Annotated in this window: 109 protein-coding genes, 3 pseudogenes and 1 riboswitch (1 of these 113 cut by a window edge); of the genes and pseudogenes, 75 read left to right on the top strand and 37 right to left on the bottom strand. The window is 70.3% G+C overall.

From position 1 onward, the window contains the following. The 5 genes from LX16_RS20340 to LX16_RS27700 all read left to right on the top strand — a co-directional run. Positions 1-398, top strand: partial view of a hypothetical protein gene (locus LX16_RS20340; RefSeq protein WP_147141593.1) — the 3' end only. Its footprint begins 769 nt before the window's first position; only the last 398 of its 1,167 coding nucleotides appear in the window; its start codon lies off the left edge, out of view; the stop codon is at positions 396-398. 45 nt (positions 399-443) lie between these two features. Further along, entirely contained in the window at positions 444-1,736 is a 1,293-nt protein-coding gene (locus tag LX16_RS20335) for a hypothetical protein (protein ID WP_147141590.1), read from the top strand. Positions 1,737-1,863: 127 nt separating this feature from the next. Continuing rightward, complete coding sequence (locus LX16_RS20330) at positions 1,864-3,303, top strand: serine hydrolase domain-containing protein (RefSeq protein WP_147141587.1); 1,440 nt, start codon at positions 1,864-1,866, stop codon at positions 3,301-3,303. Positions 3,304-3,365: 62 nt separating this feature from the next. Further along, positions 3,366-4,325 carry a sensor histidine kinase gene (locus LX16_RS20325; RefSeq protein ID WP_147141584.1) on the top strand — a complete coding sequence of 320 codons (960 nt, stop codon included), beginning with the start codon at positions 3,366-3,368 and terminating at the stop codon, positions 4,323-4,325. Beyond that, positions 4,322-4,972 (top strand): response regulator, encoded by a 651-nt coding sequence (locus tag LX16_RS27700; protein WP_147141581.1) that lies wholly within the window; start codon positions 4,322-4,324, stop codon positions 4,970-4,972. The genes LX16_RS20325 and LX16_RS27700 overlap by 4 nt, the downstream gene beginning before the upstream one ends. Positions 4,973-5,005: 33 nt before the next feature. Here LX16_RS27700 and LX16_RS20315 read toward each other — a convergent pair. Next, positions 5,006-5,899, bottom strand: a pseudogene (locus LX16_RS20315) (helix-turn-helix transcriptional regulator); the annotation flags it as partial. Here LX16_RS20315 and LX16_RS20310 point away from each other — a divergent pair. Further along, positions 5,898-6,707, top strand: a complete 810-nt coding sequence (locus LX16_RS20310; protein ID WP_147141578.1) for an SDR family NAD(P)-dependent oxidoreductase — start codon at positions 5,898-5,900, stop codon at positions 6,705-6,707. The pseudogene LX16_RS20315 and the gene LX16_RS20310 overlap by 2 nt on opposite strands. 201 nt (positions 6,708-6,908) lie before the next feature. Here the strand turns inward: LX16_RS20310 and LX16_RS20305 are convergent, their stop codons facing one another. Then, complete coding sequence (locus LX16_RS20305; protein ID WP_147141575.1) at positions 6,909-7,694, bottom strand: DeoR/GlpR family DNA-binding transcription regulator; 786 nt, start codon at positions 7,692-7,694, stop codon at positions 6,909-6,911. 150 nt (positions 7,695-7,844) lie between these two features. Here LX16_RS20305 and LX16_RS20300 point away from each other — a divergent pair, with 150 nt between their 5' ends. The 13 genes from LX16_RS20300 to LX16_RS20240 all read left to right on the top strand — a co-directional run bounded on the left by LX16_RS20300 (position 7,845) and on the right by LX16_RS20240 (position 20,096). Then, positions 7,845-8,717 (top strand): SIS domain-containing protein, encoded by an 873-nt coding sequence (locus LX16_RS20300; RefSeq protein ID WP_147141572.1) that lies wholly within the window; start codon positions 7,845-7,847, stop codon positions 8,715-8,717. Beyond that, positions 8,714-9,631, top strand: coding sequence for an ROK family protein (locus LX16_RS20295; protein ID WP_244615914.1), 918 nt, complete (start codon positions 8,714-8,716; stop codon positions 9,629-9,631). The genes LX16_RS20300 and LX16_RS20295 overlap by 4 nt, the downstream gene beginning before the upstream one ends. Before the next feature lie 49 nt (positions 9,632-9,680). Beyond that, positions 9,681-10,784: an N-acetylglucosamine-6-phosphate deacetylase gene (gene nagA / locus LX16_RS20290; protein WP_147141570.1), complete on the top strand. Its 1,104-nt coding sequence runs from the start codon at positions 9,681-9,683 to the stop codon at positions 10,782-10,784. After that, positions 10,781-11,707: a 1-phosphofructokinase family hexose kinase gene (locus tag LX16_RS20285; protein WP_244615913.1), complete on the top strand. Its 927-nt coding sequence runs from the start codon at positions 10,781-10,783 to the stop codon at positions 11,705-11,707. The genes nagA and LX16_RS20285 overlap by 4 nt, the downstream gene beginning before the upstream one ends. Position 11,708: 1 nt before the next feature. Continuing rightward, the gene (locus tag LX16_RS20280) at positions 11,709-12,566 is read left to right on the top strand and encodes a class II fructose-bisphosphate aldolase (protein WP_147141564.1); all 858 of its coding nucleotides are present in this window, start codon (positions 11,709-11,711) and stop codon (positions 12,564-12,566) included. 230 nt (positions 12,567-12,796) lie between these two features. Further along, complete coding sequence (locus LX16_RS20275) at positions 12,797-13,363, top strand: hypothetical protein (protein WP_147141561.1); 567 nt, start codon at positions 12,797-12,799, stop codon at positions 13,361-13,363. A 91-nt stretch (positions 13,364-13,454) separates the two neighbouring features. Further along, positions 13,455-13,751 carry a hypothetical protein gene (locus tag LX16_RS20270; RefSeq protein WP_147141558.1) on the top strand — a complete coding sequence of 99 codons (297 nt, stop codon included), beginning with the start codon at positions 13,455-13,457 and terminating at the stop codon, positions 13,749-13,751. A 56-nt stretch (positions 13,752-13,807) separates the two neighbouring features. After that, positions 13,808-14,971, top strand: coding sequence for a polymorphic toxin type 44 domain-containing protein (locus tag LX16_RS20265; RefSeq protein ID WP_147141556.1), 1,164 nt, complete (start codon positions 13,808-13,810; stop codon positions 14,969-14,971). Between the two features lie 258 nt (positions 14,972-15,229). Then, complete coding sequence (locus LX16_RS20260) at positions 15,230-16,540, top strand: PQQ-binding-like beta-propeller repeat protein (RefSeq protein ID WP_147141554.1); 1,311 nt, start codon at positions 15,230-15,232, stop codon at positions 16,538-16,540. Between the two features lie 104 nt (positions 16,541-16,644). Continuing rightward, the gene (locus LX16_RS20255; RefSeq protein WP_147141551.1) at positions 16,645-17,580 is read left to right on the top strand and encodes a hypothetical protein; all 936 of its coding nucleotides are present in this window, start codon (positions 16,645-16,647) and stop codon (positions 17,578-17,580) included. 17 nt (positions 17,581-17,597) lie between these two features. Beyond that, positions 17,598-18,791, top strand: a complete 1,194-nt coding sequence (locus LX16_RS20250; protein WP_147141548.1) for a sensor histidine kinase — start codon at positions 17,598-17,600, stop codon at positions 18,789-18,791. Then, on the top strand, positions 18,788-19,483 hold the full coding sequence (locus tag LX16_RS20245; RefSeq protein WP_147141544.1) for a response regulator transcription factor: 696 nt from the start codon (positions 18,788-18,790) through the stop codon (positions 19,481-19,483). Before LX16_RS20250 ends, LX16_RS20245 begins: the two co-directional genes overlap by 4 nt. A 16-nt stretch (positions 19,484-19,499) precedes the next feature. Continuing rightward, positions 19,500-20,096 (top strand): histone deacetylase, encoded by a 597-nt coding sequence (locus tag LX16_RS20240; protein ID WP_147141541.1) that lies wholly within the window; start codon positions 19,500-19,502, stop codon positions 20,094-20,096. Positions 20,097-20,454: 358 nt separating this feature from the next. Here LX16_RS20240 and LX16_RS20235 read toward each other — a convergent pair whose 3' ends face one another. Both LX16_RS20235 and LX16_RS20230 read right to left on the bottom strand, forming a co-directional pair. Continuing rightward, positions 20,455-20,766: a hypothetical protein gene (locus tag LX16_RS20235; RefSeq protein WP_147141538.1), complete on the bottom strand. Its 312-nt coding sequence runs from the start codon at positions 20,764-20,766 to the stop codon at positions 20,455-20,457. Next, positions 20,750-21,052 carry a hypothetical protein gene (locus LX16_RS20230; protein WP_147141535.1) on the bottom strand — a complete coding sequence of 101 codons (303 nt, stop codon included), beginning with the start codon at positions 21,050-21,052 and terminating at the stop codon, positions 20,750-20,752. Before LX16_RS20230 ends, LX16_RS20235 begins: the two co-directional genes overlap by 17 nt. A gap of 160 nt (positions 21,053-21,212) precedes the next feature. Here LX16_RS20230 and LX16_RS20225 point away from each other — a divergent pair, with 160 nt between their 5' ends. Continuing rightward, complete coding sequence (locus LX16_RS20225; RefSeq protein ID WP_147141533.1) at positions 21,213-22,046, top strand: helix-turn-helix domain-containing protein; 834 nt, start codon at positions 21,213-21,215, stop codon at positions 22,044-22,046. Positions 22,047-22,065: 19 nt separating this feature from the next. Continuing rightward, positions 22,066-22,278 carry a DUF397 domain-containing protein gene (locus tag LX16_RS28290; RefSeq protein ID WP_147141530.1) on the top strand — a complete coding sequence of 71 codons (213 nt, stop codon included), beginning with the start codon at positions 22,066-22,068 and terminating at the stop codon, positions 22,276-22,278. Between the two features lie 14 nt (positions 22,279-22,292). On the opposite strand, the gene LX16_RS20215 is transcribed toward LX16_RS28290, so the two are convergent. The 11 genes from LX16_RS20215 to trhA all read right to left on the bottom strand — a co-directional run bounded on the left by LX16_RS20215 (position 22,293) and on the right by trhA (position 33,785). After that, positions 22,293-23,618 carry an outer membrane protein assembly factor BamB family protein gene (locus tag LX16_RS20215; RefSeq protein ID WP_158645666.1) on the bottom strand — a complete coding sequence of 442 codons (1,326 nt, stop codon included), beginning with the start codon at positions 23,616-23,618 and terminating at the stop codon, positions 22,293-22,295. A 394-nt stretch (positions 23,619-24,012) separates the two neighbouring features. Beyond that, positions 24,013-24,627 (bottom strand): hypothetical protein, encoded by a 615-nt coding sequence (locus LX16_RS20210; protein ID WP_147141524.1) that lies wholly within the window; start codon positions 24,625-24,627, stop codon positions 24,013-24,015. 13 nt (positions 24,628-24,640) lie between these two features. Further along, positions 24,641-25,735, bottom strand: coding sequence for a hypothetical protein (locus LX16_RS20205; RefSeq protein ID WP_147141521.1), 1,095 nt, complete (start codon positions 25,733-25,735; stop codon positions 24,641-24,643). After that, on the bottom strand, positions 25,735-26,259 hold the full coding sequence (locus LX16_RS20200; protein WP_147141518.1) for a hypothetical protein: 525 nt from the start codon (positions 26,257-26,259) through the stop codon (positions 25,735-25,737). Before LX16_RS20200 ends, LX16_RS20205 begins: the two co-directional genes overlap by 1 nt. Positions 26,260-26,266: 7 nt before the next feature. Continuing rightward, complete coding sequence (locus LX16_RS20195) at positions 26,267-26,749, bottom strand: hypothetical protein (protein ID WP_147141515.1); 483 nt, start codon at positions 26,747-26,749, stop codon at positions 26,267-26,269. An 83-nt stretch (positions 26,750-26,832) separates the two neighbouring features. Further along, positions 26,833-28,089: a S8 family serine peptidase gene (locus tag LX16_RS20190; protein WP_147141512.1), complete on the bottom strand. Its 1,257-nt coding sequence runs from the start codon at positions 28,087-28,089 to the stop codon at positions 26,833-26,835. Positions 28,090-28,154: 65 nt separating this feature from the next. Next, the gene (locus LX16_RS20185) at positions 28,155-29,891 is read right to left on the bottom strand and encodes a hypothetical protein (protein WP_147141509.1); all 1,737 of its coding nucleotides are present in this window, start codon (positions 29,889-29,891) and stop codon (positions 28,155-28,157) included. 2 nt (positions 29,892-29,893) lie between these two features. Continuing rightward, a complete protein-coding gene (locus LX16_RS20180; RefSeq protein ID WP_147141508.1) occupies positions 29,894-30,361 on the bottom strand; it encodes a hypothetical protein in 468 nt (155 codons plus the stop codon). Positions 30,362-30,576: 215 nt separating this feature from the next. After that, the gene (locus LX16_RS20175; protein WP_211354643.1) at positions 30,577-32,781 is read right to left on the bottom strand and encodes an AAA family ATPase; all 2,205 of its coding nucleotides are present in this window, start codon (positions 32,779-32,781) and stop codon (positions 30,577-30,579) included. 117 nt (positions 32,782-32,898) lie between these two features. After that, the gene (locus LX16_RS20170; RefSeq protein WP_147141505.1) at positions 32,899-33,096 is read right to left on the bottom strand and encodes a hypothetical protein; all 198 of its coding nucleotides are present in this window, start codon (positions 33,094-33,096) and stop codon (positions 32,899-32,901) included. 32 nt (positions 33,097-33,128) lie between these two features. Further along, entirely contained in the window at positions 33,129-33,785 is a 657-nt protein-coding gene (gene trhA / locus LX16_RS20165; RefSeq protein WP_147141502.1) for a PAQR family membrane homeostasis protein TrhA, read from the bottom strand. A 397-nt stretch (positions 33,786-34,182) separates the two neighbouring features. On the opposite strand from trhA, the gene LX16_RS27240 reads away from it, so the two are divergent. The 8 genes from LX16_RS27240 (at position 34,183) to thrC (ending at position 43,218) form a co-directional block, all read left to right on the top strand. After that, positions 34,183-34,644 (top strand): excalibur calcium-binding domain-containing protein, encoded by a 462-nt coding sequence (locus tag LX16_RS27240; protein ID WP_211354642.1) that lies wholly within the window; start codon positions 34,183-34,185, stop codon positions 34,642-34,644. A 169-nt stretch (positions 34,645-34,813) separates the two neighbouring features. Beyond that, entirely contained in the window at positions 34,814-35,302 is a 489-nt protein-coding gene (locus tag LX16_RS20155; RefSeq protein ID WP_147141499.1) for an excalibur calcium-binding domain-containing protein, read from the top strand. Between the two features lie 158 nt (positions 35,303-35,460). Next, positions 35,461-35,955: a hypothetical protein gene (locus LX16_RS20150; RefSeq protein ID WP_147141497.1), complete on the top strand. Its 495-nt coding sequence runs from the start codon at positions 35,461-35,463 to the stop codon at positions 35,953-35,955. A gap of 55 nt (positions 35,956-36,010) precedes the next feature. Further along, entirely contained in the window at positions 36,011-38,575 is a 2,565-nt protein-coding gene (locus tag LX16_RS20145; RefSeq protein ID WP_147141493.1) for an alpha/beta fold hydrolase, read from the top strand. A gap of 3 nt (positions 38,576-38,578) precedes the next feature. Further along, the gene (locus tag LX16_RS20140) at positions 38,579-39,457 is read left to right on the top strand and encodes an ABC transporter permease (RefSeq protein WP_147141490.1); all 879 of its coding nucleotides are present in this window, start codon (positions 38,579-38,581) and stop codon (positions 39,455-39,457) included. A 155-nt stretch (positions 39,458-39,612) separates the two neighbouring features. Continuing rightward, the gene (locus LX16_RS20135; RefSeq protein ID WP_147141488.1) at positions 39,613-40,380 is read left to right on the top strand and encodes a hypothetical protein; all 768 of its coding nucleotides are present in this window, start codon (positions 39,613-39,615) and stop codon (positions 40,378-40,380) included. Between the two features lie 286 nt (positions 40,381-40,666). Further along, the gene (locus tag LX16_RS27235) at positions 40,667-41,731 is read left to right on the top strand and encodes a hypothetical protein (protein ID WP_211354641.1); all 1,065 of its coding nucleotides are present in this window, start codon (positions 40,667-40,669) and stop codon (positions 41,729-41,731) included. Positions 41,732-41,829: 98 nt separating this feature from the next. After that, positions 41,830-41,937, top strand: a riboswitch (SAM riboswitch). 9 nt (positions 41,938-41,946) lie between these two features. Further along, positions 41,947-43,218, top strand: a complete 1,272-nt coding sequence (gene thrC, locus LX16_RS20125; RefSeq protein WP_147141485.1) for a threonine synthase — start codon at positions 41,947-41,949, stop codon at positions 43,216-43,218. A 576-nt stretch (positions 43,219-43,794) separates the two neighbouring features. On the opposite strand, the gene LX16_RS20120 is transcribed toward thrC, so the two are convergent. Genes LX16_RS20120 through LX16_RS20105 form a run of 4 tightly spaced genes read right to left on the bottom strand, consistent with a single transcriptional unit; the run spans position 43,795 to position 46,830 of the window. Then, the gene (locus tag LX16_RS20120) at positions 43,795-44,883 is read right to left on the bottom strand and encodes an ABC transporter ATP-binding protein (RefSeq protein WP_211354640.1); all 1,089 of its coding nucleotides are present in this window, start codon (positions 44,881-44,883) and stop codon (positions 43,795-43,797) included. After that, a complete protein-coding gene (gene modB / locus LX16_RS20115) occupies positions 44,880-45,680 on the bottom strand; it encodes a molybdate ABC transporter permease subunit (protein ID WP_147141479.1) in 801 nt (266 codons plus the stop codon). The genes LX16_RS20120 and modB overlap by 4 nt, the downstream gene beginning before the upstream one ends. Further along, complete coding sequence (modA, locus tag LX16_RS20110) at positions 45,677-46,423, bottom strand: molybdate ABC transporter substrate-binding protein (RefSeq protein WP_147141476.1); 747 nt, start codon at positions 46,421-46,423, stop codon at positions 45,677-45,679. Before modA ends, modB begins: the two co-directional genes overlap by 4 nt. Further along, on the bottom strand, positions 46,420-46,830 hold the full coding sequence (locus LX16_RS20105) for a TOBE domain-containing protein (protein WP_147141473.1): 411 nt from the start codon (positions 46,828-46,830) through the stop codon (positions 46,420-46,422). The genes modA and LX16_RS20105 overlap by 4 nt, the downstream gene beginning before the upstream one ends. Positions 46,831-47,018: 188 nt before the next feature. Between LX16_RS20105 and LX16_RS20100 the strand changes: the two genes are divergently transcribed. From LX16_RS20100 to LX16_RS20075, 7 genes are all read left to right on the top strand, one after another. Beyond that, positions 47,019-48,128, top strand: a complete 1,110-nt coding sequence (locus LX16_RS20100) for a hypothetical protein (RefSeq protein WP_147141470.1) — start codon at positions 47,019-47,021, stop codon at positions 48,126-48,128. Between the two features lie 62 nt (positions 48,129-48,190). Then, entirely contained in the window at positions 48,191-49,219 is a 1,029-nt protein-coding gene (locus LX16_RS20095) for a GNAT family N-acetyltransferase (RefSeq protein WP_147141466.1), read from the top strand. A 91-nt stretch (positions 49,220-49,310) separates the two neighbouring features. After that, a complete protein-coding gene (locus tag LX16_RS20090; RefSeq protein ID WP_147141465.1) occupies positions 49,311-50,333 on the top strand; it encodes a GNAT family N-acetyltransferase in 1,023 nt (340 codons plus the stop codon). A gap of 83 nt (positions 50,334-50,416) precedes the next feature. Next, positions 50,417-51,424 (top strand): GNAT family N-acetyltransferase, encoded by a 1,008-nt coding sequence (locus tag LX16_RS20085; protein WP_147141461.1) that lies wholly within the window; start codon positions 50,417-50,419, stop codon positions 51,422-51,424. A gap of 66 nt (positions 51,425-51,490) precedes the next feature. Next, positions 51,491-52,510, top strand: a complete 1,020-nt coding sequence (locus LX16_RS20080; RefSeq protein WP_147141458.1) for a GNAT family N-acetyltransferase — start codon at positions 51,491-51,493, stop codon at positions 52,508-52,510. Positions 52,511-52,806: 296 nt separating this feature from the next. Continuing rightward, entirely contained in the window at positions 52,807-52,965 is a 159-nt protein-coding gene (locus LX16_RS26695) for a hypothetical protein (protein ID WP_158645665.1), read from the top strand. A gap of 305 nt (positions 52,966-53,270) precedes the next feature. After that, positions 53,271-54,278 (top strand): GNAT family N-acetyltransferase, encoded by a 1,008-nt coding sequence (locus LX16_RS20075; protein ID WP_147141455.1) that lies wholly within the window; start codon positions 53,271-53,273, stop codon positions 54,276-54,278. 4 nt (positions 54,279-54,282) lie between these two features. Here LX16_RS20075 and LX16_RS20070 read toward each other — a convergent pair whose 3' ends face one another. Next, on the bottom strand, positions 54,283-54,801 hold the full coding sequence (locus LX16_RS20070) for an ArsR/SmtB family transcription factor (RefSeq protein WP_147141452.1): 519 nt from the start codon (positions 54,799-54,801) through the stop codon (positions 54,283-54,285). A gap of 97 nt (positions 54,802-54,898) precedes the next feature. Between LX16_RS20070 and LX16_RS20065 the strand changes: the two genes are divergently transcribed. The 9 genes from LX16_RS20065 to LX16_RS20025 all read left to right on the top strand — a co-directional run bounded on the left by LX16_RS20065 (position 54,899) and on the right by LX16_RS20025 (position 67,004). After that, a complete protein-coding gene (locus tag LX16_RS20065; protein WP_147141450.1) occupies positions 54,899-56,182 on the top strand; it encodes an MFS transporter in 1,284 nt (427 codons plus the stop codon). Continuing rightward, positions 56,182-57,852, top strand: coding sequence for a phenylacetic acid degradation protein PaaN (gene paaN / locus LX16_RS20060; protein ID WP_345740777.1), 1,671 nt, complete (start codon positions 56,182-56,184; stop codon positions 57,850-57,852). Before LX16_RS20065 ends, paaN begins: the two co-directional genes overlap by 1 nt. 182 nt (positions 57,853-58,034) lie before the next feature. Further along, a complete protein-coding gene (locus LX16_RS20055; RefSeq protein WP_147141444.1) occupies positions 58,035-58,235 on the top strand; it encodes a cold-shock protein in 201 nt (66 codons plus the stop codon). Between the two features lie 176 nt (positions 58,236-58,411). Beyond that, positions 58,412-59,281 carry a hypothetical protein gene (locus LX16_RS20050; protein WP_147141442.1) on the top strand — a complete coding sequence of 290 codons (870 nt, stop codon included), beginning with the start codon at positions 58,412-58,414 and terminating at the stop codon, positions 59,279-59,281. 75 nt (positions 59,282-59,356) lie between these two features. Then, on the top strand, positions 59,357-60,463 hold the full coding sequence (locus tag LX16_RS20045) for a hypothetical protein (RefSeq protein ID WP_147141439.1): 1,107 nt from the start codon (positions 59,357-59,359) through the stop codon (positions 60,461-60,463). 251 nt (positions 60,464-60,714) lie between these two features. Continuing rightward, positions 60,715-62,346, top strand: coding sequence for a chaperonin GroEL (gene groL / locus LX16_RS20040; protein WP_147141436.1), 1,632 nt, complete (start codon positions 60,715-60,717; stop codon positions 62,344-62,346). Between the two features lie 393 nt (positions 62,347-62,739). Further along, entirely contained in the window at positions 62,740-64,755 is a 2,016-nt protein-coding gene (locus tag LX16_RS20035) for a hypothetical protein (RefSeq protein ID WP_147141433.1), read from the top strand. A gap of 241 nt (positions 64,756-64,996) precedes the next feature. Continuing rightward, a complete protein-coding gene (locus tag LX16_RS20030; protein WP_147141431.1) occupies positions 64,997-65,671 on the top strand; it encodes a copper homeostasis protein CutC in 675 nt (224 codons plus the stop codon). A 100-nt stretch (positions 65,672-65,771) separates the two neighbouring features. Beyond that, complete coding sequence (locus LX16_RS20025; protein WP_147141428.1) at positions 65,772-67,004, top strand: dipeptidase; 1,233 nt, start codon at positions 65,772-65,774, stop codon at positions 67,002-67,004. Between the two features lie 20 nt (positions 67,005-67,024). Here the strand turns inward: LX16_RS20025 and LX16_RS20020 are convergent, their stop codons facing one another. Continuing rightward, complete coding sequence (locus LX16_RS20020) at positions 67,025-67,642, bottom strand: hypothetical protein (protein ID WP_147141425.1); 618 nt, start codon at positions 67,640-67,642, stop codon at positions 67,025-67,027. A 156-nt stretch (positions 67,643-67,798) separates the two neighbouring features. On the opposite strand from LX16_RS20020, the gene murQ reads away from it, so the two are divergent. Next, positions 67,799-68,722, top strand: coding sequence for an N-acetylmuramic acid 6-phosphate etherase (gene murQ, locus LX16_RS20015; RefSeq protein ID WP_244615912.1), 924 nt, complete (start codon positions 67,799-67,801; stop codon positions 68,720-68,722). A 72-nt stretch (positions 68,723-68,794) separates the two neighbouring features. On the opposite strand, the gene LX16_RS20010 is transcribed toward murQ, so the two are convergent. Continuing rightward, positions 68,795-69,484 carry a DUF4097 family beta strand repeat-containing protein gene (locus LX16_RS20010; protein ID WP_147141419.1) on the bottom strand — a complete coding sequence of 230 codons (690 nt, stop codon included), beginning with the start codon at positions 69,482-69,484 and terminating at the stop codon, positions 68,795-68,797. Between the two features lie 33 nt (positions 69,485-69,517). After that, positions 69,518-70,024, bottom strand: coding sequence for a hypothetical protein (locus LX16_RS20005; RefSeq protein WP_211354638.1), 507 nt, complete (start codon positions 70,022-70,024; stop codon positions 69,518-69,520). Between the two features lie 388 nt (positions 70,025-70,412). Between LX16_RS20005 and LX16_RS20000 the strand changes: the two genes are divergently transcribed. After that, positions 70,413-71,345 (top strand): serine protein kinase RIO, encoded by a 933-nt coding sequence (locus LX16_RS20000; protein WP_244615911.1) that lies wholly within the window; start codon positions 70,413-70,415, stop codon positions 71,343-71,345. A 73-nt stretch (positions 71,346-71,418) separates the two neighbouring features. Here LX16_RS20000 and LX16_RS19995 read toward each other — a convergent pair whose 3' ends face one another. The 5 genes from LX16_RS19995 to LX16_RS19975 all read right to left on the bottom strand — a co-directional run bounded on the left by LX16_RS19995 (position 71,419) and on the right by LX16_RS19975 (position 75,170). Continuing rightward, entirely contained in the window at positions 71,419-72,402 is a 984-nt protein-coding gene (locus LX16_RS19995; RefSeq protein WP_147141414.1) for an asparaginase, read from the bottom strand. A gap of 50 nt (positions 72,403-72,452) precedes the next feature. Continuing rightward, positions 72,453-73,289 (bottom strand): beta-keto acid cleavage family enzyme, encoded by an 837-nt coding sequence (locus tag LX16_RS19990; protein WP_147141411.1) that lies wholly within the window; start codon positions 73,287-73,289, stop codon positions 72,453-72,455. A 73-nt stretch (positions 73,290-73,362) separates the two neighbouring features. Next, the gene (locus LX16_RS19985; RefSeq protein ID WP_147141408.1) at positions 73,363-73,809 is read right to left on the bottom strand and encodes a DUF1579 family protein; all 447 of its coding nucleotides are present in this window, start codon (positions 73,807-73,809) and stop codon (positions 73,363-73,365) included. Between the two features lie 46 nt (positions 73,810-73,855). Continuing rightward, positions 73,856-74,335, bottom strand: a complete 480-nt coding sequence (locus LX16_RS19980) for an anthrone oxygenase family protein (protein ID WP_147141405.1) — start codon at positions 74,333-74,335, stop codon at positions 73,856-73,858. Between the two features lie 16 nt (positions 74,336-74,351). Next, positions 74,352-75,170: a Rossmann-fold NAD(P)-binding domain-containing protein gene (locus tag LX16_RS19975; RefSeq protein ID WP_147141402.1), complete on the bottom strand. Its 819-nt coding sequence runs from the start codon at positions 75,168-75,170 to the stop codon at positions 74,352-74,354. Between the two features lie 80 nt (positions 75,171-75,250). On the opposite strand from LX16_RS19975, the gene LX16_RS19970 reads away from it, so the two are divergent. Beyond that, positions 75,251-76,219, top strand: coding sequence for a cupin domain-containing protein (locus LX16_RS19970; protein WP_147142061.1), 969 nt, complete (start codon positions 75,251-75,253; stop codon positions 76,217-76,219). On the opposite strand, the gene LX16_RS19965 is transcribed toward LX16_RS19970, so the two are convergent. Together LX16_RS19965 and LX16_RS19960 are read right to left on the bottom strand one after the other, a co-directional pair. Further along, positions 76,200-76,913 carry a M50 family metallopeptidase gene (locus LX16_RS19965; RefSeq protein WP_147141399.1) on the bottom strand — a complete coding sequence of 238 codons (714 nt, stop codon included), beginning with the start codon at positions 76,911-76,913 and terminating at the stop codon, positions 76,200-76,202. The two genes, LX16_RS19970 and LX16_RS19965, sit on opposite strands and share 20 nt — an antisense overlap. A gap of 77 nt (positions 76,914-76,990) precedes the next feature. Continuing rightward, positions 76,991-77,374 (bottom strand): winged helix-turn-helix transcriptional regulator, encoded by a 384-nt coding sequence (locus tag LX16_RS19960; protein WP_244615909.1) that lies wholly within the window; start codon positions 77,372-77,374, stop codon positions 76,991-76,993. Between the two features lie 49 nt (positions 77,375-77,423). Here LX16_RS19960 and LX16_RS19955 point away from each other — a divergent pair, with 49 nt between their 5' ends. Further along, on the top strand, positions 77,424-78,332 hold the full coding sequence (locus LX16_RS19955) for an SDR family NAD(P)-dependent oxidoreductase (protein ID WP_147141393.1): 909 nt from the start codon (positions 77,424-77,426) through the stop codon (positions 78,330-78,332). A gap of 132 nt (positions 78,333-78,464) precedes the next feature. Continuing rightward, on the top strand, positions 78,465-79,358 hold the full coding sequence (locus tag LX16_RS19950) for a TatD family hydrolase (protein ID WP_147141390.1): 894 nt from the start codon (positions 78,465-78,467) through the stop codon (positions 79,356-79,358). A gap of 1 nt (position 79,359) precedes the next feature. On the opposite strand, the gene LX16_RS19945 is transcribed toward LX16_RS19950, so the two are convergent. Continuing rightward, positions 79,360-81,264: a glycosyltransferase family 4 protein gene (locus LX16_RS19945; protein ID WP_147141387.1), complete on the bottom strand. Its 1,905-nt coding sequence runs from the start codon at positions 81,262-81,264 to the stop codon at positions 79,360-79,362. A 131-nt stretch (positions 81,265-81,395) separates the two neighbouring features. Here LX16_RS19945 and rsmA point away from each other — a divergent pair, with 131 nt between their 5' ends. From rsmA to LX16_RS19875, 14 genes and pseudogenes are all read left to right on the top strand, one after another. Then, positions 81,396-82,241, top strand: a complete 846-nt coding sequence (gene rsmA, locus LX16_RS19940; RefSeq protein ID WP_147141384.1) for a 16S rRNA (adenine(1518)-N(6)/adenine(1519)-N(6))-dimethyltransferase RsmA — start codon at positions 81,396-81,398, stop codon at positions 82,239-82,241. Continuing rightward, complete coding sequence (locus LX16_RS19935) at positions 82,238-83,170, top strand: 4-(cytidine 5'-diphospho)-2-C-methyl-D-erythritol kinase (RefSeq protein WP_244615908.1); 933 nt, start codon at positions 82,238-82,240, stop codon at positions 83,168-83,170. The genes rsmA and LX16_RS19935 overlap by 4 nt, the downstream gene beginning before the upstream one ends. A gap of 380 nt (positions 83,171-83,550) precedes the next feature. Next, positions 83,551-85,401 (top strand): glutamine--fructose-6-phosphate transaminase (isomerizing), encoded by a 1,851-nt coding sequence (gene glmS / locus LX16_RS19930; protein ID WP_147141382.1) that lies wholly within the window; start codon positions 83,551-83,553, stop codon positions 85,399-85,401. An 85-nt stretch (positions 85,402-85,486) separates the two neighbouring features. After that, positions 85,487-85,855, top strand: coding sequence for a holo-ACP synthase (locus LX16_RS19925; protein WP_147141378.1), 369 nt, complete (start codon positions 85,487-85,489; stop codon positions 85,853-85,855). Continuing rightward, positions 85,855-87,276 (top strand): NAD(P)H-hydrate dehydratase, encoded by a 1,422-nt coding sequence (locus tag LX16_RS19920; RefSeq protein ID WP_147141376.1) that lies wholly within the window; start codon positions 85,855-85,857, stop codon positions 87,274-87,276. The genes LX16_RS19925 and LX16_RS19920 overlap by 1 nt, the downstream gene beginning before the upstream one ends. A gap of 118 nt (positions 87,277-87,394) precedes the next feature. Next, positions 87,395-87,775: a YciI family protein gene (locus tag LX16_RS19915; RefSeq protein ID WP_147142055.1), complete on the top strand. Its 381-nt coding sequence runs from the start codon at positions 87,395-87,397 to the stop codon at positions 87,773-87,775. 313 nt (positions 87,776-88,088) lie between these two features. After that, entirely contained in the window at positions 88,089-89,192 is a 1,104-nt protein-coding gene (alr, locus tag LX16_RS19910; RefSeq protein WP_147141373.1) for an alanine racemase, read from the top strand. Positions 89,193-89,194: 2 nt separating this feature from the next. Continuing rightward, entirely contained in the window at positions 89,195-90,400 is a 1,206-nt protein-coding gene (locus tag LX16_RS19905; protein ID WP_211354637.1) for an alpha/beta fold hydrolase, read from the top strand. Next, a complete protein-coding gene (gene tsaE, locus LX16_RS19900; protein ID WP_147141367.1) occupies positions 90,397-90,858 on the top strand; it encodes a tRNA (adenosine(37)-N6)-threonylcarbamoyltransferase complex ATPase subunit type 1 TsaE in 462 nt (153 codons plus the stop codon). Before LX16_RS19905 ends, tsaE begins: the two co-directional genes overlap by 4 nt. Positions 90,859-90,919: 61 nt before the next feature. Continuing rightward, on the top strand, positions 90,920-91,591 hold the full coding sequence (gene tsaB, locus LX16_RS19895) for a tRNA (adenosine(37)-N6)-threonylcarbamoyltransferase complex dimerization subunit type 1 TsaB (protein ID WP_147141364.1): 672 nt from the start codon (positions 90,920-90,922) through the stop codon (positions 91,589-91,591). Next, positions 91,591-92,025 (top strand): annotated as a pseudogene (gene rimI, locus LX16_RS27695) (ribosomal protein S18-alanine N-acetyltransferase); the annotation flags it as partial. The gene tsaB and the pseudogene rimI, both read left to right, overlap by 1 nt. 275 nt (positions 92,026-92,300) lie before the next feature. Further along, on the top strand, positions 92,301-95,096 hold the full coding sequence (locus LX16_RS27690) for a hypothetical protein (RefSeq protein WP_244615925.1): 2,796 nt from the start codon (positions 92,301-92,303) through the stop codon (positions 95,094-95,096). Between the two features lie 19 nt (positions 95,097-95,115). Next, positions 95,116-95,754 carry an ABC transporter ATP-binding protein gene (locus tag LX16_RS19880; protein WP_147141356.1) on the top strand — a complete coding sequence of 213 codons (639 nt, stop codon included), beginning with the start codon at positions 95,116-95,118 and terminating at the stop codon, positions 95,752-95,754. Continuing rightward, entirely contained in the window at positions 95,751-96,479 is a 729-nt protein-coding gene (locus LX16_RS19875; protein ID WP_147141353.1) for an ABC transporter ATP-binding protein, read from the top strand. Before LX16_RS19880 ends, LX16_RS19875 begins: the two co-directional genes overlap by 4 nt. A 22-nt stretch (positions 96,480-96,501) precedes the next feature. Here the strand turns inward: LX16_RS19875 and pdxR are convergent, their stop codons facing one another. Further along, positions 96,502-98,094 (bottom strand): MocR-like pyridoxine biosynthesis transcription factor PdxR, encoded by a 1,593-nt coding sequence (gene pdxR / locus LX16_RS19870; protein WP_147141350.1) that lies wholly within the window; start codon positions 98,092-98,094, stop codon positions 96,502-96,504. 69 nt (positions 98,095-98,163) lie between these two features. Here pdxR and LX16_RS19865 point away from each other — a divergent pair, with 69 nt between their 5' ends. The 4 genes and pseudogenes from LX16_RS19865 to LX16_RS19850 all read left to right on the top strand — a co-directional run bounded on the left by LX16_RS19865 (position 98,164) and on the right by LX16_RS19850 (position 101,574). Beyond that, positions 98,164-99,090, top strand: coding sequence for a DMT family transporter (locus LX16_RS19865; RefSeq protein ID WP_244615907.1), 927 nt, complete (start codon positions 98,164-98,166; stop codon positions 99,088-99,090). 11 nt (positions 99,091-99,101) lie between these two features. Then, on the top strand, positions 99,102-100,745 hold the full coding sequence (locus LX16_RS19860) for a DUF885 domain-containing protein (protein ID WP_147141347.1): 1,644 nt from the start codon (positions 99,102-99,104) through the stop codon (positions 100,743-100,745). A 314-nt stretch (positions 100,746-101,059) separates the two neighbouring features. Then, positions 101,060-101,248 (top strand): annotated as a pseudogene (locus LX16_RS28285) (hypothetical protein); the annotation flags it as partial. Positions 101,249-101,367: 119 nt separating this feature from the next. Beyond that, positions 101,368-101,574 carry a hypothetical protein gene (locus tag LX16_RS19850; protein WP_147141341.1) on the top strand — a complete coding sequence of 69 codons (207 nt, stop codon included), beginning with the start codon at positions 101,368-101,370 and terminating at the stop codon, positions 101,572-101,574. A gap of 18 nt (positions 101,575-101,592) precedes the next feature. On the opposite strand, the gene LX16_RS19845 is transcribed toward LX16_RS19850, so the two are convergent. After that, a complete protein-coding gene (locus tag LX16_RS19845) occupies positions 101,593-102,774 on the bottom strand; it encodes a class I SAM-dependent methyltransferase (RefSeq protein ID WP_147141337.1) in 1,182 nt (393 codons plus the stop codon). Positions 102,775-103,043: 269 nt separating this feature from the next. On the opposite strand from LX16_RS19845, the gene groES reads away from it, so the two are divergent. From groES to LX16_RS27685, 3 genes are all read left to right on the top strand, one after another. After that, a complete protein-coding gene (gene groES, locus LX16_RS19840) occupies positions 103,044-103,352 on the top strand; it encodes a co-chaperone GroES (RefSeq protein WP_147141334.1) in 309 nt (102 codons plus the stop codon). A gap of 101 nt (positions 103,353-103,453) precedes the next feature. Next, positions 103,454-105,079, top strand: a complete 1,626-nt coding sequence (gene groL / locus LX16_RS19835; protein WP_147141331.1) for a chaperonin GroEL — start codon at positions 103,454-103,456, stop codon at positions 105,077-105,079. 367 nt (positions 105,080-105,446) lie between these two features. Beyond that, complete coding sequence (locus LX16_RS27685) at positions 105,447-106,049, top strand: helix-turn-helix transcriptional regulator (protein ID WP_147141327.1); 603 nt, start codon at positions 105,447-105,449, stop codon at positions 106,047-106,049. A gap of 94 nt (positions 106,050-106,143) precedes the next feature. Here LX16_RS27685 and LX16_RS19825 read toward each other — a convergent pair whose 3' ends face one another. Continuing rightward, a complete protein-coding gene (locus LX16_RS19825; protein ID WP_147141323.1) occupies positions 106,144-106,551 on the bottom strand; it encodes a DUF5319 family protein in 408 nt (135 codons plus the stop codon). A 228-nt stretch (positions 106,552-106,779) separates the two neighbouring features. Here LX16_RS19825 and guaB point away from each other — a divergent pair, with 228 nt between their 5' ends. From guaB to LX16_RS19810, 3 genes are all read left to right on the top strand, one after another. After that, positions 106,780-108,267, top strand: a complete 1,488-nt coding sequence (gene guaB, locus LX16_RS19820) for an IMP dehydrogenase (protein WP_244615924.1) — start codon at positions 106,780-106,782, stop codon at positions 108,265-108,267. An 11-nt stretch (positions 108,268-108,278) separates the two neighbouring features. Next, entirely contained in the window at positions 108,279-109,397 is a 1,119-nt protein-coding gene (locus tag LX16_RS19815) for a GuaB3 family IMP dehydrogenase-related protein (protein ID WP_147141318.1), read from the top strand. 116 nt (positions 109,398-109,513) lie between these two features. Next, positions 109,514-110,173 carry an O-methyltransferase gene (locus tag LX16_RS19810; RefSeq protein ID WP_147141315.1) on the top strand — a complete coding sequence of 220 codons (660 nt, stop codon included), beginning with the start codon at positions 109,514-109,516 and terminating at the stop codon, positions 110,171-110,173. A gap of 139 nt (positions 110,174-110,312) precedes the next feature. Here the strand turns inward: LX16_RS19810 and LX16_RS19805 are convergent, their stop codons facing one another. From LX16_RS19805 to LX16_RS19795, 3 genes are all read right to left on the bottom strand, one after another. Further along, positions 110,313-110,714 carry an SRPBCC family protein gene (locus LX16_RS19805; RefSeq protein WP_147141312.1) on the bottom strand — a complete coding sequence of 134 codons (402 nt, stop codon included), beginning with the start codon at positions 110,712-110,714 and terminating at the stop codon, positions 110,313-110,315. Between the two features lie 172 nt (positions 110,715-110,886). Next, on the bottom strand, positions 110,887-111,429 hold the full coding sequence (locus LX16_RS19800) for an isochorismatase family protein (RefSeq protein ID WP_147141309.1): 543 nt from the start codon (positions 111,427-111,429) through the stop codon (positions 110,887-110,889). Between the two features lie 28 nt (positions 111,430-111,457). Beyond that, positions 111,458-113,548, bottom strand: a complete 2,091-nt coding sequence (locus tag LX16_RS19795; RefSeq protein WP_147141306.1) for an FUSC family protein — start codon at positions 113,546-113,548, stop codon at positions 111,458-111,460. Positions 113,549-113,687: 139 nt separating this feature from the next. Here LX16_RS19795 and guaA point away from each other — a divergent pair, with 139 nt between their 5' ends. After that, the gene (gene guaA, locus LX16_RS19790; protein ID WP_147141303.1) at positions 113,688-115,238 is read left to right on the top strand and encodes a glutamine-hydrolyzing GMP synthase; all 1,551 of its coding nucleotides are present in this window, start codon (positions 113,688-113,690) and stop codon (positions 115,236-115,238) included. Positions 115,239-115,343: the final 105 nt, after the last annotated feature.

Below are 115,343 nucleotides of genomic sequence, written 5' to 3'. Positions count from 1 at the left end.
GTGCCGCCGTCGCCACCGGACTCGACCCCGCCACCGTGACCGTGTTCCCCGTCGCGGCGGCCCTGCTGGGAGGTACCAGCGCACTGGGACGGCGCGGCGGGATCCTCGGGACCCTCCTGGCGTCGCTGCTGCTGGCCACCGTGATGCTGCTGGCGGCCACCCTCGCGTGGCCCGTCTCTCCCCTGTGGATCCTGCTGGTCGCGGTCGGCGCCGGACTCGTCGTCACCAGGGTCGTGGAGACCCTCGGCGGCCCCAGGACGACCGCACCGGCCCCCGCCGCCCCGGTCACCGAACCCGGCCAGGCGCCGTTGCCGATGCGGCAGCCACTCGGCGATCGCGACTACGACGCCACAGACATAGACCCGTACCGGCGCCACGACCTCGACACGCCACGCTGACGGCACCGCACACCGGACCGTTCCGCATTCGAAGGGGACGCGAACATGAGCAACCTCCCTCCCGCCGACGTGATCGACCCGTTCGCGGGGACACCCGCCGCGCCCCCGCCGCCAGCCGCGCCGCCGGCACCGAGAGAGGTCCGGTGGCCACACCTCGCGTGGGACGGCGTCCTGGTCGCCGCCCTGGCGGCCACCGTGGCGGTGCTGTGGACCACCGGGAACCGCGCACTGCCCGGCTCGCCGGACCTGGCCGCGGCGACCCTGCTCGGCTTCCTGCCGTACCTGTTGACGGGGATGTCGGTCGCGGTGTCACTGCGCGCCGGTGTCCCGAACCTGGCGGCCGCCGGGACGGTGTTCCTGTCGGCCACCGCGTACGCCGTCGTCCTCCCGGAGGCGGGAACCACGATCGCGGTGCTCGCGGCGGCGGGTGTCGCCGTCGCCGCGACCCTGCTGATCGCCGGGTGCGTCACCCTGCTGCGTGTCCCCGCGTGGGCGGCGTGCCTCGGCACGGGCGCCGCAGCCGTCACCGGGGCCGCCTGGTGGCGACCGGAGGCCGTCTCCGGGCTCGGCGGGGGATGGGCCTGGGGACCGGTCGAGTCGTGGACCGCGGTCGGCGCGGCCGTGGCGTTGTCACTTCTGGGCGGTGTCGCCATGTCGTTCACGTCGGCACGAGTCCGGTTGCGTCGCGCCGCCCGTGTCGCGGCCGCCGAACGCGGCACCGGCGGAGCGGGCACACTGTGGACGGTCGTACTGGTGTCGCAGCTCCTCGCGGCGGCGGCGGGGGTCATGGTGTTCGCGCCCGAGGCGCCGGTGCTGCAGCCGGGATTCGGCGCGTACACGACGTTGACGTTCCTCGCGTTCGGGATGACGCTGCTGGGCGGAACCGGACTCTACGGGGCACGCGGCGGGTTCGTCGGCACCGTGACGGCGGGCGTCCTGATCCTGGGCGTGGCACGTCACCTGCCGGAATTCGCCGAGATCGTCCCCGCCGTCGCGCTGCTGGTGGGGATACCGGTCGCCCGCCTCGTCGGCGGCCCGGCACCGGCCGCCGCCGCCGTCCCGGACGTACCGGAACCGGCGACGACGACCGTGCCGTTGCCGGTCGTCCCCGTCCAGCCCGTCGCGCCGCCGGCCGAGCCGCCGCCCGTCGACACGGCAGAGACCCTGCCGGTGCGCCCGGCGCCCGCCGCACCGTTCGACGCCGATACGCGGCTGCAGCAGTACTGGCCCACCGAACCGGTGCCGCAACCCACCGAGCCACCGCCACCACCGGCCCCGGTCACACCCGTCGAGGCTGATCGTACCGGCACCCCGTTCTACCGGCCCCCGGCCGACTGACGTCACGGCGCGGCGGCGTGACCCACGGGGCGCCGGAAGGCCGGCCGGGCACGATACGACTTTCGTCGTAGCCGCCGTGGCCGCCGGACAGATGGCGCGGCGGCCACGCGCCGCGAAGCTCGTACCCATGACACACGCGATCCCCCGCCGCGCCGCCGTACTACTCGCCGCCGCGGCCCTCCTGACCGCCCTACCCACCCCCGCGAGCGCGGCGCCCGCCGCCGCCCTCACCCCCGAGGCGGTCGACGAGTACCTGACCGAGACGATCGCGACCACCGGGTCACCCGGCATCAGCGTCGTCGTCACCCACGACGACGAGATCGTCCACGCCGCCGGATACGGCCACGACGGGAACGGCGACCCCATGACCGCCGACACCCGGATGCGGGTCGCGTCACTGAGCAAGGCGTTCACCGCGACCGCCGTACTCCGGCTCGCCGACACCGGCGCCGTCGCACTCGACGAACCGGTCGCCGACCAGTTGCCCGGCTTCACCATGTCCGACCCGCGCGCCGCCGACATCACGGTGAGGCAACTGCTCGACCACACCAGCGGCCTCTCCGACACCACACTGGACATGCCGGCCCTGTCCGCCACCGGCGACCTCGCGTCCTACATGGACGAACTTGCCGACGGCGGGCTCGCCCGCGACCCCGGAACCGGATGGGAGTACTGCAACGCCAACTTCGAGATCGCGGCCCGGCTCGTCGAGACCGTCGACGGACGCGACTTCCCCACCTTCGTACGCGAGGAACTGTTCACCCCGCTCGGCATGACCGCGACCACCCTCGGCGACACCACCGACCCACCCGCACCCGGCTACAACTCCCTGTTCGGACTCTGGATCCCCCGAGACGAGATCCGCGCCAACCTGCCCTCCGCGTCCGGAGGAGTCGTCACCACCGCCACCGACATGGGCCGCTGGCTCGTCAACCAGGCCGGACACGGACCCGACCTGCTCACCGACACCCCCACCGCCGCCGAATCCGACCCCGGCGAGCACGCCTACCGGTTCGGGTGGGGATACCAGACCGGCCCCGACGGCGAACCGTACCTCGTCCACTCCGGGAACCTCTTCACCTACAACGCCGCCGCCGCGGTCATACCCGGTACCGGTCACGGCTTCGCCGTCCTCAGCAACGACGCCGGACTCGTAGACGTCACCTACACGGTCCTCAACGGACTCATGGCACTGTCACGCGGAGAACGACCCGACCCCGTCGCCGCCGACCGCCAGACCTTCGAACTCGTACTCGCGCTCGTCGCGGCCGCCGCCGTCGCCGCCGCCGTCACCGGTGCCCTCCGGTCACGTCGCTGGGCCTCCCGCCACGCCCACAAACCGGCGTGGCGGATCGTGGCGAGACTCGTCCCCGCCGCTGCCGGCGTCGCGCTGCTCCCCGCCTACCCGTACCTGGTCGAGGTCCTCGTCAACGGCCGCCACGTCACCTGGGAGCAACTGACCCGCTTCCCGCTGCCGCTGACCGTGACCGTCGCCGTCGTCTCACTCGCCGCGGCCGTCGTCGCCGCCGCCCGGTTGACGCGGCTGCGCGCCGCGAACCCGGCGTGAACCCCGTCTCCGGTGCCGCCGCGAACTGGCGGCGGCACCGGCCACGCAATACCCTCGTCCCGGTGAGAAACGGTCTCCTTCTGCTGGTCATCGCGGCCGCCGCGCTGGCCAACGGCATCGACACCGACGGCCTCCCGATGTGGCGGCAACTGCTGTACGCCGGGATCGCCGTCGCCGCCTACCTGCACGGCCGCCGGCTCCCCACCCGCCTCCACCTCGCCGTCTGGGCCGTAGCGGCCGCCGTGGCCGCCGCCGTCGCCGTCTGGGACTGGTCGGAGGGCACCGCCGTAGCCGGCGGCGCCACCCTGTTCGCCCTGCTGCCGTGGCTGGCGGGCCGGTACCGGCACCAACAGGCCAGACTCGTCGAAGCCGGCCGCGCCGAGATCGACCGGCTGGAGACCGAACAGCGGTTCATCGCCGAACAGGCGCGGCTGAGAGAACGCAACCGCATCGCCGCCGACATGCACGACTCACTCGGCCACGAACTCGCCCTCATCGCGTTGCGCGCCGGGGCGCTCGAACTGTCACCCGAACTGCCGCCACCGGCCAGGACCGCGGCGGCCGAGCTGCGGGCCGCCGCCGTCACCGCCACCGACCGGCTCCGCGGCACCATCGGACTCCTCCGGGACGGCCCCACACCCCGCACCCCCGCCGACGAGACCGTCACCGCGCTCGTGGAACGCGCCGCCGCCGCCGGAATGGACGTCACACTGCGCCGCTCCGACCCGCCCGGAGGTGAGCTCACGTCCCGGGCCGTCCACCGGATCGTCCAGGAATCCCTCACCAACGCCGCCCGGCACGCCCCCGGGAGCCGGATCATCGTGGACGTCACCCGCGACGCCGACCGGACCGAGGTGACCGTCCACAACACGCCCGGCGACGCCCCCGCCACCCGCACCTCCGGAGGGACCGGCCTCGCCGGCCTCACCGAACGCGTCCACCTGCTCGGCGGCTCCCTCCGCTACGGCCCCGCACCCGACGGTTTCACCGTCGCCGCGTCCCTCCCGGCGGTGACCGCGTGATCCGGGTACTCATCGCCGACGACGAACCCATGGTCAGGGTGGGTGTGAAGACGATCCTCGACACCGACCCCGACATCACCGTCGTCGCGGAGGCCGCCACCGGCAGGCAGGCCGTCGAGGCGGTCCGCGCCCACCGGCCCGACGTCGCCCTCCTCGACATCCGGATGCCCGACATGGACGGCCTCGCCGCCCTCACCGAACTGCGCCGCGTCGCCCCCGACGTCGCCGTCGTCATGCTCACCACCTTCGACGAGGACGACTTCGTCGCCCGGGCACTCGCCGGCGACGCCAGAGGATTCCTGTTGAAGGCCGCCGACCCACGGGAACTCGTCATCGGCGTCAGGGCGGTCGCCGACGGCGCCGCCTACCTGTCACCCCGGATCGCGCAACGCGTCATCGCGCGCGTCGCCGGCGACGGACTCGCCCGCCGCCAGGCGGCGACCGAACGGTTGGCCGCCCTCAGCGACCGGGAACGCCAGGTACTGGCCCTGGTCGGGGACGGCCTGTCCAACGCCGACATCGCCGCCCGCCTGTACATCTCCGAGGGGACCGTGAAAGCCCACGTCAGCGCGATCCTGTCCCGGCTCGGCGCCGCCAACCGGGTACAGGCCGCCATCGTCGCCTGGCACGCCGGACTCGCCGGCTGACGCACTCCCGGCCTCCTCCCGCAGCCGCCGGAACCGGGCCGCCGTCACCGAACCCGGCGCCGCGACGTACGTGATGATCCGCTGGTCGCGGTCGGGGACCTGCAACACCTGGCACGTGAACTCCAACGCCCCCACCACCGGGTGCACGACCCGTTTCACCGTGCCGCGCCGCGTCTCCACCTCGTGCCCGGCCCAGATCTCCCGGAACTGCGGGCTCGACGCCGACAGGTCCGCCACCAACCCCCGCACCCCCGGGTCGTCGGGGTACCGGGCCCACGCCGCCCGCAGATCCGCCACACAGGACCGCGCGAACCGGCGCTGCTCCGGATCCGCCAACCGCTCCGCCGCGCCGTCACCGAACATCACCCGCAGCACGTTCGCCGGGCCGCAGCAACCCGCCGGCGCCCCCGCCGTCAACGCCCGCGCCGCCGCGTTCATCCGCAGCACGTCGTATTTCGCGTCCACGACGTACGCCGGAACGTCCACCATCGCCGCCAGCAGGTCCACGACACCGGCGGGGACGTCACGGTTCACGGCGGCGCGCGGCCGAGGCGTCTCACCGGTCAGGTGGAACAGGTGCGACCGTTCGTCCTGGTTCAGCATCAACGCCCGCGCCAACGCGTTCAACACCTGCCGGGACGGCCGAGGACCGCGGGCCTGTTCGAGCCGCGTGTAGTAGTCGACCGACATGCCCGCCAACTGCGCCACCTCCTGGCGACGCAGGCCGGGCGTGCGGCGCCGGACACCGTCGGGCAGGCCCACCCGGGCCGGTACCAGCCGGGCGCGGCGGGACTTCAGGAATGCGGCGAGTTCGGCACGGTCCACTCCGCCAGCATGCCGCAGGCCCGCCCCGCCGAACAGGGACCGCCGATACCAGGATCGGCCGACTCTGCCCGAACCCGTTCCACCGCCGCAGGATCGACCCATGACGAAGATCGCTCTCATCACCGGCGCCAACCGGGGAATCGGATTCCACATCGCACGCGGCCTCGGCGGACACGGCGTCCACGTGCTGCTGGGATGTCGTTCCAAAGCGGACGGCGATGCCGCGGCGGCGGCACTGCGCGCCGAAGGCGTCACGGCGGACGCCCTGCACCTGGACGTCACCGACCCCGCCACGGTCGCAGCGGCGGCCGCGCTCGTCCGCGACCGGCACGGCAGACTCGACATCCTGGTCAACAACGCCGGAATCGCCCTCGCCGACGGGACATGGGCCAGCACCGAGATGACCGTCGAGACACTGCGCACCGTCTACGAGACCAACGTGTTCGGGGTCGTGTCGGTCACCAACGCCTGCGCTCCGCTGCTGCGCGCCGCCGACGCCGCCCGAATCGTCAACGTGTCCAGCGAGGTCGGTTCGCTCGGCGTCATGTTCGACCCGCGGAGCCACCTGTGGCCACTCCAGCTCGGGGCGTACGGGTCGTCGAAGACGGCATTGAACGCGTTGACGGTCTCCTACGCCAAGGAGTTCTGGGACACGCCGGTCAAGGTGAACGCCGTATCGCCCGGATACACCGACACCGACCTGGGACGGCCCCGGCCCCTCGACGCCGCGTCACGAGACACTGAGTTCACACCCGACCCCGACACCTGGGACGGCGCCACGCCACGGAAACGCACCCCGGCCGAAGGCGCCGCCATCGCCGTCGAACTCGCACTGACCGGACCGGACGGCCCCACCGGCGGCTTCTTCACCGACGACCCGCACTACGGGGACCGCAGACTCCCCTGGTGACGACGCGGCCGCGGTGAGATCCGGCGGTGTGAGGTGCGGCCGACCCGTCTCGGGGGCCGCCACTCCTCCTCCCCATGGCGTCGAGCCTAGGCCCGTCCCGGTCACCGGTCCAGCCGTCACGCGGCGGCCTGTGGACGAACGGACGGTTGTGGAAAACCACCGGCCGGGAACGGCCGCACCGGCGCCTCCCGGTGCGGCCGGTCAGACCCGCAACACCTTGATCCCCGCGGCGGTGAACTCGGCCGCCTTGTCCGCCGACACCGTCGTGTCCGTGATCAACGTGTGCACCCGCTCGATCGGGCAGATCCGCGCGAACGCGTGCCCGCCCAGTTTCGAACCGTCCGCGATGATGACGACCTTGCGGGCACGCGCCGCCATCAACTGGTTGATCGCGGCCTCACCCTCGTGGTGCGCGGTCGCACCCAACTTCACGTCCACCGCGTCCACGCCCAGGAACACCATGTCCAGCGTGATCTCCCGCAGGATCGGCGCGGCCAACGGCCCGATCAGCTCATACGACTGCGGCCGCACCACACCCCCCACCACCACGACCTTGATGTGCGGCCGCACGATCATCTCGTTGGCGATGTTCAACGCGTTCGTCACGATCGTCAACGGAGTCGTCCCCGACGTCGCCACCAGGTCGGTCCGCATCGCCAGGGCCCGCGCCACCTCGGTGATGGTGGTCCCGCCGTTGAGACCCACGACCATCCCCGACGCCACCAGTCCCGCTGCCGCCGCGCCGATCCGGTGCTTCTCCTCGACCCGCTTCGCGGTCTTGTACCGCAGCGGAAGGTCGTAGGAGACGCCACCGGCGACCGCGCCGCCCCGGGTCCGGGTGATCATCTGCTGCTGCGACAACTGGTCGAAGTCCCGGCGGATCGTCGCCTGCGAGACGTGCAGTTGCTCGGCGGCCTCCTCCACGGTGATACGTCCGGCTGAGGCCAAGATCTCGAGCAGCGTGTTCCACCGGGCGTAACGGTCCATCGTTCCTCCTGAAGACCACACCCGGAAGACACCAGGTGACGTTCATGTGTGCACAATAATGCGCGAAACCCCGCCGCCTCGCCGGTGGGCCTGCGCGAAACAGCGCGGCCGCCGACGACGCGTCAGCGCCACGCCATCGTTGGGAGAGCCATGACATTCGTCGCCGAAGAGATCGCAAGCCAGCCCCGCACCTGGGCGCAAGCCGCTGACCTCGCCGGACACCACGCCGACGCCCTCCCCGCCCCCGGGGAACGCGTCGCGGTCGTCGGGTGCGGCACATCCTGGTTCATGGCCCAGTCCTACGCCGCCCTGCGCGAGGCCGCCGGGCAGGGGGAGACCGACGCCTTCGCCGCCTCCCAGATGCCCGCCGGCCGCCGCTACGACCGTGTCATCGCCATCACCCGCTCCGGCACCACCTCCGAGGTGTGCGAACTCCTGGAGCACCTCGACACCACGACCGTCGCGATCGTCGGAGAACCCGGCACCCCCGCCACCCGCCTCGCCACCCACGGCATCGAGATGCCGTTCGCCGACGAGAAGTCCGTCGTCCAGACCCGGTACGCCACCTCCGCACTCGCGCTACTGCGCGCGCACCTCGGCGAAGACCTCACCGCCGCGATCAAGGACGCCGAGACCGCCGTCGACGCCGAACCGCCGCTGAACCTCGACACCCTCGAACAGGTCACCTTCCTCGGCGACGGCTGGACCGTGGGCCTCGCCCACGAGGCCGGCCTCAAGATGCGCGAAGCCGCCACCTTCTGGACCGAGTCCTACCCCGCCATGGAATACCGGCACGGCCCCATCAGCATCACCGGTCCCGACCGCGCCGCCTGGATGTTCGGGCCCGCACCCGAAGGACTCGAAGCCCAGGTCACCGCGACCGGCGGCCGCTTCATCACCGGCGACCTCGACCCGATGGCCGAACTCGTCCGGGCGCAACGCCTCGCCGTCGCCATGGCCGAACACCGCGGCCTCGACCCCGACAGCCCCCGCCACCTGACCCGATCGGTGATCCTGCCGTGACCGGACAGGACACCGTCATCGCGCTCGACGTCGGCGGCACGTCGATGAAGTGCGCACTCGTCGGCATGGGCGGCACCGTCCTCCACAGCCACCGCGCCCCCACCGGACGGGAACGCGGGCCACAGGCCGTCATCGACACCATCCTCGACACCGCCGCCGAACTCGCCGCCACCCCCGGCCACCGGCCCCGCGCCGTCGGACTCGCCGTCCCCGGCGTCATCGACGCCGCCCGCGGCGTCGCCGTCTACGCCGCCAACCTCGGCTGGCGGGACGTACCGTTCCGCGACCTCATGGAGACCCGGCTCGGCCTCCCCACCGGTCTCGGCCACGACGTACGCGCCGGCGGACTCGCCGAGGCCAGGCTCGGCGGCGGACGAGGCAGCGACCAACTCCTGTTCGTCGCCATCGGCACCGGCATCGCCGGAGCCCACATCATCGCCGGGACCCCACTCACCGGAGCCCACGGCGCCGCCTGTGAACTCGGGCACGTCGTGGTCCGGCCCGACGGCCCCGTCTGCGGCTGCGGCCAACGCGGCTGCGTCGAGGCCATGGCCTCCGCCGTGTCCTTCGAACGCCGCTACCGGGAGGCCACCGGGAACCCGCTGCCCGCCGCGCGGATCATCGCCGCCGTCCCCACCGACCCGGTCGCCGCCCGCGTCTGGCAGGAGACCGTGGAAGTCCTCGCCGACGGCCTCCTCGTCGGAATCGCCACACTCGACCCCGACACCGTCGTACTCGGCGGCGGACTCGCCGAAGCCGGCGACCTCCTACTGGAACCCCTGTCGGCCGCGGTGGCGGCACGCGCCACCTTCCACACCGTGCCTAGGCTGGTGCGGGCCGAACTCGGCGACGAGGCCGGATGCATCGGCGCCGCACTACTCGGGCTGGAACGGCTGTCACAGGGCGACGACTGACGTCACCGCCGACGAGCCGTCACACGGGACTCACTCGAAAGGGTCGGACATGCAGATGCCGAAGAACGCCAGGGTCGTCACACCGGACCTGGTCGTCAACGGAACCGTCGAGATCCACGGCGACCGCATCGGCGCCATCACCGAGGCCACCGGCGAACCGGACGGCTGGATCCTGCCGGGATTCGTCGACGTCCACTGCCACGGCGGCGACGGCGCCTCCTACACCGTCGGCGACGCCGACCAGGCCCGCAAGGCCGCCGCGTTCCACCTCCGCCACGGCACCACCACGACCCTCGCGTCACTGGTGTCGTCACCGTTCGACCTCATGCTGTCGGCCACGAAGGCGTTCCGGCCGCTCGTCGAGGAGGGCGTCATCGCCGGCATCCACTTCGAGGGCCCGTACCTGGCGGAGAGCCGGTGCGGCGCCCAGAACCCCGCCGCCCTGCGCGACCCCGACATAAAGGAACTCGACCAGCTCATCGAAGCCGGAGCCGGGACGGTCAAGATGATGACCATCGCCCCGGAACGCGCCGGAGCCCTGGAGGCCATCGAATACCTGTCGGTGCAGGGCGTCATCGCCGCGATCGGCCACACCGACGCCAGCTACGAGACCACCATGGACGCGATCGCCGCCGGAGCCAGCGCCGCCACCCACGTCTTCAACGGGATGCGGCCGTTCAACCACCGCGACCCCGGCCCGATCCCCGCACTCATCGACGACCCTCGCGTGGTGTGCGAGTTCATAGCCGACCCCGTGCACCTCCACATGGGAACCCTCGCGTTCGCCCTGCACGCGTCCTGCGCGCCCTGGGCCGTCCTCGTCACCGACGCCATGTCCGCCACCGGCATGCCCGAAGGCGAGTACGAACTCGGCGGACTCACCGTCCAGGTCAGCGACGGCGCCGCCCGTCTCACCAACGGTTCCATCGCCGGCTCCACCATCACCATGGACGACGGATTCCGCAACGCCGTCACCCTCGCCGGGCTGGAGGTACCCGCGGCGTCACAGATGGCCTCCGGCACCCCCGCCGAACTCCTCGGACTCGACGACGTGGGCCAGATCAGCCCCGGAATGCGCGCCGACCTGCTCGTCTACTCCGAAGACCTCCGGTTGCAGGCCGTCATGCGCGCCGGCGAATGGGTCGACCGGTGATACTCACCGTCGCCCTCAACGCCGCACTCGACGTCACATACCGGCTCGACCGGCCCGTCACACCCCACGCGACACACCGCGTGACCGACGTCACACACGCGGCCGGCGGCAAGGCGCTCAACACCGCGAGGATCCTGCACACCCTCCGCGAACCCGTGATCGCGACCGGCTTGCTGGGCGGCCACACCGGTGAACGTGTCGCCGCGCTCCTCCCGGCCGGGCTCCGGCACTCCTTCACGAAGGTCGCCGCCGAATCCCGGCGGGCGGTGGTCGTCGCCGACCCCGACGACGCCACCGGCTTCTGGGAACCCGGGCCACACGTGACCCGCGACGAGTGGCGCCGCTTCCTGGACAGGTACACCGCACTGGCGAAACCGAGCCGTGTCGTGGTGCTGTCGGGTTCGTTGCCACCCGGACTCCCCGTCGACACCTACGCGACACTCGTCCACGCCGCACGCCGCGCGGGCGCGTACACCATACTGGACTGCGACGGTCCTTCACTGCACGCCGCCCTACCGGAACGACCCGACCTGGTCAAACCCAACGCGACAGAATTGGCCGAGGCCATGCCGCACCTGGACACCACCGGCACCTCCGGAACCCGGGAGGCCGCCGAGGCGCTGCGCGCCGCCGGAGCCGGAGCGGTCGTCGCGTCCCGCGGCCCCGCCGGCCTCGTCGCCGTCACCGGCGACGGCCACTGGCGCGCCACTCCCGCCCGACCCGAGACCGGCAACCCCACCGGAGCCGGAGACGCCAGCGTCGCCGGTCTCGCCCACGGCGTCGCCCACCGCCTCCCGTGGCCGCGGCGACTGCGCGGCGCGGCCGCGTTGTCGGCGGCGTCGGTGCGGGCGCCGATCGCCGGCCGGGTCGACGTCCGTGACTACCTGCGGTTGCGCAGCACCATCCACGTAGAGGAGCTATGACATGCCACTGACCGGAACCGGTGAACTCGTCGAAACCGCCGAAGGCACCGGCATCGGCGCGTTCAACGTGATCACCGTGGAACACGCCGAGGCGATCGTGGCCGGAGCCGAACGCGCCGCACGCCCCGTCATACTCCAGATCAGCCAGAACGCCGTCAAGTTCCACCATGGACGCCTGGCGCCGATCGCCGCCGCGACCCGCGCCGTCGCCGAGACCGCCGACGTCCCGGTCGCGCTACACCTCGACCACGTCACCGACGCCGCGTTGTGGGAGGTCGCGCCGCAACACGGTTTCGGTTCCGTCATGATCGACGCCTCCAAACTCCCGTACGCCGACAACGTCGCCGAGACGTCGAGGGCCGTCGAATTCCTCAACAGCCGCGGACTGTGGGTGGAGAGCGAACTCGGCCAGGTCGGCGGTAAAGAGGGCGAGGCCGCCCTGTCCGCGCACGCCCCCGGCGCCCGCACTGACCCCGACGAGGCCGCCGCGTACGTGTTCGAGACCGGTGTCGACGCGCTCGCGGTCGCCGTCGGGTCGTCACACGCCATGACCAGCCGCGACGCCAGCCTCGACCACGAGCTGATCGAGCGGATCCGCGCCGCCGTGACGGTGCCGCTGGTGCTGCACGGGTCGTCCGGCGTGCCCGACGAGGAACTCGCCGAGGCCGTCAAGGGCGGAATGGTGAAGATCAACATCGGGACGGCGTTGAACGTCGCGTACACGGCCGCGGTGCGGGAACACCTCGACGCCCACCCCGACAACGTGGACCCGCGCAAGTACCTGACGGCGGCCCGAGACGCCATGACCGACACCGTCGCGCACTTCCTGAAGGTCCTGTCGGGGAACCCGCAGGGGTGAACCGCCGCGGGTGTGAGGGGGCGGGCCGGCCGTCTCCACACCGCTCCGTTCGCGGGGGCCGCCACTCCTCCTCCCCATGGCGTCGAGCCTAGGGCCGGTGTCGCGGTCGTGTCCAGGCTCGTTCTTCCCGGTTGTGGAAAACCGCCCGGTTGTGGACAACGCCGGCGGTCGGAACGGGTTGCCCCGGGCGGGTAGCCTGCCTTTCGCCGTCACGTGTACCGGGAGACGAAGTGACCGATCACCTTGCCGAGATGCGCGACAAGATCGCCCGCCTGCGCGCACTGGACGCCGAAGCCGAACTGGAGCGCCGCTGGGACGAGGACGACGACTACGCCGAGCGGTACAACGAGTCGAGGCTGGCACTGTACGACCCCGTCACGTCCCTCGACGGAGTCCCGGCGGGCCTGGCCGGGTTCTACGCGCTCACCGACGGCGCTCGGTTCGGGGACGTCGACATCCGGGCGTACCGCGACGTCCGGCCGCAGGTGGCGGTCGACTACCTCGGTGAGCCCGTCGACGACGGCGACCGGCTCCAGATCGGTGACCTGCCGCAGGACATGTTGATGTGGGACCGTAAGACGGAACACGTGATCGTCTACTTCGACCTGTACTTCAAGTACCGTTGGGACAGCGGCATCCTGGTCGAGGTCGCCGACATGGCGGAGTTCGTGAACACGGTGGCGCTCGGCGACCGGTACCGGGAGATACGCGGCCCCCTCGACAAACAGTCGTCACCGTGGTGGGAGGAAGACCCCTGGTACCGCTACCTGCGGGAGACCGGTATGGCCACGGCCTGAGCCACTCACGTCAGGTTCCCGACACACACTGTCGCCGGGCCGAGGTTCTCAATAGACTGAGACGCCATCCACGGGCGAATCGGAGCACGACGTGAACGACGAAGTCGTCAAGGACGCCTCAACCCTCGAGGCGGCACGCGAGCACGCGTCCAAGGCCGCCGACCATGTGCATAAGGCCGGACAAGCCCCCGCCAAGGGCGGTGAACCGAAACTCCCCGGCTGGCAGTTGACCGCGGCGTTGGCCGAGGCGGAGGCTGCCTGGGAGAAACGGGCCAAGACCGAACACGATCAGTGGGGGAAGTTCGCCGACGGTATACAAGCGACCGACACCGCGTTGACGAACACCGACGAGTCCACCGCGACCATGGTCGACTCGGTCGGGTCATAACCGCGGACGCCGCGTGATGATCGTCGGTTCGTGACCGATCAACGCCGGGAGTGGTGATGGAATACAGCCAACTGCGAGACGCCGACCCGAGTTCGCTGACATCGGTGGCGGCCGCGTGGCGCAAAGCGGGGAGTCATCTGAACGATGCGGGTGACGGAGGTCAGAAGGCCTTGGATCTCATCGATTCACCGGGCTGGAAGGGTACTGCCGCCGAGAACGCCGTATCCGATGCGAAGCGGCGTGTCGGCACCGTCTCCGGCGGAAGTACCCAGGCCGGTGTCATCGCCAAGATCCTCAGCGAGGCCGTGGATCAGATCGCGGCGGCGAAGGCGCGGCTCGAAAGCGCCGTCGCGCAAGCCGAGGCCGACGAGAATCTGAGCATCTCCGGCACCGGACGGGTCACGGTCGATCACCCCGCCGAGTGGCTGACGCTACTGCCCGGCGTGTATGAGATGTTCGTAGCCGGCCCCAAGGCGAAGGCCGCCCGACTGAACCGGCAGATCAGCGAGGCGCTGGCGGCGGCTGAGCGGATCGACACCACCTTGGCGGCCGCGGTGCGAAACGACACGAAGGTCGAATGGAACGATTCGGAGTTCAATCGGCTCTCCCGGTACATCCTTACCGAGATGCGGTTGAACCCGACGAGTGTGACGGGCCAGTTCATCAAAGCCATGGACACGATGGCCGACATCTCCCTCGGGATGCTCGGATTCTCCCTGTCGACTCCTCTCCCGCACGTCAAGGCAGGGATCGCGGGCATCACGGCGTTCTTTTCGGGTGCGAAGTACGGAGCCTTCGCACACATCGTATGGCCGGGCAACGACTGGGACCATAAGCCGGACATCAAGGAGATCCTGCATGCCGGCAAGGACATCGAGAACACCGACGTGGAGGTTCCCGGTACGGACTACAAGGTGCGCGGTGACATCTGGTCGAACATCCACTTCGGCTATGTCGGCAAGTCACTGGGATTCACGGATGTCGAACTGGAGACAGGCGCCGACCTGGCGGATTACATGACCAACGGCACACCTCAACCTCCCGACCGCCTCGCCGTCCAGCTCGGGATCGACCTCTACGAGAAGTACCCGGATGGGCAACTGACCCAGCAGCAGCTCATGGCCGAGATCAAGGGCAAGCTCGACGAGATCCACCGTTCGGAGCGGCACGGTCCCGACACCGGGGGAAAGACCATGGTCGAGAAGATCCCCGGCCGCTGACCGCCACCACCGCCACACGGCGAGAGAAGACGTCATCGCCGCACGGAGCAGGCGACCGGTCCCTTTCCGCATGTGGTTCTGGGGGGCCGCCACTCCTCCTCCCCATGGCGTCGAGCCTATGACCTCCACCCGGCATCGGTCCAGCCCGGATCCGGGCGCCTGTGGATAACCGGCGGTTGTGGAGAACGCCGGGACGCTGTGGCCGGGTTGTAGGAGCCGGTTCACCGCCGGCACCGATGAACTGATTGACTGCCGTCCATGGAGATGCGCCCCGTGCCCCGCCGTCGTCTCGCCCTCGCCGCCGGCGTCGTCGTGCTGCTCGCGGGATGCACCGCCACCGAATCCGCCGATCCCGAACCCGAATCCGAGGGCGGACTCGCCCTCACGATCGAGACCGCGGAGCCACTATGGACGTATACGCTGCCTGGCGACGCGGGTGTCGCCACCACCGCCCACCGGATCGGTACCGTCACCGCCGTCCACGCGTCGGACGCGATCATCGGACTCGGTGACACCGGGGAGGAACTGTGGCGGTTCGACGAGGCGACCACCTCCGTCGATGTCCTCGACGGGTACCTGATCGCCGACACCGGAGCCACGCACACCGCGATCGCCGCCGACACCGGTGAACCCGCGGCCGACATCGACTCCAGCGGGACCGGCTTCGTGTACGGCGGCGTCGCCGTGATCCCCACCGCCGACGGGGTCGCCGGCTGGCACCCCGACACCGGCACGGTCTGGCAGGCCAACCTCCCGGACTCCGCCCTGGTCCCTTGGGCTGGTCACCGCACCGGGCGCTGGTCACAGGCCGACCAGAACCTCGCCGGCGCGTCCGGCCGCGTCCTCGTCTCCTACACGGAAGCCGGTGAGTCGATGCTCGCGGCGATCGACCCGCGGACCGGCGACGTCACCGGAACACACCCCGCCCCCGCCGGGAACCTCTGGCAGGTGTCGGCGGACGGCTACGTGACCTGGTCCGCCGACATCGACACGGTTCAGTGCGCCACGGAACTCGCCGGGCACGACATCGACACCGGTGAGACCGTCTGGGGTGTGCAACTGTCGCTGTTCGCCTATGCCGGGCACGACATGGTGTGTCCGGAGACGGTCGACGCCGAACCGGTCCTGTCCGGCGGGCGGCTGCTGGGCGGCCATGTCGACCAGCAGGGCGTCATGATCGACGCGGGCAACGGCGAGGCGACCCGGGTCCCGCCGGGCGGGTTGCCGGTGGCGTTCGCCGACGGAGTCGTCGTCACCCGCAGCGACGACGGACTCGGTCCCGCCACCGCCCTCCACGACGCCGAAACATTGTGGACACTGGAGCTGCCCGTCATCGAGGCCCCGGACGCGATGGCGGCCGGATACGGGTGCTTCGCCGCGACCCACGCCCACATCGACGACCACACCGGACATGACCACGACGGCCCGGAACCCGAAGCCGAGACGGTCTTCGCCGGACTCGACGCCGACGGCCCGGCCCTACTCGCCGACGGCCGCCTCATCGACCTCAACGCCGAAGCCCTCGTCACCGCAACCAGCACCGAAGTCCACGCCTACGCGCTCCCGTAACGGACGGCACCGTGCGGCCGTCCACGTGAAGATCGTCCACCTGACGGACCCGAACCGGCCGCGCGACAGACGCCGTATCGGCGCATCGCGGACACGATTGCCGAATGACCACGCCCCGACACATCCTCGCGATCCTCGGTTGCGGCCTCGCCGCCGCCGCAATCACGGTCAAGCAGACACTTCCGTCGCTGCCACCGGAGTCCGACTACACGATCGGATACGCCCCCTGGTGGATCGGCCTGGCAGGCGCCGCCCTCGGCGCCCTGACGACACTGAGGCTGACACGGGTCACGCCCGCGACACGGCCGGCCGGAGCGGCCCCGTCGCGCGTGCCGGTCGTCGCGGCATGGGCGGCCGCGACACTGCTGCTGTGGTCGTCGGCCGGGGTCGTCCTCGACGGCTTCCGTTCCTTCTTCGCCCTCACCGGCATTCCCGCCGGTGACTTCGCCGTCGTCGACTGGCCCGGGTACGCCGCCAGGTTCCTCAGCCTCGTCGCGTGCGGCGCGGTACTGTCCGTCGTCGTGCGCCACTCGCGGGGGACCCGCGGCGGCTGCGCCGAGTGCGGCACGGTACCCGCCGACCGTGCGAGCCGACGGGTCCCCGGGCTCGTCACGATCGGCGCGCTGTGGCCGTACCCCCTGCTCAAGGCGTACTGGTGGCTGGGCGGCACGGTGGCGAGGCCCACCGGATTCGACGAGGGACCACCCACCGGGGAACTGCTCGCGGTGACCGCCGCGACCCTGCTGTGCCTGACGATGATCCGGCCGTGGTGGCGGCGGACGCCGGTATGGAGAACGACCCTGGGCGCCGGATGGGCGGCGTCCGCGGCCCTGACGTCCATGGGTGCGCTGTCGGTGTTCGGTACCGTGTCCCAACTGCTCGGGCTGACGGACGGCCCCGTCGACTTCGACTCGAGGACCGGCGTCGTCATGGTGAGCGCCGTTTACGGTGGCTGGCTGGCGGCGGGCAGCGGCTTCGTGGTCCTGACGTGGCGTTTCCAATGCGCGACCCGACCCGCCTGTGCCACCTGCACACCGTGACCGCCTACGCTGCCCGCATGTGGCGGGTTCTGCGGCGGTCGGCTCCGGATACGCTGCTCGGCGCCCCTGTGGCGGCGCTGTCGATCGTCATGGTTCTCCTCGCGATGCCGACCGGGAAGGCGGTCGGTGTGAGCACCGGCATCGTCGTCGCCCACCTCGCCTTGGCGGTCCGCCGTCGCGCCCCGCTGTCGTCGTTCGGGCTCGTCTGCGCCGGTTTCACCGTTCAGGTCGTGATGACGGGACTGTTCCTGACTGTCCCGTCGGCCGCGGTGTTCCCCGTCGCGTTGTACTCGGTGACCGCCCGGGGTGGGCGTGCGGGACCGTGGGTGGCCGCCGTGGCGGGACCGGCGGGTGCCGGGGTGGCGACGTGGCGGTTCGTCAACGACAGCGGTGTCGTTGCGGCCGAACTGCGGCCACACCCGGTGCTGGTCTTCGTGACCCTGACGGCGGTGTGCGCCGTGGGCGTGAGCCTGGGCTTGTACCGGCGAACCCAGGCGGCGTACGTGGCGGTGCTGGAGGAACGGGCCCGGGACGCCGAAGCCCGCAGGGCCGGACAGGCCGCCGAGGCGGTGCGGCGGGAGCGACAACGTATCGCCCGGGAGATGCACGACATCGTCTCGCATTCGCTGGCGGTCGTCGTCGGCCAGGCCAAGGGGGGCCGGTACGTGTTGGACGACCCCGTCAGGGTGGGCGGCGTACTGTCCACCATCGAGGACACCGGAAGGCAGGCGCTAACGGACATGCGGGGTCTGCTGGGGGTGTTGCGGCCCGACACCGACGACCCGGGGTCCCCTCTGGGCCCGCAGCCGGGCCTGCGGGAACTGCCGGAACTGCTGCGGCGGACCCGGGACGCGGGGCTGACCGTCGGCGAGCACCACGTCGGTACCACTAGACGGTTGAGTCCGGCCGCCGAGCTCGCGGTGTACCGGCTGGTGCAGGAGGCGTTGACGAATGCCGTGAAACACGGTGGACCCGAGCCCGGTGTGACACTGGAACTCCGTTGGGAGGCGGCCGGACTCCGGGTGCGAGTCGCGAACACCTCGATCGCCACGGGACCGCGTCGCACGGGACCGGGCCACGGACTCACCGGAATGCGGGAGAGGGTCGCGGCGGTGGGCGGTTCCGTCACGGCGGGACCGGACGGTGCCGGATTCACCGTGACGGCGCGCGTGCCGTACCAGCGGCGGCCCGATGGAGAGGGTGACTCGTGACCGTCAGGGTGTTCGTCGTCGACGACCAGGAACTGGTGCGCACCGGTTGCGTCATGGTGGTCGACTCACAACCGGACATGGTCGTGGTGGGGGAGGCGGGTGACGGCGCCGAGGCGCTGGAACGGCTGGCCGTCACAGGAACGGACGTGGTCTTGATGGATGTGCGGATGCCGCGTATGGACGGGATCGAGGCGACGTCCCGGCTCATGGCGCGTCCCGATCCGCCCCGTGTGATCGCGTTGACGACCTTCGACCTGGACGAGTACGCGTTCGCCGCGATCCGGGCCGGGGCCGCGGGGTTCCTCCTGAAGGACGCTCCCGCGGCCGACACCCTCGCCGCGATTCGCACCGTACACCGAGGTGACGCGGTGATAGCGCCCTCCACGACCCGTCGACTCATCGAGCACATAGGACCGGACTTGGGGCCGCCGGATCCGGGTGTGGACCCGGCGGCCCGTCTCACACCGCGCGAACGGGACGTGTTGTTGGAGATGGCCCGAGGCGCGGGCAACGCCGAGATCGCGAGGCGGATGTTCGTGTCGGAGGGGACGGTCAAGACCCACGTGGCGCGGGTATTGGCGAAACTCGGACTGCGGGACCGGATACAGGTGGTCATCTGGGCGTACGAGAACCGGTTGATACGGCCCGGGCGACCGTCATCGAGTCGTCCCGGAGTCGACCGGGGCCGATGAGGTGTATCGTCGCGCGATGCCGCGCGTCTGGTACGTCTCCTACGGTTCCAACCTCAACGCCACCCGGTTCGCCTGTTACCTGCGCGGCGGCACACCCGACGGCGGAACCCGGCGGTACCCCGGGTGCCGGGACACCACGCTCCCGGCGGAGAGTCGTCCACTGTGGCTCGACGGCGGCGTCTACTTCGCCGGGCACTCGCCGACCTGGTCGGGGGGAATGGCGTTCTACGACCCGGACACGCCGGGGCCGTCTCCCGCTCGGGGACACCTGATCACGGTCGAACAGTTCGCCGACGTGTGCGCGCAGGAGATGCGCCGAGACCCCGGAACCACCGACATCGACCTGGCCGTGTTGTGCCGGAACGGCCGACTCGCGCTCGGTCCCGGCCGCTACGAGACGCTACTCCACCTGGGGAGCCTCGACGGCACACCCATGGTCACGTTCACCGCGCCCGCCCCGGTCCGTCCGCTGAACCGGCCTTCCCCCGCGTACCTGGCGACCATCGCCGCCGGACTGCGGGAGACGTTCGGCTGGACGGCGACGCAGGCGGCCGCGCATCTCGCCGGCCTGGTGGAGAGGTCAGCGGTAGTGCCTGCCGCGTCCGGCGAATAGCCCGAAACCGCAGGCGATCACCGAGGCCACCACCTCGACCGGCCCCGCCGGCTCGGGTCTACGCCGGTGTCGGCCCACCCGGGGGTGCACGATGGTGCAACCCGATCGGGGACAGTCCGACCGTGGTGTGTGCGGCGAAGGCGGTGACAGGTCGACGGCGCGACGGGCCGAACCATGCTGTACACACAACGCCGCGGCCGCCACGGTCAGTGTCACCACCGTGGCGATGAGTGCCACGATGAGTGCATAGGGTAGCGTCACGGATTGCATTGATTCGCCTTTCCGAATCGGTTGCCCGGTTGCCGCCCCGCGTGACCGCGAAATCACTCTGCGGGGCGGCAACCGGATCCGGGGAGGGTCAAGGTCTGCTGCGGGCCCGGTAGATGATTCCGGGGATCGCACTGGTTCCGGCGATCACCCAGATCGTGTCGGGCTCCTTGTCGGCGGGAACGTCGTAGCGGCGGAACCCGGCCCCGATCAACGTCAGATTCGCGGTGTGCCAACCACACGCGGCCGGGTCGCACACGCAACTGGTGACCTCGTTCGCCGGGGCGACCATCGGGTGATCGCAGGCGAGACTGCGCAGTACGCCGTCGTTGAGCAGACGGACCCCGAGCGCGCGATCCGTCGGATGCACCGTCAACGGCCGGCGGTCACGGTCGTTCAGCACGGTCACCGCCGTGGAAGTCGTATCGGCGCAACGCATCGGCCACCGAATCGACCGACTGCCCGTACAACCGCCACCGGGCGTGCGGTTCGGTCTCGCAGCGCAGTTCGGTGTCGGCGGCGGCCAGCAGGTCGCCGAGCCGGCCGTGCCCCGCGACGATCAGGTCGTGTGCCCGCCGGGCTGCCACCTCAAAGGACAGACCGCGTCGCAGTGGCAGCCACACGATGTAACGCTCACGCAGTGCCCGCGCGACCATCCGATCTCGCGGATCCCGCTCTGTTCCGGACACGCCGAACACCCCCTCTCGCGCAACCACCCCGCCCACTCCCCAGTGGCCTGTCATCGAATGGCTACAATACGAACTGTAGCATAGTGAAATACACTATGCAATACCGAGTCCTGTGTGTCTACGGACCGTCGATCTGTAACGCAGGAGAGGAGCGAAGCGAATGACCTCAATGGAGCAAAGCCCGACGATCAGGCGCCGTCAACTGGGCGTGGAACTTCGTCGGCTACGTGAAGAGGCCGGCATGACCGGCCCACAACTCGCCGCGCGTATGGAGTGGGACCCGGGGAAGGTCTACCGTCTTGAGGGAGGACGACAAGGAATCAAGCCCAGGGAACTTCGGGAACTGCTCAGGGAACTCGGAGTCACGGCGGACGGCGAAGTCAGTCATTACGCCGCCATGGCGCGGGACGGCAAGAAGCCCGGGTGGTGGTCGGTGTACGGCCAAGTCTCCAAAACGTACGACACATATATAGGCATCGAAACCAGTGCCAACGAGATCCGGTGTTGGGAGCCACTGCTGGTCAATGGATTGCTGCAGACGGAGGCATACGCGCGAGCCGTCATCCGAGGCACGGCGCCAGACCTTCCTACCGCAGAGGTAGAGCGTCAGATCCAACTACGTCTCGCGCGACAAGAGAGGTTGGCGGATGTCAGGCTTTGGATGGTGATCGACGAAAGCATCCTGCATCGGATCGTCGGCGGAGCCGAAGTGATGAAAGAGCAACTCTCACTACTCGTCAACCCTCCCTATCGACAGGTCAGCCTCCAAGTCATGCCCTTCGCCGAAGGCGCCCACCCGGGGACTCGTGGCGGCTTCACAATCCTCACCCTCGCAGACGGCACCGCTACGTACGTCGAAACCCCGGCGGGCGAAATCTATCCAGAGGGTCAGTACGCCGATGCCTGTAATGTGGCGTTCGGCCAATTGCTCGCACGGGCTCTATCACCAGACCGGAGCCGACACCTCATCGAGCGTGCGTTGAGCGACTACTAGAAGAACTCGGCGGTGCCCAATGACCCCTCCTTCGACCGTACCCATTCGGTGGCGAAAGTCCAGCAGAAGCAATGCCAACACCGCCTGTGTCGAAGTGGCGCGTCACGCCACGGGCTTTCTCGTTCGAGATTCCAAGCAAGCTCCGATCGAGAATCCCAGTGTGCTTGCCGCTTCCGAGTGCGACTGGCGGGCACTACTGACCACGATCTGCCTTGGCCAAGGGGCTGAGTAACTGGCTGCCTTTTCTCACCACTGGTAGAGCCGCAGTACGCGATTGGTGGACTGAGTGAGGATGGAGACGCCTTGGACGGACACGAGTGTCTGGTTCTCCAGTGTTGCCGACTCTCCTGTTCTCAGATCCAACACTGTGATTGCCGGCGACTCGCTATCGCCGTGCTCGAATACGAACTTCGTTGCCCCGACTGCCATGGGTGGCCACCCTCGCGTGAAAACGGGTGGGGCTGTGAACGTCCAAAGCTCCTCACCGGTGCCGATGTCGAGGCCGCGGACCTCGTCCGAGTCGCCATCGGGGGTCGCCAGCACGATCACCTCTGCGCCATAGCCGACAGGTAGACCGTCGCCTGCCTGTCCTTGCCAGACCGCTCGGCCGGTGGCCGGATCTGTGAGCGTAGGTCTGCCCTCGGTATCTACGGTGATCAAATGGCCCTGTGAAACCCGAGGACCTACCATGTGACCTGCGCAGGTAGTTGATACGTTCGCGAGCTCCGTAGCACTGTTCAGCAGGCTCAGGTCCCATGCGGTTTCGCCGGTAGCGCCGTCCCATGCCTTCAAGCTGACGACGCATCCGTCGTTGGGCAGTGACCACTCCAGCAATCCATTCGTCCCAACCGGACGCAGCTGTTGTGATTGGGCATAGGAAGTGTCGAATACTGCGGTCTCCGCACCGTCCGCCACGGAGTACCCATGGACTGTCGCATTGTCGGACCCGCCTGCCACGAACACGGTTTCCACGTCGGAGGGTGTCATGCTGTCCGTCCGGATCTGTTGAGTCTGGGTTCGCAGACTCTGCGGGCCGTTAGCCGGTGCCACCAGGATTGGAGTATCCAGCTCCAACGGGGTGCGCCAAAGACTGGTGCCGGATGGCCCGGAGAACGCTTCAAGGCTGCAAGCGCGCTCGTCTTCGATCAAGCAGCTGATGCCCACCACGGAATCTTGGAACATGGCTGCGGATACCAATCGGGAGTCCTCCATCGGCAATCGAAAGATCTCGGAGCCCGATGCGGAGAACCCCACCACGCCGACAGGATGACCCGCGATAGTGACTTGATCTTGGAAAATCCCGACTTCAATGGCACCCGCCAGGATCTCGTCGGTATCGGAGTCCCTATATCGCTCGAAGTCGATCAACTGCCAATCCGTGTCGCCCGAAGCATCACCGAACCAAATTCCTTCGGTCGTCTTTACGACAACTCGATCTTCGATGAAACCCACGAGCGACAACGGGTCGACATCTTCAGGCAGGGATACCTCCCACACCGGAACGGAGCCGGCATCATCGGCACCATCGTCAAATAGGCCGCACCCGGCAAGTGCCAGCGAGAGTATGGCCACGCCTGCGACAACGATTCTGGGTGGTCGGCCATTACACGACATCAGGAAGGTCCGTCCGGGTCGAAGAATTCGGTAGTGGAGTCATATGTCGGTGCACGGCACATCCATGCGAGCGTCAGTTCTGTATGGCCGCCAAGCGGGCGCTATCAGCGAGAAGCCACCGATCAATGGGCCAACAATCCGCTTCATGATCTGCACATGCTGTCCTTATTACTCACTACGGGCGAACCGTTCGCCATCCACCCGCGGAGCATCCTCGAGGTCACCGTTGAGTGCCAGCGCCTGCAGCCACTGCTGTAGCGGAATGAATGGCGCCATTTAAGAACGCCGTAATAGTGCGACACTTCATCAGTCCCGCTTGTGGCAACGGACGTAGAAGCGATTCAAGCTGGAATCAGCTGGATGCCGAAAGTGAACGCGCACTGTTGGCAAGTTCCTCAAGGATGGTCAGGAGATCTTCCTCGGACATATCAATTGGGCGCGACGGATACTGTATTCCCACGGCCACTGCGAAGTTATTGGACAATCCAGCAAAACACGCCGCATACTGTAGCTTCTCGCCGTGTAGCGATTCTGATTCAAAGTACGCATAGGCCGCATCCCACTCTGGATAGAGTTCGGTTACATCTGCACCACATTGCGACGAGGCGATCATGGTGTCGAAGTGAGCTTGCCCATCCTCTACGTCTTGCCCCAACTCGACCCTGAGTTGGATTATTCCATTATCGCCGAGATCACGGCGACAGTTCGAGTAATAATCATCAGTTGTGCTAGATGAGTAATCATCGCTCGCGCTGGACGAGGACACCGAATCGAGCCCTTCCGCAATGGTCCAGTCTATACGGGTGCAAATCTCTTCTACATGTATGTAGAGATCACTCGGCAGGGAAGGGGTCGCCTCGGTTGTTGGATCGTCTCGGGAGGTTGTGCTCGTGCAGCCAGTCGCGCCGAAGATCAGAATAAGGCCGCCAAGAGTGAGCCATTCGAGGGATCGCGCTTTCAACGTCATCCTGCTCTCCGTATCATCGCGTGTGATCGAATTGTTCGCTGCCGACATTCGGTACGTCATCGACGAAACTTGCACGATAAGGCACCACTAGGAACGCTTCCTGCAAATCCGGGTCGCTGTAGGACATCAATCGATCTACCTCGTCAATGGTATTTTGTAGAAAGTCTGCCTGATTGGATTCCTCGACTGAAATCTCCTGTTGCAATCTAGTGACAGCGTCAAACATTGAAGCGATTATCGCATCTACGGTGTCGCCTTGGATCGAGAAATAGGTCTTTTGAATTTCGTCAGGCAGCTCGACACCACCGGCATAAGCGACAGCCGCATCGCCTACACCCTTAGTAGCTGCGGCAAGCGCAACTATGGTTCCTATCACGCCTGCCGGTGGCGTTGCTACGATTGCGGCGATCCCGACGATCGCACCGAATACTTGCAAGGCGAGCGTCGCCGCCTTGGCCGGATCGACTTCGTCGCCTTCCCCCATGTAACTTCCGAAATTGGCGCGGATCGTATTAGTAAGAACAGATTCGGTTTCGCTTAGTATCGCGAGTAGGCTTTCCCTGGAACCCTCTACCAGGTTCCAGTGCCCTTTGACTGCCACAGCCAGTTCCTGGATCAGCTGCTTCTGCAGTGGAATATGGTACTGAAGCTTTGATGCGAAACGTTCGCGATAAGTATTTGGGAAGGTACCGATCCATCCTTCGTTGAGATCGCCAGCCAGCTTCACCGTACGGTTCTCCACGTACGTTGTGGCGTCGGGGCCGAGCGCTTTGGAGGCTTTGTCGAGTTGGCTCAGGACCGCGTTGTAGTCGGATATGTCACCGAAAGCGAGCTCTTCGAATCGTTGCGGGATGTAGTCGAACTCAGTTCCGTAGTTCTCCGTGCTGCCGGGAAGGTACTCGTCGAGTGTTCCATTGAGATTTTGGTTTGGAAACTCGGAACGAGTGTGCTGCCAGAAACTCGCACCGGTGTCGCCGAACTGCGAGACCTCCTCAGCCGTTACGTACATCGGCATGGGAGCTAGGGAAAGTACCTCCAATGCTCTCAGGTCGTTCGCCCGTTCTCGCACACTTCGCGCCATCGCGACGATGTCCTCGACAGTAGCCATCAGCTCTCCTCCTTGCCCTTGACACTGACGAGGTCACTTTCCTCGATATCGGCCCCATCCTCGTAGATTTCCTCGTCAGAAGGTGTCTCGTTCGGGGATGGAACCTCGTCGGTGTTGATTTCCGGCGGAGGAGCTCCCATGCCCGAATCTTCCCACTCGGAATCTCCGTGTTCGTAGACCTTCATAAGATCATCGGTGTCCAACTTTTCACTTGTGGTGAGGTCCGCGTCGTAATAGGCCTCCGCCGCCTTCACTACCGCAGTGCCCGCGTCCGCCAAGTTCACCGTTGTATCATGCAGGACCTGTTGTGTCCTAGCGTATAGTTCGAGCCATTTTGCATACGAGACACTTTTGGAGTTGGGTGTCGGGCTGGCAGGTGTAAGGAATAGTTGTGGGCGAAGGTATTCGACTGCATCGAGTTCGATTGCGGCTGCGTGATGCAGGTGTGCAAGGTCAGGCAAGTGATATTTGCCGATTTGAATCATCTGGGCGACATCGACGCTGAGTTGGTTGGGAGAGTTCATAAGTGGTCTACCTTCCAAAGTTCTGCTTCGCCGCGTTATACAGCTGGAGGGTTGCTTGATGCCGAAGTGCGAAGAGAAGACGTATACCCATTTGAAGTTCGCGTGTTAGGTCGGCACCTGAAATCGCCAAGGTGCCAGGCTTCGACGTTACGACGAAGTCTGAAACCCCGAGCCAATCAATAGTTATACGGCCTGTTGGGGATACTGCGGTAACTTCAAGGCCTTCGATGAGGGTGTACTTCGCATTGTCGCTCTGTGACCTTACGTCATTCTTTCTGGAGGAAGGCGGCGATGTTTCCCACATCTGAATTGCGACGTCCCTCAATACGGACTCCAAGTGCTGATCGAAGTTCTCTTCGCTGTAGGAGTCGTTGATGTCACTTTCGATATCGATGGCTACGGTGTTCGCTGATATCGTCAGTCGTATACGGCCGTCGGGAGAGCAAGCGCTGAATTCCCGGTTCTGGATGAATGACTGTACGGTGCTCATTCCGTTAGGGGTCCCCGTTGAACTTCCGTTGGAGTGGTTGGCATTACGGTCTGGTGTTCTTTGGCTTGAGGTCGGGAATATGGCTATCGCGGAGGTACCGGTGCTTGAAACTCAGAGGAATCGAGGGCTGTCCTGCGTCGACCACGGTGCACCACCACGGTGATGGCGATGGTGCCGGCGAGGATGATGGCGGCGGCCAGGGTGATGGGGAGCCACAGGACGGACATTCCGGTGTCGCCGTCGAGGGCGGCGTCGCTGGAGTCGCTGGGCGGGGTTGGTGTGGCGTCGCCGTCGGGGTTGCCGGGGGGCGAGATGTCGTCGCCCTGCTGGTCAAGTGGAAGGCGGTCTGCCGACGGCGAGTTGATCGAGGTGTACTCATCTTCGTAGGCCACGTCCTCGGTGAGGGCCGCGAGTGGGTTGACTATTCCCCAGCCGTACTCGACGTCATAGCCTTCCGGCCCCTTGTCGTCCACGGTTTCGAGGAGACGTGCGATCCACGTCGTGTAATCGAGGTCGGGATATGCGGATCTGATCAGTGCCAGTGTTCCGGCTACGATGGGCGCGCTGAACGAGGTGCCGTTGACGACGTCGTATTCGCCGCCGGGCAGGGCGATGGGGATGTCGACGGCGGGAGCGGAAAGACCGTAGCGGGGTTGAGGTGCAGCTCCGGACAAGTCCAGGCCGCGGTCCCAGAATTCCCCGTCGATAGTCGTGCCAGACACCGGGATAGCTCCAGACTGGCCGCCGGGATCATTCGTTCCGGAGACTTCATGTTCTCCGAGGCCCCAGTCTTGGAATCGGTTTCCCGCTGCGCCTACCACGGGAACCCCATGGTCGGTCGCATATTGGATGGCGGAGCCACCGCTACCGCCTGCGGAGGTGGAGATGACGTCAACACCTTGATCCACCAACCACTCGATTGCGGGTTCCATTAGATGTGGGTCGCTCGTCTTAGCGCCGGGTTCGAAGATGTTCACCGAGATGATCTTGGCCTTGGGGGCGATCCCGAGCACGCCGTTGGCGTCGTCATTGCCGACTAGGACCGAGGAGACGGCGGTTCCGTGTCCGTACTCGTCTTCGAGTCCGTCACCTGGCGCGTTCTCGGCCAGGCTGGTTCCCGATATGACCTGTCCCTCCAGGTCGGGGTGGTTCGGGTCGACGCCGGTGTCGATCACACCGATCGTCACACCCGCGCCCTGCGACAGTTCGTGTGCGTCATGGATGCCGAGGGCGTCCAGATACCACTGCCCGTCCCGGATCTCGTCGGCCTGTGCCGTGCCCGGCAGCAGCGCCACCAGCACGGCGGCCACCGCCACGGTGGCGGCCACACGCAACCGCATTCCTACTCCAACCGTCTGAGGGATTCGCCGGTGGCCAGGCTAGCCCGGCCACCGGCGGCAGCGGGTCACCAGCCGTGATCGGGTGCGCTGGTCCGGTTCTTGAAGGCGACCGGTCCCGCCGTGTGCGGTGTCTCGGTCGGCTCCTCCACGCCAGGGCTGCCGGTCACCGTGCCGGGCCCCGGATCGTGGACGACCTCGGGGCGTGGCCGCCGGGCGCCCAGCACACCGGAGACCACCTGGGTCTCGGTCTGCCAGTAGGCGTCCTCGGCCTTCACCGGGGCGAGCTTGGTGGGCTCGGCGTCGGGCAGTTGTGCCCGGTGGCTGATGCCGTTGCCGATCACCGCCCGGTTGACCTCGTCACCACCCATCCTGAGCTTCTTACGACGGGCGCGGCGCTGTTCGAGTCGGCGTTCCCGGTCGCTCTCGGCGGCGGCCAGTGACCGCGCCCCGATCACCAGTCCGACCGTCTCGATCGGCGGCGGCACCACCGGTGTGCGGCTGAACTTCTCCTCGCCGTCCTTCTCGTTCCGCCTCGCCTTGCTTCCCAACACCGAACGGGTGTAGCCCTGGCCGGTCCGATCGGCGCGGGTGCGCCGCGTCTTGGCCGGATCCTCGTTCCGGCCGGACTTACCGCCGCGTGTCCCGATGACCGGCGGCTGTACCCGCCGGGTAGGTGTACCGGTCGGTTTCGCCTGGGGCGCCGACTGCTTCCCGGTGGGGCGTTGCCCGATCACCTGGTTCGCGGACCTGACCGAGTTGCGCCGGTCGACCGGGGCCATCTGGGACTTGACCGGACCATTCCGGCCGGTGGCGCCGGTGCGGGGTGTGGCGTTCGGAGACGTCCGCCCGGTGGGTCCCGTCCGAGGTGGAGGGGTACCAGTGCGCGGCGACACCGGAGTCCGCTGCTGCGGCAGCCCCGGGGTGCGGGGCGCGTGCGGGCCGTTCGGCTTCACCGAGTTCGGGCCGCTCGTCGGGGAAGGGGGCTTCAAGGCCGGCGGTGTCGGCGACTTCGCCAGTGGCGGCATTCCGCCGGGCGGCAGACCCGGAGGTCCGGTCGGCGCGAACGGCGTCTGCGCCACCGGTGTCGTCGGGCCGGTATGGATCGGAAGGCCCGGCGTCACCGGTGCTGGGCCACCGCCCTGCAGGCTGGGGCCGGTCGCGACCAGCGCGGGAGCCTGCGAGGCGAAGCTGCCGTAGTCGAGTGGGGTCGGACCCTCGTAGCCGGGATCGTCCCAGCTTGGTGGTGGCTCCACCGGCTTGTACTCCGGTACCGGCCGGGTGATGTCCCGGGACTGTTCCTCGGCGTAGAGCGCCGCCGAGTTCATGATCTCTCGGACCGCGCGGTCGAAGGGTTGCCGGGCGGCGTTCTCGTCGAACTCGGTGGGCGCGCCGATCAACAGCTCGTTGGCCAGTGTCTCGGCGAAGCCGGCCGGGGAGACCACCATCGCCTGGCCGAACTGCTTCGCTTCCTGCCATTCGTCGTACTTGGTCTTCACCGCGTCATAGGCACGCTGCGTGTTCCCCGCGACATTCGCCCACGCGGCCGCCTTGCGTTCGGCGTGGACCTTCGCCTCCCGGATGACCATGAGGGTCCGCTCGATGGTGCTGCGGTAGGGCTGTGACGACTCGGAGGTCCACATCCCCTTGATCGTCTGGTAGTTGGCGTCGATGGCGTCGTACTCGGTCTGGAACACCGCCGCCGCGTTCGCCCAGCCCTGGGCTTGGTTCTCCATGTCGGGGATGGAGTCGTTCTTGATCATGTCCATGATCTCGTCGATGGTGTAGCCGTCGTATTCGCCCATGACTACACCTCCGATCCGGTGCTCGGATCGGTCGACGGAGGGCCGTAGATGGCGGCGTCGATGGCGGTGACGTCGGCGCCGTTGAGGACGTCCCGGTCACCGAACTGCGTGACGATCGCATTGGTGATCAGGCCGAGGTTCTCAATACCCCTTTGTACATTTTCTATCAGATCCGTCATCGCTGCCATCTGCTCGGTGTGAGAGACACCGAGCGCATGCAGGGTCGTCTGCCGGGGGTCGTTGCCGAGTGGCATACCCGAATCGTACTTACCGTCCGGATCCTTCAGCAGTTCCACGATCCCCGGTGTGGCCGTGCCCAGGTTCGTCGCCGTGGCGAGTAGTTGCGTGCCGAAGCCGCCGACGGAGTCGACGTCGATCTCGACCGGCTGATAGTCGATGTCGGGCTCTGGGGGCCGATGGTGTGCCGTGCCGGGCGCCTGCCCGGTCCCCCAATAAGTGTTCTCGCCCATGGGCTCCCGTTGTCCTCCAGTGCGACCGGGGCCGTTCTGTAACCGGCCCCCGTGTATCAGTAACCATACTGAGCACACACGACAGACGCAACCCGGCCGGTTACTGACGGTGTGAGGTGGCGGTTAAATCTCACGCTGTGTCACCGCCGTTTCATGATCAACATGCGGAACGGCCGGTTCCGTGTCACAGAAAGTTATCGGAAAAAGTTGCGGCACTATGGACGGTTGGCGGCGAACCGCTCCAGCCAGGCGAGCTGCGCCGGGTCGAGCGAACCACCGACGGCGCCGCGGGCGGTGTCGATGTGGCGCGCGGTGACCACGGCGGCGTCGATGGATTCGCGCATTGCGGTCAACGCGGCCTCCCGGATGAGCGCGGTGCAGTCCGCGGCGGAGAATCCGTCGAGTTCCTCGGCCAGGGCGGCGAGGTCGACGTCGTCGCCGAGCGGCACGGTCCGGCTCGCGGCGCGCAGGATTGCGGCCCGGGCGGTGGCGTCGGGTGGCGGTACGTAGACGAGGCGTTCGAGCCGCCCGGGCCGCAACAGCGCCGGGTCGATCATGTCGGGTCGGTTGGTGGCGCCGACGACCACGACGTTGCGCAGTGACTCGATGCCGTCGAGTTCGGTGAGGAGCGCGGCCACGACCCGGTCGGAGGTGCCGCCGCTGCTGTCCTGTCCGCGTACCGGCGCGAGGGCGTCGAGTTCGTCGAAGAAGACGAGGGTGGGTGCGGCCTGCCGGGCGCGCCGGAACAGGTCGCGGACACCGGATTCGGATTCGCCGACCCATTTGCTGAGTAGTTCGGCGCCCTTCACCGAGAGCACATTGGACTTGCCGCTGCCGGCGATCGCCTTGACCAGGAACGTCTTTCCGCAGCCGGGCGGCCCGTAAAGCAGGACGCCGCGTGGCGCCTCGATGCCGAGCCGGGTGAACGAGTCGGGGTAGGCCAGTGGCCAGAGCACGGATTCGGTGAGGACCTGTTTGACCTCCGCCATGTCGCCGACGTCGTCGAGGGTGATGCGGGCGAGTTCCAGTGTGGAGTCGGCCATGCTGCTGGGTCGTACGGTCGCCAGCGCGGTGGTGAAGTCCTCGGCCTGCAGGGTGCGGTCGCCGCCGTCCTTGGCGCGCATGGCGGCCCGTACTCCGGCTTCCCGGACGAGGGTGAGCAGGTCGGCGGCGACGTATCCGGGTGCCCGGGCGGCGATGTCGTCGAGTCGTACGGTGTCGGCCAGTCGCATGCCGCGGGTGAAGGCGGTGAGCAGTTCGATCCGTTCGGCGGTGTCGGGCATGGGGACGGTGATCTCGTGTTCGAGCAGACCCGGTTGCCGCAGGAGTGGTGACACCTCTTCCGGGTTGCCGGTGGTGCATACGACGGCGTGGCCGGCGGCGAGGAGTTCCCGTACGGTGCGCCGGAAGACCGTCGACAGTGGTGTGTTGGTGTCGCGGGGTGCCAGCGCCTCGACTCCGGTGACCAGCAGTACGGCGGGGTGGTGGAGCCGGGATGCCGCGTCGCGCAGCCGGTCGGCGGCGTCGTTGGCGGTGAGGGCGGCGAGTTCGGGCGCCCACAGGTGTTCCAGTCGTGCGCCGACGTCGGCCGCCACGGATCGCGCCATGGTGGTCTTGCCGCTGCCGGTGGGGCCGGTGACCAGGATGCCGAGGCTCATGTCGGTGCCGACGCTGTCGAGGATCTCTCGGTGGTGGAAGCCGAGGTCGAGCAGTTCGCGGAGGTTCTCGGCGGGCTCGCGCAGTCCGGCGAGGTCGGAGACGGGGAGGACGGTGTCGTCCTGGTCGCCGTGGTCGTCGCTGACGGTGGGCACGAGGCGCAGGTCGGGGCGTTGCGCGGGGGCGGCGGTGGTGCCGCCGCGTCGCCAGCCGACCCGGGTGTCGGAGGTGATCATGACGGGTCCGGCGGGCTCGCTGTCGACGATGGACAGTAGGACGGTGGTCCAGCCCATGCCGACCGTGTTGGAGAGGCTGCGGCGGGCGGCGGCGACGGTGTCGCGTTCGGCGCCGCCGATGTCGAGCGGCAGGAGTGACACGTCGTCGCCTTCGGTGACGACCTTGCTGAGCAGCGCGAGCCGCAGTGTCTCGGCGGTGACGGCGGCGCTGACCTCGACGGGGCCGGCGACGGTGACGCGGCGGGCGGCGCGCAGTCGTGCGGGTTGCACGGTGACGGGGTCGCCGTCGCGGAGGGCGAGGTTGCCGAGGGTGAGGTCGTCGGCGTGGACGGCGCCGCGACCGGCGTGGGCTTCGGCGGCCAGCGCGATGCACGTGGTGGTGCGTTGCCCGTGTAGCCGTACGGGGTCGCCGGGTTGCAGGCCGAGGGCGGTGAGCACCTCGGGGTGGAGCCTGACGATGCCGCGCCGCGCGTCGAGGGCGGCGGGGCGTAGGGCTACGGCGAGGTCCAGTGATCGCTGCGAGGTCACGGCTGAAGCCTAGAGGTTGGCGTCGCGCCGCCTACGTGGTGAGCGGTGGTCGGGTCGGGTGGGCCACCGGGCGCCGGAGTCACCGCGTACCGGCGAGTACGCGGTGACTCGGACGCGTTATTCGGGTGACGTGAGGGGCATCTCGTATTCGGTGCGGTCGTCCTCCTTGAGGGTGGCCATGACGGCGCCCGCGGCGGCGAGGTCGCGCCAGACTTCGCCGAGCCACGACTCGGCGTCGCCCTGGTTGGTGTGCTCAGGGTGCTCGGCGTCGACCGGTGCGCCGCTCGCGTCGGTGAAGTGCCAGGTCCAACTCATGGCGTAACCCTAGTGGACTGGGGGGCGGCCTCCTACCGGGCGTTCAGCACCACGAGGAGTACGGCGGCGTACTGGCAGATCCAGGCGGCGATGGTGAAGGAGTGGAACACCTCGTGGAAGCCGAACCACCGGGGTGACGGGTCGGGGCGTTTGAGGCCGTATACGACGCCGCCGATGCTGTAGAGGATGCCGCCGGCGAATACGAGGATGACGGCGGCGACGCCGACTCCGGCGACGAACTGCGGTATGAAGAACACCGCCACCCAGCCGAGCCCGATGTAGAGGGATGTGTAGAGCCACCGGGGTGCCGACATCCACACCGCGCGGAACACGACGCCGGCGACGGCGCCGATCCAGATGATGAGCAGGACGGCGAGCCGGGAGGCGCCGTCGAGGGCGATGACGGCGAAGGGCGTGTACGTCCCGGCGATGATCAGGTAGATGTTGGCGTGGTCGATGCGCCGCAGTACTTCGTCGGCGCGGGGTGTGTGGGTGCGGCGGTGGTAGTAGCCGGATGTGCCGAACAGTAGGGCGGAGGTGACGGCGTAGATGCCCGCGGACACCGCGGCGGCCGGGTGGGGCGCCAGCAGCACCAGGACGACTCCGGCGACGAGGGACGCCGGGAACACCGCGGTGTGCAGCCAGCCGCGCAGGCGGGGTTTGACGAGTTCCTCGATGGCCTGGGACATGGTGCCTCCTTCCGGCTTCGCCAACTTACGCCATCGTAGGTTACTACTCGGTACAGTGCGGCGGGGATCACAGCGCCGAGCCCGTTTCGCCTCGGATCCGACCGACTCGGCGCTCGCCGGTCGCGTTGTCGTACGGGCCCCGTTCCAGCGGTCGTTTCTCCGGTGTGGTCTCGCCGCCACTCGGGATTCACCGGCCGTTCGTGGCTCGATCGGGCGGCCGGGTGGGCAACCGGTCCGACCCCGGGTGACACCGATCGTCGGGGAGCGGTGTCGAACGGTGCCCTTCTCCCCGCGAATCGGCCGGCATCGCGCGCCGCAGGTCCGGAATAGCCCGTCCGCCACGTCCGGCGAAGCCGTGGGCGCGTGTACCGGAGGTCGACGAGAAGCGGGTGAGGATATGGACAAGCAGACCGGGATCGGTTTCGGAACCCTGATCGTGGCGGGCGGAATCGCGTTGTGCTGCCTGGGCGGCGTCGTGAACGCGTGCACACCGGAGGGAGGCGTCGGGCCTGTCGACGCCTCGGTGACGCCGTCGCCGGACCAGACCGGGAGGCCGCCCCGGACATCGGACACGTCCTCCACGGAGGCATCCGAGTCGTCGCCACCGCGTGACGACCCCGCGGAATCCGGCCCGGCCGACGACGACCGGGATCCGGACCCCGATCCGGAGCCGGAGCCGGAACCGAGCGACCACCGGGAACCCGATCCAGAGCCGAGCGAAGAGCCCGACGACGGGGACGCCCCGTACTACGAGAACTGCGCGGCGGTGCGCGCCGCCGGTGCGGCACCGTTGTACGCGGGGGATCCGGGTTACCGGCCGGGACTCGACCGAGACAAGGACGGCGTCGCGTGTGAGTGAGGTGTGCCGGTTCGGTGGGGACGGGTAGCACTGGAGTCGGCGCCGGTCCCCGATATGGGCGAATTCCGTGCCCCTGCCGATGCACCGGACGACCATGGACCCGACTCGGCCCCACACACGCGGACGGACCGTCCGGCCGTTCGGCGAGGCGATCGGTAGGTGAGAGGACATGGCGGTACGCGCCAGGAACCGGCACGGAATCGGCGTCGTCGTCGCCGCCCTCGTCATGAGCGGCCTCGGCGGCTGCGCGGGTGGGGACGGTCAGACTCCATATCCGGTGGAGACCTCGGCGGCGCCCACCGACCCGGCGCCCGGCCCCGACGAGTCGTCGTTGAGCGCCCCTCCGTCCGAGGACCAACCGGACGAGCGCCGGCCGCCGTCCCCGGAATCGGAGTCACCCGACGACCCGGAGTCCGAGGAGACCGGTCCGACCGAGGACGGCGACGTCTACTACGAGAACTGCGCCGAGGTTCGCGAGGACGACGCGGCGCCGTTGTTCCCCGAGGATCCCGGTTTCCGGAAGGAGCTGGACCGCGACGACGACGGTGTGGCCTGTGAGCCCGACGAGGAGTCGCCCGAGCCCGACGAGGAGTCGAGCGAGCCCGGTACCGAGTCGAGTGAGCCCGAGCCGGATGCCGAGTCGAGCGACGAGGAATGACGCCATCCGACGGTGCGGCCGGTGATCACGGTGACCCGGGCGGTGAGCCCGCCCGCCGCGCCGGGAGCCTGAGGCACCACAAGGACGGCGTCGGGTGTGAGTGAGGTGTGCCGGTTCGGGGGAGCCGGTAGGACATCGTGGACGGATAGGTTCACGGAATGTATCCGGCGGTGCGGAACCTGACCCTGCTACCCGGGCGCACGCCCGTGGTACTGGACTGCGACGGTCTCCACCTCCGCGTCCGCCGCCCGGTCCGGCCGGGCGCGCCCGACCTCACCACCTCGTTGCTGTACTTCCTGCTGGATTGGTGGGCCTTGTTGATCACGGTGGCGTGGCTCGTCGGTTTTCTGCTCGTCGCCTGGCATCCGAGGCTGAGGAGACGGCTCAAGGCCCGATGGCGGCGCGCCGGTCGGGGGGCCGAAACCGTGACGCCGTTGCCGCCGCTGCTGCCGGTCCGGGAGATCACCGGGATCGAGGTCCGGGTGGGTGAGGCGGTGACCGAGGTCCTGGTGCGGCATCCGGATGTGGGGACGATCCGGTTGGCGGGCATGGGCGATCTCGCCGACCGTGTTTCGGGACTGTTCGACGGCGGGCCGCGGCCGGTGATCACGGTGACCCGGGTGGTGGGGCCGCCTGTCGCGCCGGGAGCCTGAGACACCGCTGAGGCGTGACCGGGCGCGAAGGGGCCCGCCGCGTAGGTTGTGGAGCATGCGTGTGTGGCTGCGCCGGAGACGGCGCTGGGTGACGTTCGGTGTCGTGATCGCGGTGGTGGCCGCGGCGGCGGGCGCGTGGTGGTGGTACACCGAGCCGCCCCCTCACACCACTGAGGACCTTCGGATCGAGGTCGGCACCGACGAGCCGGCGGAGTTGGACGCCCGGCTGTACGTGCCGGATTCGGTTCCGGCGCCGGCGGTGTTGCTGGCGCACGGCTTCGGGGGCACGAAGGAGTCGGTGACGGAGTCGGCGGAGCGCCTGGCGGGCCGGGGCTACGTGGTGCTGACGTGGACGGCGCGCGGGTTCGGGGCGTCGGGTGGGTTGATCCACCTGAACGCTCCCGCCTACGAGGTCGCCGACGCGTCGGAGCTGCTGGACTACCTGGCGGACCGGGACGAGGTCGAACGGGACGGCGACGGCGATCCACGGGTGGCCGCCGTCGGCGGTTCCTACGGTGGCGCGTTGTCGTTGCTGCTGGCCGGATACGACGACCGGGTGGACGCGATCGTCCCGCAGATCACCTGGCACAGCCTCGCCGAGTCGCTGTTCCCGAACCACGCCGACCCGGCGGGCACGGCCGACGACGGGCGGGGCGAGGGTGTGGCGGACACCGGGACGCCGCCCGGTCACGACGGCGTGTTCAAGCGGGCGTGGGCGGGACTGTTCTACGCGACCGGCCTGGCGGGCGCGGGTCCGCCCGGTGTCTCCGCGCAGGGGGCGCCGGCGTTGCCGCCCGCGTGCGGCCGGTGGGCACCCGACGTGTGCGCGGTGTACCAGGAGATCGCGGCCTCCGGCCGGTTGACGCCGCAGGCGAGGGAGTTGCTGGACGCGTCGAGTCCCGCGTCGGTGCTGAGTCACATCGAGGCGCCGACGTTGTTGATCCAGGGGCAGGCCGACACCTTGTTCGACCTGGGGCAGGCGGAGGCCAACGCGGAGGGCATCATCAACGCGCCGGTGAAGGTCGCCTGGTACGCGGGTGGCCACGACGCCGCCGGGACCGCGTCCGATCAGGAACGCATCGACGCGTTGACGGTGCGGTGGCTCGACTTCCACCTCAAGGGGGAGGGCGACGATCCCGGTGACGACTTCACGTACAGCCGGATCGGCGGTGTGACGTCGAGCCGGTCGGACCTGGCGACGGTGGGCCTGACGCGAGACTCCTATCCGGGGTTGGCGGGAACCGAGTCGCCGTTGTCGGTGCGGGTGGAGCAGCCGGTGACGGCGACGATCGCCAGCCCGCCCGACGGCACTCCGGCCGCGTTGTCGTCGCTGCCGTCGTTGGGACAGTTGGCCACTTTCGCCGGTGCGGGCTTCGGCGGCGACATTCCCGGTCAGTTCGCGGCCGTGGAGACCGAGTCCTTCGACGACGCCGTGGACATCGTGGGCGCCCCGTCGGTGTCGTTGCGGGCGGCGTCGCCGACGGGTGAGGCCGTACTGTTCGTCAAACTGTACGATGTGGACTCCAGTGGTCGTGCGACGCTCCCCAACGGACTGATCGCACCCGTGCGGCTGACGGGCCTGCCCACCGACATCGCGGACGCGGAACCGGTCACCGTGACCCTGCCGGGGATCGTGCACCGGCTGGAACCGGGTCACCACCTGCGGATCGTGGTGGCCACCGCCGACCAGTCGTACGCCGGCCCGGTCGAGCCGGTCGAGTACACGATCGCCATGCCCGACCGGGTGACCCTGCCGCAGACGACCTCGACGCCGCTTCCCTCACAGGACGGCGCGTGGCAGGTCGCCCTGGTGGTGCTGCTGATCGCCCTGCCGGTGGGGGCGGCCGGGGCGTGGCTGGTGGCGCGGATACGGCACCGTCGCCGGGACCGCAGCGTGGACCCCGACACCGCCGACGTGCCACTCGTGGTGCGCGGCCTGCGGAAGGTGTACGCGGACGGGTTCGCGGCGGTCAACGGCGTCGACTACCGGGTCGAGCGGGGACAGGTCGTGGGGCTGCTCGGTCCCAACGGCGCCGGCAAGACCACGAGCCTGCGGGTCCTCATGGGACTGTTGCAGCCGTCCGACGGCGAGATCCGGGTGTTCGGTCACCGGGTGACGCCGGGCGCACCGGTGCTGTCCCGGCTGGGGGCGCTGGTGGAGGGACCGGGGCTGCTCCCGCATCTGTCCGGGATGGACAATCTGCGGTTGTTCTGGCGCGCCACGGGCCGGCCGGAGTCGGAGGCGCGCCTGGACGAGGTGGTCCGGATCGCCGACCTGGGCGAGCGGATCCACCGGAAGGTGCGCACCTACTCGCACGGCATGAAGCAGCGGATCGCGATCGCGCAGGCGATGCTCGGGATGCCGGAGCTGCTGGTCCTCGACGAACCGACCGACGGTCTCGACCCGCCGCAGATCGCCGAGATGCGCCGGGTGCTGCACGACTACGCCTCCGACGGCCGCGCCGTGCTGGTGTCGTCGCATCTGCTCGCCGAGGTGGAGCAGACCTGCAGTCACGTGGTCGTGATGAGTCGCGGCCGTGTCGTCGGCACCGGTGAGGTCAAGGACGTCATCGGCTCCGGCGGCAGGTTGGAAGACGCGTTCCTGGAACTGGTGGAGTAGACGATGAGCACTGTGGTGGCACCCGACGGCGCCGCGCCCGGATACCGCGCGCACGCCACGTTGACGTTCGGCACGGAGTTCCGGCGCCAACTGACCCGGCGCCGCACCCAGGTGACCCTGGCGCTGCTGGCGTTGCTCCCGGTCGTGTTGTACCTGGCGTTCACCATCGGCGGCGACCAGGTCGGCGGCGATGACGACGACAGCGGGAACGCGTTCGCGCTGGCCGACTTCGGGACCTTCGGGGCGGCGAACTTCACCCTGTTCGCGTTGCTGGTGTCGTCGAGTTTCCTGCTGGTCGTGGTGGTGGCGCTGTTCTGCGGTGACACGGTCGCGGGCGAGGCCGGTTGGGGCAGTCTGCGGTACCTGTTGGCGGTGCCGGTGCCCCGCGGCCGCCTGTTGGCGGTGAAGTTCGCCGTCGGCGTGGCGTTCTCGGCGTTGGCGATGCTGTTGTTGACGGGCATGAGTCTCCTGGTGGGTTTCCTCGCGTACGGCTGGGAGCCGTTGCGGGCACCGCTGGGCGGCGAGATGGCCGCCGACGAGGCGGTGTGGCGGGTGCTGGGCGTCGCCGGGTACCTGGGGGTGACGTTGCTGGTGGTGGCCGGGCTGGCGCTGGTGTTGTCGGTGTCGACGGACGCGCCGCTGGCGGCGGTCGGCGGGGCGGTGCTGCTGCACATCGTGTCCAACATCCTCAACGCCGTGACGGCGCTGGGTGACCTGCGGGACGTGCTGCCGACCAGGTACGCGCAGGCCTGGCTGGGCCTGTTGTCGCAGCCGGCGCAGTACGACGAGATGGTGCGCGGGATCGTGGTGTCGCTGCTGTACGCGGCGCTGTTCACGGTGCTGGCGTTCGTGCGGTTCCAACGCAAGGACGTCACCTCGTGACGTGTCGGCGGGTCCTCGACGCGGCGCCGGGGGTTTCCGCCGGGCCGGTTGTGGGCCCGTCGGGGGCCTGGCAGTATCGGTAGCGGGTGCGGCGGCCGCCGAGTGGGTGACCGGCCGTGCCGTCGAGTCGATGCCCGCACCGCGGAGGGACGAAGGTGACTGACCGGTCCGAGCAGCCTCGGGGGCTGGGTGAGCCCGTGGCGGGCATGCCGCGGATGACGCCACCGGAACCGCGTATCGGGCCGACCGCCGGTTACGTCCTGCCACCTCCGCCGCCGGAGCCGCCCCGATTCTCCCGGAGGCCCTGGTTCATGCTGGCGGGCCTGGGGCTGGCCGTGGTGGCGGCGTTGGTGACGGGGCTGGTGTTGATCGGTGGTGAGGCGTCGGCGCCCCCGTCGGCGTCGGACGGCCGGATCGGGGAGGCGTGCGTCCCCCCTTCGGCTCCCGTGGAGGTGGATCCGCTGGTGGCGGAGGACTTCTACCGCCACGACCCGTGGACGTACAGCGGCGACGCCTCGGAGTCGGCGGAACGCCTCGGTGTGTGGAACCACACCGACTGCTGCGACATCGGCCTGTCGTCGAGCCAGGGCGCGTTGAACGACCTGGGCTGCGGTTACGGGATCGAGGCGGCGTACCGGTCGCAGGACGGCCACACCGGTATCGCCCAGTTGATCCTGGCGTTCGGCAGTGACATCGCCGCCTTCGAGGCGGAGGCCATCGACTTCATGAGCTACCGCATGGCACCCGACAGCGGCATCTACGAGACCGACATGGAGATATACGCGTATTCGCAGGCGATCGGACAGTACCTGGTGGTGACGATCGGGGCGATCGACTCGACGGACCCGGCGGTGGTGGACCGGGGCAAGCGCACACTGGGGGCGTTCCACGAGGACTTCACCACCGCGCTCCTGCTCGGTTGAAGATCGTCATGTGTGAATCCTTCGACGGTGTGGCGGGTGTCCGCGTGTAGCATGGGGCCACGTCGCCGGACGAGGCCGCTCGCACGCGGACACCGGGCCGTGGGTGAAGCGATGCCGCAACGGGGTGTCGCTTCGGTCGCGTCGGCCGGTTCGCACCACCGGATGCCCGGTGTATGCCCTCCATTACCCCGTGGTGGCGTTGCGGCCATGTCGCACAATCGAACTCGGCCGGTTGGCGAGGGGAGCCACAGCCGCGCCGGCGCGACGTATGGAAAGGTGCAGCAGCATGACTTACCCCCCACCCCCCGGCTACCCCGGTGGCCCGCCGCAGGACCCGTACGGTCAGCAGCAGCCCGATCCGTACGGTCAGCAGTACCCGCCGGCGGGTGCGCCATACGGTCAGCAGCCCGATCCGTACGGTCAGCAGCAGCCGGACCCCTACGGCCAGCAGCAGCCGGATCCCTACGGTCAACCACCGCAGTCCGACCCCTATGGCCAGCAGCAGCCCGACCCCTACGGCCAACAGCCGCAGTACCCGTCGCCGGGTCAGGGGGGCGGTTACTCCCCGGAGCCGTCGTACCCGATGTCGGGCGTGCCGATGAGCGGTCAGCCCATGACCGGGCAGCCGATGATGGGCCCGACGAGTGGCCCGCCGGGCCAGCAGCCCCCCATGGGCGGCTACAACCCGATGTTCCCGCAGCAGCCGAAGAAGAACAACACCCCGATGATCGTGGGCGTGGTGTTGGGCGTCGTCCTGCTGTTGGGCGTGGGCGCGGTCCTGTTCGCGGTGTTGGGCAGCGGCGATGACGAACCCGGTGACGACATCGCGTCCCAGTCGCCGTCGGTCGAACCGTCCGTCTCGGAGTCGCCTTCGGAGGATCCGGCCGACAACCGGGTCGGTTACCAGGACTTCGGCGTCGACTGGACGGGCAGCTACGAGGGCATGGACCTGTCGGCGACCTTCGTCGAGGGGTGGGACTACGACGACTGCAGCGCGGTGGAGTCCGGCGGTGCCCTCACCAGCGCCGGATGCGAGTACGCGTTCGAGGTGATCCACGAGGCCGAGGGCGGCGACCTGCGCATCGCGCAGTTGGTGTTCGCGTTCCCGGACGAGGGTTCGGCCTCCTCCCTGGAGTCCGACATCGAGATCGAGGAGTTCGAGGAGTCGTACCGGTTCCGTTCGGAGGGCTTCATCACCGACTACGAGGAGGGCCTGTGGTGGTCGGAGGCCGCGGGCAGGTTCGCGATCGTCACGATCGCCACCCGCACCGACGCCCTGGATGCGACCACCCTCGAGAACTACCTGTACGGCAAGAGCGACGACACCATGTACACGTTGAGCGGGCTCTGACCGACGCGTTGAACGCGGGGGCCGCCGGAAGGCGGCCCCCGCGTCGTGTTTCAGGTCTCATTGCCCGTGCGGCGGTCGGGCCGTTACACTTCGCTCGTACTTCATCCAGAGAAGCCGAGGGAACGGCCCTGTGACGCTTCGGCAACCACCGCGTTCTGCGCGGAAGGTGCCAAATCCGGCCGGTGGTGACACCGGAGAGATGAGGAGGAGCCTCGATGACCGCACCCGTCTCCACTTCCGTGTTCACGGACGGCCCCGCCGTGGGCCTGGTGTGCCGTGCCTGCGGCGCGCAGTACCCGTTGGCGGCGCAGCACGCCTGCTGGCAGTGTTTCGGCCCGTTGGAGGTCGAGTACGACACCGACGCGTTGGCCGCCGTCACCCGGGAACGCATCGAGGCCGGTTCACAGGACATCTGGCGTTACGCGCCGCTGTTGCCCGCCGGGCTGGAACCGTCGTCCCGTGTCACGTTGAACCCCGGCATGACCCCGCTGATCAGGGCGGACGGCCTGGCCGCCGAACTGGGCATGAAGACGTTGTGGGTCAAGGACGACAGCGCGAACCCGACGCACTCGTTCAAGGACCGCGTCGTGTCGGTGGCGTTGACGGCCGCCGACCGGCTCGGCTTCGACAGGTACGCGTGCGCGTCCACGGGGAACCTGGCGAACTCGGTGGCGGCGCACGCCGCCCGCGCCGGTAAGCCGTCCATGGTGTTCGTTCCGCACGACCTGGAGCCGGGCAAGATCATCACGACCGCGGTGTACGGCGGTCGGTTGGTCGCCATCGAGGGCTCCTACGACGACGTGAACCGGTTGTGTTCGGAGTTGACGGAGACCGACGAGTTCGAGACGACGGCGTTCGTGAACGTGAACGTGCGGCCGTTCTACGCGGAGGGTTCCAAGACCCTCGGATACGAGGTGGCGGAACAGCTCGGTTGGCGGGTGCCCGCGCAGGTCGTCATCCCGATGGCGTCGGGGGAGTTGTTGACCAAGGTGGACAAGGCGTTCACCGAGATGGCCGAGATCGGCCTGGTCGACTCGGCCGAGTGCCGGGTCTTCGGCGCGCAGTCCTCGGGCTGCAACCCGATCGCGACGGCGCTGCGCGCCGGCACCGACGAGATCACGCCGGTGAAGCCGACCGGGATCGCCAAGTCGTTGAACATCGGTGATCCGGCGGCCGGTCCCTATGCGATCGAGGCGGTCCGGCGTACCGGTGGCTGGATGGCGGACGTGTCGGACGACGAGATCCGCGACGGAATCCGGTTGCTGGCCAGGACGACCGGCGTGTTCGCCGAGACCGCCGGGGGCGTCGTCGTGGCGACGCTGCGGAAGCTGCTGGCCGAGGGCCGGCTCGATCCGGCCGCCGAGACCGTCATCTACAACACCGGCGAGGGCCTGAAGACGCTCGACGCGGTGCAGGCGGCGCCCACCCACCGGATTCGGCCGTCGCTGACGGCGATGCGTGACGCGGGTCTGTTGACCTCGCTGTGAGGCGGCCGCTCCCGGGAGCCCCGAGCCGCAAGGTGACGCTGAGTGATCGGCGGTTTCCGTCTCCGGGCGGGGCGGAGGTTCCGGTGTGGAGTGTCGGTGACGGGCTGTGGTGATGAGATCACCAGTTGGCGCGGCGGTATGACGGATATCGGCGGTTTGTCGAGCCGTCGCCGTCGCGTCCCTTTCGGTCACCCATTGTCTATTTCGGAGCCTTTTCAATATCACCCAGTGTGACCACCTGTCAGTATTCTGTCGGATATCCGACAGTCGGATTGGCCATCGAAACCATTGACGCTCAACGAAAACCGCCGCAGAATCGGTGTTGCGGGAGGTCACCGCACCTTCGCCGATGAAATCGGTTGACTCCGTGCCCCGGTTTCATACGACGATCGGCGTCAACCGGCGCCGGGAGTGGTGACCTCCCGACCACGTCCCCGAGTCACGACCCGCGCCGCGCCTCACCGGTGCCACCCGGCTCCGCCGACCACGCCGCTTCACCCGGCTCCGCCGGCCATGCTTCCTCACCCGGCTCCGCCGGCCATGCGTCCTCACCCGGCTCCGCCGGCCATGCCCCCTTCACCCGGCTCCGCCGGCCATGCCCCCTTCACCCGGCTCCGCCGGGTAGGCCCTGATCTCCGTCGCCTTGACGGCCGCCCACAGTGCCGTGCCGGGTGCCAGGCGCAGCTCCGCCACCGCGGCGGGGGTGACGTCGGCCAGGACGGTCGGTCGGCCCTCCAGGTGCAGTCGCACGGTGTTGCCGTGTTGCTCGATCCCGGTGACCGTCACCGGCCAGTGGTTTCGGGCGCTGCCGTGTGGTTCCGTCGCGTGCAGGACGACGGCACTGGGTGGGAACGCCAGCCACACCGGTCCCCGTACCGGGTCGGCGGGGACGAGACGGCCGCCGCCGGCCAGGTCCACCGAATCACCGGTGGCGTTGCCGCCCAACAGGTTGAGGCCGACGAGCCTGGCCACGTAGTCGGTGCGGGGCCGGGTCGCCACCTCCACCGGAGTGCCACTCTGGACCTCACGGCCGTCCTCCACGATCACCAGCCGGTCGGCGAGCGTCATCGCGTCGAGCGGGTCGTGACTGACCAACAGGGTCGCGCCGCCGAATCGTGCCAGGTGACGGGACAGTTCGGCCCGTACCCGCGCCCGCGTCGACACGTCGAGCGCGGCCAGTGGCTCGTCGAGCAGCAGCACCTCCGGCGTCGTGGCGAGCGCCCTGGCGAGCGCGGCCCGCTGTGCCTGCCCACCCGAGAGCCGGTGCGGGCGGTGACCGGAGTGGTCCCGCAGACCGACCACGTCGAGCCATTCGTCGGCGCGGCGGCGGGCGGCGTGGCGGTCGACGCCGCGCGCCCGCAGCCCGAACGCCACGTTCTCGCGCACCGACATGTGAGGGAACAACCGGTACTCCTGGAAGACCACTCCGACGCCACGGTCGCGCGGCGGCGTGAACCGGCGCGGCGGAACGTCCCAGTCCTGTGAGGACATACTGATCCGGCCGCCGGTCAACGGGGCCAGGCCCGCGATCGCGCGCAGTGTCGTCGACTTCCCGGCGCCGTTGGGGCCGAGCAGCGTGACCACCTCGCCCGGCGCCACCCGCAACCGCAGGTCCAACCGGAAGCCGCCGGGCCGGTCGAGTCGCAGATCCGCGTCGAGTGTCACGCCGCCCGCCTCACCCATCGGTCCCGCATACCGGCGAGCACCGCCACCGAGACGGTCAACAGGACGACGCTCAACACGATCGCCGCCTCCGGATCGGACTCCAACGCCAGGTACACCGCCAGCGGCATCGTGGTGGTCTCGCCGGGGAAGTTCCCGGCGAAGGTGATCGTGGCGCCGAACTCGCCGAGTGCCCTCGCCCAGCACAGCACCGTGCCCGCCAGCACCGCCGGGGCCACCGACGGCAGGGTCACCCGGCGGAACGTGTACCAACCCGAGGCGCCCAGCGTCTCCGCCGCCTCCTCGAATCGCGGATCGGCGGCCCGCAGCGCCCCCTCCACCGCCACGACGAGGAACGGCATCGCCACGAACGCCTCGGCCACCACGACGCCGGCGGTCGTGAACGGCAGCGAGACACCGAACCAGGCGTCGAGGTACTGCCCGATGAGACCGCGCCGCCCGAACACCAGCAGCAGGGCCACGCCACCCACCACGGGCGGCAGCACCAGGGGGACGGTCACCAGCGCCCGCAGCAGTGAGCGGCCCGGGACGTCCGCGCGCGCCAGCAGCCAGGCCAGTGGAACCCCCAACACCAGGCAGATCCCCGTGGCGAGGGTCGCGCACCACAACGACAACCGCAGCGCGGGCCACACCTCCGCCGAGGCCAGCCTCGGCCACAACCGGGTCCAGGGCGTCTCGACGAGCAGGCCCGCCAACGGCACCACCAGGACCGCGAGGCCGAGGAGCGCCGGTACCAACAGCAGCACCGGGATGCGGCGGCGCACCCGTCGTGTCGTCATGGCGTACCGAATCCCGCCTCGGCCAGGACGTCCCGGCCGGTCTGCGAACGGACGAAGTCGACGAAGGCCGCCGCCGTCACCGGATCCGGGGCGTCGGTGAGGGTGGCGATCGGGTAGACGTTGACGGCCTCCGCCGATTCGGGGAACTCGATGCCGGTGACGTCGCCGGCCGCGGCGTGGACGTCGGTCCGGTAGACGAGGCCCGCGTCCACCTCGCCGAGCCGCACCTTCGTCAACACCGCCTTGACGTCGCGTTCCCGGGTGTCCGGTTCCGGTGCGATGCCCGCGATCTCGAAGACGGTCTCGGTGGCGGCCCCGCACGGGACCAGCGGGTCGCACACCGCGAGCACCACGTCCGGGTCCGACAGGTCCGCGAGGCCGCTGATCCCGGCGGGGTTGTCCGGGGGCACGGCGATCTGCAACCGGTTGGTGGCGAAGGCGGCCGGTGCGGTCGCCAGCCCGGCGTCGACGAGTGTGGTCAGGTGGACCGGTGACGCGGCGGCGAAGACGTCCGCCGGGGCGCCCGACCGGATCTGCGCGGCCAGTGTGGAGCTTCCCGCGAAGGCGAACTCCACGGTGACGCCCGGATTGGCGGCCTCGAACAGTTCACCGAGCTCCCCGAAGCCCTCGGTGAGCGACGCGGCCGCGAACACCGTGATCCGCCCGCCGGAGTCGGCGGACGGCGCGGCGCACGCCGACAGCAGGAATACCGCGGCGACGAGGCACCGGATCGCGGACCTCACGAGGCCTCCCTGGGTATCTCCACCACCACGTGAGTCGACTTGATGGACGCCACGGCGACGCTGCCGACCCGCAGTCCCAGGTCCTCCGCGGAGTCCCGGCTCATCAACGACACCACCCGGAACGGGCCGGCCTGCATCTCCACCTGTGCCATGACCCCGTCGGCGACGACTCGGGTGACGATGCCGCGCATGCGGTTGCGGGCCGACGCCGCGACGGTGGTACCGGGTTCGGGGTGGTCGGCGAGCGACTGGGCCAGCCGGGCCAGGTCGGCGCCGGACACGGTCATCGGTCCGGTGCCGCCCTCACCCCGCTCGGCGGTGAGCCTGCCGTGGGCGATCCAACGCCGCACCGTGTCGTCGCTCACTCCCAGCAGGGCGGCGGCCTCACTGATCCGCAGATTCGGCATGAACTCGACTATATATCCGCGAAAGCGGTGATGTGGTGGCCGATTCACCGCTGACCGGTGCGGGTGAACGGCGAGGGCCGAACGGCGGGTGGCGGCGTCGCGGGATAATGCGATACTCATGACGCCCCGTGCGGTGCCCGGCGGTTCACGGTCGCCCATCGCATGCCAGTCGAACACGAGGTTCCGCAATGCGTTCACGATCCCTCGCACTGACATCCGGTTTCGCCGTCGCCGTACTCGCCGGCTGCGTGTCGCCGCAGATCGGTGCGTTCACCGATCCCGCCGCGCAGACGAGGGAGGTGGTCGGCGGCGCGATGGCGGCGCTGGCGGACCTCCCCCTGTTGGAGTACACCGGCGGTATCGGTGAGATCAGCGGTTCCGGTGAGCCGGCGACGGTCAGCATGGAGGTGACGGAGTCGGGAACCTCCTACGGCACGGCCGAGGTCGGCGAGTACACCGTGGACATCATGACCATCGACGGGGTCGTGTACGTCAAGGCGAGCGAGGCGTTCTGGATCTCCTACGGCGCCAGTGACAGCCATGCGGCCAAAGTGGACGGCGAGTGGGTGCAGGTCGATCCCGCCGAGTGGTTCGACGCGGGCGCGTTCCTGACGCCCGAGGAGTACGCGGCGCTGTTGACCGAGGCGATGGGCGACGCCGGATCCACCGAGATCGCCCTGCCCGAGCCGCAGGACCTCGACGGAGTCGAGGTGTACCCGATCGCCGTCGGTGAGGGCTTCGTCTACGTGACGGTGGCCCCGCCGCACACCGTGGTCGCGGTCGTGAACGTCGGCGTCACGGTCGACCCGTCCGACCCGGGCGGAGTGATCCTCAGCACCGATGTCGCGGCGCTCGACGACGGCGCGCTGGACGCCCTGCTCGAAGTCCTGGAGACCGCGATCGGGGAACTGGCGACCGTGTACACCGACGACAGCCAACTCGTCCTGGCCGAGAGCAGCCCGGCGATGGAGTGCTCCAACTCCACCTTCAAGTGCACGATGAGCGTCGATGTCACCGCCGACATCAGCGGCGAGTTCGTGTTGGCGGACAAGGTGTCCATCACGTTCAAGGCCACCGCGGACGGCGGCCCGCTCGGTTCGAAGAAGTGCGACGACAAGGCCGACGCGAAGATCGGCGAGACGGTGTCGCTGTCGTGCGCCGTGACGTTCAACGTCCCCGCCGACGGTGTCGAATACCCCATCAACTCGTCGTGGACGGTGACCGGCGTCGCCACCTTCAAACCCGACACCGAGGCGATCCTCGAAGCGCTGCAGGAGGAGTTCGCCGAGCTCGGATAGGGCGTCCGGCGCGGCCGCGATAACCGGTCGCGCCACCACGGCCGACACCGCACAATGACGGCATGTCGCATATCGAGATCACCGCGCTCGACCCCATGGACCAGGCACAGGTCGACGCCTGGCTCGCCATGCGGGAACGAATCCGCGCACAGGACATACCGGACTTCCCGCCGTCGTCACCGGCCCCCTCGATCGTCCGGCTCACCCGGACGACCAGGGCCACGCGGGTGGAACAGTTGCTGGCCGTCCGCGACGGCCGACCGGTCGGCACCGTCGAGGTCATGTACTCACAGCTGGACAACCGTCACCTCGTGGAGTTCGAACTGGAGGTGGACCCGGCCGCCCGCCGCACCGGCGTCGGGGCCGCGTTGTTGGCCGAGGTGGAGCGCCGCGCCGTCGCCGACGGCCGCACCACCCTGATCACCTATGTGATGCAGCAGTTGCCGGACGGGCCGGAACGCGCCGACCACGGTGAACGGTTCGCGCTGGCGACCGGGTTCACCGCCGGCCTGGACGAGATCCGCCGTCGTGCCGACCTCTCGGTCGCCGACCAGCCGGGACTCGACCGGATGCTGGCCGAGGCGTGGGAGCGCGCCGAGGGATACGAACTGGTGCAGTGGGTGAGTCGCGCACCCGACGACCTCGTCGACGCGGTCGCCTACCTCGACGGCCGGTTGCTGTCGGACTCGCCGACCGGTGACCTGGACATGGAGCCCCAGAAGGTCGACGCGGCCCGTATCCGTGAGATGGAGGACGTCCGCCTGACCGCCGGACAACTGTCGCTCAACACCGGAGTCCGTCACGTCGCCACCGGCGTACTGGCCGGATGGACGGACATCATCGTGAACCCCGTATCCGAGACCCATTGCTGGCAGGGCATCACGATCGTCGACCCCGACCACCGGGGGCACCGGATCGGCACGATCCTGAAGATCGAGAACCACCGGTTCGTGACCTCCTACCGGCCCCGGATGCGGTACGTGCACACCTGGAACGCCGAGGAGAACGACTACATGATCAACATCAACGAGGCGGTCGGCTACCGGGCGCAGGAACGCTGGGTCGCGTTCCAGAAGAAGCTCACGGCATGACGGACGGGGGTGGCCGTGGCGTCGGCCGCCCCTGGCTCCGCCCGAGGTAAAACCGGTTGCGGCGGCCCCGCACCGGACGCAGACTTCGGGAATGGAGACGACGACGATCGACACGCACGACGCGGACACCGCCGCGGAACTGCTGGCGCTGCACCGGGCCGCACACGACGCCGACCAACCCGACAACCCGGGGCCGTGCGGTGTCGCGTTCCCCGTGAACCTCCGTCACCCACGTCCGGGCGCCGACATCGTGCATCGGGTGGTGCGGCGGGACGGGGTGATCGTCGGTCACGCCGAGGTCTACCTCCCCACCATGGACAACCTGCACTTCGCCGGCGCGGAGATCACCGTGCACCCCGGACACCGCCGCCGGGGCATCGGCCGCGCCCTGTTCGAGGCCGCCGTGGCGATCGCCGAGGGTGCCGGCCGCCGGAGCCTGTCGATCGGGACCATCGCGGGCTGGGAGGACGGCCCCGCCAGGTCGGAGGCCGGACGCCACTTCCTCACCGCGATGGGCGCGTCACTCGCGTTGACCGAGGTGCACCGGCGGGCGCCGGTCGACTACCTGGACCCGGCCGAGGAGGAGCGGATGACGGCCGAGGCCCTGGCCGCCTCCGAGGGCTACGAGACGATCGCGTGGACCGGGGTCATGCCGAGGGAACTCCTGGAGCCGGTGGCGAGGTTGGACAGCACCTTCCTCGCCGAGGCTCCGATCGGTGAGCTCGACCTGGAACCGGAGAAGATCGACGAGCAGCGGATGCGCGACAACCAGGAGGCGACCCTGGCGCGCGGCATCTTCTGCTGCGGTGTGGTCGCGCGGCCGATCGGCAGCACCGAGATCGTGGCGAACACGGTGATCGGCGTGAAGACCGAGCCGGGGGACGTCGCGGACCAGTGGATCACGCTGGTGTCGCCGAAGCACCGCGGCCACAAACTGGGCATGCGGGTGAAGTTGGAGAACCACCGCCAACTGCGTGCGGCCCGGCCGGAGGTGAAGACGGTGGGCACCGGCAACGCCGACGTCAACGCCCACATGATCGCCATCAACGAGGCGTTGGGCTTCCGCACCGTGGACGCCTGGTACGAGTACCAGATCACGCTGCCGCGAGGCTGAACCGAAACGGCCCGACGGGACCGCGCTTCGGCGCTTCCCGTTGGGCCGCTTCATGTCTGGCGCAGGTCGTGTACACATGATCCATGACACCGATGAGATTGGACACCGACGATCCCCGGCAGGTCGAGGACTTCCTGACGCTGGGGGAGCGCGTCGCCGCCCACGACCGGGACGGGATGCCCGAATGCCGTCACCAGACCCGGCACCTGATCACCCGCGCCGTGCCCGGTGAGCACCGCGAGATGTACCGCGTGGTCGAGGACGGCGAGACCGTGGGCGCGCTCATGATCACGATCCCCGAACGGGAGAACAGCCATCTCGCCCAGTTCGGCCTGCTCGTGGCACCCGGCCACCGCAGACGGGGGATCGGTACGGCGCTGCTGGAGACGGCGTTGACTCGGGCGAGGGAACACGGATGTACGACGATGCTCACCAACGCCACCGGCCCGTTGCCCGAGCGCTCGGTGTGGGCCGACACCGCCTCCGAGTTCGCCGCCGTCCACGGATTCACCGCCGCGCAGCGGATGATCGGGCAGCAGCTCGACCTGGCGGACTCCGAGGCCGCCGCCGGGAGGTGGTGGCCGGAGGCGGCCCGGGCCTCGGCCGGATACGACCTCGTCGGGTATGTCGACGAGGTGCCCGAGGAGCTGGCCGAGGGGGTGGCGACCCTGGTGACCCGCGTGAACCTGGACGTCCCGACCGGCGAGGTGGACCGGAAGGTCGTCGAGTTCGACGTCGCCAGACTGCGCGAGAGCGAGGTGGCGGAACGTGAACGCGGCGTCCGCAGGGTCGGCGTGGCCGCCCGTCACCGGGAGACCGGTGAGGTGGCGGGTTACAGCACGCTCCTCATCACGCGCGGCAACCCCTGGTTGGCCAGTGTCAACATGACACTGGTCGCGCCGCCGCACCGCGGACACCGGCTGGGGCTGGCCATGAAGATCCGGGTGCAGCGCGACGTCGTCCGGCACTTCCCCGCCGTGACGACCATCGACACCGGCAACGCCGACGTCAACGACCACATGCGCGAGGTCAACCGGCGGCTCGGGTTCCGCCCGATCGGCGCGGTCACCGTGTACCAGCGGCGTCTGTGAACCCCGTCCGCCGGGAGGGGGACACCCGACGGGTCACGGAGGCGGTGGCGGCGACAGGATGGGGTCATGGAGATCACCGCCTTCGCCCCCGGCGCACCGGACACCGACCGGCTCACCACCGAGACGGTCGGCGTGATCGTCGCCGCCGCCGACCACGACGGTTTCGGCGCGCCGCCGTGCACGACCCTGCTGTCGTTCGAGCTCAACGAGACCGACAACCCGGAGTTCCACCGCGACACCTGGCTCGCCCGAAGTGGTGACGAGACGGTGGGCGTGGCGTGGTTGATCCGGCCGGCGAAGGAGAACCGGCACCTCGCCCGGCTCGGTGTGGTGGTGTCACCCGACCGGCGGCGCGAGGGGATCGGGACGGCGCTCGTCGCGCGGTGCCTGGAGGCCGCCGCCGCAGACGGGCGCCGCGTCGTGACGGCGGACGGGGCGGCACCGGAGGACGGTGACGACGATGGCGGGGTCGCCGGGGCGTTCGCGCGCAGCCTCGGGTTCCTTCACGTGCACCGGACACTGTGGTGGCGGCTCGACCTGGCCGGGGTGGATCGGGAGGAGGAGGACCGGCTGCGGGCGGCCGCGTCGGACCGGTCGGCGGACTACGACCTGGTGAGCTGGGTGGGCCGGATCCCGGACGCGCGGGCGGCGGGCTTCGCGGCCCTGGTGTCCATCGTCAACGGTGAGGTGCCGCACGGTGACCTCGAGGTGGAGGACATGGTCGTCGACGTGGCGAGGCTGCGCGCCGACGAGCGGCGCCGGGCGCCGTCGGGGGTGGCGGTCCTGTACGTGGTGGCGGTGCATCGCCGCACCGGCGAGACGGCGGCGTACACGACGGTGCGGTTGCCGGAGACCACCCCCGCGCACGCGGCGGTCGGCATCACCCTGGTGCACCCGGAACACCGTGGCAGGCGGCTCGGCCTCGCCGTCAAGTTGGAGGCGCATCGCCTGCTGCGGGAACGGCGCCCGGCGGTGCGATGGCTGGAGACCGGCAACGACGACACCAACCGGCACATGATCGCGATCAACGAGACGCTCGGGTTCGTCCGCGACGGCAGCGTCGTCACCTACCGCCGCGAGTGGTGAACCGTGGTACCGGGCGGATCGGTGTGTGGTCCGGGGGAGGCGGCGTGGCACCTCGCCCGGTGGGTCCCGGGGGCCTCCAACCTCCGCCCCATATGTGGATCGTAGAACGGTTTCGGCACCCGGCGCCAGTGGAGCGGAGGTGGCCTGTGGACGACGGGGCGGTTGTGGACAACGGCGGTGGGTGGACCCCGCTGTTCCCCGTCCCCGGCCGATGCGCGTCTCGTGGGCGAACCGTGACGGCCACGGTGACACTTCCCTCAGCCGACGCGCCAGTCGGGTCCTGAACGGAGACTGTGATGGTCCAACGCACTCGTATGTGGAAGCTCTTCGGTGCGGTGATGCTCGGGCTCGTGTTGAGCACCGCCGCCGTGACCGGTACGGCCGCCGCGAGCGACGTGGTGACTCCGGCGGGGGACTGCGACCCCACCCCCGGTGGCCCGCCGAGCTGCCCCTGACGCCGTGCCGTGCCCGTTCGGCCGCACCCGTCGCCGGTGTGGCCGAACGGGGGCGGCTCCGGAATGCGCGTGAGCCCGGCGCCGGTGTTCTCGCAAACCGAGCGTTGTGGACAAATCGGGCGTCACGGTGACATCGCGACGATGTCGCCCAGTCCCACCGTCCGCCGGCGTGAGCCGGATCGGCACTTTCCCCTCGTCGGCTTCCCTGCCGTACCGTGTTCCGGCTGGGCTCGCGGCCGTCAGTGCCCCTCGTTCCACCGTCACGGCCACTTGCCATGGCGCATTGCTGATGTCATCATGACGTCATGCAGATCAGCGCTCTTGAAACGCCGGCCGCTCCCGGGGTACTCGCCGAACTCGCCGACATGGTCGTCGCCACCGCGCGACACGACCGCGACTTCATGCCCGTGTGTCCACATCGCCTGACCGCGATGCTGCGCGAACCGGTGACCGAGGACCACAGCGTCGAGGTGTGGATCGCCCGCGACGCCGACCGGATCGTCGGCGCGGCGTGGCTGACCCGGTTCCACATCGAGAACCGCGACATCGGCGTCATCGAGGTCGGAGTCTCACCCGGGGACCGCCGTCGCGGCGTCGGCCGCGCTCTCCTCGACGTTCTCGTGGCCGCCGCCCGGTCACACGGCCTGACCCGGTTGGTGGGCAACGGCATCGCGACGATCCGGGACGGCGGCGGCGCCGCTGCGGGCTTCGCGAGCGCCACCGGCTTCACCCCGGCGCTGACCTCCACGATCCGGCGACTGGACCTGCGGGGCGTCGACTCCGCCGCGGAGGCGGCGGCGTGGGATGAGGCGGTGGCCGGATCGACCGACTACGCGCTCGCCGGCTGGGTCGGCGACGTCCCGGAGCGGTACGTCGAAGGCGTGGCCGCGATCTTCTCCATCGCCAACGGCGAGGTGCCCAGCGGGGACATGGACATCGAGGACGCCGCCATCGACGTGCCCCGCTGGCGGGCCGAGGAGCGGCGCATGGCGGCGGAGGGCCTCGGCAGGTTGGCGGTGGCCGCAGTACATCGCGAGACCGGTGAACTGGGCGGCCTCAGTACCGTCAAGTTGCCGAAGGGGACGCCCGAGCACGCCTCGGTGGGCCTCACGATCGTCCACCCGGGACATCGGGGGCGGCGCCTGGGGCTGGCGTGCAAGATCCGGGCGCACCGGATGTTGCGCGCGGAGTTCCCGTCGGTCAGGTACCTGGAGACCGGCAACGCCGACGTGAACCGGCACATGATCGCCATCAACGACCGCCTGGGTTTCCGCCCGCACGGGGCCCTGCACACGTTCCAGCGGACGTGGTGAACGCTCAGTCGCGACCGGAGTCGGGCTGCAGTGACGTGAACAGGGCGTAGGGGCGGGCGCCCGCGACGTTCGGCCGGTCGGCGTACTCGTCGAAGAGGCGTTGCAGGCGCGCGTGCAGTTCGGCGCGCTCCTCGTCGGTCAGTCTGAGCCCGAGCCGCCACATGCCGCCGTCGGTCCCGGTCAGGTCGTGGGGGAGTTCGGCGATGAACGCCTCGATCATCGCCGAGCTCAACCCGGCCGAATGGTGCGCGCCGACGTCGACGCGCCAGGACTTCCGGGTCGCCAGGTACGGGATCTCGCGGGCGCCGCGCCTGCCGGTGCGGGCCGGCCGGGCGGCGAGGAAGCCGGTCGACACCAGGGTGCGGACGTGATGCAGGACGGTCGCCGGGTTCATGTCCAGCCGGTCGGCGATCTCCTTGTTGGTGAGGGCCTCGTCCAGGCACAGCCGGAGGATGCGCATCCGCAGGCCCGAGGCCAGTGCCTTGGCCTCCGCCTCGGTCGCGGCCGGCTTGTCTTCGCGCATCGGCTCAGTCTACGAACGGGGTCACGGCGCGACACCGGCCAGGTTTCCGACACAATACCGATTGACTTTTCCCAATCGATTGCCGAGGCTTCCCTACATGCCGATCACCCGTCGACTCGGACTGCTGCGCGACCACGACTTCCGTGGCCTCTTCGTGTCCACCACCGTCAGCCAGTTCGGGCACCAACTCACCACACTCGCCATCCCGCTCATCGCCGTGGCGGTGCTGTCGGCCGGTGAGTTCCAGGTCGGCATGCTCACCGCCGCCGCCAGCGCCGCCTTCCTGCTGGTCGGCCTACCCGCCGGAGCCTGGGTCGACCGGATGCGCCGCCGCAACGTGTTGATCGTCGCCGACGTCGCCCGGGGCGCGCTGCTGCTGACCGTGCCGGTCGCCTGGTGGTGCGACGTGCTCACCATCTGGCAGCTCTACGTCGTCGTGCTGGTCAACGGCGTGTTCACCGTGTTCTTCGACGTCGCCTACCAGAGCTACCTGCCGCATCTGGTGGGGCGGCGACACCTCATGGAGGGGAACTCCAAACTGGAGGCGGTCCGCGCGGTCTCGCAACTGTCCGGTCCCGGCCTGGCCGGGCTCCTCATCCAGTGGTTGACCGCGCCGGTCGTCCTGTTCCTCGACGCCGTCGCCCTGGCCACGTCGGCCCTGGCGGTCGCCCGGATCCGCAGCCGCGAGGTCGTGGAACCCGTCGCGCCCGGCACCCGGTTGCGGACCCAGATCGGTGAGGGACTGCGGTTCGTGTTCGGCAACCGGCTGCTGTGGTCGATCGCGTTGTGCACCGGCATCGGGAACCTGTTCTACACCATGTACGCGTCGATGGAACTGGTGTTCCTGGCGCGGGAACTCCACCAGACCCCCGGAACCATCGGCCTGATCTTCTCCGTCTCGGGCGCCGGCGGCCTGCTGGGCGCGTTCGTCGCCCGCCGGCTCACCGCCCGGTTCGGCCAGGGCCCGACCATGTGGCTGTCGATGCTGCCAGTGGGACCGGCCGCCGCACTGATGCCGATGGCCGCACCGGGGTGGAGCCTGTGGCTGGCCGCGCTGGGCGGCGTCGTGGTGTCCATGGGCGTGGTCGTCTACAACATCACGCAGGTCAGCTTCCGCCAGGGACTCACCCCCGACCGTCTCCTCGGCCGCATGAACGCCACCATGCGTTTCCTGGTGTGGGGGACCATGCCGTTGGGCGGGCTGATCGGCGGCGTCCTCGGTGAGATCCTCGGCGCCCGGGGCACGATGTGGGTGGGTGTCGTCGGCTCCGGCCTGGCGTTCCTGCCGATCGTGTTGTCGCCGCTGCGCCGCATGCGGGAGCTGCCGACGACCGGCGGGGACTCCGATGTCCTGGCCGAGAACCCCAAGGCTGCGGCATGATGTCACCCATGACGCACCCATTGCTCACGAAGCATCGCGACACCCTCGACGCGGCCGTCTCGGCGATCACGACGCGCGGCTACCACTCGGTCTACCCCGAATCACCGAGTCCCCGGATCTACGGCGAGAACGCGGCGGCCGACGGCAAGGCGGAGTTCGAGGGACTGCTCGGCAAGCAGTTCGACCTGGACACCCCCGACGTGGTCGACTACGTCGCCACCGAGAGCAGCCCGTTCGGCATCGAACTCGGTGTCCACTACCCGCGCGCCGACGCCGAGGCGCTCCTGACCGCCGCCCGCCGCGCCTGGCCGACGTGGCGCGACGCCGACCCCGACACCCGCGCGGCGGTGTGCGTGGAGATCCTGGAACGGATCCACCGGCACGTGTTCACCCTGGCCAACGCGGTCCACGCCACCACGGGCCAGGCCTTCGTCATGGCGTTCCAGGCGGGCGGCCCGCACGCGCTGGACCGCGGCCTGGAGGCGGTCGCGTACGGGTACGCCGAGCAGCGACGCACGCCCGCCACCGCGTACTGGGAGAAACCCGCCAAGGGCGAACCGCTGGCGATGAACAAGCGCTACCACGTCGTCCCGCGCGGTGTCGCGCTGGTGATCGGGTGCAACACGTTCCCGACGTGGAACTCCTACCCGGGCCTGTTCGCCTCGCTGGTGACCGGCAACCCCGTGATCGTGAAACCGCACCCGCAGGCGGTGCTGCCGCTGGCGTTGACCGTCAGGTACGCCCGCGAGGTGCTGGTCGAGGCCGGCTTCGACGCCGATCTGGTCGGCCTGGCCGCCGAAGACCCCAGCGACCGGATCGCCGCGACCCTGGCGCTCGACCCCCGGGTCAGGATCGTCGACTTCACGGGGTCCACCGAGTTCGGCGACTGGCTGGAGGCCAACGCCCGGCAGGCGCGGGTCTACACCGAGAAGGCCGGCGTCAACACGATCGTCGTCGACTCCACCGACGACTTCAAGGGCATGTGCCGCAACATCGCCTTCACGCTCAGTCTGTACAGCGGGCAGATGTGCACCACCAGCCAGGCGATCTTCATCCCCGAGGGCGGCATCGACACCCCCGACGGTCACGTCTCGGCAGACGACGTCGTGGCGGGGATCGCGGGCGCGGTGGCCAAACTCACCGGTGACGCCGAACGCGCCGTCGAGATCATCGGCGCGATCGTCTCCCCGCAGGTCGCCGACCGCATCGACGCCGCCGCCGAGACCGGCGAGGTGGTGCTCGCCTCGAAACGCCTGGAGCACCCGGCGTACCCCGGCGCGCGGGTCCGGACGCCGCTGCTGGTGCGGCTGCCCGCCGACGCCCGCGACGTCTACGGCACCGAGTGCTTCGGGCCGGTGTCGTTCCTGGTCACCACCGCCGACACCCGGGAGAGCCTTCGCCTGGTCACCGAGGTCGTCGCCGAGCGCGGCGCCCTCACCATGGGCGTCTACTCCACCGACGAGGACGTGCTCACCGCCGCGGAGGAGGTCGCCCGGGAGGTCGCCGTCCACCTGTCGTGCAATCTGACCGGCGGCGTGTTCGTCAACCAGTCCGCGGCGTTCTCCGACTTCCACGGTTCGGGCGGCAACCCGGCCGCCAACGCCTCGCTCACCGACCCCGCCTACGTGTCCGGACGCTTCACGATCGTGCAGTCGCGGCGGCACGCCTGACGGTGGGTCATGCCCGTCACCTGCGGGTCTAGCCGGGGTAGCCGCGTTCCATCGGGTAGCCTCGGTAACCGGTCATCGTTCGCGACCAGTGCCGTGGGAACAAATCGTATGGCAGGTTAGTTGGGTGATCTACCGGCTACGCGTCCGCGCTGCCGGGTCAAGGCACAGTAAGAAGGAAATACATGGCACAGGGCACCGTCAAATGGTTCAACGCGGAGAAGGGCTACGGCTTCATCGCCGTGGACGGCGGAGCTGACGTCTTCGTCCACTTCTCGGCAATCCAGACGGACGGCTACCGTTCGCTGGATGACGGTCAGCGCGTCGAGTTCGAGATCGGTCAGGGCAACAAGGGCCCGCAGGCTGAGAACGTGCGCATCGCATAAGGCGGGGCGTGACAAGCGCTACGGCCCGTCCGGCATTCCGCCGGGCGGGCCGTTTTCGTGCCCGGAACCCGTGACGGGTTCCCCCGCGTCGCCGCGCGGCCACCCGGCGGGGACGCCCTCGTTAAGGTGGGCGGCGACACCCCGCGTCACCGCCGAGCTTCAGGATGGGACCCCCGATGACCGTTCCGGCCGACGTGCCCGCAGGGCACGACCCGCTGATCCCCACCGACTTCGCCGGCTGGTTCACCGCGATCACCGAGACGTTGCGCCGCAGTGGCCGCCGGATGGCGGCGGTGACGGCGCTGTGGGGTGTCGTGCCGACCATCGGCGGCGCCTACTCGACGTACCTCACCACCGGCGTGCTGGCGGAGGTGGAACGGACACTGCCGGAGAACCCCACCGGCCGCGCCTCGGCCGCCGACCTCGAGCTGGTCCTGTCGGCGTTGGGCACCTTCGCCGGCGTGTTCGCCGCCCTCGTCGGCGTCTCCCTGCTGCTGGGCTACTTCACGCTCGCGGGGATCGCCTCGGCGATGCGGATCGCGGTGTACGACGCCCACGGCCGTGACCTCGCCCTCACCGACGCGCTGCGTTTCGGCGCCCGCCGGGGACTCCGCATGTGGGGCTGGTATCTGCTGGTCTCGCTGTGCGTCATGGTCGGCCTGTGCCTGTGCGTGCTGCCGGGCATGTACCTGGCGGTCGTGTTCGCGTTGTTCGTGCCGGTCGCCGTGTTCGAGGGCGGCGGCCAGGTCCTGGCGCGTTCCCTGCGGCTGGTCCACCGGTCGTTCGGCGCGATGCTCGGGCGCATCCTGCTGGTGGGGGCGGTGTGCGTCGCGGTGTCGCTTCTCGGCGCGCAACTGTTGGCGATGACCGGCCTGGCGGTGATGTCGCCGCAGGACGTCACGGTCGTGTCGGTCGGCGCGGAGGCCGTGGTCACCTGGGTCGTGGGTGTCGCGACCGGGATGGTGCTCGCCGCGGGCCTGCTGGTCACCTACGCGGAGACGCGCGCCGGTGACCGTGACCTGGTGACCTCCGAGCAGTTGATCTGAGCCGGGCCGCCGTCGTCGGCGACCTCTCGGGCCGAAACGGGCGAATCGGTCCATTCCGGTTGGTAGGTTGCGGGCATGACTGTCACGCCACCGCCGCCACCGGGCCACGAACCCCCCGAAGATCCGTATCGGGGTGATCCGGGGGCGCCGCAGAGCGGTCGGGGGCCGACCCCGCAGCCGGGGGGATACGGCGACCCGCCGACCCCGCCCGGCGGGTACGGTCAGCCGCCCGGCGGGTACGGGCAACCACCCGGCGGAGGCTACGGACCCCCGCCGGGCGGATACGGGCAACCCGCGCAGGGCGGCTGGGGTGGTTACGGATCGGGTGGGACACCGCCCGGCGGCGTGCCACCCGGTCAGCCACCCGGCGGCGGTCGTTCCGGAGACCCGCTGTGGTCCGACGACGTCGGCGGGTGGTGGCAACGCGGCATGGAGGTCTTCCACCGGAGTTGGCGCACGATCGCCGTCCTCATGCTGATCGGCGTGTTCATCCCCTCGGTCATCCTGGGTTCGACGAACTCGCTCAGCGGGGTGGACCTCTACGGCGCCTCGATGGACGAGTACGACACCGAGATGATCGGACGCTCGCTGCCGTCGCTGATCGCGGCCCTCATCGTGGGGTATCTCACCGCGCTGGCGTGGACGGCGGCACTGCGCGCGGCCGTCAAGGAGTCGGTCGGCGAGTCGGTGAGCGTGGGGGAGTCCCTGGCCTACGGGCTGCGGCGGGGGCTGCGGCTGTGGGGTTGGGGCATCCTGGCGTACCTGACCGTGGTGATCGGCTTGGTGCTGTGTGTCCTGCCCGGCCTGTGGGCGTTGTTCGCGCTGAGCCTGATCGCGCCGGCCGCGACCTTTGAGGCGGGCAGCCCGTACGTGCGGTCGATCAAGTTGACGCACCGGAACTTCGGCGGCGCGCTCGGCAGGCTCGTGCTGGCGTGGCTGGTCATCGTGTTGTTCGGGTGCGTCGTGGGTCTCATCGGGGGCGCGGTGTCCGCGGCGGCAGCGGTCGCCTTGTCCGGCGCGGCGGAGGTGATCGTGCTGATCCTGGTGCAGGCGGTCATGTCGCTGGTCCTGATCATCCCGTCGGTGTGGCTGGTGGGGATGATCCTGTGCACGTACGTGTGGGCGCGGGGCCGGACCGAACCGGTGTCGGCGGCGTCGTTGTCGATGGAGGCGGATCGGTGATCCGGCGGTTACCCGGCCCGTCATCTACTGTGGTGACGGGCCGTTTCCACACCCCGCGTTTGGCACTCTAGCCCTGAGAGTGCTATACCTGTGTTTGGCACTCGTGACCGTCGAGTGCCAGCCGGGATGGCGGGGCCGGTCCGTGCCCGCGTGACGTCGTCGCGTGGGGGACGTGCCGGTCAGGTCGTCGCGGGCCCGCTGCGCCCGGCAACCAGACGTGATCAATCGATATCCGGAAGGGTACAAGCCGAATGGCCAAGATCATCGCGTTCGATGAAGAGGCTCGCCGTGGCCTGGAGCGGGGTATGGACACCCTGGCCAACGCCGTCAAGGTGACTCTGGGTCCCAAGGGCCGCAACGTCGTCCTCGACAAGAAGTGGGGCGCCCCCACGATCACCAACGACGGCGTCAGCGTCGCCAAGGAGATCGAGCTGGAGGACCCGTACGAGAAGATCGGCGCCGAGCTGGTCAAGGAGGTCGCCAAGAAGACCGACGACGTCGCCGGTGACGGTACGACCACCGCGACCGTGCTGGCCCAGGCCCTGGTCAAGGAGGGTCTGCGCAGTGTCGCCGCGGGCGCGAACCCGATCGCCCTGAAGCGGGGCATCGAGGCCGCCGTCGCCGCCGTCGCCGACAACCTGTCGAAGCTGTCCAAGGACATCGAGTCCAAGGAGCAGATCGCGGCCACCGCCTCGATCTCCGCCGGTGACACCACGGTCGGCGACATCATCGCCGAGGCGATGGACAAGGTCGGCAAGGAAGGCGTCATCACCGTCGAGGAGTCCAACACCTTCGGCCTGGAGCTGGAGCTCACCGAGGGTATGCGCTTCGACAAGGGCTACATCTCGGGTTACTTCGTGACCGACCAGGACCGTATGGAGACCGTCCTCGACGACCCGTACATCCTGATCGCCAACTCCAAGATCTCGGCGGTGAAGGACCTGCTGCCGACCCTCGAGAAGATCATGCAGAGCGGCAAGTCCCTCGTGATCATCGCCGAGGACGTCGAGGGCGAGGCGCTCGCGACCCTGATCGTGAACAAGATCCGGGGCACCTTCAAGTCGGTCGCCGTCAAGGCCCCCGGCTTCGGTGACCGCCGCAAGGCCATGCTGGGTGACATCGCCACCCTGACCGGTGGCCAGGTCATCAGCGAGGAGCTGGGCCTGAAGCTGGAGAACGCCACCCTGGACCTGCTGGGCCAGGCCCGCAAGGTGGTCATCACCAAGGACGAGACCACCATCGTCGACGGCGCCGGTGACCAGGACCAGATCAACGGCCGGGTCGCGCAGATCCGTACCGAGATCGAGAACTCCGACTCCGACTACGACCGCGAGAAGCTGCAGGAGCGGCTGGCCAAGCTGGCCGGCGGCGTCGCGGTGATCAAGGTCGGCGCCGCCACCGAGGTGGAGCTGAAGGAGCGCAAGCACCGCATCGAGGACGCCGTGCGCAACGCCAAGGCCGCCGTGGAAGAGGGCATCGTGCCCGGTGGTGGTGTGGCGCTGGTGCAGGCCGGTGCGACCGCGTTCGACAAGCTCGACCTCGAGGGCGACGAGGCGACCGGTGTGCAGCTGGTCCGCAAGGCGCTGTCGGCTCCGCTGAAGCAGATCGCCGCCAACGCCGGCCTCGAGGGTGGCGTCGTGGCCGAGCGCGTCGCGGGCCTGCCCGCCGGGCAGGGCCTCAACGCCGCGACCGGCGAGTACGTGGACATGCTGGCCGAGGGCATCAACGACCCGACCAAGGTCACCCGGTCCGCGCTCCAGAACGCCGCGTCGATCGCCGCGCTGTTCCTGACGACCGAGGCCGTCGTCGCCGACAAGCCGGAGAAGGCCGCGGCCGACCCGGCCGGCGGTGCCGGCGACATGGGCGGCATGGGCGGCTTCTAAGCCGTTCGCCGTTCAGGCGTCACCAGGTTCATCACCGGAGGGCCGGGTCGTGAAGACCCGGCCCTCCGGCGTGTCCGGGGGTGGGGACGACCCGGCGTGGTCGCGGCGGAGGCGGCATTTAGGCTGGACGGCCTCTCCCGGTCACGGCACGTCCCCGTTCGGCAGCCGGTCGGCGGTGTGGCGGGCCACTGCACGGCAACCGGTCCCTCACCCGTTTCTCCCCGGGTGGGGGCCGGTTCGCGGTGGTGGCTCCCGGCGACGGCCCCGGTGTCCGTTTCGCGGTGACCGGAGGACGGTGAGTTGTCGCACATACCCACCAGTACGGCAACCGATTGCCATCCCGGCTCGTGCTCTATCGAAATGCCCCCATGCATCAATCGAATGGAGCGCGACATGCGACGCACCGCAGTCGGTGTCGGCGTGGTCATGGCCCTGTTGGCCACCGGGACCACCGCCGCACACGATCCGGACGGCCAGCCGCCCCCCGACAACGGTTCCCCGACCGACACGATCCCCCTGGTCACCGGTGACCGGCTCGCACCCCGGCCGGAGGGCGGATACACCGTCATCGCCGCCGACGGCGCCCGGCCCGGTGGGTACCTCTCCTACTCCGGGCCCGACGGCGCACCGCTTCTGGTGCCCGCCGAGGCCGCCGAGGACGTCGCCGTCGGACGCCTCGACCACCGGCTGTTCGACCCCGCCTGGCTGGCCGGGCACGGATACGCCGGTGCCACCGAACTCCCGCTCCGGATCGAGGACGCCTCGGGTACCCGGCGGGAGGACGTGCCGGTGGACGACGCCGAGGAGTTCTGGAACGACTGGACCGAGACGGCCGACGCCTCACCGGACGCCCGCCTGCTCCTCGACGACGCGGTCGCCGAGGTGGAACCGCTGTCGGCCACCGAGGACGAGGGCACCGAGGTGACCGTCCACTTCGCTCCGCCGGAGGGACAGCCCTTCGACTCCGCCCAGATCAACCTCCAGCACGTCGAGACCGGCGAGACCTGGTACATCCGCGGCGGGACCGAGGGCGTCGGCACCGGCGCCCTCCCGCAGGGCGAGTACTACGGCATCGCCCTCATCGAGTCCGTGCTCGACGGCGGCGGCACCGGCTTCGCGCTGGTGTTCCAGCGTCTCAAGGTGGGCGCCGAACCCGTCACCGTCGACGTCGGTGGCGACCGGCTCCAGCAGCTCACCTTCGACACCGGGCGGCGCGGCGTCGAACTGCGGGCCATGGAACTGCGGCTCCAGATGAACTACGCCGTGTCCGGTTCCTCGATGAGTTTCACGGTGATCCAGTCCGGACCGCACCGGTACTACACGACCCCGACCGACGAGAAGGTCGTGGACTTCGCCGCCCGGCCGCTGCTCACCGACGCGTTCGACGCCGAGGGCCTGACCGACGTGCAGTACAACCTGGCGTTCTGGCAGGAGTCGGGCATCCCCGAGGACCTCGACTTCGTCACGAAGGACTCGCAGTTGGCCAGGCGCACCGTCGAGTACGCCCACACGGGTGTCCCCGGTCTGGTGCTGCGCGAGGACTACGCCCGGCTGACCCCCACCAACAACTCCGCCTACGTGGTGCCGCAGGTGCCGGTGGCGTTGCCGTCCACCCGGACGGAGTTCTTCACCGCCGACCCGGCGGTCGAGTGGCACCGTGGCGCCCAGGTGTACGGAACCTCCGATCCGGACCGGACGTCGCGGTACACCGGCAGTCTGCGGCCGGGTCGCGGCACCGAGACCTGGGGCGGCGGACCGCTCGGTCCGGCGCTCGTCCCGACGGTCTACCAGTACGCGCTGAGCCGCAACGAGGACCGCATCCTCGGGGTGGCGCCGTTGTGCTCCAGCCCCGAGGGCTTCGAGTACGGGCACGCGACCGCCGTGGGCGAGGCCGTGCTCTACCAGGACGGACAGGAGATCGCCCGGGACACCTGGCGACCGGAGGCGGTGTCGATCGCCATCCCGGAGGGCCACCGCGAGGGCGGGTACACGCTGTCGGTGTCCGTCCACAAGCAGCAGCCGTGGGCCGGCCTGGAGTGCCGGTCCCAGGCGGAGTGGACCTTCGAGTCCGCGACCACCTCGGACTACGTGCCGCTCGACCTGTCGGTGGTGCGTCTCGACGCGACCGGGGTCCGCAACGGCGAGGCCAGGGCGGGCGTCCCCCAACTGGTGACGCTGAACGTGGAACGGCAGGGCGACCAGGCCCGCACCCGGTCCCTGGGCTTCGAGGTCTCCTACGACGACGGCGCCACGTGGCAGCGGGTGCCGGTCGTCCGGCTCGGTGAGACCGGTCTGGCCGCGATCTGGCCGCCGCGCGGCGCGGACAACGTGTCCACGCGGATCACGGCCACCGATGACGCGGGCAACTCCGTGACTCAGACCGTGGTCGACTCCTACCGGCTGCGCTGACCCGTCACCGGCCGCCCCGTGTGAGAGCGGGGCGGCCGGTGACGTCCGTCCGCGATTCCGGCGGCCCCGCCGCCGGCCGGTCGATCACGCCGACTCGCGTGTCGTGAGATCCCGGTGCGCCGGCGAATACCCGGGTTCCCGTCTGGCACCCACTAAACGATAAGTTTCCGTACTATAAGGGCGCGCCGGGTGTACTCTCCACCCGGCGCGTACCCCTGTCGGCCGGACGAAGGACCTCCCCATGCCGCAACCCGCATCAGCCCGTCGCCTGCTGGAAGTGATCGCCCTGGACGCCGTCGACGCCGAGGCGGCCCAGCGGGGCGGTGCCGACCGGCTGGAACTGGTCACCGACATGGCCGCCGACGGGTTGTCGCCCTCCCCTTCGACGGTCTCGGCGATCAAGGCCGCCTGCGACCTGCCGGTGCGGGCGATGGTGCGGGTGAGTCCCGACTTCCTGGCCGCCGACGTACCCCGGTTGCGCGACCGGGCCGCCGCGTTGGCCGACGCCGGAGCCGACGGACTGGTCATCGGCTTCCTGACCCGCGACGGCGGCCTGGACGTCGACGCGATGACGCAGGTCGCCGCCGCCGGCGGAGTCCCGTGGACCTGCCACCGGGCGGTCGACCACGCCGCCGACCACCGCGCCGCCGTGGCCCGCGCCGCCGCCCTGCCCGGCGTCGACCAGATCCTCACCGCCGGATCCCCCGCCGGACTCGCCGAGGGCGCCGCGCGGGTCGCCGAGTGCGCGGCCGCCGCGCCCGTCATGGCGGGAGGCGGACTCACCGAACACCACGTGCCCGGCCTGCTCGCCGCCGGCGTCACCGCGTTCCACATCGGTTCGGCCGCCCGCGACGACTGGGACTCGCCCGTGGACCCCGCCCGGGTCGCCGGATGGCGCGCCCTCCTCGACCGCTGACCGTCCCGGTCGGTCCTCCTGAGACGGTCACGGTGCCGCCCCGCCGTCTCCCGCGTCGTGGAAGACCCGCGGCGACGGGGCAACCTCTAGGCTGTCCGGCATGTCTGAAGACCTCGCCAACCGGGTGTACGCCGTCGTGGAGAAATCTCCCGTCGTCGACGGCCACAACGACCTGCTGATCCGGCTTCGCGGCCTGAACCGCTACGACTTCGACGCCACCGACCTCACCCTGGACCAGTCCCCCCTCGGGCTGCACACCGACCTGCCCCGGCTGCGGGCCGGTGGCGTCGGGGGCCAGTTCTGGTCGGTGTTCGTGCCGGTGACCCTGGCCGGGGAGTCGGCCGTCACCGCGACCCTCGAACAGATCGATGCCGCTCACCAGATGATCGAACGCTACGACGCGCTGCGGTTCGCCGGGAGCGCCGACGACGTCGAGGCGGCGGTGCGGGACGGCCGGATCGCTTCCCTGCTGGGAATGGAGGGTGGCCACTCCATAGGGGACTCGCTGGGGACGCTGCGCATGATGTACCGCCTGGGTGTGCGGTACATGACGCTCACCCACACCAGCAACACCGCCTGGGCCGACAGCGGCACCGACGAACCCGCCTCCGGCGGGCTGAGCCCGTTCGGGCACGAGGTGGTGCGTGAGATGAACCGGCTCGGGATGCTCGTCGACCTCTCGCACGTCAGCCCCGACACGATGCGGGCCGCGTTGGCGACCAGCCGGGCACCCGCGTTCTTCTCCCACTCCAACGCGCTCGCGCTGTGTTCCCACCCCCGCAACGTCCCCGACGACGTCCTCGACCTGGTCCGGCAGACCGACGGCATCGTCATGGCCACCTTCGTGCCCGGCTTCCTCACCGAGGCGGGGCGGGAGTGGATGGACGCCCTGGAGGCCGCCGAGGGCCGCACCCCCGCGCAGTGGGAGGACGACAACGCCAGCGAGGAGGCGTACCGGGAACGGCGCCGGCGGCGTGAGGAGTGGCTGGCGGAGAACCCCTGCCCGCCGGTGTCCTCCGCCGACGTGGCCGATCACGTCGAGTACATCCGGGACCGGGCGGGCGTCGACGCGGTCGGTATCGGAGGAGACCTCGACGGCATCGCCACCACGCCGACCGACCTCACCGACGTCGCCGCCTATCCGCGACTGCTGGAGGAACTGGCCCGGCGCGGCTGGAGCGACGCGGAACTCGCGAAACTGACCTACGGGAACGTGCTGCGGGTACTGCGGCGCACCGAACAGGTCGCCGCCCGGCTCGCCACGGAGACCGGGCCGTCCCACGCCACGATCGACGCACTGGACGGCCCTGCGGGTGGGGACGCCGGCCGCTGAGACGCGACCGGCGTCCTCGGTCAGGTGGTCAACCGGTCGCGCAACTGCCGGTAACCGCCGGCCTCGGCGGCCAGCCACGCCGGATAGTCCGAACCGGACGGCACCTTGCGGAACGCCTTGCCCCGCCTGACGTCGGCGATCACCGGGGTGGCGCCCGGGCACGCCTGCGGCATCGCCGCCGCCGCGATCCACAGCATCGCGGCGGCGTCGGCGGCCGGGAGCGGGTCGGCCTTCAGGTAGAGGAACATCGCCTCGGTGCGGCCGTCCGGCAGCCGGTACGCGAGGTGCGGCGTGACCTTCACGGTGAGGCCGTGGTCGTGCCACCGGCCGGTCTGCACCTTGACGTGCTCGGTGCCGGCCAGCTGCGGGAGCAGTTTCCGCCAGCCGTCCACGACGGCCTGGTAGTTGCCGCGCCGCGACGGAGGGGCCTCCGCGAGGGCGTGACGGAGCACCGCGAGGTCGTCGCCGCTGCGCCGGCCCGCCAGGATCGCGGACAGGATGCGGCGGTAGAAGTCGCGGGCGGGACTGTATGGTTCGAGGGCTTGGGAGATGTGACGGTTGGCGACGTCGACCCGGGCGGCGCCCCGGGTGCGAAGGTAGTCCACGAAGCCGTTGAGGGGGAGTTCGATCGCTGACATCGGGCCTCCAGACGAATGGGAGTAACCGGTCGGTACAGCGAATCTATCCCCAGGGTATGACAGTTTTCGCTGCTCGGCGCGGGTGTCCACCGGCTCGAAATGTTGTTAACCTTCATTGGTCAGGTGAAGGCGTGTAGGAAACCAACGGAGGCGGATGTGGGCGACACCAACACGGTGGCGGCGAGTTTGCGGGGACTGGCCACCGAGGGCGCCGACCCGCGGTTCGCCGACATCGACAAGCTGACCCCGCTGGAACTGGCGACCGTCATGAACGACGCGGACGCCGAGGTGCCCGCCGCGATCCGGCCGCGCCTGCCGGTGATCGCCACGGCGATCGAGGCGATCGTCGCCCGGATGGCCGACGGCGGACGGCTGCGTTACGTCGGCGCCGGAACCGCCGGCCGCATGGCCGTCGTGGACGCCTCCGAATGCCCCCCGACCTTCTCCACGCCCCCCGAGCTGATCCAGGCCATCCTCGCCGGCGGACCCGACGCGATGACCAACGCCACCGAGGGCGCCGAGGACGACCGTGACGCGGGTGTCGCCGCCATCGCCGAACACCGGATCGCGCCCGGCGACGTCGTCGTCGGCGTCACCGCCAGCGGCCGGACCCCGTTCGTGCTGGCGGCCGTCGCCGAGGCCCGGCGTCGCGGCGCGTTGACTGTGGGCCTGTCGTGCAACGCCGGTGCCGAACTGTCCGCCGTCGCCGAACACGGCATCGAGGTGGTGGTCGGCAACGAGGTCGTCGCCGGATCCACCCGGTTGAAGTCCGGCACCGCGCAGAAGCTCGTGCTCAACATGATCTCGACCATCACGATGGTCCGGCTCGGCCACACCTACGGCAACTACATGGTCGACATGCGGGTGCTCAACGAGAAGCTGGCCGCCCGCGCCGCGAAGATGGTCGCCGACATCACCGGTGTGGACGTCGCGCGCGCCGCCGAGACGCTGGCGGCCGCCGACAACCACGCCAAGACGGCGATCCTCATGCTGGAGGCCGAGGTGGACGCCGACACCGCGCGGTCGTTGCTGGCGGCCGCCGGCGGACGGCTCGCCGCCGCCATCGCGCAGGCGGGCTGACCGCTTTCCGGAGTGGAACGGGACGGACGCCGATGGTGACCCGTCCCGTCCACCGCGTGGGCGGGACGCCGGTCAGGTGCGGCGGATCTCGATGTCGCCGCCGGAGGTGCGGGCCTTCACCTTGACGGTGGAGTCGCCCGGATCCGGTTCGCCCGTCTCGTCGAGGTGGTTCCGGATGGACCCGAACCCGGTCTGCACGTCGAGCAGCGCGGCGGTCCCCTCCGGGACGCCGACCTCTATGCGGCCCATCGAGGTCTTGAGCTCCACGGTGCCCGCGCTGACCTCGTCGATCGTGATGTTCCCCGTGGAGGTGGTTGCGACGACGTCGCCGCCGGCGCGGGCGACCACGATGTCGCCGTCGGTGCGCAGCCGGATCGATCCGGCCTCGTCCACGACGAGACGGCCGGCCCCGGTCCTGAACTCGCACGTGTCGAGCCGGCCGGTCGTCGTCAGGTTGAGGATGCTGCCGTACCCCTTGGCGAACAGGCTCGACCCGGTCGGCAGGGTGATCGCGACGTCGACCGACAGGCTCCTGCCGGTCGGCCCGATGTACTTGCGGAACGTCGGCCCCTTGACGCTGACGGTGCCGCCGGACGACTCCGCGCGGGTCTCCGCCGCCGCCGTCACGTCGGCCTCGTCGTCGGGGTCGGTGGGTGTCACGGTGACGACGGTGTCGGTCCGGTCCTCCGCGGTGACGGACAGGTTGCCGAGCATGACGCCGATCTCGACGCGGACCGGCCGGGGCGTGTGGAATGTGGGCATGTCATGTCCCTTTCGAGTGTGAGGTGGCGGTGCTCAACGCACCCAGCCGGTGAGGCGCTGCCTGCCGCCGGAGACGACCCGAGCGGTACCGGGACCGCGCGCTTCCAGTACGGCCGACGCCGCGCGTACCAGCCAGGCGTTGATCGACCGGCCCTCCGTGTCGGCGGCGGATTCGATGCGCGCCTTCAGCCCTTCGGACAACCGCAGGTTTATCCGCGTCATCGGGCCGTCGTCGGCATCCGGCGGCACCACTGTGGTGCCACCGGGCTCGGTGGTCTCGGCGTCGGGGGCGGCGGCCCCGGGCGGCGGCGTGACCGCGAAGGACGGTTCTCCGCCCCGCAGCCGCACCTCCACCGCCCCCGGGGAGAGCTCCCGTGTGATGTCGTCGGCCGCCGCCGAGAGTGCGTCCAGCAGTGTCAACCTGATGGTCGGGGCCAGTGCCGAGGCCATCCGCTCGGCGACCGCACGGTGCCGGCCGTCGGGGTCGGCGGCGAGCGCGAGTTCGCGTCGCGCCCGCTCCACAAATGGTTCCAAGTCCATGGTGCCATGGTGGCACAACATCGGTGCCATGACAAGTGGAGTGGCACCAGATCGGTGACGCCGGTGCCCCGCGAGGCGCCGCGCGCGGAGTCACCGGAAAACGGCTTGCGCGCGCGGCGCCGGCCTGGAATGCTGTGGTGCGATGTCCGATCGCGTCGGCCGGCACCGGTGCGCGACATCCACCCTCCGCGACCGCGGACGGGTCGAACGAGAGGAGGCGATGACCGTGATGGTTGCCGTTTCCGTGCTGCGTGCACTTCACAGCGCGCACCCATCGTTCCCCGTTTCGCCTCCACCGGTGAACGCCTGAACCACCGCACGGCCCGCATCGAGGGCCGTCCGCCCGGCGTCTCATCCACCGGTGGGCTCTGGTCAAGGAGACCCCGAAGTGTCACAGCACGACACGTTCATGCGTACCCGCAAGAAGTCCCACCGCCGTCTCGACGCCGACGACCTGGCGTACGAGGCTGAGGACCACGACTACTACCGGTCCTTCTTCGACGAGGAGGACGAGGACGCCCCGGGCGGGGACGGCCCACCCGAGGGTGACCGCTGGTCCATCTGGGACCAGTCCGAACCGTTGGAACGCGGCCCGAAACCGTACCCGGAGTGGCTGGTCACCGAGGCCGCCGCCGTCGACCACGAACTCGGCATCCTCAAGACCGGCAAGGAGGCCGACGTCTTCCTACTGGAACGCGCCGTCCCCGGCACCGACCGCAGCTGCCTGCTCGCCGCCAAGCGGTACCGCAGTTCGGAGCACTCCATGTTCCGCCGCAACGACGGATACCTGGAGGGCCGCAGCGTCCGCGACTCCCGTGAGAGCCGCGCGATGGCGAACCGCACCCAGTTCGGCAAGGAGGCGATCGCCGGACGCTGGGCGAACGCCGAGTTCGACGCGCTTCGCCGGATGTTCGAGGCCGGTGTCGCCGTCCCGTACCCGGTGCAGATCTTCGGCACCGAGATCCTGATGGAGTTCATCGGGGAACCGGACGGTACGGCCGCGCCCCGGCTCGCCCAGTTGCGGCCGGACGCGACCGAACTGGCCGACCTGTGGCGGCAACTGTCCGACAGCCTGTCGATCATGGCCAGGGACGGATTCGCGCACGGCGACCTGTCCGCGTACAACGTGATCGTCCAGGACGGGCGGCTGGTGATCATCGACGTTCCGCAGATCATCGACGTGATCGCCAACCCGCGTGGCGCGGAGTTCCTGCGCCGCGACGTCCGCAACATCGGCAACTGGTTCAAGGCGCGGGGCCTGCCCGAAGAACAGGTGGAGGAGCTGGCCGAGGAACTGTGCCGCGACGCACGAATCCACTAGGTCGCGTCACGAGACGTGTGGCGGTCCCGGTCACCCGGGCCGCCACACGGTCACCCGCGCCGCCGGAGCGCCGTCAGCCCTCCGGCCACAGTGGCCGGACCTCGCCGACCGGCTCACCGCCGCCGTACAGGACCGTGCGGTCCAGCTGCGCCAGTATCGTCTCGTCCAGTTCCAGGCCCGACAGGTCCAGCGTGCGCAACGCCGCCACCGCCACCGGGACCGCCGCGCGGTGGGCGCCGTCGTCGATCTTCACCGCCACCGCGCCCACACCGGGGATGCCGATGGCGGCGACCCCCTCGGCGCCGCCCTTCACCAGGGCGGAGGGCACTGCCCGCATCAGCAGGGTGTCCGCGCCGCGGGTACCCGACACCAGTTCCGGATGCGCTCGCATCGCGTCGGCCACCCGGCGCTCCAGGCCGCCCGGTTCCGCCGTGACGAGCGACAGGAACGCCTTGGCCAGACCCAGCAGCGGGAACGCGTACAACGGCGCGCCGCAACCGTCCACACCGGTCGCCGCGACGTCGTACCCGGTCAGGTCGGTGACGGCCTGCCGGTTCGCCTTCTGCAGCGGATGGTCCGGTTCCAGGTAGTCGTGGATGGACCAGCCCGCGGAACGGCACGTCGCGAGCATCGCCGCGTGCTTGCCCGAGCAGTTCATGAGCAGCCGGGTCGGTCCGCCGCCCGCCGACAGGACCGCGTCCCGCGCGTCCGGGTCGATCGGGAGGTCCGGGGGACACGCCAGGTCGTCGGGAGTGAGCCCGGCGCGCAACAGGATCCGGCGGATGCGCGCGATGTGGAACGGCTCGCCGCGGTGACTCGCCGACGCGACCGCGAGATCGGCGTCGTCGGTGAGGTCGAGCCCGCACCGCAACGCCCCCACCGACTGCATCGGCTTGTTCGCCGAGCGGGGGAACACCGGCGCCTCGAAGTCGCCGGCGGTGGAGTGCACCGAACCGTCACCGCGCAGCACCACGACGCTGCCGCGGTGGACTCCCTCGACGAAACCGGACCGGACCACTTCGGCCAGCAGGTCGCCGCCCTGGTAAACCTCACTCACGGTATGAACCTAACCGGCGCCGTGGTGGCAGTCGAGTGAATGTGCGCACTTTAACCGCGGATCCGCAACAATTCCCGGGCTGCGGGAATGTCCATCGCGGGTCGCTGCGCGAGTTCCGCGACGGCCGCCGCCCGGGTCACCAGTTGCGCGTTGCTCTCCACCGGCTGCCGCCGCGCGAACGAGACGGTGTCCTCCATGCCGACCCGCAGGTGGCCGCCCGCGGCGAGCGACGCGAACATCACCGGCAGGGTGGCGCGGCCGATCCCGGTCGCCGAGAACGTGGATCCCTCGGGGAGGTGACGGCGGGCCGCCTCCGCCATCGCGACGACGGTCTGCGCGTCCCCGGCGCCGCCGCCCGGGACGCCCAGGACGAAGTCGACGTGGACGTGGCCGCCGAACGGCGGGCCGTGCCGGTCCAGGAGCCGTTCCAGGTTCGCGAGATGACCCAGGTCGAAGATCTCGTACTCCGGCACCACCCGGAGGTCGCGCATCTTCTCGTGCAGGTCGACGATGAAACCCCACCGGTTCATGAACACGTCGTCACCGAAGTTGACGGTGCCCATCGTGCAGGACGCCATGTCGGGGGCGGCGTCGAGGACCGCCAGGCGGGGCGCCTCCCCGTCGGACACCGCGCCGCCGGTCGACAACTGCACGATCAGGTCGGTGGACTCCCGCAGCGCCGCCACCGTGTCCCGCAACCGCGCCTGGTCGAGCGTCGGCGCGCCCGCGTCGTCGCGGATGTGGACGTGGACGACGGCGGCCCCGGCGGCCTGGCAGTCGACGGCGGTGGCGACCAGCTCGTCGAGGGTCACCGGCAGAGCGGGCACGTCGGACTTGGCGGATTCGGCGCCGGTCGGGGCGACCGTGATCAACGTGGAGGCGGTCATAGCGTCCGATCTTGCCAGGCGCCGCCGGGCGCCGCGTGCCAGGTCGCCGTCGGGTTCCGCCGCCGCACGCCGGTCACCGGTGCAACACGAACTCCACGACCTCCTGCGGCGACTCCCCGGGCGGCACGTTCAGCATGGTGAACCGGAGCGAGTCGCCGGTCGCGGGGTCGCAGTGGATCCGCCAACCCCACGACCCGTCGGCGTATCGGCCCGCCAGCCGCAGCTGACCCCCCTCGACGGAACCGGTGAGCCGCATCCAGTGCGGCTGCTGCGCCCACGAGTCGATCCAGTCCGCCGCGATCCCGCCACCGGTCTCGGCGGGGGCGATCAGGAGCAGGCCGTCCTGCGGCCGACCGTCCTCGTGCCAGTGGTAACGCAGCGTGTGACCGTGCCCGGCGACCGGCGTCGCCGTCGCGGTCAGCCGCGACTCCCGGTAGGGCTCGTCGGGGGTCATGCGCAGCCGGTGAACGCCTTCCCAGTCACCGGCCGCGCCGTCGAAGAACTCCGTCACCTCGGACATGTCGTCTCCTCACGTCGAAACGTGACGCTACCCGTCGGGTACGACGTCACCCGCCGTGAACCGTCAACGCGACGCACCAGGCGACGAGCGACGCGACCACCGCGACCGTGCGGATCAGGTGCCAACGGTTCCAGGCGGGCTCGAAGGCCGCCCGCACGCCCGCCGGATCCTCGTCCCCGGCGTCGCGCAACGCGTTGTTGAGCGGGACGTTGACGCCGGCGGTGATCCCGAAACACACCAGGTACAGCGCCAGGGCCGCCAGGGACCACCAGGTGACGGCCCCCGGACCGGTCACCCAGGTGAGGACGACCGCGAGCAGGCCCAGCGGTACCGCGCCGGTGAAGCAGCCCAGAAACCACCGGTTGAGGATGGCCTCGTTGACGTGTCGCATGGCCATGGTGAAACCGGAGTCGTCGAGCCGGGCCAGACCGGGCATCACCGCGACCGCGAACGCGAAGAACACCCCCGCGGTGAGGCTGGCGGTGACGGTCGCGGCGATGAGCGCGACGTGCTGCATGGTCGTCATGGTCGTCATCCTCCCCTCAGCCCCACACGCCGGTGGCGGCGGTGCGGCGGGCGTAGTCGTCGAAGTCGCGGGCGGGCCGGCCGAGCAGTTCGGCGACCGTGTCCGTGGTGTGCGAGTTGCGTCCGTCGAGGACGGTGGTGAACAGCGCCGTCAACGGCTCCGCCTGTTCGGCGGGCACCCCCGCGTCCACAGCGGCGCGCAGGTACTCCTGCGGGCTCACCGGCAGATACCGGACCGGGCGGGCGAGGACGCGCGTGAGTATGTCGGCGACGTCGGCGAACCCGAGCAGTCTCGGGCCGGTCAGCTCGTACGTCCTGCCGTGGTGGCCCGGTGCGGTCATCGCCGCCACGGCGACGTCGGCGAGGTCGTCCACGTCGACGAAGGGTTCGGTGACGTCGCCCGCGGGCAACGCGATGACGCCCTCACGCACCGGATCGACCAGGAAGTGTTCGCTGAAGTTCTGCGCGAACCAGGCGGCCCGCAGCACCGTCCACTCGGCGCCGCTGCGGTGCAGGCCGCGTTCCGCCTCGGCGGCGGCCGGTTCACCGCGACCCGACAGCAACACCAGCCGCCGCACCCCGGCCCCGGCGGCCAGCTCCGCGAACTCGGCGATCTGCGCGGCGGCGCCCGGGAACGCCAGGTCGGGGTGGTAACTCAGGTACGCGGTCGTGGCGTCCTCGACGGCGCCCGGCCAGGTCGCCGGGACGTTCCAGTCGAACGGGACCTCCGTCGACCGGGAGACCGGACGGACCCGGTCCCCGTGCGCGGCGAGGCGTTCGGCGACGCGGCGGCCGGTCTTACCGGTGCCGCCGATGACGAGGTGAAGTGTGTTCATGTGACGATCAAACCCCGGACCGATGAGACTCACAATGGTCCACGATCCAAGGTTCATACGTGAACGTCTACGCTGTGGGTGTGGACGTGTTGACCGGTTTCCTCGACGGGCCGCGCGCCCGCGACGCCTTCCTGTTGCGGGCGTCGCTGCGGCCACCGTGGTGTGTGGACATCCGCGACCGCGCACCGTTGAGCCTCGTCGCGGTCGTGTCGGACGAGGCGTGGCTGCTGCCGGAGACCGGGCCGCCCGTCGGCCTCGCCGTCGGCGACGTCGCCCTGGTGCGCGGCCCGGCACCGTACCGCTGCGCCGACGACCCGGCCACGCCCGTGCAGGCGATCATCCACCCGGGGCAACGCTGCACGTCGGTGGACGGCCGGGAACTCCTCGGCCCGGTCACCGGCGAGGCCGGCGAATGGGGCTTCGGCGGCGTCCGGACCTGGGGCAACACCTCCGGTCCCACCAGCCTCCTCGTCGGCACGTACCCGGTGGACGGCCAACTCGGCCGCGCCCTGCTCGACGCCCTGCCACCCATCCTGAAGATGTCCGCCACCGACTGGGACTCGCCGCTACTCGCGCTGCTCCACACCGAGATCGGACGGGAGGCCCCCGGCCAGCAGGCGATGCTGGACAGACTGCTCGACCTGGTGCTGATCGCCGTCCTGCGCGCCTGGTTCGCCCGCCCGGACTCGGACGCGCCGCGCTGGTACCGGGCCATGTCCGACCCGGTGGTCGGGAAGGCGCTGCGGCTGATCCACGAATCACCCGCCACGTCCTGGACGGTCGCGTCGCTGGCGGCCGCGGCCGGGGTGTCCCGCGCCGGGTTCGCGCGCCGCTTCACCGCCCGGGTCGGAGAGCCCCCGTTGACGTACCTCACCGGGTGGCGGCTCGCCGTGGCCGCGGACCTGTTGCGCGGCACCGACGCCACCCTGAGCGCGGTGGCACGGCAGGTCGGGTACGGCGGCCCGTACGCGCTCAGCGCCGCGTTCAAGCGGCGGCACGGTGTCAGCCCCGGGCGTTACCGCGCGGAGGTCACCACAGGCCCGGAATGAGCATCCGCGCCACGACCGCCAGCATCGCCAGGTTCGCCAACGCGAAGAACAGCAACCACACGAGCGCCGGCACCGGGGTGATCCCGGCGAGCTGGTCGGGGTCGGAGTGACCGTCGCGCCTGCCGCGTCGCTGCCGGTGGACCTCCCACACCGGCCGGATCGCGCCGAACGACATCAGCCACACACCCAGGTAGGCGAGGGTCGCCTGCACGTCCGCCGGCGCCCACCACGCGACGGCGAACACCACCGCGCCGGTCACGAGCATCGCCAGGACGCCGTACAGGTTCCGGATGAACACCGCCATCGCCACCAGGAGCAGCAGGCACAGCCACAGTGACAGGACGACCCGTCCCGATCCGACGAGCCACGCCAGCAGCAGACCGAGCACGGCGGGGGCGAGATAACCGGCCAACAACGTCAGTACGGCGCTGAGTCCGCGCTCCCGGCCCCGGGTGAAGGTGACACCGGAGGTGTCGGAGTGCAACCGGATGCCGTGCAGCCGACGGCCCGTCAGCAGCGCGACCAGGGCGTGGCCGCCCTCGTGGGCGATGGTCACCGCGTGACGGACCCGCCGCCACACCACGTCCACGGCCACCGCCAGCAACGCCACCACCGCGGTCGCGACCACGATCGGCGTCGGGGGAGCCGCCTGCAGACGGAACAGGTGATCGAACAGGGTGCTGATTGTCTCCACTGGGGGATCCTTCGACGCGTCGAAGCGGCGAGCGTACCCGATCACCGCCAACCGGGCGACCCCTGCGGCCGAGGCCGTTACGGGGTGTGCGTCTCGGCGCGACGGGCGTCGGGCCGCTGCATGAGCGCCGACAACGCCGGAAGCAGCGACCGGCCGTGCCCGCTCAACGAGTACTCCACACTCGGAGGAACCGTCGGGAAGACCGTACGGACGACCAGGCCGTCCTCTTCCAGACCGCGCAGCGTCCGGGTCAACATGCGTTGGCTGATCCCGTCGATCTCACGGTGCAGGGCGTTGAACCGCCGCGCCCGCCGGGCGAGCAGGCACAGCACCGCGGGCGTCCACCGCTCCCCGAGCCGCCGGAGCAGCCCGGTGACCGGTGCGGAGTGATACACGTCTCCGGTGATCCGGTCGGCGTGGGGCGTGGCCTGAGAGGGAACACCCGTGTGCGTACCTGACAACGAACTGCCTCCTTGTGGGAATCCCGACCCGGTACCGACGATGGTGCCCATGTCAGACGATGAATCGAAGGTCGTGGTGGTCAGTGGCGGCACGGACGGGATGGGCCGGGCCACCGCCCTGGCGCGGCTCGCTCACGGCGACCACGTGACGGTGATCGGCAGCAACGAGGCCAAGGGCCGGGCGTTGGAGGCGGAGGCGCGGCGGCGGGAGTCGCCGGGGCGGTTGCGTTTCGTCCGGGCCGATCTCAGTGTCGTCGCGGAGAACCGGCGGGTGGCGGCGCTGGTGGCCGACACGACTCCCGTGGTGGACGCGCTCCTGTTGTTCGCGAACCGTCCCCGCCCCCACCGGGTCGAGACCACCGACGGGTTCGAGTACACGTTCGCACTGTACTACCTGAGCCGTCACCTGCTCGGTGAGGAACTGCGGCCGCTGCTGGAGGCCGCCCACCGGCCGGTGATCGTGAGTGTCGCGGGTGTGGGCGTCACCGCCGGCGCGATCCACTGGGACGACCCGCAGTTGACGCGCGGATACGGCCCGGTGAAGGCGCAACTGCAGGCGGGTCGCGCCAACGACCTGCTCGGGGTCTCCTACGCGGAGCGGTACGGGGGTGTGGTCCCGTACGTCATGTACCACCCCGGATTCACCAGGAGCGGTGACCTGTCGACTCTGCCGGCTCCGGCGCGGTGGGTGATCCGGGTGCTCGGCGCGGTGGCGGCCCGCCCGGTGGCCCGGTCGGCGGCTCCCGTCGTGGACTGGGTCGACGCGCCGCCACGTGACGCGCTGACCGCGATCGACCGGGGCAGGCGGCTGCCGTCCACCCTGAAGACCCTCGACCCCGCCGACGCCCGCCGCCTGGCGGCGATGACGGCCGACCTGTTGTCCCGGTTATCCACAGGCGGCCCGGTTATCCACAGGCGGCCGCGTCCCTGTTGGACACACCGCGCGCGCCGCACCTAGGCTCGACGCCATGGGGAGGAGGAGTGGCGGCCCCCGTCAAGCGATGTGACCGGACAGACACCGCCGGCGCCACCGCCACGCGCGGCGGAAACCGGCGCGACCGTCGCGGTGCCGTGTGGCAGGCTGGTGCCGATGTCCAAACGTGAGGAGCGCGCCCGGGAGCGCGCAGAGCGGGGCCGTCGGCCCGAACCGCCCGAGCCGTTGACCGTGCCCGTGCCGGACAGCCACAGTCACCTCGACATCGTGGCGGGCTGGACGTGGGAGGGCGACCGCACCGAGACCGTCGCCCCCGACGATCCGGCGGTCGCCGAGGAGCTCGACGCCGCCCAGGCGGTCGGCGTCGACCGCGTCGTGCAGGTCGGCATCGACGTCGCGTCCTCCCAGTGGGCGGCCGACCTCGCCGAGGCCGACCCGCGGGTGCTGGCCGCGGTCGCGCTGCATCCCAACGACGCCCCGAAACTGGCCGACCTGTCGTCGGCGCTGACCGAGATCGAGAAGCTGGTGCAGCGCCCCCGCGTGGCGGCGCTGGGGGAGACCGGCATGGACTTCTTCCGCACCGACGCCGACGGCCGCGCCCAGCAGGAGGAGTCGTTCCGGGCGCACATCGCGTTGGCGAAGACCTACGACAGGGCCCTGGTGATCCACGACCGCGACGCGCACGACGACGTGCTGCGGGTCCTGGACGAGGAGGGCGCACCCGACCGGGTCGTGCTGCACTGCTTCAGCGGTGACGAGGGATTCGCGCACCGCTGCGCCGAACGCGGCTTCTACATGAGCTTCGCCGGCAACGTCACGTTCAAGAACGCGCCGAACCTGCGGGACGCCGCCCGGGTCTGCCCCGCGGAGCTGATGCTCGTGGAGACCGACGCGCCCTTCATGACGCCGATGCCGTTCCGAGGCAGGCAGAACGGCCCGTACCTGATCCCGTTGACGGTGCGGTTCCTCGCGGAGTGGCTGGGCCGCGACGTCGACGAGCTGTGCGCGGACCTGTCCGCCAACACCGAACGCGCCTTCGGCGGCTGGTGAGTCACGGCCGCGCGGTGACCCGGATGGACAGTTCGTTGTCTGCGGTGAAGTAGGGACGGACCGAGGCGTCTCCCATCCCGGTCGCCGGGAAACGCTGCGCGTCCGCGCGCCTGGCGATGTCCCCGAAGAACCGGCCGAGCCGGATCCGGCCCTCCGACGTCGTCAGCGACAGGTCCCAGTCCCGGGGCTCACCGGTGAACGCCTTGGCGAGTTCCCTTCCCGGGACGTCGACGCGGAAACCGTCCCCGTCCCACTCCACCGGCACCGTCCGGGTGTCGGTCGCGTCCTGGGACGTCAGCTCCAGGTCGCCGCCACCGGGTGCGCCCAAGAGCCGCCCGGACAGCGACAGCCGGGGACCGTCCCAGTTGACCGCGGCGACCTCGGCGTACCCGGTGCGTCGCCACACCCGCAGGCACAACCGGTCGTCGTCGGCGAACGGCACGACCACGACCGGGACCGGACCGGCCTCGCCGGTGAACAGGACACGGTCGTCGATGCGGCCAGCCCGCACCGGCCGGTCGCCGTCGTGGACCGTCCACTCGCCCTCGACCAGTGCGGTGTGGGCGGCGGCGTCCAGCACCGTCCCGGCGACGGTGACCGCGGGCGAGCACGGCCGGTGCAGGGCCAGCCCGGGCAGCGAGAACGACAGCCGTCCGAAGTCGACGCAGTCGACCTCCACCACCGGGCGCGCCGAGTCACCGGCGTGCGGCGCGAAGCGGTGCGGGCGCGGGCGGCGGCCCGGGCCGCGGGCACGCAGCCGCGAGAACAACTCGACGTGGCGTTCCGCGATCGGCCGCGGGTGGTAACGGGCCGCGGTGCCGATCGCCGCCCGCGCCAGTTTCTCCCGCAGTTCGGGCTCCTCGATGAGACGGCACAGCGCCTTGACCACTCCCGCCTCGTCGTCCACCGGGGTGAGCAGGCCGTTCAGTTCGTCGGTCACGATCTCGGGCGGACCGTGCGGGCAGTCGGTGGAGACCACCGGCACGCCCCGGTCCATCGCCTCCACCAACGTCAGGCCGAACGACTCCCGCCGTGACGTGGACACCGCGATGGCGGCCTTCGCCCATTCGGTGTCCAGCGGCGCGCGCACACCCATGAACGAGACCGCGTCGCCGAGCCGGAGCCGGTCGGTGAGCGCCCGCAGCCGGTCCGCGCGGCGGCCGTGCCCGTAGATCCGCAACCGCCAGTCCGGGTGGCGCCGGTGGACCTCCGCGAACGCCCGCAGCAGCAGGTCGAACCGCTTCCCGCTCTCCAACCGCCCGGCGGCCACGATGAGCCGCGAGTCACCTGCCGACACCGGTGTCGGCGGCGGCTGGATCGAGTTCGGGATGAACCGGACCCGGTCGGCGAGGCGCGGGAACGCCGCCCGGTACTCCTCGGCGTCGGCGGCGCTGACCGTGACCACGGCGTCCAGCCCCGGGTACTCGGCCGCGATGGCGCGACGCAACTGGGGCGAGTGGTGACCCAGGTACAGGTGCTCCTGCGCGACGCGGATCATCGACGTCGGGGCGAGCCGGGCGATGTACACGTTGAGGCCCGGCCGGGTCCCCACGATCACGTCGGCGTCACAGCCCCGCAGGAACCGGGTCAACCGCCGGTCCGCGAGCCGGTGGAACAGGTGGCTGCGGGTGTCCCCGCTGGGATGGTGGTCGCTGGGCGCGCGGGCCGCGCGCCGTGCCCGCCAGGTGTCGGCGGCCGCCGCCGGGCACGCCTGCGGCGTGTGGTCGACGAGCGGGTACACGGGCACCCGCGGGTCCAGCGGGAACCGGGTCTCGGCGTGCCGGCGGAACACGGCCGCGATCTCGACGTCGTGTCCCAGATCGGTCAACGCGGTGGCGGTGTTGAGGATGGCACGGATCGTGCCGCCGACACCGTCCACCGAGTGCGTCAGGAACGTGATCTTCATGCCGGTCTCCCCCCAGCCGACGTGCCTCCCCGCCCGTCCACCCCGGTCAGGGTAGTCGCCGGGGCGGTCCCGTGGCCCCGGCACGGGAGATGCCGCCGTGCCGTCGCGGCCGGTACGCGATGATTGAGCGCGTGGTTGACCTTCTCGGGGCGAGAGACATCAGGCGGATAGCCGAGGCCTTGTCGGTGCGTCCGACGAAGACACTCGGTCAGAACTTCGTCATCGACGCGAACACGGTGCGCCGGATCGCCGACGCGGCACGGCTGCAACCCGACGACATCGTGATCGAGGTCGGTCCCGGACTCGGGTCGTTGACGTTGGCGCTGCTGCCGTCGAGCGCCCGGTTGCACGCCGTGGAGATCGACGGCCGGTTGGCGGGCGCCTTGCGGCCCACCGTCGCGGCGCGCGCACCCGAACAGCTCGACAAGCTCCAGGTGCACCACACCGACGCGATGACGGTAACGGCGAGCGACTTCGACACCCCGCCGACCGCGTTGGTGGCGAACCTGCCGTACAACGTGGCGGTGCCGGTGGTGCTGCACCTGCTCGCGGTGCTGCCGAGCATCCGCCGCGGACTGGTCATGGTGCAGTCGGAGGTCGCGGAGCGGATGACCGCCGGGCCGGGCTCGAAGATCTACGGGGTGCCGAGTGTGAAGCTCGCCTGGTACGCGGCGGCGCGCCGCGCCGGTTCGGTGCCCCGTGGCGTGTTCTGGCCGGTTCCCAACGTCGACTCCGGGCTGGTGGCGTTCGAGCGGCGGGACCCGCCGGAGGGCGACCGCAAGGCGGTGTTCGAGGTGGTGGACGCGGCGTTCGCGCAGCGGCGGAAGGTGCTGCGGGGCGCGTTGTCGGGTTGGGCGGGCGGCATGCCGGCCGCCGAGCGGGTCCTCACCGCCGCCGGGATCGATCCGAGGCTGCGCGGCGAGGCGTTGGACGTCCACGACTTCGCGAGGATCGCCGCGCACCGGGAGGCCCGGTGACGGAGGCGGTGCTCCAACGGGACGACGCCCGCGACTGGGTGAGGGTGAGGGTCCCGGCGAAGATCAACCTGCACCTTGGCGTGGGGGATCTGCGCCCGGACGGGTTCCACGACCTGACGACGGTCTACGAGGCGGTGTCGCTGTACGACGAGGTGGTGGCGGTGCCGTCGCAGGAGGTGACGGCCGAGGTCGTCGGTGAGGGCGCGGGGATCCTGCCGGGCGACGAACGGAACCTCGCGGTGCGGGCGGCCCGGTCCCTCGCCGAACGGTACGGCGTCGCGTCGGGTGTCCGGTTGCGGCTCCTGAAGCGGATCCCGTTGGCGGGCGGCCTGGCCGGTGGCAGCGCGGACGCGGCGGCGGCACTGGAGGCGTGCGCCCGGTTGTGGCGGCTGCCGGTGGGCCGGGACGCACTCGTCGAGGTCGCCGCCGGATTGGGCAGTGACGTGCCGTTCTGCCTGCTGGGCGGGGTCGCCCTGGGCACCGGTCACGGTGAACGGGTGTCGCCGGTGGCGGCGGCGGGTACCCGTCACTGGGTGGTCGCGGTGTCGGAGGGGGAACTGTCGACGCCCGCGGTGTACGCGGAGGTGGACCGGCTGCGGGAGACCGGGGTCGGGCGCTGCCACGACGACGTGTCGGCACTGTTGGCGGCCTTGGCGGAGGGCGCCGACGCCGAACGGCTGGGCGGGCTGCTGCACAACGACATGACGGACGCGGCGATCTCGTTGCGTCCCCAGTTGGGTGAGGTGTTGGCCGCCGGTGACGCCGACGGGGCGGTGCGGTCCCTGGTCTCCGGGTCCGGCCCGACCGTGCTGTTCCTGGCCCGGGACGGCCATCACGCGCAGGCGTTGGCGGCGCGACTGCGTCTGCGGGGCGTGGCCCGGCAGGTGCATCACGTCACCGGCCCGGTGCCCGGCGTCACCGTGCTCTGAGTCCCCGCCGCGTGCGCGGCGCGTCTCCCGAAGGTCTCCACCGGGGTGCGGCGTGTCCGCGTGCCCTCGCATCGTGAACCGGCGGGCTGTAAGAGGCTGTCTTCGCACCTGCTGTGCTGCCGAGCGACGACCGGTCGGCGCCTCGCGGCGTTGGCGAAGGCGGTGCCGCAGAAGCGGTGCGTACCCACACCGGTACGCACGGACCTTCCAAAGCACCGCCTCCTCGGCCTTGCGAATGCACTCGACGGGACCGCCGCTCGCCACGAACGAGGCCCGAAGGCGGCCTCTAAGGCCAGCTCAACGCCTACACGCAGAAGTCGTGATCGAAATACCGGATATTGCGCACAGGCCGTGAGCGAAACTGGGGTACGCTGGCCGACATGTGCGGAATCGTGGGTTACGTCGGCCCTAACTCGGCGATCGACGTCGTCAGCGAAGGGCTGCGACGACTTGAATACCGGGGTTACGACTCCGCGGGTGTCGCCCTCGTCGGCGACACCGGCCTCGTCACGGAGAAACGCGCCGGCAAACTCGCCAACCTGGCCGAGGCGGTCACCGCCGCGGGCGGGCTCCGCGAACCCCGCACCGGCATCGGCCACACCCGCTGGGCCACCCACGGCGCACCGACCGACCGGAACGCCCACCCGCACGTCTCGGTCGACGGCCGGACCGCGATCATCCACAACGGCATCATCGAGAACTTCGGGCAGCTCCGCGCCGAACTCGAAGCCACCGGGATCGAGTTCCGCTCCGACACCGACACCGAGTGCGTCGCCCACCTCCTGTCGGCGGAACTGGCGCACGTCGACGACCTCGCCGAGGCCATGCGGCGCGTCTGCCGCCGGCTCCAGGGGGCTTTCACCCTGCTCGCCGTGCACGCCGACGCCCCGGGCGTCGTCGTCGGCGCGCGACGCAACTCGCCACTGGTGGCCGGAGTCGCCGACGGAGAGTACTTCCTCGCCTCCGACGTCGCCGCGTTCATCAGCCACACCCGGGAGGCGATCGAACTCGGACAGGACCAGGTGGTCGAGATCAGCGCCGCCGGCCTGAAGGTCACCGGCTTCGACGGTTCACCCGCCGAGGGCGTGCCCTTCCACGTCGACTGGGACGCCTCCGCAGCCGAGAAGGACGGCTACGAGCACTTCATGCTCAAGGAGATCGCCGAACAACCGCGCGCGGTCGCCGACACCCTCCGCGGCAGGTTCGACACCTCCGGGCAGATCCTCCTCGACGAGGTCCGCATGTCCGACCAGGACTTCCGCGACGTCGACAAGGTCTTCATCGTCGCCTGCGGCACCTCGTACCACGCCGGAATGGTCGCCAAGTACGCCATCGAGCACTGGGTGCGACTGCCCTGCGAGGTCGAACTCGCCAGCGAGTTCCGCTACCGCGACCCCGTCCTCGACCGTTCCACCCTCGTCATCGTCATCTCGCAGTCGGGCGAGACCATGGACACCCTGATGGCGCTGCGGCACGCCCGCAACCAGAAGGCGCGGGTCCTGGCGATCTCCAACACCGTCGGATCCACCATCCCACGCGAATCGGACGCGGTGCTCTACACCCGGGCCGGCATCGAGGTCGCGGTCGCCTCCACCAAGGCGTTCCTCACCCAGCTCGCCGCCTGCTACCTGGTCGGGTTGCACCTGGCCGCCGTCCGCGGCATCAAGTACGCCGACGAGGTCGGTGCCGTCGTGGCCGAACTGGCGGCAGCGCCCGACAAGATCGCCGAAGTGCTGGCGGCCATGGAACCGGTGCGTGAACTCGCCCGCAGCATGGGCACCGCCGACCGTGCCCTGTTCATCGGACGTCACGTCGGCTACCCGGTGGCACTCGAAGGCGCCCTCAAACTCAAGGAACTGGCGTACATGCACGCGGAGGGCTTCGCCGCCGGCGAGCTCAAACACGGGCCGATCTCGCTCATCGAGGCGGGCACCCCGGTGGTCGTCGTGGTGCCGTCGCCCCGTGGCCGCAGCCTCCTGCACGACAAGGTCGTCTCCAACATCCAGGAGGTCAAGGCACGCGGCGCGACCGTCATCGCGATCGCCGAGGAGGGCGACGCCGTCGTCGCCCCGCACGTCGACCACACCGTGTTCACCCCCCGGGTGCCGACACTCCTGGCGCCGTTGCTGACCGCGGTCCCGTTGCAGGTCTTCGCGTGCGAACTGGCGGCGGCCAAGGGCCTCGACATCGACCAGCCCCGCAACCTCGCCAAGTCCGTGACGGTGGAGTGAACCGTCCCGGGCCGTACCCGGGTGACGACACGGGCGCGCGCCGCCGAACGTGATCGACGGCGCGCGATATGTCAGAGTGGCTGGTGTGATTGTGGCAGTCGGCATCGACGTGGTGCTAGTGGAACGTTTCGCCAAGGCGCTCGACCGGACACCGCCACTGGCCGACCGGTTGTTCACCCCGGAGGAACGCGTCACCGCGAGCGGCAACCCCCGGTCCCGGGAGTCGCTGGCGGCCCGGTTCGCCGCCAAGGAGGCCGTCGCCAAGGCCCTCGGTGCCCCCGGCGGACTGCACTGGCACGACTGCGAGGTGGTCAGCGACCCCGACGGTCGTCCCTGGCTCACCACCTCCGGCACGGTCGCGGCGGTCGCCGCCGAACGTGGTGTCGGCAGATGGCACCTGTCGCTGTCGCACGACGGGGGCATCGCCTCCGCGATCGTGGTGGCGGAACGCTGATGCCCGGGGTGTGGAGGGTCGCGCAGGTCCGCGACGCCGAACGTGCCCTGATGGCCCGGCTGCCGCACGGGACCCTCATGCGGCGGGCCGCCGCCGCGTTGGCCGCCCGTGTCGCCCGGATCCTGTCGGCGACCGGGGGCGTCTACGGCGCCCACGTCACCCTGTTGGTCGGCGCGGGCGACAACGGCGGCGACGCGCTGTACGCGGGGGCCGACCTGGCGCGACGCGGGGCGAGGGTCACCGCGATCGAGGTGTTCCCCGGGCGGCACCACCGCGCGGCGGGGGAGGAACTGGTGGCCGTCGGAGGCCGCTTCGCCGACCGGTTGCCCGCCCGCACCGACCTGGCGGTGGACGGGATCCTCGGCATCGGTGGCCGTCCCGGCCTGCCGGAGGCGGCGGTCGGGCTGCTCGCGGGTCTCGCGGGCGTCACCATGGTCGCCGTCGACGTCCCCAGTGGAGTCGACGTCGACACCGGCGCGGTCACGGGTCCCGCCGTCGAGGCCGACGTGACGGTCACCTTCGGGGCGAGGAAACCGGCCGTCGCGGTGGGTGCCGCCGCCGCCCACTCCGGGCTGGTCGAATGCGTCGACATAGGACTCCGGCCGTTCCTTCCCGAACCATACGCGGTCATACCGACCGCCGAGGACGTCGCGAGATGGTGGCCGCGGGTACGCCCGTACGACGACAAGTACACCCGCGGGGTCGTCGGCGTGTGCGCCGGTTCCTTCCGGTACCCCGGGGCGGGGGAACTCGCCGTCGCGGGCGCCCTCGCTGGCCCCGCCGGTTACATCAGGTACGCCGGCACCGCCGCCCGGCACGTCCGGTACCGATACCCCGAGGTCGTCACGAAGGACCGGGTCGCCGACTCCGGCCGGGTACAGGCGTGGACGGTCGGGCCGGGCCTGGGCACCGACTCGGTCGCGGAGTCGCAGCTGCGTTCCGCGCTGGAGGAGGGCGTGCCGATGTGCGTCGACGCCGACGGCCTCACCCTGCTGGGCCGGGACCCCGCGCTCCTGGACGGACGCGGCGCGCCGACGGTCCTGACCCCGCACGACCGGGAGTTCGCGCGGATGGCGGGCCGCGCCACCGGCCCCGACCGGATCGGCGACGCGCTGGCACTGGCCCGCGCCCTCGACTGCGTCGTGCTGCTGAAGGGCTTCCGCACCGTCATCGCCGACCCGCACGGCCAGGTGCACCTCAACCCGACCGGTGACCCGGCGCTCGCCACCGCGGGCTCCGGAGACGTCCTCGCCGGACTGCTGGGCGCGTTGCTGGCCGCCGGGGTGCGGCCCGACCGGGCGGCGGTGGCGGCGGCGTTCGTCCACGGACTGGCGGGCAGGGAGGCGGGCAGGCACGGCCCGGTGACGGCGACGGGCATCGCGGAGACCCTCCCGAGGGTGATCGCGGAGCTGCTCGACTGAGGGGCAAGCCGGGCGCGGTGCGGGTACGTCGAATCCGGCGGCGCGGCACCGACGTACCGGGTGAGGGCGCCGAAGGACGGCGCCGTGTGAGCCGTGAAGGGCGGTACCCGTGAAGTACATGCTGATGATGCAGGGCACCGAGAGCGACAGCCGCCGGATGGGGACCTGGCCGCCGGAGGCGGTGCGGGACCACATCCGGTTCATGATCGACCTCAACGCGAAACTCTCCGCCGACGGGGAACTGGTCGACGCCCAGGGGCTCGCCATGCCGTGGGAGGCCAGGATCGTCAAGGCGGGGCCGGACGGGACACCCGTCGTGACGGACGGGCCGTTCCCCGAGAGCAAGGAGTTCCTCGCCGGTTACTGGATCGTCGAGGTCGAGGACGTCGCCCGGGCGATCGCCATCGCGGCGGAGGCGTCCACCGCGCCCGGCCCGGACGGAGAACCGCTCAACCTGGCGGTGGAGGTGCGGGCGATCGGGGAGGCCCCGCAGGTGTGAGACCGGGGGAGGCGGCCCGACCCGGCGCCGGCGGTCACGGCGGCGGGGTGGCGCGAAAGCCCCGCCCCTGAACCGTCTCGGGGGCCGCCACTCCTCCTCCCCATGGCGTCGAGCCTAGGTCCCGTCCCGGGGGCTCGTCGAGCCCGCCGGTCCGGGGCTGTGGAAAACCCACCGGTTGTGGACGACGGCCCCCGCCCGGGCACCGACCGTTACCGCCTGCCCCCGCCCGGGCACAGACCGTCACCCGCAACCCACCACCCGGCCGGTCGCGCCGCCGCCGGGACCGGGCCGGGCGGGACGTAACCTGGTGGGCATGTCCTTTCAGGCGGAGGCACTGGTCGACCTGGACGCGATCAGCGCGAACGTGGCGGTACTCGCCTCGCGCACCGACGCGGCGATACTGCCCGCGGTCAAGGCCGACGCCTACGGGCACGGACTCGTACCGACAGCCCGCGCCTGCCTCGAAGGCGGCGCCGTGGGTCTGGGTGTCGCGACACTGTGGGAGGCGTGGCGGCTGCGTGCCGCCGGAGTGACCGCGCCGGTGCTGGCGTGGCTGATCTCCCCCGGGCTGGACCTGGCGGCCGCCGTGGACGCCGAGGTCGAGTTGTCCGCGTCGTCACACGAGCAGTTGACGGAGATCGCCGCCGCCCGCGCGACCCGGCCCGCCCGGATACACCTGGAGGCCGACACCGGGATGGGGCGCGGTGGCGTCCCGGAGGCCGACTGGGCGCGGTTCGTGGAGACCGCCGCCAAGGAGCAGGCCGCCGGTCGCGTGGAGGTGGTCGGCGCCTGGAGTCACCTCGCCTGCGCCGACGAGCCCGGGCATCCCGCCAACGCCGCCCAGCACGCCGCGTTCCTGCGGTTCCTCGACGCCGTCGACGCGGTGGGCCTGACGCCCCGATGGCGGCACCTGGCGAACTCGGCGGCCCTGTTGACCGCCCCCGACCGGCATTTCGACATGGTGCGGCCCGGCATCGCCGTCTACGGCTACTCGCCGATCCCCGGCCGTGACTTCGGTCTCCGCCCGGCCATGTCGGTCAGGGCGAGGGTGACGCAGGTCAAACGGCTCCCGGCGGGCAGCGGCGTCTCCTACGGGCACACGTTCACGACCCGGCGGCCCACGACCGTGGCGGTGGTGCCCGCCGGTTACGCGGACGGCATCCCCCGTTCCACCTCCAACCGGGCGGAGGTGTTGCTATCGGGCCGTCGAGCGCCGATACTGGGGCGGGTGTGCATGGATCAGGTGGTCATCGACTGCGGCGACATCCCGACGCGCCCTGGCGAGATCGTGGAGTTCTTCGGGCCGGGAGCCGTCACGGCGGACGACTGGGCCGAGTGGCACGGCACGATCAGTTACGAGATACTCACGTCGGTCGGTGCCCGGGTGTCCCGCCGTCATGTCGGGGCGGCGGCGTAGTGGTGGCGGGTGACCTGTCCCGGCGCCGGGTGCGTCGCGTCGGGATCATCGGCGCGATAGCGGGGTTGGCGGCGGCCGGGGTGGCCGCGGGTGTGGCGACGGAGCGTTACCTGGTGAACAAGGCCCGACGTGATCCGGACGACCCGTACGCGGACGAACCGTTCGGGCGGCTGCCGGCGGACTCGGTGCGCATGGTGACCACGCCCGACGACGTGACCCTGCGGGTGGAGACCGTCGCGACGGAGGCGACCGCCGGTGACCCGTCCGCGGCGAAGGCGACCGTCGTGTTCGTGCACGGCTACTGCCTCGACCAGGGGACCTTCCACTTCCAGCGTCGCGCCCTGACGGAGTCACACCTGCCGGTGAGGGGCGTGTTCTACGACCAGCCGGGCCACGGCGGTTCGGGCGCGCTCCCGGTGAACGAGTACGACATGGACTCGTTGTCGGAGGCGCTGGCCTCGGTGATCCGGGCGGTCGCGCCGCGCGGGCCGCTGGTCCTGGTGGGGCACTCGATGGGCGCGATGACGATCATGGCGTACTCGCGGCGTCACCCGGAGGAGTTCGCGGCGCGGGTGGCGGGGGTCGCGTTGCTGTCGACGTCGGCGGGGAAGCTGGATCAGGTGTCGTTCGGGGCGCCGCGGGCTCTGGCGCGGGCGCGGCGACTGCTGCTGCCGGTGTTCAGTCGCGCCGTGGCGATGACACCCGGCGCCATCGACCGGGTCCGCCGTATCGCCGGTGACCTGGCGTGGCTGCTGACCCGCCGGTACGGTTTCGCGATCCCGGACCCGTCGCCCGCGTTGGTGTCCTACGTGGAGAAGATGAACACCGAGACCCCGATCAAGACGGTGGTCGGGTTCACGAAGACGTTGCTGGAGCACGACGAACACGAGTCGCTCGCGGCGTTCCGGGACGTTCCGGTGTTGATATCCAGTGGCGAGGAGGACCAGTTCACCCCGGCTGCCCACTCGGTGGCGCTGGCCGAGGCGATGCCGCACGCGAAGCTGTTGATGATCCCGCAGGCCGGTCACGTGGCGCTGCTGGAGCGGCCACACCAGGTGTCGGGGCCGCTGCTGGAGTTCCTGGACGCGTGTGTCGCTCCGGGCGCGGCGGGCCGGCCGGAACGGGTGTTGGAGGAGACCCCCGCCGAGGAACCCGCCGGGTGGCGGCGTAAGAAGAAGTCGCGCGACGAGAACGGAACGGAAGAGTGAGGCTTTCACTTGCCACGCCCACCGATACCCGGGAGTTCGGGATCCGGTTGGCGGGAGTGCTGCGACCCGGGGACCTGCTGGTCCTGTCGGGGCCGCTGGGCGCGGGGAAGACCGCGTTGACGCAGGGCATCGGTGCCGGGATGCGGGTGTCGGGTGCGATCACGAGCCCCACCTTCGTGATCGCGCGGGTGCACCGCCCCGACGGCGGGAAGGTGCCGCTGGTGCATGTGGACGCGTACCGGTTGTCGGGTGTCGACGAGTTGGACGACCTCGACCTTGACGCGTCGCTGGAGGAGTCGGTGACCGTCGTGGAGTGGGGTGGGGGCCTGGCGGAGCAGTTGTCGGACGCGTACCTGCTGGTGGAGATCGACCGCCGCGACGACGACGTGCGTGATGTGACGTTGACCGGTCACGGCGGGGACTGGGTGGAGCGCCTGGCCACTCTGGCGGCGACGTGATCGCCGTCGCCGGCCGTGGTGGCCGTTTCGTCTATCGGTGCGAGGGATTCACAGGTGTGACATGTTGACGTTGGTGATCGACACGTCCACCCCGGCGGTGACCGCGGGTGTGTACGAGGTCTCCGGTCCGGGCGCGGTGGAACGCCTCGCCGACGGTGCGGTGGTGGACGCGCGTGGGCACGGCGAGCACTTGGCGCCGTTGATCGACGGCGCGCTCGCCGAGGCGCGGGTGGCGCCGCGTGACCTCGCCGCGGTGGTGGCGGGGTTGGGGCCCGGCCCGTTCACGGGTCTGCGGGTGGGCCTGGTGACGGCGGCGTCGATGTCGCACGCGTTGGGTGTCCCGGCGTACGGGGTGTGTTCGCTGGACGCGGTGGGGTTCGCCGCGGCGGGCGGGGGCGGTCCGGTTCTGGTAGCGACCGACGCCCGCCGCAAGGAGATCTACTGGGGACTGTACGATTCGGACGGTGAGCGCCTGGCCGGTCCCGAGGTGGCCCGTCCGGCCGAACTGCCCGAGGCGGCACGTGCCGCCACCCGGGTGGTGGGTGACGGCGCACTGCTGTACCCCGAGGTGTTCCCCGACGCGAAGGACGAATGGCGGTACCCGCCGCCGCAGGTGCTGGCGTTCCTGGCCTCCGGCCGGATCGCCGCCAAGGCGCCCGGCGAGGTGTTGACGCCGCTGTACCTGCGCCGCCCGGACGTGCACGTCGCCGGCAGGCAGCAGCGGATGACCTGATGCCGGTGGAGCTGAAGCCGCTCCGTTGGTGGCACATCGAGGAACTGGTGGACATCGAACGGGAGACGTTCGGTGCCGAGGCGTGGAGCGCCGGCATGTTCTGGTCCGAACTGGCGGCCGGCCACCACTACCGGGCGGCCCTCGACGGCGACCGGATCCTCGGTTACGCCGGCCTGGCGGTGGCCGACGGCGAGGCGTGGGTGAACAACATCGCGGTCCGGGAGCGGGCGCGCCGCCGTGGAGTCGGTGCCGCGTTGCTTCGTGACCTGTTGTCGGAGGCGCGACGTCGCGGGGCCGACCGGATCGCGCTGGAGGTCGCGACCGACAACGCGCCCGCCCAGGCCATGTACGACCGGTTCGGTTTCGTGGGCGTGGCGATCCGGCGCGGCTACTACCAACCCGGCGGCGGCGACGCCCTGGTGATGGTCAGGGAGGTCGGCGAGCGCGACACCGCCGACTTACCTCCCAAGGACGTTCCACTTCGTCCGGTGATGTCCGCTTTCGCCTGGTGGGAGGCGAATCCGGTGTCTTCGCGCGACCGGATCGTGATGTCGCCGATATCGGATCAGGGCGAGGACTCGGTTAGGCTTCCCCGGACCATCGGGTCGATGTGCCTGGGATGGAGGCCGTCGGTGTCACCGTGTGCCGTCTCGTGCCTGCGAGGGGGCGACACCGCCGGTCGGGACGTTCGGCCCACCGATGAGAGTGGGTGGCTTTGCTCGACCGTAGTCTGCCGTGGTCGAAGGCCCCGGTGTTGTTGTTCCGGCGTCCAGGCGTGGCGTTGGCCCTGGCGGCCGCAGCGATGGTCGCCGTGGTTCCGGCCGCCGGGACTCCGTTGCTGCTTTCGGCGTCGCAGAGCGATTCCATCGCCCAGCAGATCGACGACCAGTGCGTGGTCCCCAGTGGATCCGACGTCCGGTTCCCACTGGAGGGGAGCTGGCAGGAGACCGTCGAGGGCGACACCGTCACCCGGGTGGCCTCCGGTCCCTCGATGGAGGAACTGCGGGAACGGGTCGCCGAGATCGACGCGGAGGCGGCGGAGATCCCGGGTCTGTCTCCTGTGGAGCGCACCTATGTGATCGGCCATTCGGTGACGACCGACTCCGGGTACGGCATCCCGGAGATCGCCATGGGGCTGCGGACCGACTCCGGTGACCTCGCGAAGGTGTTCGTCGCGTACCGGGACGGCGCCCCCGGCATGGTCACACAGATCGACGGCGATTTCGGCCCCGGCGCGTGGATTCCCGACGACCTCGGCAGCCTCAGCGAGGCCGGCGTCGGAGACGAACTGGAGCTCGCCCCCATCTTCGAGGGATCGCCGCTGGAGGACATGCTCGTCCCACCCGGCCAGGGAGAGACGATCCCCGGTGAGGACGGCCCGGTCACCCTGTACACCGAGTACGAGGACGGCGACGCCCCGACCGGCGTTACCATCCCGGTCACCGGTGAGTACCGCACCCTCAACGACTCCGACCTCGGCACCTCGCACTGGTGCCACCTGCAGGACATGCTCCAGTTCGACGCCATGCCGGAGGGCGAATGGGTGCCGACCGTGCTGGTCGACGAGGAGACGTTCTGGAGACTGGGCGGACAGGTCGAACAGCGGGTCGGTGTGATCCTGACCTACGAGCTCGCGGCCACGCCGACGGTGGACGACGCCCGCGAGGCCGCGGCCGGGTTCGCCGCAATGGAGTCCGCCCTGGAGACGGGTGACACCGAGGTCACCACCGACCTTCCCCGGTTCGTGGCGCGTGCCGACCTGGTGGGGGAGTCGCTGCGACTGCCGGTCGCGGCGGTCGGCGCGGCCGCCGTCCTCGTCGGACTGTCCATCGTGGGTGGCGCAGCGCTGCTGTGGACGCGTCGCCGCCGTATCGAGTTGACGGTGCTCGCCGGGCGCGGCGTGTCCCCGGCCGCGTTGGGCGGCAAGGCCGCCCTGGAGGCGATGCCCGCGCTGCTCCTGGGCGGCGTCGCCGGATACCTGTTGTGCCGGTACTCGATGCCGGTGTGGGCGCCGTCCGACCTGATCGCCGTCACCGCGCCCCGCGACGCCGCGTACATGGCGGCCGGGGTGACCGCCGCGGCCCTGCTGACGGTGGCGGTCGTCGCCGCCCGCGCCTGCCGCCGGTTGACCGAACCGGCGCGGGCGCACCGCAACCTGTCGTGGCTGCCGTGGGAACTCGTACCCGCGGGCGCGGCCGTGGCCGCGTGGACGTTGATGGAACCCGTCACCGAGGTGACCGCCGGTGAGGCCTCCGACCGGGTCGGAGTGGTGTCCCAGTTGCCGTCGCGGGTGTTCGTGGTGCCGCTGTTGGCGGCGATCGCGGTCGCGATGCTGGTCGCCAGGGCCGCCCGCTGGTACTGGAACCGGCCGAGACGCCGTGATCCGCGACGGTTCAGCGGGTTCCTGGCGTCGCGGCGCATCCGGCGTGACCGGTGGGCGAGCGCCGTGATGTTGGCGGCGGTGGCGGTGCCGACGGCGTTGGCGGGTTACGCGATCACGGCCTCGGCGTCGGCGGGAGCCACCATCGACGCCCAGGCGCGATCCGAGATCGGCTCCGACGTCGTGGTCTCGTTCGACGAACCGCAGACGGTCCCGCCGGAACTGGCGGAGCTGGGCCGGGTGACCGAGGTGACCAGGATCGACGGCCTCACCCTGCAGGGCACCCGGGTGAGCGCCCTGTTCGTCGACTCGGAGACGTTCGCGCGCACCGCCGACACCGCGGATCTGCTCGCCGACACCGACGTGACCGCCGCCCTCGACGGCGACACCGGGAGTGTCCCGGCGGTCGCGGGCGGCAGCGACCGGCTTCAGGACGGTGACGGCCGTATCACGCTCCCCGGCGCGGAACTGGACCTGACCGTGTCGGCGGTGCCGGACCTGCCCGCGAAACGCGGCGGCATGCCGGTCGTCCTCATCGACCGGGAACACATGCCCGACGAGCTGAGCCGGATCAGCGGATACCAGTTCTGGGTGCGCACCGACCGGCCCGAGGCGGTCAAGGACCTGATCACCACCGAGTTCTCCGACGTGGAGTACCGGATGCTGACGGCGTTCGAGCGCTACCAGGGGACGCCGAAGCATTCGGTGACGAAGGCGGTGGAGTACCTGTTGTGGGTGTCGGTGTTGACGGCGGTGGTCGTGGTCGTCGGGATGTTGTTGCAGTTGGAGTCGAGGTCGGCGGCGAATCGGCGGGCGTTCGTGATGATGCGTCGGATGGGTCTGCGTTCGGGTGTGCACCGGATGGCGTTGTTGCGTGAGATCGGGGGCCTGTTGGTGGCCGGTGTGGTCTCGGGTCTCGTCATCGCGGGCCTGTTGGTCGCGGTGATGCGTCCCGACTTCGACGTCGACACGTTCCGCAATCCCGGTGTGGTGCTGGACGTACCGGTCGAGTCGGTCGGGTACCTGGCCGCCGTCACCGTCGTGGTCACCGTCGCCGCGGCGTGGTTCGGGCACGCCCGGATCGCCGCCGCCCGTCCCTCGGAGGTGCTCCGTGAAACCGGATGAGTTGGTCTCGTGTCGCGGGGTGCGACACGGTTATGTCGCCGATTCCGGCGAATCCCTGGTCCTGGACGACCTGGAACTGTCCATAGCGGCCGGTGAGATCGTGGCGCTGACGGGGCCGTCGGGCTCCGGCAAGTCCACATTGCTGCGTCTTCTGGGATGTCTCGACCGGGCGCACGCCGGGACGATCGCCGTCGGTGGTGTGGACACCACCACGGCCTCGGCCCGCCGCCGGCGGCGGCTGCGCCGCGACCGGATCGGCTACGTCCGGCAGAACCCGGCCGACAACCTGATCGATCACCTCACCGTCCGGCAGCACTTCATGCTGGCGACGGGGATGGGCGGCCGTACGTCCACCGGGCCCGCGGAGCTGGCCGAACGCCTCGGCGTGGCCGGGAAGTGGCACCGGCGTCCCCGTGAACTGTCCGGCGGTGAACAACAGCGGGTCGCCATAGGTTTCGCCGCGCTCGGCCGCAGCGACCTGCTGCTGCTCGACGAACCGACCGGGCAGCTCGACCACGCGATCGGCGAACAGGTGCTCGACACGCTGGACCTGCTGCGCGACACCGGTTTGACGATCGTCGTGGCCACCCACGACCCCAAGACCGCGCGGCGGGCGGACCGGACCTGCCGACTCATCGACGGGAAGGTCGCGGCATGACCCTGATCGACGTCATCGGTGTCACCAAACGGCACCCCGGGATGTCGGAACGTCCGGCACTGCACCGGGTCGACGCCCGGTTCTACCCCGGACGCCTGACGGTGCTCGCCGGGCCCTCCGGCTCCGGCAAGACGACGCTTCTGTCCATCATGGGCGGGTTCGACGTCCCCGACTCCGGTGAGATCCGGTTCCGCGAACCGCTGCCGAGCGGCACGGCTCCCGCCGGACTCGCCTGGAGCGACGCCGGATACCTGCCGCAGGCGTTGGTGCTGCTGGACGAACTGACCGTCGCACAGAACGTGCAGTTGCCGGTGAACCTGGCACCCACTCCACCACCCGGCGACCTCGCCGATCCCTCACACACCACCGCGTGGCTGCGAGCCCTCGACATCGACCACCTGGCGGACCGGTACCCGTCGCAGACCTCCGGTGGGGAACAGCAGCGCGCCGCACTCGCCCGGGCGCTTCGGCTACGACCCCGCGTACTGTTCGCCGACGAACCCACCGGGCAGCTCGACCCGAGCCGGGTGGACCTCGTCACCGACGTGTTGCGGGACTACGCCGCCGGCGGCGCCGCCGTGATCATCACCAGTCACGACCCGGCGGTGATCAATGCCGCCGACACCGTCGTCACCATGGAGGACGGCACGGTCGTCGACGTCGTCCACCGGACGGGGCGTGGCGCGATGGTGCCAAAACCACCCGATCACGCGCCCACTTGGTAGCGTCCGACCCGTCACCGTTCCCCTACCACGACGGGAGACCATCATGTCGACTGTGAACAGGTTCGCCGACCGGGTACTGAACCGCCTGGTTCCCAAGCGCTCCGCCACCGCCGGCGTCGACTACTGGATCTGCGACAACGGCCGTTGGATGCACTGCCGCAGTGGTGTCGGCTGTGTCGACACCGGCGAGGGCTGCTGACCCCGGTCCCCTCACGGGTTCGGTGGGAACCGGTCGGCGCGCCGCCACCGGACCGCCGACGTCGGCGACCGCCGCCGCGAGCGCCGCGACGGCGGCCTCGACGTGCCGCTCCGCGATCCCACCGAACCCCAGGACCAGACCGGACGGGCCGGAACCCGCGATCCGGAAGTCCGCACTGCCCCGCACCGCCACCGAACGGGCCGCCGCGGCGGCCACCAGCGCGGCCTCGTCGACTCCCGGGATCTCCACCTGTAGATGCAGTCCCGCCGCCACCCCGGTCACCTCCGCCTCCGGCAGTCGCTCCGTGAGGGCCGCGACCAGCCGGTCACGCCGTTCCCGGTACCGCCGCCGCGCCCAACGGACGTGCCGGTCGTAGTCGCCGTGCCGCAACAGCTCCGCCAGCACCGCCTGGTCGAACACCGAGTCGCCGAGGTCGGTGCGCCGCCGGATCCGCACCACCTCGGCGGTCACGTGCCCGGGCGCCACCACCCATCCGAGCCGCAGACCCGGCGCCAGTGACTTGCTGACCGACCCCAGCAACGCCGTGCGGTCCGGTAGCAGCCCTTGGAGACACCCGACCGGTTCCCGGTCGTACCGGAACTCGGCGTCGTAGTCGTCCTCGACGGCGAACCTGCCGGGCCGGTCCAGCCACGCCCGCAACGCCGCCCGCCGCCGGGGCGACAGCACCGCGCCGGTCGGGTACTGGTGGGCCGGCGTCAACAGCACCGCGGTCGCGTCGCTGCGTTCCAACGCCGCGACGTCCATGCCCTCGGCGTCGACCGGAATCGGGATCACGGTGGCGCCCGCCTCCCGCAGCAACGGGAGCTGACCGGGGCTGGTCGGGTCCTCCACCGCCAGGCGCGGCCCGTGCAGCGCCCGCACCACCAGGTGCAGACCGTGCGCCACACCGCCGACCACGCTGACCCGTGACGGATCGGTGTCGGCGAACCTCACCCGCCGCAACTGGGCCGCCAGCGCGTCACGCAGATCCGGGAGACCCTGCGGATCGGGGTAGCCGAGACGGGAGTGCGGCAGCGCCGACACGACCCGTCGCACCGCCGCCAGCCACTGCCGCCGGGGGAACGCCGACAGGTCCGGCGTGCCCACCCGCAGATCGAACCGGGCGTCGGCGGCCCGGACACGTGCCGGCGGGGTCGCCGGGGCGGCGACGGCGCGGTGCGCGACCCAGGTGCCCGCACCGGAACGGGCCGCGAACACGCCCTCGGCGGTCAACTGCTGGTAGGCGGACACCACGACGCCGCGCGCCACACCCAGGTCGGCGGCCAGGACGCGGCTCGCCGGCAGCCGGAAGCCGACCGCCAACCGCCCCGACCGGACGGCCTCCCGCAGTTGGTCGCCCAGCCGCCGGGCGCTGTCCTTGCCGCCGGGTGTCAACCGGATGGGTAGATCGGTCATCGAATCGGTCCGGATTCTCGAAGGGGAAGCGGTCCAGATTACCGGTCCGTTCGGGCATAGCGTCGCGGTGTGGACGGGACGACGTGGCGTGGCGGCATGATGGGCGGCGGCGGGATGCTGCTGGTGGGAACGCTGGTGGCCGTGTCGGCGACCACGGCCGGCCACCCCGTCTACAGCGGACAGATGTGGCGGTACCTGGCGGGTGCGGCGGCCCTGGGCGTCGCCCTGATCGTCACCCGCACCCGACCGGTCCGGCCGACCGGACGGGAATGGGTCCTGCTGGTGGCGCTGGCCGCGACGGGGCTGGTCGCCTTCAACGTGTGCATCGTGACCGCGAACCGGTACGTGTCACCGGCCGTCGTCGCCACCGTGATCGGCGCGTCCCCGGTCGTCATGGCGCTGCTCGGACCCGTCGTCGCCCGGACCGGAAGACCCGCGGCGCGCGTCCTGCTCGGCGCCGTCGTCGTCGCCGGTGGGACCGCGGTCGCCGCCGGTGGCGGAGGTGTCGAGGCGGCCGGTGTCCTGTGGGCCGCCGGCGCGTTGTGCGGCGAGGTGGCCTTCTCGCTGCTGGCCCTGCCACTGCTTCCCGGACTGGGCGCTCTACGGGTGTCGGCGTACACGGCGGCGCTGGCGGTGCCGATGCTACTGGCACTGTCCTGGATGGACATCGGCGTGCCCGCCGTGTTCCCCACTCCCGCCGAGTGGGCCGCGATCGGGTACCTGGGCGTGGTGGTCACCGCGGGCGCGTTCCTGCTCTGGTACACGGCCCTGCCGATGCTGGGACCGAGCCGCGCGGGCCTCCTCGCCGGACTCATGCCGGTGGGGGCGGTCGCCACCCAGGCGGTACTGGGCCTGGGGATCCCGACGACGCCGGAACTCGCCGGTGCGGCGCTGGTCGTGGCGGGAATCCTGGCCGGTCTGGCGCCCCGCCGGTCCCGGACCGGGGACACCGGTGTTGTGATCACGCACACGGCCGAGGCCGCCGTCCGGCGCTAGAGTGTGGCGGCATGACGACCCCCATATTCGCCCTCGGCGACGAGTTCATCCGCCGGACCGCCGCCGGCAACCCGGTAAGGGCCACCTACCTCGGAATCACCGAGGGCTTCGACGGCACCGGCGACTTCGGCCCCGACGGGCAGGCCGCCGAGGCGGCACTCGCCCGTGACACCCTGGCACGACTCGACACCCTCCCGGAGACCGGCGACGCGGACCGGGTCGCCGCCACCCACATGCGGGAACGGCTCACCGCGGAACTGGCCGCCTACGACACCGGCGAGTGGAAACGCGCACTCCGCGCCCCCTACGGCATGGTCCAGTCGCTCCGCAACTACGTGGACATGGGGCCGCACACGACACCGGAACAGTGGGAGACCGTCGCGATGCGGCTCGACGGCATGCCGGGGCTGCTGGCCGGATGGCGGCAGTGCCTCCAGGTCGGGCTCGACGACGGGACCGTCGCCGCGCGGCGGCAGGCCCTGGAGGCCGCCAACCAGGCCGAGAACTACGTCCGTATCGGCTCGTTCGACTCCATCGTGTCCGAGTACGGCGAGGGGCCGCTTCGTGACCGGCTCGCCCGGGGCGCGGCGGCGGCGCACGAGGCGTACGACGACCTGGTGAGGTTCCTGCGCGAGGAGTACGCGCCGCGCGCCACCGAGGCGGACGGTGTCGGGCCGGAGCGGTACGCGGTCGCGGCACGGCTCGGTCTGGGCGCCGACATCGACCTGGTCGACGCGTACCACTGGGGCTGGGCCGAGCTGCGTGACCTGGAGACCCAGATGACCGCGGAGGTGCAGCGGGTGCAGCCGGGCGGGACCATCGAGTCCGCGATCGCGCACCTCAACGCCACCGAGTTCGTCGACGGAGCCGACGCGTACCTCGCCTGGTTGAAGGACCTGCACGTGTGGGCGCTGGAACAGCTCGACGGCTCCCACTTCGACATCGACGCGCGATTGAAGGACCTGGAGGTCGTGCTCGTGCACGCCCAGGGCGCCGGGTCGGCGTACTACACGGGACCCAGTGAGGACCTCAGCCGCCCCGCCCGGACCTGGTGGCCGGTCGCCGGCCGCGACAGGTTCGCCACCTGGTCCGAGGCCACCACGGTGTTCCACGAGGGGGTGCCCGGGCACCACCTCCAGATCGGACAGATGAAACTCGCCGGTGACCGGTTGTCCCGGTTCAACCGGTCGGCGGGCGTCAGCGGCCACTCCGAGGGCTGGGCGCTGTACGCGGAGCGGTTGGCCGACGAACTCGGCTGGCACACCGAGCCGGGTCGACGGTTGGGCATGTTGAAGGGTTCCGCGTTGCGGGCCGCGCGTGTCGTCATCGACATCGGTCTCCACCTGGACCTGCCGATCCCGGCGGAGGAGACCGCCCGGCACGGGCGACGGTGGAACTTCGACGTCGCCGTGGAGGTACTGCGCGACCGGGGCCGCATCGCGGAACACCGGCTGCTTCCGGAGGTCGTCCGGTACTGCGGATGGCCGGGGCAGGCGATCACGTACAAGCTGGGTGAACGCGCCTGGCTGGCCGCGCGGGACGAGGCGAAGGCCCGCCTGGGCGCCGACTTCGATCTGAAGGCGTGGCACACGGCCGCGCTCGACCTCGGACCGGTCGGACTCGACACCCTCGCCGGGTTCCTACGAGAACTGTGAGACGGAGCCTTCGGGGCACCTCACCGCCGGGCTGTCTTTGACGACGGCCCGGCGGCCGGATCGGTCCGGGCACCCCCACCGATCCGGTGACGTCCTCGGGGGCCGCCACTCCTCCACCCCATGGCTTCAGCCTAGAGCCGCCGTCGTCGGCGCGTCCACTGCGGACCGCCCGGCCTGTGGACGACGCACCGGTTGTGGAAAAGCGCTTGTGGACACAATGGTACCGGCCGGCGATCCGCCGTCGTGGCCGGGAGTGTCACCGCTCGGCGGTATTTTTCGCTGGTCCGCCGCCCACCGAGAAGAGGTCTCCGCCCATGGCCCTCACCACCCCGCCGCGCCGATACGACCTGCTCGCGGACATCCCGGAGCTCGCCGAGTACGCCCGGCCCGCCGTGCGGCTCCATCCCCGGCAGGGTGACCCGGGCGTCCACGACAGTTCGGTGGGCGGCCCGTTGCTGTGGCCCGCCGCCGAGCCCTGGCCGATGTGCGACCTCGAACACGAGGACTGCGACGACGAGCCCTTCGACTACGTCCTGGCCGAGCGGGCGGCCCTGAAGGGCGACTGGCCGCCTGTGGAGGACGGCACGGTGGCCGTTGGGGCATCGTCGACCCGGAACCGGTGATGTGCGACTGCGGACGGGAGCAGTCGCCGCTGTTCACGGCGGACTACGGGGAGTACGACGGCGAATCCTGGTGCCCGCTGGAGGAGGCCGGGAACGCGCGGATGGACTCGAACCCGGTCGGCGTCACGATCGGCCGCGGTTACACCCTCCAGCTCTACTACTGCCCCGAATCGGAACTGCACGCCAACCGCGTCGTGATGTTCTGACCCGACACCGGCCCGACGTCAGCTCGGCAGCCGCTCGCACAACAGCGCCGTGTGCCTCTCCCCGATCCGGGTGACGATGAGGGTTGCCTCGTTGTCGCCGGCGGGTTTCAGTTCCCGCCGCAACCGGTCGGGTTCGACGTCGGCGCCGCGTTTCTTGACGGTGAGCCTGCCGATCCGCCGGGCGGCGACGAGCTGCCGGAGTTTCTTGACGTGGAACGGCAGGACCTCGTCGATGCGGTAGCCGGTGGCGAGCGGCGTGGGATGTATCGCGTCGGTGTACAGGTAGGCGATCTTGGGGTGGGCGAGCCTCCCGGCGACCAGTTCGGCGAGTTCGGCGACCAGGTGCGCCCGGATGACCGCACCGTCGGGTTCGTACAGGAACCCACCGATCTCGCCGACAGTGGCCTGCCGGTCGCCGGGGCCGGTCAGTTCGGTGACCCGGCGGCCGGTGATGACACTGGCGCGGCGGGGCGCCGTCGCGACTCCGCCGCGCCACAGGGCGGCCTCGACGACGTCGCCGTCGACGGAGACCCATTCGGCCTCGGCGTCGGGCGGGATGATGGAGTGGTCGATGCCGGGGCCGACCTTGCAGACCCGGTGGTCGACGTCCTCGGTGAGCCGCCACAGTTCGGGCAGCGGCGGCGAGTACATCCGGGGGTCGAATATGCGTCGTCCGGCGTGGCGGCGGGCGGGGTCGGCGAAGGCGGCGTCGACGCCGGTGAGGTCGGTGTCCTGGGCGCGTTCGTGCCGTACCTCGACCTGGCCGGACAGGCCGAGGGCGGCGGCGTTGGCGCGCGCGATGTCGGCGGTCTCGGCGTCGCTGTCGACGGCGACGACGGTGAGCCCGTGCCTGGCCATGGCGAACGCGTCCGCTCCGATGCCGCAACACAGGTCGGCGACCCGGTCGGCACCGGCGGCGGCGAGCCGGTCGGCGCGGCGTTCCGCGACGACGGCGCGGCTGGCCTGTTCGAGTCCGTCGCGGGTGAAGAACATCCGGGCGGTGTCGGGGCCGAACTTGGGGTACGCGGCGGCGCGGAGCGTCGCCTGGTTCATGGCGGCCTGCGCGAGTTCGGGGTCGTCGGTGTGCCGCCGCAGTGCCACCGCCGCCCGGTCGGGTCGTTCAGTGAGCAGCCGGGTGGCGGTCGCCACGAGTGCGTGTCCTTCGGGGTTGTCGAGCCGCGTCGCGTTCACGTGAGTCATTGTCGCGGTAGCGGTGGCGGTCCACACCGGCGTTGCGGGTTTCGCGTCCGCGGCCGCGCGTTACGGTCGTTCCCGAGCCTCAAAGCCGTGCCCCACCTGCTGAACTGGCACTCGACCGGAAGGAGTGCCAATCGGGTGTGCCGGGCTGGCACTCTCAGGCGGCGGGTGCTAATTTGGTCCTCGGGCGCCGACGGCCCCGGTCACCCGCGACGACCGAGGCCGATCCGACTGCCCGCTCGAACTAGCAGCGTATGAAGGGTATGAGCCACATGGGCACTGCGACCAAGGTTGCGATCAAGCCGCTGGAAGACCGCATCGTCGTCCAGGCCAACGAGGCGGAGACCACCACCGCCTCCGGCATCGTCATTCCGGACACCGCCAAGGAGAAGCCCCAGGAGGGCACCGTGCTGGCCGTGGGTCCGGGCCGGGTTGACGACAAGGGCAACCGCGTCCCGATCGACGTCAAGGTCGGCGACACCGTTCTGTACTCCAAGTACGGCGGCACCGAGGTCAAGTACGCCGGTGAGGACTACCTGGTCCTGTCGGCGCGCGACGTTCTCGCTGTCATCGAGAAGTAACGATCTTCGCTTCCGCCCCGGTCCGCCTGCCGGTCGCGCCGCGCCTCGTGCGCTCCGCGACGGTTCGCCGGGCCGGGGCGTTCTGATCAGGAGGGAAACCCATGCCGAAGATCCTCAGCTTCGCCGATGAAGCGCGCGGCAACATCGAACACGGTGTCGACCATCTGGCCGACGCCGTGAAGGTGACGCTCGGTCCCAAGGGCCGCAACGTCGTCCTGGACAAGAAGTTCGGCGCTCCCACGATCACCAACGACGGCGTCACCATCGCCAAGGAGATCGAGCTGGCCGACCCGTACGCCAACCTCGGCGCCCAGTTGGTCAAGGAGGTCGCCACCAAGACCAACGACGTCGCCGGTGACGGCACCACCACGGCGACCGTGCTGGCCCAGGCGATGCTGCGCGCGGGCCTGCGCAACGTCGCCGCCGGTGCGAGCCCGATCTCGCTCAAGCGGGGCATGGACGCCGCCGCCCGGGCCGTCAACGACGCACTGCTCGCCAAGGCCACCGAGGTGTCCGGCAAGGAGGCGATCAGCCAGGTCGCCACCGTGTCGGCGCAGGACGGCCAGATCGGTACGTTGATCGCCGAGGCCTTCGAGGCGGTCGGCGCCGACGGCGTCATCACCATCGAGGAGGGTTCCACGCTCGCGACCGAGCTGGAGGTCACCGAGGGGATGCAGTTCGACAAGGGCTACATCTCCCCGCACTTCGTGACCGACGGCGAGGGCCAGGAGGCCGTCTTCGAGGACCCGCACATCCTCATCACCAACTCCAAGATCTCGGCGATCGAGGAGCTGCTTCCGGTCCTGGAGAAGGTCCAGCAGAGCGGCAAGCCGCTGGTGATCATCGCCGAGGACGTCGAGGGCCAGGCCCTGGCGACCCTGGTGGTGAACGCGGTCCGCAAGACCTTCAAGGCGGTCGCGGTGAAGGCCCCCGCCTTCGGTGACCGTCGCAAGGCCATCCTGGAGGACGTCGCGATCCTCACCGGTGCCCAGGTCGTCAGTGACGAGATCGGTCTCAAGCTGGACCAGGTCGGCCTCGCCGAGCTGGGTACGGCCCGCCGTGTCGTCGTCACCAAGGACACCACGACCGTGGTCGAGGGCGGCGGCGACCAGGCCGACGTGGAGGCCCGTGTCAAGCAGATCCGGCTCCAGGCCGAGCAGACCGACTCCAGTTGGGACCGCGAGAAGCTGGAGGAGCGGCTCGCGAAGCTCTCCGGTGGTGTCGCGGTCATCCGGGTCGGTGCGGCCACCGAGGTGGAACTCAAGGAACGCAAGCACCGGATCGAGGACGCCGTCTCGGCGACCCGTGCGGCGCTCGAAGAGGGCATCGTGCCCGGTGGTGGTGCGGCGCTCATCCAGGTGCGCGACGCCCTGTCCGGTCTGGATCTCGACGAGGAGGCCGCCGTGGGCGTCCGCATCGTCGAGGAGTCGCTCCAGGCGCCGCTGCACCTGATCGCCCGCAACGCGGGCGAGTCCGGTGACGTGGTGGTCTCCAAGGTCGCGGAACTGTCGTGGGGTCACGGCTTCGACGCCGCCAACAGCCAGTACCTCGACCTGATCGGCACCGGGATCGTCGACCCGGTCAAGGTCACCCGCAACGCCGTGTCCAACGCGGTCAGCATCGCGGCGCTGGCGTTGACGACCGAGGCCCTCGTCGTCGACAAGCCGGAGGAGGAGTCCGCCGCCGGCGGTCACGGTCACTCGCACGGTCACGGCCACTCGCACTAGTCGCGGGTCGGCGGGAGCGCCGACGGGATCGCGACTGCGCGTGCGCCATCGGAAGCGGGGTGCCACCATTGTGGTGTGGCGCCCCGCTTCTCGTGTCGACGGCGCCGGTTTGGTGGGACTGGTGGGAGGAGACGGAGTGTTTCACGTCACGTTCGGTGGGGAGGTGTGCGGTGACGGTCCGTGGGCGGTCGCCGACACGGTGGAGAAACACCGGGTCACGCCCGGTGCCCCGGGTGTGTCGCCCCGGCGCGGGGGGCGTCGTGCGGGGCTCCGGGAAAAGAATCCCCTCACGCTCCGTCATACCTGCGGCGAGACGTGGTCCCGACTGAGAGGAACCTCCTCAACCGAAGGCGAAAGGTGACTTCACGTGAAAACCGTTCTGGTCTGCGTCAGGACCCCGGAAGCCGCGCAGCGGATATCGTCCTGCGCCGCCCGCGTGGGTATGGCCCCGGCGGTGCGTACCGTGCTGACCGCTGAAGAGATCCCCGCCCGGCTGACGGCACAGCCCGTCGACGTCGTCCTGGTCGACGTCGGCATGGCCCGCCCCGACCCGGTGCAGTTCACGAGGGGCGTCCTGGCACGGTCCCCCCAGACCGACGTGGTCATGGTCGGCCCGGCCGATCCACGTCTGGCGGCGGCGGTGGTGGCCGCCGGCGCCCGAGGCGTCATCCGGGTCGGCTGGGAGGGCGAGGACCTGGTCGTGGCGCTCACCCAGGCCGTCATGCTGATCTGCCCGAGCCGGTCCGGTGACCTGCCCCGGCAGCGGATCGCGCCGCGTGGCCTCACCGAGCGTGAGATGCAGGTGTTGCGCGGGATGAGCCAGGGCAAGAGCAACGCCGAGATCGGCAGGGACCTGTTCGTCTCGGAGGACACCGTCAAGACCCATGCCCGCAGGTTGTTCCGGAAACTGGGCGCGCGGGACCGGGCGCACGCGGTGGCGGAGGCGTTCCGGGGTGGGTTGGTGCACTGACCCGGCGGGGCGGTTCCACACCCTCCGGGAGGGCGACGGGACGATGGGTGCGGCGGCCGGTGACGCGACCGGTCGCCGGATCGGCGGACGCGGTTCAGCCGCCGGGCGGGGGTTCCTCGCCGGCCTGCCCGTCGTCGCCGAACTCGTGGTAGACGTCCTGCCAGCAGTCGACGTAGCCGCGGGCGTAGTCCCAGCTCACGTAGTCGTCGGGGTTGGGGTCGAAGGCGGGTTCGTGGATCCGCGGTGAGTTGTCGCCCAGGACGTGGGTGAGGTTGTTCTTGAGCAGGCCCCATTCGAAGTAGTGGGGTTCCCGGCAGTCGGGGCACTCCACCACCAGGCCCCGGATACCGGTCGGCTCCAGAACCTGCTGAAAGATCTCAAGACTCGACAGGTCGTCGATCAGCTCGGCCCGCTCGGTCTCGGTCAACGGGTCGTGCGGTTCCAGGCCGGGCCAGTCATCGTCCGGGTCTTGCGGAAATGGATCCTGCGGCTCGTCCTGCACCCGTCAAGCCTAGCCCGTGGCGACGCCCGTCCGCAGGGCCATCCGACGGTGGGCGCGGGCACTCGCCGACCGCGGCCCCGTCGTCCCGGGCGCGCCGGGGAGTCCGGCGCCGCGCCGCGTGGCGGGCGTCATCGCGGCCGAACCGGCCCGTGACGAGGGGACCTTTAGGATGGGGAGATGGCGTTTACTGGGGATTTCGATTCGACCGCCGCCGGGGTGTCGGTGCCTATGGGTGCGACGACGGGCATCCCGCTCGGCCTGACGTTCGACGACGTGCTGCTGCTTCCGGGGGAGTCCGACGTGGTGCCCGCCGACGTCGACACGAGCAGCCGGTTGACCCGCCGGATCACCCTGCACACCCCGCTGATCTCGGCGGGCATGGACACCGTCACCGAGGCGAGGATGGCCATCGCGATGGCCAGGCAGGGTGGTATCGGGCTGCTGCACCGCAACCTGTCGGCCGAGGACCAGGCACAGCAGGTGGACCTGGTGAAGCGGTCGGAGTCCGGCATGGTCGCCGACCCGATCACGTGCGCGCCCGGTGACACCCTCGCCGAGGTGGACGCCCTGTGCGCCCGGTACCGGATCTCGGGCGTGCCGGTGGTGGACGACGACGGCGCCCTCGTCGGCATCGTCACCAACCGTGACATGCGGTTCGAGACGGACATGAGCGTCCCGGTCGAACAGGTCATGACGCGCGCGCCGCTGGTCACCGCGCCCGCGGGCGTGTCGGACGACGAGGCGCTTCACCTGCTGAAGCGGCACAAGGTCGAGAAGCTGCCGATCGTGGACGAGCGGGGGCGGCTGCGCGGCCTCATCACCGTGAAGGACTTCGCCAAGAAGGAGCAGTACCCGCTGGCGACCAAGGACGACTCCGGCCGGCTCCGGGTCGCCGCCGCCATCGGTGTCGGCGAGGAGCAGTACCGGCGGGCCGGGTTGTTGGTGGACGCGGGTGTCGACGCCATCGCGGTGGACTCCTCGCACGGTCACAGTCGCGGCGTGCTCGACATGATCGCCCGCATCTCGAAGGACTTCGGGGACCGGGTCGACATCATCGGCGGCAACATCGCCACCAGTGACGGCGCGCTGGCGCTCATCGAGGCGGGGTCGGACGCGGTCAAGGTCGGTGTCGGACCGGGCGCGATCTGCACGACCCGGGTGGTGTCGGGCGTGGGCGCGCCGCAGATCAGTTCGATCATGGACGCCGCGCGTGTCGCGCGGGGACACGGTGTGCCGGTGATCGGGGACGGCGGCATCCAGTACTCCGGCGACATCTCCAAGGCGATCGTGGCGGGCGCGGACACCGTCATGCTGGGACAGTTGTTCGCCGGCTGCGAGGAGAGCCCCGGCGACCTGGTCTTCATCAACGGCAAGCAGTTCAAGGCGTACCGGGGGATGGGGTCGCTGGGCGCGATGCAGTCGCGCGGCGACGCCAAGTCCTACTCCAAGGACCGGTACTTCCAGGAGGGCAACACCAACGAGAAGCTGGTGCCCGAGGGCGTGGAGGGCCAGGTGCCCTACCGGGGCACCCTCGCCCAGGTGATGTACCAGCTCGTCGGCGGCCTGCGCATCGCGATGGGATACGCCGGCGCGGGTACCATCGACGCGCTGCACGAACGCGGCCGTCTGGTCAGGATCACCGCGGCGGGCTTGAAGGAGTCCCACCCGCACGACATCCAGATGACCGTCGAGGCACCCAATTACCACTCCCGATAGGAGCATCACCCGTGCGTGACGTGGTGGAGATCGGAAAAGGCAAGTCCGCCCGGCGCGGTTTCGAACTGTCCGAGGTGTCGCTGGTGCCCAGCCGCCGCACCCGGGACGTCGACGACGTCTCCACCGCCTGGCAACTGGACGCCTACCAGTTCGGGATCCCGTGTGTCGCACATCCGTCCGACGCCACCATGAGCCCGGAGTCGGCGATCGAGCTGAGCCGGCAGGGTGGTCTCGGTGTCCTCAACGCGGAGGGCCTTTGGTGCCGTTACGAGGACCCGACCCCGGTGCTGGCGGAGCTGGCGGGCCTGTCCGACGACGCGGCGACCGCGCGCCTCCAGGAGGTGTACGCCGAGCCGATCAAGCCGTCGCTGATCACCGAGCGCGTCAAGCAGATGCGTGACGCCGGCGCGACCGTGTCGGTGCGGGTGTCGCCGCAGCACACCATCGCGTTGTCGCCGGTGGTGTTGGACGCGGGAGTGGACGTACTCGTCATCCAGGGCACTCTGGTGTCGGCCGAGCACGTGTCCACCGGGGACGAGCCCCTGAACCTCAAGGAGTTCATCGCCGACCTGGACCTGCCGGTGGTGGTGGGCGGCTGCACGAACTACACCACCGCGCTGCACCTGATGCGGACCGGCGCGGCGGGCGTCATCGTCGGTGTCGGCGCGGACCTGTGGTCCACCACCGGTGACGTCCTGGGTATCTCGGTGCCGATGGCGTCGGCGATCGCCGACGCGGCGGCGGCCCGCCGCGACTACCTCGACGAGACCGGCGGGCGGTACGTCCACCTCATCGCCGACGGTGACATCGAGAGCTCGGGGGACATCGCCAAGGCCGTGGCGTGCGGCGCGGACGCCGTCATGCTCGGTGGAGTTCTGGCCGAAGCCGCCGAGGCGCCCGCCGGCGGCGCGTGGTGGCACTCGGCCGCCAGCCACCCGAAACTCCCCCGCGGCATGTACCGCCCGGCCGAGGAGGACCGCGACGCGGTGTCGATGGAGACGCTGCTTCACGGCCCCTCCCACGAGCCGTACGGCAACCACAACCTGTTCGGCGGGCTGCGCCGGTCGATGGCCAAGTGCGGGTACTCGAACCTGAAGGAGTTCCAGAAGGTCGAGCTGACCGTCTCCTGACCGCACCGTCGGGGGAGTCGATGTTCCGGAGTCACCGGGCATCGACGCCCCCGCTCCGGCGCATCCCCCGGCCTGCGGTGCCGTGGCCGCGGCCACACGTCGGCTAGTGTCACGTCATGAGTCGCGCTTCACTGTCAATCGACGCCAGGTTGCACGAGTACCTGGTCACCCACGGCACCCCGCCCGACCCGCTGCTGCGGGAGCTGATCGAGGAGACCCGCAAGGCGCTTCCGGAGCGGGCCGGTATGCAGATCGGACCCGAGCAGGCGGCCTTCACGACGCTGCTCACCCGGTTGATCGGTGCCCGCCGCGCCGTCGAGGTCGGCACGTTCACCGGCATGTCGTCCCTGGCCATCGCGAGGGGACTGCCCGACGACGGACGGCTGACCTGTTTCGACATCTCCGACGAGTTCACCTCGATCGCCCGCCGGTACTGGGAACGGGACGGCCAGGCGGGGAAGATCGAACTGCGGATCGGTGACGCCCGTAAGGAACTGCGGTCGTTGCCGGAGGAACCACACCTGGACCTGGCGTTCATCGACGCCGACAAGCCCGGCTACGCCGAGTACTGGGAGCAGTTGGTTCCCCGGGTGCGGCCCGGCGGCCTGATCGCCGTCGACAACGTGTTGTGGAGCGGCCGGGTGGCCGACCCGGCGATCGTCGAGGACCAGACGGAGATCATCCGCAGGTTCAACACGCAGGTGGTCGCGGACGACCGCGTGGAACAGGTCATGCTGCCCATCGGTGACGGTCTCACCCTGGCCCGCCGGCTCTGACCCCTCACTCCCCGTCTCGAAACGGCTCGGTGGGTCATACCGCCCGCGCGGTCGGCCATACGACCCCGGAGAAACGGACCTCCGGTGGGATTCGAGGCACGTCGCCCGTCGTATGGCCGGCCGAGCCGAGGGACACGGGTCAGACGGGGGTGCGGTCCAGCCAGTCCGGCAACCGGGCCAGGCAGTCCCGCCAACCCTGGATGTGCGCGTCGCGTTCGGCGGCCGAACCGAACCCGGAGTGGGTGAGGATCAGGCCCACCCCGGAGAACCGCACCACGACCTCGGTCTCGACGGATTCGCCGTCCCACCGCCACGTGGTCTCCAACCGCTGCGGCGCCGACACCGACCGGTACACCCCGGACGCGCCGATTCCCAACGTCGGCGCCGATATCCGCCACCCGCCGCCCGCCCGCAACGCGATCTCGGCGGTGGCGGCCGGGTCGGGCCACAGCCAGGCCGCGAGCGCGTTCGGATCGGTGAACGACCGCCACAACCGGTCGGCTCCGGCATGGGAACGGGCATGGTGAGTCAGCGTGTACATCTCATCCTCGACACAACGGCATACCGGACGACGCCCGGTGGGACGGAGACACCGGCCGACCCCTGCTTCCAGTGCCGCGCCCGGCCGGCCGTCGGCCGCCGGGCGAACAACACTGTAATCGTGGCCGGTGCGTCCCGCGTCGGCGCAGTGGCATTGCGCGTGCCGGTGGTCCTCAGCCGGTGAAGTCGACCTCGTCGACGGACAGGACCCGGATACGCCGTCCCGGGAACTCGATGCCCCGGTAGATCGCGTCGTGGTGCGCCAACGCCTGCGCGGCGGGCGCGAAACCGTCCCCGGGTGACCGCAGCGACGTGGTGTGCCCGCCGGTGACCCACACCAGGTCGTAGCGGCGGCTCAACGCCTGACGGGCGGTCGATTCGACGCACTGCTCGGTCGCGAAACCGGTCACGACGACCTCGGTGACCCCGGCGGCGCGCAGTACCTCGTCGAGGTCGGTGTCCAGGAACGAGTCGGCGGCGGTCTTGTGGACGACCGGTTCACCGGGCGCGGGGGTGAGCGCGTCGGTGACCCGCCAGCCGTCGGTCCCCGGTTCCAGGCCGGGGCCGCGGTGCTGGACGGTGACGACGAGGGCGCCCGCCGCCGTGGCGCGTTCCCGCAGGGCCGCGACGGCGGCGATGGTGTCCCGGGCGCGGTGGGCGATGTCCATGAGGGCGTTCTGCATGTCGATCACCAGGAGGGCGCTGCGATGTGTCACGGAGCGAGGGTACGAGACCGTCGGCGGGTCAGCGTTGCCACTCGGCGACGATGAGGCCGGCGTCCTTGAGGCTGTCGACCAGGACGTCGCTCTCCCAGTCGAGGACGCGGCGGCGCCTGCGGGTGGCGGGACTGCCGGCTCCCAACGCGACGTCCAGTTCCTCGACGGCGCCGTCGAGGTCGATCTCGGGTCCGGCACGGCCGGTCCTGACCCATTCGGCCAGCCGATGGTAGGCGGCGTCGATCGCGTCCTCGAACTCGTCGATGCCCGGGAGTTGCGCGGCGTCGCCGCGACGCACCCCTCCCTCCATCACGATCAGCGACCGGGCCGCCCGTTCGAGGACGGCCTCCAGGTCCCGGATGTCCTCGCTGTACGGCCGGGGACCGCCGATCGGTTCGATGGTCGCCTGTTCGGTCGCGGCGTTGAGTTCCGACCGGCGTAGCCGTACCTCGTCCACCGCGTCGCGGAGTACCTTCTCGTCACGTTCTAGGGGTCGCGCCTGGAACTGCAGCACCAGGTTGGCGTAGTCGCGGTACGCCTCGATGAGGTCCGCCATGAGTTCGGGCAGTCGCCGGGTCTGCCAGGTCGGCAGCAGCCAGTACAGCCCGATGGCGACGAGCCCGCCGAGCAGTGTCGCCAGGCCGCGTTCCAACGCGACCGACATGTTCGCCTCGGCGGCGAAGTCGAGTTGGAACACCGCGAACCCGGCGACGGCGGCACTGAACACGAAGAACGACACCGGCAGCACCAGGTACGCCAGCATCGCGAACACCAGGATCGTCGCCGCCGCCCACAGTGACCTGTTCTCCACCACGAACGCCAGCGCGGTGGCCACCACCACGCCCGCGGTGGTGCCGAGGGTCCGTTCGATGCCGCGCCCGACCGTGGCCGCGAAGTCGGGTCGCAGCACGATCCACGCCGTCAACGGCAACCAGAACCCGTGGTCCCCCGGCCACAACAGGCCCGCCCCGGTGGCGGCGGCGATGACCATGGCCGCGCGGATGGCGTGCTGGAACGCGGGCGACCGGGGACTGAGGTTCGCCCGGATGGTCTGGAACTCCTCGCTGAAGCGGCTGCGGACACGGATGCGGCGGGAGACGACGGTGGTGGCGGGTTCGCCCCGCACGACGCGTTCGATGAGCCGGGCGGTGTGTTGGAGGGCGCGTTGCAGCCGCCGAACCTCCTGTCCCGCCACGGTGTGCCGGGTGGACATGACCCCGGACTCGTCGGAGGGGGCGGCGTCGATGGAGGCGGCCAGGTCCTCCTCCCAGTCCCGGGGTAGGCCCTTCTGGTCGACGATGTACTCCGCCAGCCGGTCGAGGGCCGTCGCGGACTCCCGCAGGACCCGGCCGGTCTGGCGGGCCGCCATCGGGTCCTCGTCGAGCAGCCTGGCCCGGGCGACACCGACCGCGATGAGGGCGGCCCGCAGTTCGTAGAGCTGCCCGGTGACCTCCCTGAGCACGTGCGGCACCCGGCGGCGTTCCCCGATGACGGTCGAGGCGTCCAACAGCGACTTGGTGGGCAGGGACGCGTTGAGCGATTCGGTGATGCCCCGGCTGTATTCGGCGAGTTCCCGGAACGCATGTGCGACGCCCAGCCGTTCGGGCCGGAACCGGGACCACGGCGGCAGCAGGGTCGCCGCGCCCTGTACGACACCGCCGAACACCGCCGCGCCCGCGGCGAGGAGCCAGGAGTTGCCCTCGCTGATCGAGGCGGCGAGTACGAAGGTCACACCGCACACGGTGGTGGCGGAGCCGATGGCCGACCCCAGTGAACCGATGAACGCCATCGCCAGGGCCCAGGCCGCGCTCAACACCAGCAGCAGTATCGGGCCGGTGCCCGCCAGGTTGCCCAACAGCACGGCCACCCCGATGGCGGCGCCGACCAGGATCGGCAGTGTCGGGCGGGGCCGCACCCCCGGTACGAGCAGGGTGATACCCGCGCACCAGGCGCCCAGCATGGCGGGCGCGGCCGGGATGAGGGGCGCGAACACGATCGTCGCGAGGAGCACGACGCCGAAGCCGGTCGCGGCCCGCATCGCCATGGCCGGCTGGACGCGTTCGGCGTGCCATGCGAACAGCGACCGGCCGACGTGTCGGGCGGGGCCAGTGAAGTTCACCGCGTCAGCTTAGATCCTGGCGGCCCCGTTGCGTCTCAGATCGGTGCCCGCGTCCGCAACTGCCGGACGCGGCCCCGGGCGACGCACGGGGTGGCGGCCTGGCGGGGGCCGCTGACATGCGGCGACATAGAGTTGGGGCATGAGTCTGCCTCGTCCGGTGCTGGTGGTCGACTACGGCGCCCAGTACGCACAGCTGATCGCGCGGCGGGTCCGCGACCTGAACGTCTACTCCGAGATCGTGCCGTCGACACTGTCCACGGAGGAGCTGCTGGCGAAGGATCCGGCCGCGATCATCCTGTCCGGGGGGCCGGCGAGCGTCAACGCCGACGACACGCCGGTGCCGACCGCCGACCTGTTCGACGCGGACGTCCCGGTGTTCGGCATCTGTTACGGCTTCCAGGCGATGGCGGTCGCCCTGGGCGGCACCGTGGAGGCCACCGGCATGCGGGAGTTCGGCGGCACCGCGTTGGAGGTGTCGGGGGAGTCGCGCCTGTTCGAGGGGCTGCCCGTCGGCCAGTCGGTGTGGATGAGCCACACCGACTGCGTGTCGCGGGCACCGGAGGGTTTCACCGCGGTGGCCCGTACGGCGGGCGCGCCGGTCGCGGCGTTCGAGGACCTGGTGCGCCGGCACGCGGGCGTGCAGTTCCACCCCGAGGTGGCGCACACCCCGCACGGTCAGGCGGTGCTGCGGCACTTCCTCTACGACATCGCGAAGCTGGAACCCACCTGGACGATGAACAACGTCATCGAGGAGCAGGTGGCGGTCATCCGTGAGCAGGTCGGTGACCGGCGGGTGTTGTGCGCCCTGTCGGGCGGCGTGGACTCCTCGGTGGCGGCGGCACTCGTGCACCGCGCGGTCGGGGACCAGTTGACCTGCGTCTTCGTCGACCACGGTCTGTTGCGGGCGGGGGAGGCGGAGCAGGTCGAGAAGGACTACGTTGCCGCCACCGGTATCAACCTGAAGGTCGTCGACGCCACCGAGCGGTTCATGACGGCGCTGCGGGGCCACACCGACCCAGAGACCAAACGCAAGATCATCGGCCGCGAGTTCATCCGGGTGTTCGAGGCGGCGGCCCGCGAGGTCGACGCCGAGGGGCACATCGAGTTCCTGGTGCAGGGGACGCTGTACCCGGACGTCGTGGAGTCCGGCGGCGGCACCGGCACCGCCAACATCAAGTCCCACCACAACGTGGGTGGCCTGCCCGAGGACATGAAGTTCACCCTCGTGGAGCCGCTGCGGACCCTGTTCAAGGACGAGGTGCGCCGCATCGGTACGGAGCTGGGCCTGCCCGAGGCGATGGTGTGGCGGCACCCGTTCCCCGGTCCGGGGCTCGCGATCCGGGTCATCGGGGAGGTGACGTCGGAACGGCTGGAGATCCTGCGCGCCGCCGACGCGATAGCCCGCGCCGAACTCACCGCGTCCGGCCTCGACCGCTCGGTGTGGCAGTTCCCGGTGGTGCTGTTGGCCGACGTCCGGTCGGTGGGCGTGGCGGGAGACGGCCGCACCTACGGATACCCGATCGTGTTGCGCCCGGTGTCGAGCGAGGACGCCATGACGGCCGACTGGTCGCGCCTGCCGTACGAACTGCTCGCCAGGATCTCCACCCGCATCACCAACGAGGTCGCCGAGGTCAACAGGGTGGTGCTCGACATCACGAGCAAGCCGCCGGGCACCATCGAATGGGAGTGACCCCGACCGGGCGCCGGACGTGACACCCCCGGCGACACGGAGGGGCATGGAGTCGGCTGCGGGGTGAGTGTGCGATCCCGGCCGGTGGTGTGGCCGAATGTCGGG

The organism is Stackebrandtia albiflava (assembly GCF_007994225.1).
Classification (GTDB): Bacteria; Actinomycetota; Actinomycetes; order Mycobacteriales; family Micromonosporaceae; genus Stackebrandtia; species Stackebrandtia albiflava.
This window is presented reverse-complemented; position numbering and strand designations above follow the sequence as displayed.

Excerpts from the sequence above, each read along its gene's own strand:
- modB (WP_147141479.1), bottom strand. The coding sequence starts at position 45,680 with ATGACGACACGACGGGTGCGCCGCCGCATCCCGGTGCTGCTGTTGGTA.
- LX16_RS20105 (WP_147141473.1), bottom strand. The coding sequence starts at position 46,830 with ATGCCGAATCTGCGGATCAGTGAGGCCGCCGCCCTGCTGGGAGTGAGC.
- LX16_RS20280 (WP_147141564.1), top strand. The coding sequence starts at position 11,709 with ATGCCACTGACCGGAACCGGTGAACTCGTCGAAACCGCCGAAGGCACC.
- LX16_RS20085 (WP_147141461.1), top strand. The coding sequence starts at position 50,417 with ATGACACCGATGAGATTGGACACCGACGATCCCCGGCAGGTCGAGGAC.
- LX16_RS19875 (WP_147141353.1), top strand. The coding sequence starts at position 95,751 with ATGACCCTGATCGACGTCATCGGTGTCACCAAACGGCACCCCGGGATG.
- LX16_RS19985 (WP_147141408.1), bottom strand. The coding sequence starts at position 73,809 with ATGTCCGAGGTGACGGAGTTCTTCGACGGCGCGGCCGGTGACTGGGAA.
- LX16_RS20310 (WP_147141578.1), top strand. The coding sequence starts at position 5,898 with ATGACGAAGATCGCTCTCATCACCGGCGCCAACCGGGGAATCGGATTC.
- LX16_RS19805 (WP_147141312.1), bottom strand. The coding sequence starts at position 110,714 with ATGTACACGCTGACTCACCATGCCCGTTCCCATGCCGGAGCCGACCGG.
- LX16_RS20070 (WP_147141452.1), bottom strand. The coding sequence starts at position 54,801 with ATGCGCGAAGACAAGCCGGCCGCGACCGAGGCGGAGGCCAAGGCACTG.
- LX16_RS20055 (WP_147141444.1), top strand. The coding sequence starts at position 58,035 with ATGGCACAGGGCACCGTCAAATGGTTCAACGCGGAGAAGGGCTACGGC.
- LX16_RS20150 (WP_147141497.1), top strand. The coding sequence starts at position 35,461 with ATGTATCCGGCGGTGCGGAACCTGACCCTGCTACCCGGGCGCACGCCC.
- LX16_RS20145 (WP_147141493.1), top strand. The coding sequence starts at position 36,011 with ATGCGTGTGTGGCTGCGCCGGAGACGGCGCTGGGTGACGTTCGGTGTC.
- LX16_RS20075 (WP_147141455.1), top strand. The coding sequence starts at position 53,271 with ATGCAGATCAGCGCTCTTGAAACGCCGGCCGCTCCCGGGGTACTCGCC.
- LX16_RS20140 (WP_147141490.1), top strand. The coding sequence starts at position 38,579 with ATGAGCACTGTGGTGGCACCCGACGGCGCCGCGCCCGGATACCGCGCG.
- paaN (WP_345740777.1), top strand. The coding sequence starts at position 56,182 with ATGTCACCCATGACGCACCCATTGCTCACGAAGCATCGCGACACCCTC.
- LX16_RS19945 (WP_147141387.1), bottom strand. The coding sequence starts at position 81,264 with ATGAAGATCACGTTCCTGACGCACTCGGTGGACGGTGTCGGCGGCACG.
- tsaB (WP_147141364.1), top strand. The coding sequence starts at position 90,920 with ATGTTGACGTTGGTGATCGACACGTCCACCCCGGCGGTGACCGCGGGT.
- guaB (WP_244615924.1), top strand. The coding sequence starts at position 106,780 with ATGGGTGCGACGACGGGCATCCCGCTCGGCCTGACGTTCGACGACGTG.
- LX16_RS20210 (WP_147141524.1), bottom strand. The coding sequence starts at position 24,627 with ATGACGTTGAAAGCGCGATCCCTCGAATGGCTCACTCTTGGCGGCCTT.
- LX16_RS20240 (WP_147141541.1), top strand. The coding sequence starts at position 19,500 with ATGCCGCGCGTCTGGTACGTCTCCTACGGTTCCAACCTCAACGCCACC.
- LX16_RS19845 (WP_147141337.1), bottom strand. The coding sequence starts at position 102,774 with ATGACTCACGTGAACGCGACGCGGCTCGACAACCCCGAAGGACACGCA.
- LX16_RS20090 (WP_147141465.1), top strand. The coding sequence starts at position 49,311 with ATGGAGACGACGACGATCGACACGCACGACGCGGACACCGCCGCGGAA.
- LX16_RS20080 (WP_147141458.1), top strand. The coding sequence starts at position 51,491 with ATGGAGATCACCGCCTTCGCCCCCGGCGCACCGGACACCGACCGGCTC.
- LX16_RS28290 (WP_147141530.1), top strand. The coding sequence starts at position 22,066 with ATGACCCCTCCTTCGACCGTACCCATTCGGTGGCGAAAGTCCAGCAGA.
- LX16_RS20010 (WP_147141419.1), bottom strand. The coding sequence starts at position 69,484 with ATGCCCACATTCCACACGCCCCGGCCGGTCCGCGTCGAGATCGGCGTC.
- LX16_RS20100 (WP_147141470.1), top strand. The coding sequence starts at position 47,019 with ATGCGTTCACGATCCCTCGCACTGACATCCGGTTTCGCCGTCGCCGTA.
- LX16_RS20180 (WP_147141508.1), bottom strand. The coding sequence starts at position 30,361 with ATGGGCGAGAACACTTATTGGGGGACCGGGCAGGCGCCCGGCACGGCA.
- LX16_RS20330 (WP_147141587.1), top strand. The coding sequence starts at position 1,864 with ATGACACACGCGATCCCCCGCCGCGCCGCCGTACTACTCGCCGCCGCG.
- LX16_RS20255 (WP_147141551.1), top strand. The coding sequence starts at position 16,645 with ATGACCACGCCCCGACACATCCTCGCGATCCTCGGTTGCGGCCTCGCC.
- LX16_RS20170 (WP_147141505.1), bottom strand. The coding sequence starts at position 33,096 with ATGAGTTGGACCTGGCACTTCACCGACGCGAGCGGCGCACCGGTCGAC.
- LX16_RS19955 (WP_147141393.1), top strand. The coding sequence starts at position 77,424 with ATGTCAGACGATGAATCGAAGGTCGTGGTGGTCAGTGGCGGCACGGAC.
- LX16_RS20195 (WP_147141515.1), bottom strand. The coding sequence starts at position 26,749 with ATGAGCACCGTACAGTCATTCATCCAGAACCGGGAATTCAGCGCTTGC.
- thrC (WP_147141485.1), top strand. The coding sequence starts at position 41,947 with ATGACCGCACCCGTCTCCACTTCCGTGTTCACGGACGGCCCCGCCGTG.
- LX16_RS20095 (WP_147141466.1), top strand. The coding sequence starts at position 48,191 with ATGTCGCATATCGAGATCACCGCGCTCGACCCCATGGACCAGGCACAG.
- LX16_RS20065 (WP_147141450.1), top strand. The coding sequence starts at position 54,899 with ATGCCGATCACCCGTCGACTCGGACTGCTGCGCGACCACGACTTCCGT.
- LX16_RS19860 (WP_147141347.1), top strand. The coding sequence starts at position 99,102 with ATGACGACCCCCATATTCGCCCTCGGCGACGAGTTCATCCGCCGGACC.
- LX16_RS20050 (WP_147141442.1), top strand. The coding sequence starts at position 58,412 with ATGACCGTTCCGGCCGACGTGCCCGCAGGGCACGACCCGCTGATCCCC.
- LX16_RS20250 (WP_147141548.1), top strand. The coding sequence starts at position 17,598 with ATGTGGCGGGTTCTGCGGCGGTCGGCTCCGGATACGCTGCTCGGCGCC.
- LX16_RS20005 (WP_211354638.1), bottom strand. The coding sequence starts at position 70,024 with ATGGACTTGGAACCATTTGTGGAGCGGGCGCGACGCGAACTCGCGCTC.
- LX16_RS20020 (WP_147141425.1), bottom strand. The coding sequence starts at position 67,642 with ATGTCAGCGATCGAACTCCCCCTCAACGGCTTCGTGGACTACCTTCGC.
- LX16_RS19980 (WP_147141405.1), bottom strand. The coding sequence starts at position 74,335 with ATGACGACCATGCAGCACGTCGCGCTCATCGCCGCGACCGTCACCGCC.
- LX16_RS19810 (WP_147141315.1), top strand. The coding sequence starts at position 109,514 with ATGAGTCGCGCTTCACTGTCAATCGACGCCAGGTTGCACGAGTACCTG.
- guaA (WP_147141303.1), top strand. The coding sequence starts at position 113,688 with ATGAGTCTGCCTCGTCCGGTGCTGGTGGTCGACTACGGCGCCCAGTAC.
- LX16_RS20225 (WP_147141533.1), top strand. The coding sequence starts at position 21,213 with ATGACCTCAATGGAGCAAAGCCCGACGATCAGGCGCCGTCAACTGGGC.
- LX16_RS20190 (WP_147141512.1), bottom strand. The coding sequence starts at position 28,089 with ATGCGGTTGCGTGTGGCCGCCACCGTGGCGGTGGCCGCCGTGCTGGTG.
- glmS (WP_147141382.1), top strand. The coding sequence starts at position 83,551 with ATGTGCGGAATCGTGGGTTACGTCGGCCCTAACTCGGCGATCGACGTC.
- LX16_RS26695 (WP_158645665.1), top strand. The coding sequence starts at position 52,807 with ATGGTCCAACGCACTCGTATGTGGAAGCTCTTCGGTGCGGTGATGCTC.
- LX16_RS19990 (WP_147141411.1), bottom strand. The coding sequence starts at position 73,289 with ATGACCGCCTCCACGTTGATCACGGTCGCCCCGACCGGCGCCGAATCC.
- groL (WP_147141331.1), top strand. The coding sequence starts at position 103,454 with ATGCCGAAGATCCTCAGCTTCGCCGATGAAGCGCGCGGCAACATCGAA.
- LX16_RS20300 (WP_147141572.1), top strand. The coding sequence starts at position 7,845 with ATGACATTCGTCGCCGAAGAGATCGCAAGCCAGCCCCGCACCTGGGCG.
- alr (WP_147141373.1), top strand. The coding sequence starts at position 88,089 with ATGTCCTTTCAGGCGGAGGCACTGGTCGACCTGGACGCGATCAGCGCG.
- LX16_RS20025 (WP_147141428.1), top strand. The coding sequence starts at position 65,772 with ATGTCTGAAGACCTCGCCAACCGGGTGTACGCCGTCGTGGAGAAATCT.
- LX16_RS20045 (WP_147141439.1), top strand. The coding sequence starts at position 59,357 with ATGACTGTCACGCCACCGCCGCCACCGGGCCACGAACCCCCCGAAGAT.
- LX16_RS20305 (WP_147141575.1), bottom strand. The coding sequence starts at position 7,694 with ATGGACCGTTACGCCCGGTGGAACACGCTGCTCGAGATCTTGGCCTCA.
- LX16_RS19950 (WP_147141390.1), top strand. The coding sequence starts at position 78,465 with ATGTCCAAACGTGAGGAGCGCGCCCGGGAGCGCGCAGAGCGGGGCCGT.
- LX16_RS20155 (WP_147141499.1), top strand. The coding sequence starts at position 34,814 with ATGGCGGTACGCGCCAGGAACCGGCACGGAATCGGCGTCGTCGTCGCC.
- LX16_RS27235 (WP_211354641.1), top strand. The coding sequence starts at position 40,667 with ATGACTTACCCCCCACCCCCCGGCTACCCCGGTGGCCCGCCGCAGGAC.
- LX16_RS20265 (WP_147141556.1), top strand. The coding sequence starts at position 13,808 with ATGGAATACAGCCAACTGCGAGACGCCGACCCGAGTTCGCTGACATCG.
- pdxR (WP_147141350.1), bottom strand. The coding sequence starts at position 98,094 with ATGACCGATCTACCCATCCGGTTGACACCCGGCGGCAAGGACAGCGCC.
- LX16_RS20335 (WP_147141590.1), top strand. The coding sequence starts at position 444 with ATGAGCAACCTCCCTCCCGCCGACGTGATCGACCCGTTCGCGGGGACA.
- LX16_RS19975 (WP_147141402.1), bottom strand. The coding sequence starts at position 75,170 with ATGAACACACTTCACCTCGTCATCGGCGGCACCGGTAAGACCGGCCGC.
- LX16_RS19915 (WP_147142055.1), top strand. The coding sequence starts at position 87,395 with ATGCTGATGATGCAGGGCACCGAGAGCGACAGCCGCCGGATGGGGACC.
- trhA (WP_147141502.1), bottom strand. The coding sequence starts at position 33,785 with ATGTCCCAGGCCATCGAGGAACTCGTCAAACCCCGCCTGCGCGGCTGG.
- LX16_RS20200 (WP_147141518.1), bottom strand. The coding sequence starts at position 26,259 with ATGAACTCTCCCAACCAACTCAGCGTCGATGTCGCCCAGATGATTCAA.
- LX16_RS20260 (WP_147141554.1), top strand. The coding sequence starts at position 15,230 with ATGGAGATGCGCCCCGTGCCCCGCCGTCGTCTCGCCCTCGCCGCCGGC.
- LX16_RS19850 (WP_147141341.1), top strand. The coding sequence starts at position 101,368 with ATGTGCGACTGCGGACGGGAGCAGTCGCCGCTGTTCACGGCGGACTAC.
- nagA (WP_147141570.1), top strand. The coding sequence starts at position 9,681 with ATGCAGATGCCGAAGAACGCCAGGGTCGTCACACCGGACCTGGTCGTC.
- groL (WP_147141436.1), top strand. The coding sequence starts at position 60,715 with ATGGCCAAGATCATCGCGTTCGATGAAGAGGCTCGCCGTGGCCTGGAG.
- LX16_RS20205 (WP_147141521.1), bottom strand. The coding sequence starts at position 25,735 with ATGGCTACTGTCGAGGACATCGTCGCGATGGCGCGAAGTGTGCGAGAA.
- LX16_RS20035 (WP_147141433.1), top strand. The coding sequence starts at position 62,740 with ATGCGACGCACCGCAGTCGGTGTCGGCGTGGTCATGGCCCTGTTGGCC.
- LX16_RS20030 (WP_147141431.1), top strand. The coding sequence starts at position 64,997 with ATGCCGCAACCCGCATCAGCCCGTCGCCTGCTGGAAGTGATCGCCCTG.
- LX16_RS19920 (WP_147141376.1), top strand. The coding sequence starts at position 85,855 with ATGCCCGGGGTGTGGAGGGTCGCGCAGGTCCGCGACGCCGAACGTGCC.
- groES (WP_147141334.1), top strand. The coding sequence starts at position 103,044 with ATGGGCACTGCGACCAAGGTTGCGATCAAGCCGCTGGAAGACCGCATC.
- LX16_RS27240 (WP_211354642.1), top strand. The coding sequence starts at position 34,183 with ATGGACAAGCAGACCGGGATCGGTTTCGGAACCCTGATCGTGGCGGGC.
- LX16_RS20185 (WP_147141509.1), bottom strand. The coding sequence starts at position 29,891 with ATGGGCGAATACGACGGCTACACCATCGACGAGATCATGGACATGATC.